The organism is Bacillus sp. 2175, from assembly GCF_057812155.1.
Genome location: NZ_CM173819.1, coordinates 4,365,754 through 4,481,096, shown reverse-complemented (window position 1 = coordinate 4,481,096; position 115,343 = coordinate 4,365,754). Strand labels below are relative to the sequence as shown.

General features: G+C 37.2%; 118 protein-coding genes, 1 pseudogene and 2 other annotated features (2 of these 121 only partly in view). Of the genes and pseudogenes, 83 read left to right on the top strand and 36 right to left on the bottom strand.

The window, feature by feature from the left end:
* The 3 genes from ACXKY9_RS23230 to mnmL form a co-directional block, all read right to left on the bottom strand.
* Positions 1 to 363, bottom strand: partial view of an aspartate/glutamate racemase family protein gene (locus tag ACXKY9_RS23230; RefSeq protein WP_000579324.1) — the 5' portion only. It extends 312 nt beyond the left edge of the window; 363 of the gene's 675 nt are visible here — the first part of the coding sequence; it begins with the start codon at positions 361 to 363; the stop codon falls past the left edge of the window.
* A 356-nt stretch (positions 364 to 719) separates the two neighbouring features.
* Positions 720 to 1,292, bottom strand: coding sequence for a tRNA 5-(aminomethyl)-2-thiouridylate-methyltransferase MnmM (gene mnmM / locus ACXKY9_RS23225; RefSeq protein WP_000764498.1), 573 nt, complete (start codon positions 1,290 to 1,292; stop codon positions 720 to 722).
* Positions 1,289 to 2,248: a tRNA modification radical SAM protein MnmL/YtqA gene (gene mnmL, locus ACXKY9_RS23220; RefSeq protein WP_000868034.1), complete on the bottom strand. Its 960-nt coding sequence runs from the start codon at positions 2,246 to 2,248 to the stop codon at positions 1,289 to 1,291. Before mnmL ends, mnmM begins: the two co-directional genes overlap by 4 nt.
* 111 nt (positions 2,249 to 2,359) lie before the next feature.
* Here mnmL and ACXKY9_RS23215 point away from each other — a divergent pair, with 111 nt between their 5' ends.
* The 10 genes from ACXKY9_RS23215 to leuS all read left to right on the top strand — a co-directional run bounded on the left by ACXKY9_RS23215 (position 2,360) and on the right by leuS (position 13,986).
* Positions 2,360 to 2,623, top strand: coding sequence for a YtzC family protein (locus ACXKY9_RS23215; RefSeq protein WP_000840871.1), 264 nt, complete (start codon positions 2,360 to 2,362; stop codon positions 2,621 to 2,623).
* A 15-nt stretch (positions 2,624 to 2,638) separates the two neighbouring features.
* Positions 2,639 to 2,788: a hypothetical protein gene (locus tag ACXKY9_RS23210; RefSeq protein WP_001129340.1), complete on the top strand. Its 150-nt coding sequence runs from the start codon at positions 2,639 to 2,641 to the stop codon at positions 2,786 to 2,788.
* A 136-nt stretch (positions 2,789 to 2,924) separates the two neighbouring features.
* Positions 2,925 to 3,947 carry a DUF418 domain-containing protein gene (locus tag ACXKY9_RS23205; protein ID WP_000527733.1) on the top strand — a complete coding sequence of 341 codons (1,023 nt, stop codon included), beginning with the start codon at positions 2,925 to 2,927 and terminating at the stop codon, positions 3,945 to 3,947.
* 355 nt (positions 3,948 to 4,302) lie between these two features.
* Complete coding sequence (locus tag ACXKY9_RS23200; protein WP_000165837.1) at positions 4,303 to 5,064, top strand: ABC transporter ATP-binding protein; 762 nt, start codon at positions 4,303 to 4,305, stop codon at positions 5,062 to 5,064.
* A 16-nt stretch (positions 5,065 to 5,080) separates the two neighbouring features.
* Positions 5,081 to 6,940, top strand: coding sequence for an FtsX-like permease family protein (locus ACXKY9_RS23195; protein WP_000897800.1), 1,860 nt, complete (start codon positions 5,081 to 5,083; stop codon positions 6,938 to 6,940).
* Positions 6,941 to 7,287: 347 nt separating this feature from the next.
* The gene (locus ACXKY9_RS23190) at positions 7,288 to 7,854 is read left to right on the top strand and encodes a tyrosine-type recombinase/integrase (protein WP_000454205.1); all 567 of its coding nucleotides are present in this window, start codon (positions 7,288 to 7,290) and stop codon (positions 7,852 to 7,854) included.
* A gap of 33 nt (positions 7,855 to 7,887) precedes the next feature.
* Entirely contained in the window at positions 7,888 to 8,385 is a 498-nt protein-coding gene (locus ACXKY9_RS23185; RefSeq protein WP_001026053.1) for a cation:proton antiporter regulatory subunit, read from the top strand.
* 3 nt (positions 8,386 to 8,388) lie between these two features.
* Positions 8,389 to 9,612: a cation:proton antiporter gene (locus tag ACXKY9_RS23180; protein ID WP_000380174.1), complete on the top strand. Its 1,224-nt coding sequence runs from the start codon at positions 8,389 to 8,391 to the stop codon at positions 9,610 to 9,612.
* Between the two features lie 299 nt (positions 9,613 to 9,911).
* Positions 9,912 to 11,105 carry an MDR family MFS transporter gene (locus ACXKY9_RS23175; protein ID WP_001137561.1) on the top strand — a complete coding sequence of 398 codons (1,194 nt, stop codon included), beginning with the start codon at positions 9,912 to 9,914 and terminating at the stop codon, positions 11,103 to 11,105.
* Between the two features lie 187 nt (positions 11,106 to 11,292).
* Positions 11,293 to 11,512 (top strand) — a binding site (T-box leader).
* Between the two features lie 65 nt (positions 11,513 to 11,577).
* A complete protein-coding gene (gene leuS, locus ACXKY9_RS23170; protein ID WP_000009458.1) occupies positions 11,578 to 13,986 on the top strand; it encodes a leucine--tRNA ligase in 2,409 nt (802 codons plus the stop codon).
* 24 nt (positions 13,987 to 14,010) lie between these two features.
* Here the strand turns inward: leuS and ACXKY9_RS23165 are convergent, their stop codons facing one another.
* Positions 14,011 to 14,439: a GNAT family N-acetyltransferase gene (locus tag ACXKY9_RS23165; protein WP_000800325.1), complete on the bottom strand. Its 429-nt coding sequence runs from the start codon at positions 14,437 to 14,439 to the stop codon at positions 14,011 to 14,013.
* Positions 14,440 to 14,589: 150 nt separating this feature from the next.
* Here ACXKY9_RS23165 and ACXKY9_RS23160 point away from each other — a divergent pair, with 150 nt between their 5' ends.
* Positions 14,590 to 15,615 carry a hypothetical protein gene (locus tag ACXKY9_RS23160; RefSeq protein ID WP_000677627.1) on the top strand — a complete coding sequence of 342 codons (1,026 nt, stop codon included), beginning with the start codon at positions 14,590 to 14,592 and terminating at the stop codon, positions 15,613 to 15,615.
* 44 nt (positions 15,616 to 15,659) lie between these two features.
* Here the strand turns inward: ACXKY9_RS23160 and ACXKY9_RS23155 are convergent, their stop codons facing one another.
* From ACXKY9_RS23155 to ACXKY9_RS23135, 5 genes are all read right to left on the bottom strand, one after another.
* Complete coding sequence (locus ACXKY9_RS23155) at positions 15,660 to 16,082, bottom strand: pyrophosphohydrolase domain-containing protein (RefSeq protein WP_000180554.1); 423 nt, start codon at positions 16,080 to 16,082, stop codon at positions 15,660 to 15,662.
* Positions 16,083 to 16,179: 97 nt separating this feature from the next.
* Positions 16,180 to 16,365: a hypothetical protein gene (locus ACXKY9_RS23150; protein WP_000038781.1), complete on the bottom strand. Its 186-nt coding sequence runs from the start codon at positions 16,363 to 16,365 to the stop codon at positions 16,180 to 16,182.
* 90 nt (positions 16,366 to 16,455) lie between these two features.
* The gene (gene gerHC / locus ACXKY9_RS23145) at positions 16,456 to 17,541 is read right to left on the bottom strand and encodes a spore germination protein GerHC (RefSeq protein ID WP_000411390.1); all 1,086 of its coding nucleotides are present in this window, start codon (positions 17,539 to 17,541) and stop codon (positions 16,456 to 16,458) included.
* Positions 17,511 to 18,611: a spore germination protein gene (locus tag ACXKY9_RS23140; RefSeq protein WP_000049083.1), complete on the bottom strand. Its 1,101-nt coding sequence runs from the start codon at positions 18,609 to 18,611 to the stop codon at positions 17,511 to 17,513. The genes gerHC and ACXKY9_RS23140 overlap by 31 nt, the downstream gene beginning before the upstream one ends.
* A 16-nt stretch (positions 18,612 to 18,627) precedes the next feature.
* Positions 18,628 to 20,853 carry a spore germination protein gene (locus tag ACXKY9_RS23135; protein ID WP_000638052.1) on the bottom strand — a complete coding sequence of 742 codons (2,226 nt, stop codon included), beginning with the start codon at positions 20,851 to 20,853 and terminating at the stop codon, positions 18,628 to 18,630.
* Between the two features lie 151 nt (positions 20,854 to 21,004).
* Between ACXKY9_RS23135 and ACXKY9_RS23130 the strand changes: the two genes are divergently transcribed.
* Complete coding sequence (locus ACXKY9_RS23130; RefSeq protein ID WP_001167627.1) at positions 21,005 to 22,129, top strand: homoserine O-acetyltransferase family protein; 1,125 nt, start codon at positions 21,005 to 21,007, stop codon at positions 22,127 to 22,129.
* 49 nt (positions 22,130 to 22,178) lie between these two features.
* Here the strand turns inward: ACXKY9_RS23130 and ACXKY9_RS23125 are convergent, their stop codons facing one another.
* The gene (locus ACXKY9_RS23125; protein WP_002101457.1) at positions 22,179 to 22,361 is read right to left on the bottom strand and encodes a hypothetical protein; all 183 of its coding nucleotides are present in this window, start codon (positions 22,359 to 22,361) and stop codon (positions 22,179 to 22,181) included.
* A gap of 197 nt (positions 22,362 to 22,558) precedes the next feature.
* On the opposite strand from ACXKY9_RS23125, the gene ACXKY9_RS23120 reads away from it, so the two are divergent.
* The 6 genes from ACXKY9_RS23120 to ACXKY9_RS23095 all read left to right on the top strand — a co-directional run bounded on the left by ACXKY9_RS23120 (position 22,559) and on the right by ACXKY9_RS23095 (position 29,875).
* Entirely contained in the window at positions 22,559 to 22,864 is a 306-nt protein-coding gene (locus tag ACXKY9_RS23120) for a rhodanese-like domain-containing protein (RefSeq protein ID WP_000141207.1), read from the top strand.
* Between the two features lie 80 nt (positions 22,865 to 22,944).
* Positions 22,945 to 23,169 carry a spore germination protein gene (locus ACXKY9_RS23115; protein ID WP_000512596.1) on the top strand — a complete coding sequence of 75 codons (225 nt, stop codon included), beginning with the start codon at positions 22,945 to 22,947 and terminating at the stop codon, positions 23,167 to 23,169.
* A gap of 20 nt (positions 23,170 to 23,189) precedes the next feature.
* Positions 23,190 to 23,513 carry a hypothetical protein gene (locus ACXKY9_RS23110; RefSeq protein ID WP_001110847.1) on the top strand — a complete coding sequence of 108 codons (324 nt, stop codon included), beginning with the start codon at positions 23,190 to 23,192 and terminating at the stop codon, positions 23,511 to 23,513.
* 116 nt (positions 23,514 to 23,629) lie between these two features.
* Positions 23,630 to 27,631, top strand: a complete 4,002-nt coding sequence (locus tag ACXKY9_RS23105) for a BclA-related collagen-like exosporium protein (RefSeq protein WP_015382476.1) — start codon at positions 23,630 to 23,632, stop codon at positions 27,629 to 27,631.
* Positions 27,632 to 27,831: 200 nt separating this feature from the next.
* Positions 27,832 to 28,845, top strand: coding sequence for a GTP 3',8-cyclase MoaA (gene moaA, locus ACXKY9_RS23100; RefSeq protein WP_001157117.1), 1,014 nt, complete (start codon positions 27,832 to 27,834; stop codon positions 28,843 to 28,845).
* A gap of 16 nt (positions 28,846 to 28,861) precedes the next feature.
* A complete protein-coding gene (locus ACXKY9_RS23095; protein WP_001158106.1) occupies positions 28,862 to 29,875 on the top strand; it encodes a molybdopterin-synthase adenylyltransferase MoeB in 1,014 nt (337 codons plus the stop codon).
* 37 nt (positions 29,876 to 29,912) lie between these two features.
* On the opposite strand, the gene moaC is transcribed toward ACXKY9_RS23095, so the two are convergent.
* Entirely contained in the window at positions 29,913 to 30,398 is a 486-nt protein-coding gene (moaC, locus tag ACXKY9_RS23090; RefSeq protein WP_000094146.1) for a cyclic pyranopterin monophosphate synthase MoaC, read from the bottom strand.
* 83 nt (positions 30,399 to 30,481) lie between these two features.
* On the opposite strand from moaC, the gene moeA reads away from it, so the two are divergent.
* The 7 genes from moeA (at position 30,482) to ACXKY9_RS23055 (ending at position 35,159) form a co-directional block, all read left to right on the top strand.
* Positions 30,482 to 31,771 (top strand): molybdopterin molybdotransferase MoeA, encoded by a 1,290-nt coding sequence (gene moeA, locus ACXKY9_RS23085; protein WP_000229696.1) that lies wholly within the window; start codon positions 30,482 to 30,484, stop codon positions 31,769 to 31,771.
* Positions 31,735 to 32,256 (top strand): molybdopterin-guanine dinucleotide biosynthesis protein B, encoded by a 522-nt coding sequence (gene mobB / locus ACXKY9_RS23080; RefSeq protein ID WP_002101454.1) that lies wholly within the window; start codon positions 31,735 to 31,737, stop codon positions 32,254 to 32,256. The genes moeA and mobB overlap by 37 nt, the downstream gene beginning before the upstream one ends.
* Positions 32,253 to 32,717, top strand: coding sequence for a molybdopterin synthase catalytic subunit MoaE (gene moaE / locus ACXKY9_RS23075; RefSeq protein WP_000611226.1), 465 nt, complete (start codon positions 32,253 to 32,255; stop codon positions 32,715 to 32,717). The genes mobB and moaE overlap by 4 nt, the downstream gene beginning before the upstream one ends.
* Before the next feature lie 2 nt (positions 32,718 to 32,719).
* Positions 32,720 to 32,953 (top strand): molybdopterin converting factor subunit 1, encoded by a 234-nt coding sequence (moaD, locus tag ACXKY9_RS23070; protein ID WP_000621778.1) that lies wholly within the window; start codon positions 32,720 to 32,722, stop codon positions 32,951 to 32,953.
* Positions 32,954 to 33,046: 93 nt separating this feature from the next.
* Positions 33,047 to 33,466 (top strand): DUF3888 domain-containing protein, encoded by a 420-nt coding sequence (locus ACXKY9_RS23065; protein ID WP_000717679.1) that lies wholly within the window; start codon positions 33,047 to 33,049, stop codon positions 33,464 to 33,466.
* 36 nt (positions 33,467 to 33,502) lie between these two features.
* A complete protein-coding gene (glcU, locus tag ACXKY9_RS23060) occupies positions 33,503 to 34,360 on the top strand; it encodes a glucose uptake protein GlcU (protein WP_000350861.1) in 858 nt (285 codons plus the stop codon).
* 13 nt (positions 34,361 to 34,373) lie between these two features.
* Positions 34,374 to 35,159, top strand: coding sequence for a glucose 1-dehydrogenase (locus tag ACXKY9_RS23055; RefSeq protein WP_000286673.1), 786 nt, complete (start codon positions 34,374 to 34,376; stop codon positions 35,157 to 35,159).
* A 72-nt stretch (positions 35,160 to 35,231) separates the two neighbouring features.
* Here the strand turns inward: ACXKY9_RS23055 and ACXKY9_RS23050 are convergent, their stop codons facing one another.
* Positions 35,232 to 35,726 carry a CarD family transcriptional regulator gene (locus ACXKY9_RS23050; RefSeq protein WP_000451444.1) on the bottom strand — a complete coding sequence of 165 codons (495 nt, stop codon included), beginning with the start codon at positions 35,724 to 35,726 and terminating at the stop codon, positions 35,232 to 35,234.
* 344 nt (positions 35,727 to 36,070) lie between these two features.
* On the opposite strand from ACXKY9_RS23050, the gene ACXKY9_RS23045 reads away from it, so the two are divergent.
* Complete coding sequence (locus ACXKY9_RS23045) at positions 36,071 to 36,307, top strand: DUF2553 family protein (RefSeq protein WP_000533804.1); 237 nt, start codon at positions 36,071 to 36,073, stop codon at positions 36,305 to 36,307.
* A gap of 1 nt (position 36,308) precedes the next feature.
* Positions 36,309 to 36,491: a sporulation protein Cse60 gene (locus ACXKY9_RS23040; RefSeq protein ID WP_000621751.1), complete on the top strand. Its 183-nt coding sequence runs from the start codon at positions 36,309 to 36,311 to the stop codon at positions 36,489 to 36,491.
* Between the two features lie 34 nt (positions 36,492 to 36,525).
* Here ACXKY9_RS23040 and ACXKY9_RS23035 read toward each other — a convergent pair whose 3' ends face one another.
* Positions 36,526 to 36,753, bottom strand: coding sequence for a DUF3973 domain-containing protein (locus ACXKY9_RS23035; RefSeq protein WP_000498988.1), 228 nt, complete (start codon positions 36,751 to 36,753; stop codon positions 36,526 to 36,528).
* 423 nt (positions 36,754 to 37,176) lie between these two features.
* On the opposite strand from ACXKY9_RS23035, the gene ACXKY9_RS23030 reads away from it, so the two are divergent.
* Complete coding sequence (locus tag ACXKY9_RS23030; RefSeq protein ID WP_000437767.1) at positions 37,177 to 37,608, top strand: SRPBCC family protein; 432 nt, start codon at positions 37,177 to 37,179, stop codon at positions 37,606 to 37,608.
* On the top strand, positions 37,609 to 37,932 hold the full coding sequence (locus ACXKY9_RS23025) for an ArsR/SmtB family transcription factor (RefSeq protein WP_000098837.1): 324 nt from the start codon (positions 37,609 to 37,611) through the stop codon (positions 37,930 to 37,932).
* A gap of 29 nt (positions 37,933 to 37,961) precedes the next feature.
* Here ACXKY9_RS23025 and ACXKY9_RS23020 read toward each other — a convergent pair whose 3' ends face one another.
* Positions 37,962 to 39,401 (bottom strand): MDR family MFS transporter, encoded by a 1,440-nt coding sequence (locus ACXKY9_RS23020; protein ID WP_001228008.1) that lies wholly within the window; start codon positions 39,399 to 39,401, stop codon positions 37,962 to 37,964.
* Between the two features lie 284 nt (positions 39,402 to 39,685).
* Positions 39,686 to 40,957, bottom strand: a complete 1,272-nt coding sequence (locus ACXKY9_RS23015) for a BaiN/RdsA family NAD(P)/FAD-dependent oxidoreductase (RefSeq protein WP_000558859.1) — start codon at positions 40,955 to 40,957, stop codon at positions 39,686 to 39,688.
* A gap of 294 nt (positions 40,958 to 41,251) precedes the next feature.
* Here ACXKY9_RS23015 and ACXKY9_RS23010 point away from each other — a divergent pair, with 294 nt between their 5' ends.
* Both ACXKY9_RS23010 and ACXKY9_RS23005 read left to right on the top strand, forming a co-directional pair.
* Positions 41,252 to 42,904 (top strand): putative polysaccharide biosynthesis protein, encoded by a 1,653-nt coding sequence (locus tag ACXKY9_RS23010; RefSeq protein WP_001284029.1) that lies wholly within the window; start codon positions 41,252 to 41,254, stop codon positions 42,902 to 42,904.
* A gap of 42 nt (positions 42,905 to 42,946) precedes the next feature.
* The gene (locus ACXKY9_RS23005) at positions 42,947 to 43,675 is read left to right on the top strand and encodes a pseudouridine synthase (RefSeq protein ID WP_001234947.1); all 729 of its coding nucleotides are present in this window, start codon (positions 42,947 to 42,949) and stop codon (positions 43,673 to 43,675) included.
* Positions 43,676 to 43,754: 79 nt separating this feature from the next.
* On the opposite strand, the gene ACXKY9_RS23000 is transcribed toward ACXKY9_RS23005, so the two are convergent.
* Positions 43,755 to 43,976, bottom strand: coding sequence for a DeoR family transcriptional regulator (locus ACXKY9_RS23000; RefSeq protein ID WP_000805512.1), 222 nt, complete (start codon positions 43,974 to 43,976; stop codon positions 43,755 to 43,757).
* A gap of 357 nt (positions 43,977 to 44,333) precedes the next feature.
* Here ACXKY9_RS23000 and pepV point away from each other — a divergent pair, with 357 nt between their 5' ends.
* The 4 genes from pepV (at position 44,334) to ACXKY9_RS22980 (ending at position 49,767) form a co-directional block, all read left to right on the top strand.
* Positions 44,334 to 45,740, top strand: coding sequence for a dipeptidase PepV (pepV, locus tag ACXKY9_RS22995; protein ID WP_001274251.1), 1,407 nt, complete (start codon positions 44,334 to 44,336; stop codon positions 45,738 to 45,740).
* Between the two features lie 103 nt (positions 45,741 to 45,843).
* Entirely contained in the window at positions 45,844 to 46,389 is a 546-nt protein-coding gene (gene thpR / locus ACXKY9_RS22990) for an RNA 2',3'-cyclic phosphodiesterase (protein WP_000419000.1), read from the top strand.
* 211 nt (positions 46,390 to 46,600) lie between these two features.
* Complete coding sequence (pulA, locus tag ACXKY9_RS22985) at positions 46,601 to 48,742, top strand: type I pullulanase (protein ID WP_000921745.1); 2,142 nt, start codon at positions 46,601 to 46,603, stop codon at positions 48,740 to 48,742.
* A gap of 227 nt (positions 48,743 to 48,969) precedes the next feature.
* The gene (locus ACXKY9_RS22980) at positions 48,970 to 49,767 is read left to right on the top strand and encodes a phosphotransferase family protein (RefSeq protein WP_001986674.1); all 798 of its coding nucleotides are present in this window, start codon (positions 48,970 to 48,972) and stop codon (positions 49,765 to 49,767) included.
* 3 nt (positions 49,768 to 49,770) lie between these two features.
* Here the strand turns inward: ACXKY9_RS22980 and ACXKY9_RS22975 are convergent, their stop codons facing one another.
* Complete coding sequence (locus ACXKY9_RS22975) at positions 49,771 to 50,049, bottom strand: YtzH-like family protein (RefSeq protein ID WP_001122235.1); 279 nt, start codon at positions 50,047 to 50,049, stop codon at positions 49,771 to 49,773.
* Between the two features lie 228 nt (positions 50,050 to 50,277).
* On the opposite strand from ACXKY9_RS22975, the gene trmB reads away from it, so the two are divergent.
* Together trmB and ACXKY9_RS22965 are read left to right on the top strand one after the other, a co-directional pair.
* Positions 50,278 to 50,931 carry a tRNA (guanosine(46)-N7)-methyltransferase TrmB gene (gene trmB, locus ACXKY9_RS22970; RefSeq protein ID WP_001239385.1) on the top strand — a complete coding sequence of 218 codons (654 nt, stop codon included), beginning with the start codon at positions 50,278 to 50,280 and terminating at the stop codon, positions 50,929 to 50,931.
* Positions 50,932 to 51,000: 69 nt separating this feature from the next.
* On the top strand, positions 51,001 to 51,855 hold the full coding sequence (locus ACXKY9_RS22965; protein ID WP_000436862.1) for a YtnP family quorum-quenching lactonase: 855 nt from the start codon (positions 51,001 to 51,003) through the stop codon (positions 51,853 to 51,855).
* 238 nt (positions 51,856 to 52,093) lie between these two features.
* On the opposite strand, the gene ACXKY9_RS22960 is transcribed toward ACXKY9_RS22965, so the two are convergent.
* On the bottom strand, positions 52,094 to 52,405 hold the full coding sequence (locus tag ACXKY9_RS22960) for a PepSY domain-containing protein (protein ID WP_000118543.1): 312 nt from the start codon (positions 52,403 to 52,405) through the stop codon (positions 52,094 to 52,096).
* A gap of 148 nt (positions 52,406 to 52,553) precedes the next feature.
* Here ACXKY9_RS22960 and ACXKY9_RS22955 point away from each other — a divergent pair, with 148 nt between their 5' ends.
* From ACXKY9_RS22955 to ACXKY9_RS22895, 13 genes are all read left to right on the top strand, one after another.
* A complete protein-coding gene (locus ACXKY9_RS22955; protein ID WP_001031507.1) occupies positions 52,554 to 53,627 on the top strand; it encodes a M42 family metallopeptidase in 1,074 nt (357 codons plus the stop codon).
* A 281-nt stretch (positions 53,628 to 53,908) separates the two neighbouring features.
* Positions 53,909 to 54,418 (top strand): DUF84 family protein, encoded by a 510-nt coding sequence (locus ACXKY9_RS22950; protein WP_000869937.1) that lies wholly within the window; start codon positions 53,909 to 53,911, stop codon positions 54,416 to 54,418.
* Positions 54,419 to 54,500: 82 nt separating this feature from the next.
* A complete protein-coding gene (locus ACXKY9_RS22945) occupies positions 54,501 to 54,815 on the top strand; it encodes a thioredoxin family protein (protein WP_000838193.1) in 315 nt (104 codons plus the stop codon).
* 78 nt (positions 54,816 to 54,893) lie between these two features.
* Complete coding sequence (locus ACXKY9_RS22940; protein ID WP_000784588.1) at positions 54,894 to 55,706, top strand: DUF1444 domain-containing protein; 813 nt, start codon at positions 54,894 to 54,896, stop codon at positions 55,704 to 55,706.
* Positions 55,703 to 56,317 carry a YtpR family tRNA-binding protein gene (gene ytpR, locus ACXKY9_RS22935; protein WP_001006761.1) on the top strand — a complete coding sequence of 205 codons (615 nt, stop codon included), beginning with the start codon at positions 55,703 to 55,705 and terminating at the stop codon, positions 56,315 to 56,317. Before ACXKY9_RS22940 ends, ytpR begins: the two co-directional genes overlap by 4 nt.
* A 226-nt stretch (positions 56,318 to 56,543) precedes the next feature.
* Entirely contained in the window at positions 56,544 to 56,888 is a 345-nt protein-coding gene (locus tag ACXKY9_RS22930; RefSeq protein WP_000813342.1) for a hypothetical protein, read from the top strand.
* A gap of 40 nt (positions 56,889 to 56,928) precedes the next feature.
* Positions 56,929 to 57,876 (top strand): N-acetylmuramoyl-L-alanine amidase, encoded by a 948-nt coding sequence (locus ACXKY9_RS22925; RefSeq protein ID WP_000874054.1) that lies wholly within the window; start codon positions 56,929 to 56,931, stop codon positions 57,874 to 57,876.
* Between the two features lie 155 nt (positions 57,877 to 58,031).
* Complete coding sequence (locus tag ACXKY9_RS22920) at positions 58,032 to 61,847, top strand: DNA translocase FtsK (protein ID WP_000888031.1); 3,816 nt, start codon at positions 58,032 to 58,034, stop codon at positions 61,845 to 61,847.
* Between the two features lie 61 nt (positions 61,848 to 61,908).
* Positions 61,909 to 63,027, top strand: coding sequence for a nicotinate phosphoribosyltransferase (locus ACXKY9_RS22915; RefSeq protein WP_000658370.1), 1,119 nt, complete (start codon positions 61,909 to 61,911; stop codon positions 63,025 to 63,027).
* A 252-nt stretch (positions 63,028 to 63,279) separates the two neighbouring features.
* Entirely contained in the window at positions 63,280 to 64,590 is a 1,311-nt protein-coding gene (gene murC / locus ACXKY9_RS22910; RefSeq protein ID WP_000219468.1) for a UDP-N-acetylmuramate--L-alanine ligase, read from the top strand.
* Positions 64,591 to 64,772: 182 nt separating this feature from the next.
* On the top strand, positions 64,773 to 65,321 hold the full coding sequence (locus ACXKY9_RS22905) for a GNAT family N-acetyltransferase (RefSeq protein WP_000494682.1): 549 nt from the start codon (positions 64,773 to 64,775) through the stop codon (positions 65,319 to 65,321).
* Positions 65,318 to 65,821 (top strand): GNAT family N-acetyltransferase, encoded by a 504-nt coding sequence (locus ACXKY9_RS22900; protein WP_001003150.1) that lies wholly within the window; start codon positions 65,318 to 65,320, stop codon positions 65,819 to 65,821. Before ACXKY9_RS22905 ends, ACXKY9_RS22900 begins: the two co-directional genes overlap by 4 nt.
* 64 nt (positions 65,822 to 65,885) lie before the next feature.
* Positions 65,886 to 66,290 (top strand): PH domain-containing protein, encoded by a 405-nt coding sequence (locus ACXKY9_RS22895; protein WP_001010629.1) that lies wholly within the window; start codon positions 65,886 to 65,888, stop codon positions 66,288 to 66,290.
* Positions 66,291 to 66,324: 34 nt separating this feature from the next.
* Here ACXKY9_RS22895 and ACXKY9_RS22890 read toward each other — a convergent pair whose 3' ends face one another.
* Complete coding sequence (locus tag ACXKY9_RS22890) at positions 66,325 to 67,440, bottom strand: aminopeptidase (protein ID WP_000654731.1); 1,116 nt, start codon at positions 67,438 to 67,440, stop codon at positions 66,325 to 66,327.
* A 187-nt stretch (positions 67,441 to 67,627) separates the two neighbouring features.
* Here ACXKY9_RS22890 and ACXKY9_RS22885 point away from each other — a divergent pair, with 187 nt between their 5' ends.
* The 5 genes from ACXKY9_RS22885 to ccpA all read left to right on the top strand — a co-directional run bounded on the left by ACXKY9_RS22885 (position 67,628) and on the right by ccpA (position 72,335).
* Positions 67,628 to 68,140, top strand: coding sequence for a DUF948 domain-containing protein (locus ACXKY9_RS22885; protein WP_001197720.1), 513 nt, complete (start codon positions 67,628 to 67,630; stop codon positions 68,138 to 68,140).
* Positions 68,140 to 68,466 (top strand): bacillithiol system redox-active protein YtxJ, encoded by a 327-nt coding sequence (gene ytxJ / locus ACXKY9_RS22880; RefSeq protein WP_001057469.1) that lies wholly within the window; start codon positions 68,140 to 68,142, stop codon positions 68,464 to 68,466. Before ACXKY9_RS22885 ends, ytxJ begins: the two co-directional genes overlap by 1 nt.
* 117 nt (positions 68,467 to 68,583) lie before the next feature.
* Positions 68,584 to 69,606, top strand: a complete 1,023-nt coding sequence (locus ACXKY9_RS22875; RefSeq protein WP_000738024.1) for a CamS family sex pheromone protein — start codon at positions 68,584 to 68,586, stop codon at positions 69,604 to 69,606.
* 164 nt (positions 69,607 to 69,770) lie between these two features.
* Complete coding sequence (locus tag ACXKY9_RS22870) at positions 69,771 to 70,844, top strand: bifunctional 3-deoxy-7-phosphoheptulonate synthase/chorismate mutase (protein WP_000168203.1); 1,074 nt, start codon at positions 69,771 to 69,773, stop codon at positions 70,842 to 70,844.
* A 492-nt stretch (positions 70,845 to 71,336) separates the two neighbouring features.
* Entirely contained in the window at positions 71,337 to 72,335 is a 999-nt protein-coding gene (gene ccpA, locus ACXKY9_RS22865) for a catabolite control protein A (RefSeq protein ID WP_001103297.1), read from the top strand.
* A 34-nt stretch (positions 72,336 to 72,369) separates the two neighbouring features.
* Here ccpA and ACXKY9_RS22860 read toward each other — a convergent pair whose 3' ends face one another.
* The 3 genes from ACXKY9_RS22860 to dhp61 all read right to left on the bottom strand — a co-directional run bounded on the left by ACXKY9_RS22860 (position 72,370) and on the right by dhp61 (position 73,346).
* On the bottom strand, positions 72,370 to 72,732 hold the full coding sequence (locus tag ACXKY9_RS22860) for a DUF4288 domain-containing protein (protein ID WP_002101435.1): 363 nt from the start codon (positions 72,730 to 72,732) through the stop codon (positions 72,370 to 72,372).
* A 1-nt stretch (position 72,733) separates the two neighbouring features.
* Entirely contained in the window at positions 72,734 to 72,970 is a 237-nt protein-coding gene (locus ACXKY9_RS22855; protein ID WP_000637897.1) for a DUF3949 domain-containing protein, read from the bottom strand.
* Between the two features lie 79 nt (positions 72,971 to 73,049).
* The gene (dhp61, locus tag ACXKY9_RS22850; RefSeq protein ID WP_000386755.1) at positions 73,050 to 73,346 is read right to left on the bottom strand and encodes a protein Dhp61; all 297 of its coding nucleotides are present in this window, start codon (positions 73,344 to 73,346) and stop codon (positions 73,050 to 73,052) included.
* Between the two features lie 152 nt (positions 73,347 to 73,498).
* Here dhp61 and ACXKY9_RS22845 point away from each other — a divergent pair, with 152 nt between their 5' ends.
* Positions 73,499 to 73,771: a DUF3917 domain-containing protein gene (locus ACXKY9_RS22845; protein WP_000636589.1), complete on the top strand. Its 273-nt coding sequence runs from the start codon at positions 73,499 to 73,501 to the stop codon at positions 73,769 to 73,771.
* Between the two features lie 48 nt (positions 73,772 to 73,819).
* On the opposite strand, the gene mscL is transcribed toward ACXKY9_RS22845, so the two are convergent.
* The 3 genes from mscL to ACXKY9_RS22830 all read right to left on the bottom strand — a co-directional run bounded on the left by mscL (position 73,820) and on the right by ACXKY9_RS22830 (position 76,464).
* Entirely contained in the window at positions 73,820 to 74,221 is a 402-nt protein-coding gene (gene mscL / locus ACXKY9_RS22840; protein ID WP_000267010.1) for a large conductance mechanosensitive channel protein MscL, read from the bottom strand.
* A gap of 128 nt (positions 74,222 to 74,349) precedes the next feature.
* Positions 74,350 to 75,276 carry a Gfo/Idh/MocA family protein gene (locus tag ACXKY9_RS22835; protein ID WP_001025050.1) on the bottom strand — a complete coding sequence of 309 codons (927 nt, stop codon included), beginning with the start codon at positions 75,274 to 75,276 and terminating at the stop codon, positions 74,350 to 74,352.
* A gap of 99 nt (positions 75,277 to 75,375) precedes the next feature.
* Entirely contained in the window at positions 75,376 to 76,464 is a 1,089-nt protein-coding gene (locus tag ACXKY9_RS22830; protein WP_001201607.1) for a response regulator, read from the bottom strand.
* Between the two features lie 318 nt (positions 76,465 to 76,782).
* On the opposite strand from ACXKY9_RS22830, the gene ACXKY9_RS22825 reads away from it, so the two are divergent.
* From ACXKY9_RS22825 to ACXKY9_RS22810, 4 genes are all read left to right on the top strand, one after another.
* Positions 76,783 to 79,776 (top strand): isopeptide-forming domain-containing fimbrial protein, encoded by a 2,994-nt coding sequence (locus ACXKY9_RS22825; RefSeq protein WP_000742561.1) that lies wholly within the window; start codon positions 76,783 to 76,785, stop codon positions 79,774 to 79,776.
* Between the two features lie 32 nt (positions 79,777 to 79,808).
* On the top strand, positions 79,809 to 81,473 hold the full coding sequence (locus ACXKY9_RS22820) for a SpaH/EbpB family LPXTG-anchored major pilin (protein ID WP_000714168.1): 1,665 nt from the start codon (positions 79,809 to 79,811) through the stop codon (positions 81,471 to 81,473).
* Positions 81,474 to 81,614: 141 nt separating this feature from the next.
* Entirely contained in the window at positions 81,615 to 82,430 is an 816-nt protein-coding gene (locus tag ACXKY9_RS22815; protein WP_000827772.1) for a class C sortase, read from the top strand.
* A gap of 117 nt (positions 82,431 to 82,547) precedes the next feature.
* A complete protein-coding gene (locus ACXKY9_RS22810; RefSeq protein ID WP_000044276.1) occupies positions 82,548 to 85,604 on the top strand; it encodes a hybrid sensor histidine kinase/response regulator in 3,057 nt (1,018 codons plus the stop codon).
* A 52-nt stretch (positions 85,605 to 85,656) separates the two neighbouring features.
* On the opposite strand, the gene ACXKY9_RS22805 is transcribed toward ACXKY9_RS22810, so the two are convergent.
* Complete coding sequence (locus tag ACXKY9_RS22805; protein WP_000474111.1) at positions 85,657 to 86,337, bottom strand: ankyrin repeat domain-containing protein; 681 nt, start codon at positions 86,335 to 86,337, stop codon at positions 85,657 to 85,659.
* Positions 86,338 to 86,486: 149 nt separating this feature from the next.
* Between ACXKY9_RS22805 and ACXKY9_RS22800 the strand changes: the two genes are divergently transcribed.
* The 3 genes from ACXKY9_RS22800 to ACXKY9_RS22790 all read left to right on the top strand — a co-directional run bounded on the left by ACXKY9_RS22800 (position 86,487) and on the right by ACXKY9_RS22790 (position 89,041).
* Positions 86,487 to 87,941, top strand: a complete 1,455-nt coding sequence (locus ACXKY9_RS22800; protein ID WP_000023867.1) for a sensor histidine kinase — start codon at positions 86,487 to 86,489, stop codon at positions 87,939 to 87,941.
* Between the two features lies 1 nt (position 87,942).
* Positions 87,943 to 88,632: a response regulator transcription factor gene (locus ACXKY9_RS22795; protein ID WP_001986686.1), complete on the top strand. Its 690-nt coding sequence runs from the start codon at positions 87,943 to 87,945 to the stop codon at positions 88,630 to 88,632.
* A gap of 121 nt (positions 88,633 to 88,753) precedes the next feature.
* Complete coding sequence (locus ACXKY9_RS22790) at positions 88,754 to 89,041, top strand: hypothetical protein (protein WP_000502934.1); 288 nt, start codon at positions 88,754 to 88,756, stop codon at positions 89,039 to 89,041.
* 39 nt (positions 89,042 to 89,080) lie between these two features.
* Here ACXKY9_RS22790 and ACXKY9_RS22785 read toward each other — a convergent pair whose 3' ends face one another.
* From ACXKY9_RS22785 to acuA, 4 genes are all read right to left on the bottom strand, one after another.
* Positions 89,081 to 89,956: an alpha/beta fold hydrolase gene (locus tag ACXKY9_RS22785; protein WP_003285496.1), complete on the bottom strand. Its 876-nt coding sequence runs from the start codon at positions 89,954 to 89,956 to the stop codon at positions 89,081 to 89,083.
* A gap of 215 nt (positions 89,957 to 90,171) precedes the next feature.
* Positions 90,172 to 91,338 carry an acetoin utilization protein AcuC gene (gene acuC / locus ACXKY9_RS22780; RefSeq protein WP_000092819.1) on the bottom strand — a complete coding sequence of 389 codons (1,167 nt, stop codon included), beginning with the start codon at positions 91,336 to 91,338 and terminating at the stop codon, positions 90,172 to 90,174.
* A complete protein-coding gene (locus ACXKY9_RS22775; protein WP_000634578.1) occupies positions 91,335 to 91,979 on the bottom strand; it encodes an acetoin utilization AcuB family protein in 645 nt (214 codons plus the stop codon). Before ACXKY9_RS22775 ends, acuC begins: the two co-directional genes overlap by 4 nt.
* Before the next feature lie 17 nt (positions 91,980 to 91,996).
* A complete protein-coding gene (gene acuA / locus ACXKY9_RS22770; RefSeq protein ID WP_000581388.1) occupies positions 91,997 to 92,629 on the bottom strand; it encodes an acetoin utilization protein acetyltransferase AcuA in 633 nt (210 codons plus the stop codon).
* 176 nt (positions 92,630 to 92,805) lie between these two features.
* Here acuA and acsA point away from each other — a divergent pair, with 176 nt between their 5' ends.
* The 6 genes from acsA to tyrS all read left to right on the top strand — a co-directional run bounded on the left by acsA (position 92,806) and on the right by tyrS (position 98,075).
* Positions 92,806 to 94,524, top strand: a complete 1,719-nt coding sequence (gene acsA, locus ACXKY9_RS22765) for an acetate--CoA ligase (RefSeq protein WP_000862048.1) — start codon at positions 92,806 to 92,808, stop codon at positions 94,522 to 94,524.
* Positions 94,525 to 94,608: 84 nt separating this feature from the next.
* Positions 94,609 to 95,169, top strand: a complete 561-nt coding sequence (locus ACXKY9_RS22760; RefSeq protein ID WP_002101427.1) for a maltose acetyltransferase domain-containing protein — start codon at positions 94,609 to 94,611, stop codon at positions 95,167 to 95,169.
* Between the two features lie 66 nt (positions 95,170 to 95,235).
* Positions 95,236 to 95,691 (top strand): hypothetical protein, encoded by a 456-nt coding sequence (locus ACXKY9_RS22755; protein WP_000066457.1) that lies wholly within the window; start codon positions 95,236 to 95,238, stop codon positions 95,689 to 95,691.
* Positions 95,672 to 96,217, top strand: coding sequence for an RNA polymerase sigma factor (locus ACXKY9_RS22750; RefSeq protein WP_000057201.1), 546 nt, complete (start codon positions 95,672 to 95,674; stop codon positions 96,215 to 96,217). Before ACXKY9_RS22755 ends, ACXKY9_RS22750 begins: the two co-directional genes overlap by 20 nt.
* Complete coding sequence (locus ACXKY9_RS22745; RefSeq protein WP_001293778.1) at positions 96,198 to 96,443, top strand: hypothetical protein; 246 nt, start codon at positions 96,198 to 96,200, stop codon at positions 96,441 to 96,443. Before ACXKY9_RS22750 ends, ACXKY9_RS22745 begins: the two co-directional genes overlap by 20 nt.
* A 77-nt stretch (positions 96,444 to 96,520) precedes the next feature.
* Positions 96,521 to 96,748 (top strand) — a binding site (T-box leader).
* A 70-nt stretch (positions 96,749 to 96,818) separates the two neighbouring features.
* A complete protein-coding gene (gene tyrS / locus ACXKY9_RS22740; protein ID WP_000512092.1) occupies positions 96,819 to 98,075 on the top strand; it encodes a tyrosine--tRNA ligase in 1,257 nt (418 codons plus the stop codon).
* A 77-nt stretch (positions 98,076 to 98,152) separates the two neighbouring features.
* Here tyrS and ACXKY9_RS22735 read toward each other — a convergent pair whose 3' ends face one another.
* Complete coding sequence (locus ACXKY9_RS22735; RefSeq protein ID WP_113623466.1) at positions 98,153 to 98,440, bottom strand: YjdJ family protein; 288 nt, start codon at positions 98,438 to 98,440, stop codon at positions 98,153 to 98,155.
* 165 nt (positions 98,441 to 98,605) lie between these two features.
* Between ACXKY9_RS22735 and ACXKY9_RS22730 the strand changes: the two genes are divergently transcribed.
* Positions 98,606 to 98,734, top strand: a complete 129-nt coding sequence (locus ACXKY9_RS22730; protein ID WP_000050944.1) for a hypothetical protein — start codon at positions 98,606 to 98,608, stop codon at positions 98,732 to 98,734.
* A gap of 96 nt (positions 98,735 to 98,830) precedes the next feature.
* On the opposite strand, the gene ACXKY9_RS22725 is transcribed toward ACXKY9_RS22730, so the two are convergent.
* A complete protein-coding gene (locus ACXKY9_RS22725) occupies positions 98,831 to 99,007 on the bottom strand; it encodes a hypothetical protein (protein ID WP_002101421.1) in 177 nt (58 codons plus the stop codon).
* Between the two features lie 8 nt (positions 99,008 to 99,015).
* The gene (locus tag ACXKY9_RS22720; RefSeq protein WP_000644808.1) at positions 99,016 to 99,798 is read right to left on the bottom strand and encodes a DUF6376 family protein; all 783 of its coding nucleotides are present in this window, start codon (positions 99,796 to 99,798) and stop codon (positions 99,016 to 99,018) included.
* Positions 99,799 to 100,113: 315 nt separating this feature from the next.
* On the opposite strand from ACXKY9_RS22720, the pseudogene ACXKY9_RS22715 reads away from it, so the two are divergent.
* The 3 genes and pseudogenes from ACXKY9_RS22715 to ACXKY9_RS22705 all read left to right on the top strand — a co-directional run bounded on the left by ACXKY9_RS22715 (position 100,114) and on the right by ACXKY9_RS22705 (position 100,781).
* Positions 100,114 to 100,358, top strand: a pseudogene (locus tag ACXKY9_RS22715) (hypothetical protein).
* Positions 100,355 to 100,531, top strand: coding sequence for a hypothetical protein (locus ACXKY9_RS22710; protein ID WP_001288257.1), 177 nt, complete (start codon positions 100,355 to 100,357; stop codon positions 100,529 to 100,531). Before ACXKY9_RS22715 ends, ACXKY9_RS22710 begins: the two are co-directional and overlap by 4 nt.
* The gene (locus ACXKY9_RS22705) at positions 100,524 to 100,781 is read left to right on the top strand and encodes a hypothetical protein (RefSeq protein WP_001063531.1); all 258 of its coding nucleotides are present in this window, start codon (positions 100,524 to 100,526) and stop codon (positions 100,779 to 100,781) included. The genes ACXKY9_RS22710 and ACXKY9_RS22705 overlap by 8 nt, the downstream gene beginning before the upstream one ends.
* A 255-nt stretch (positions 100,782 to 101,036) precedes the next feature.
* On the opposite strand, the gene rpsD is transcribed toward ACXKY9_RS22705, so the two are convergent.
* Positions 101,037 to 101,639 (bottom strand): 30S ribosomal protein S4, encoded by a 603-nt coding sequence (rpsD, locus tag ACXKY9_RS22700; RefSeq protein ID WP_000135317.1) that lies wholly within the window; start codon positions 101,637 to 101,639, stop codon positions 101,037 to 101,039.
* Between the two features lie 399 nt (positions 101,640 to 102,038).
* Here rpsD and megL point away from each other — a divergent pair, with 399 nt between their 5' ends.
* Entirely contained in the window at positions 102,039 to 103,214 is a 1,176-nt protein-coding gene (gene megL / locus ACXKY9_RS22695; RefSeq protein WP_000726606.1) for a methionine gamma-lyase, read from the top strand.
* Between the two features lie 62 nt (positions 103,215 to 103,276).
* Here megL and ACXKY9_RS22690 read toward each other — a convergent pair whose 3' ends face one another.
* Entirely contained in the window at positions 103,277 to 103,756 is a 480-nt protein-coding gene (locus ACXKY9_RS22690; RefSeq protein ID WP_000494337.1) for a GAF domain-containing protein, read from the bottom strand.
* Between the two features lie 147 nt (positions 103,757 to 103,903).
* Here ACXKY9_RS22690 and refZ point away from each other — a divergent pair, with 147 nt between their 5' ends.
* Positions 103,904 to 104,542, top strand: a complete 639-nt coding sequence (refZ, locus tag ACXKY9_RS22685) for a forespore capture DNA-binding protein RefZ (RefSeq protein ID WP_000814921.1) — start codon at positions 103,904 to 103,906, stop codon at positions 104,540 to 104,542.
* An 11-nt stretch (positions 104,543 to 104,553) separates the two neighbouring features.
* On the opposite strand, the gene ACXKY9_RS22680 is transcribed toward refZ, so the two are convergent.
* A complete protein-coding gene (locus ACXKY9_RS22680; protein ID WP_002101415.1) occupies positions 104,554 to 105,498 on the bottom strand; it encodes a DMT family transporter in 945 nt (314 codons plus the stop codon).
* Between the two features lie 124 nt (positions 105,499 to 105,622).
* Here ACXKY9_RS22680 and ACXKY9_RS22675 point away from each other — a divergent pair, with 124 nt between their 5' ends.
* The 8 genes from ACXKY9_RS22675 to ACXKY9_RS22640 form a co-directional block, all read left to right on the top strand.
* Complete coding sequence (locus ACXKY9_RS22675) at positions 105,623 to 106,462, top strand: LysR family transcriptional regulator (protein WP_000362530.1); 840 nt, start codon at positions 105,623 to 105,625, stop codon at positions 106,460 to 106,462.
* Between the two features lie 210 nt (positions 106,463 to 106,672).
* A complete protein-coding gene (gene ezrA, locus ACXKY9_RS22670) occupies positions 106,673 to 108,385 on the top strand; it encodes a septation ring formation regulator EzrA (RefSeq protein WP_000377299.1) in 1,713 nt (570 codons plus the stop codon).
* A gap of 378 nt (positions 108,386 to 108,763) precedes the next feature.
* The gene (locus ACXKY9_RS22665) at positions 108,764 to 109,906 is read left to right on the top strand and encodes a cysteine desulfurase family protein (protein ID WP_000638992.1); all 1,143 of its coding nucleotides are present in this window, start codon (positions 108,764 to 108,766) and stop codon (positions 109,904 to 109,906) included.
* A 7-nt stretch (positions 109,907 to 109,913) separates the two neighbouring features.
* Positions 109,914 to 111,128, top strand: a complete 1,215-nt coding sequence (gene thiI, locus ACXKY9_RS22660) for a tRNA uracil 4-sulfurtransferase ThiI (protein ID WP_000922338.1) — start codon at positions 109,914 to 109,916, stop codon at positions 111,126 to 111,128.
* A gap of 80 nt (positions 111,129 to 111,208) precedes the next feature.
* Complete coding sequence (locus tag ACXKY9_RS22655; protein WP_000091640.1) at positions 111,209 to 111,406, top strand: alpha/beta-type small acid-soluble spore protein; 198 nt, start codon at positions 111,209 to 111,211, stop codon at positions 111,404 to 111,406.
* A 191-nt stretch (positions 111,407 to 111,597) separates the two neighbouring features.
* On the top strand, positions 111,598 to 113,184 hold the full coding sequence (mbcS, locus tag ACXKY9_RS22650; RefSeq protein WP_000817765.1) for an acyl-CoA synthetase MbcS: 1,587 nt from the start codon (positions 111,598 to 111,600) through the stop codon (positions 113,182 to 113,184).
* A 102-nt stretch (positions 113,185 to 113,286) separates the two neighbouring features.
* Complete coding sequence (locus tag ACXKY9_RS22645) at positions 113,287 to 113,718, top strand: VOC family protein (protein ID WP_000600356.1); 432 nt, start codon at positions 113,287 to 113,289, stop codon at positions 113,716 to 113,718.
* 70 nt (positions 113,719 to 113,788) lie between these two features.
* Positions 113,789 to 115,343, top strand: the 5' portion of a protein-coding gene (locus ACXKY9_RS22640; protein ID WP_000503989.1) for an amidohydrolase. It continues 14 nt past the right edge of the window; the window shows 1,555 of its 1,569 coding nt (coding positions 1-1,555); the start codon lies at positions 113,789 to 113,791; its stop codon lies beyond the right edge, outside the window.

Below are 115,343 nucleotides of genomic sequence, written 5' to 3'. Positions count from 1 at the left end.
AAGAAGAGCGACTCTTTTTGCAGTTTCAGGAATTGCTTGTAACGTTTCGTCAACTATATTTAAAATCGGGATAGAAAGAGAACGCTGTAATTCTTCAAAATAAAGATGCGCCGTATTGCACGGCATAGCGATAAAGCTTGCGCCAGTACTTTCAAGTTTTTGTGCTCCTTCAATAATCGCTTTTTTCATCGCTTCGTGATCAATAGGGCGATCCATGTAAAACGGTGTTGGGCACGAATAAATCATCATATGAGGAAAGTCCATATCATGCTTTGCTCCGTATATTGTTTGGCACCCTGCTACAACTGTATCGACGAATGGTCCAGTTGATTTTGGCCCCATTCCTGCTAGTATTCCGATCATTGTCTCGTCTCCTTTAAGAATGTTTATATCCATTATATAGGAGAATAACAAAAAGACGTGCAGTGAGTGCACGTCTTTTTTTGTTATGTTTTGTCGAATCGTCGATATATCCGAGAAATCGTTGATATATTGTAAGTTATGATAGATATATCGAAAAAATCGTTTATATATCCCGAGTTACGATAGATATAATTGAAAAATCGTTGATATATTACCCCGCATTAACGGGCAGTAAAACTCCCACCTTAAAATTCGCCTGGAGCAAAGAAGTTAGTTGGGAAATAAACTGCCCATAAATGCCCGATTGGTTCAACTAATAATCAGTGGGGATTCCCCCCACTGATTAAAGTTTCACTTTATCGTTTCTCAATCGCCACAATAAATGGCGGGTTGTTTTGTTGGTTAATGAAGCCATATCGCAGTACGTGAGCTTGTTTTTGGTCTAGCTCTTCTGCAAATTTGAGAACAGCGTCGCGTTCTACTTGTCCTTCTGGGTGTCCGTGGTAAGTGACGAGGACGATGATACCTTCAGGTGCCATTACTTCTAGTAATTGTTCAATTGCCGAAATTGTTGAGTTCGGTTTTGTAACGATATGCTTGTCACCGCCAGGAAGGTAACCTAAGTTGAAGATAGCGCCTGTTACTTTTCCTTTTGCGTCTTCTGGTAGTACGGATAGAAGTGTATCGTGACTATCGTGAACTAAAACAGTACGTTCAAAAAGTTCTTTTTCTTTTAGACGAGTTGTTGAGCTTTCAATCGCTTCTTTTTGAATATCAAATCCAAATACTTTTCCGCTATCCCCAACAATTTCAGCTAGGAAGCAAGTGTCATGACCATTTCCAAGTGTTGCATCTACAGCGTAGTCGCCTTCTTTAACAGCCGTTTGCAGCAGTGTGCGAGCAAACGGTAATACACGTTCTAATTTCATTGTTGTTTCTCCTCATTTGCATATTTTCCTTGCCAGCTTCCGCGGCGTACAAATTCTGCATCGATGGAATTTAATACTTCCCATTTATTTAAGCTCCACATTGGACCAATCATTAAATCAGGTGGGCCGTCACCTGTGATACGGTGCACAATTACGTCTTCTGGAATAATTTCAAGTTGGTCAACAACAAGACTTACGTAATCCTCAAGAGAAAGGAATTCGAGTTGTCCTTTTTCATATTGCTTCACCATTGGCGTTCCTTTTAATAAGTGAAGTAAGTGGATTTTAATTCCTTGTACATCAAGTTTCGCTACTTCACGAGCTGTTTCCATCATCATGTCGTAATCTTCAAGTGGAAGACCGTTAATAATATGAGAGCAAACTCTAATGCCGTGCTTACGTAATTTATTTACGCCTTCCACGTAAGACGGATAATCGTGAGCGCGATTAATAAGGTTTGCAGTGCGTTCATGAACGGTTTGTAGTCCAAGTTCAACCCAAAGATACGTACGTTTATTTAAGTCCGCTAAATATTCAACGACATCGTCTGGTAAACAATCTGGACGAGTTGCGATAGAAAGACCGACAACATCTTTTTCTGCTAGAAGCGGTTCGAATTTTTCTTTTAACACTTCAAGTGGTGCGTGTGTATTTGTGTACGCTTGGAAATAAGCGATACATTTTCCATCTTTCCACTTTGAGCGCATTTTTTCTTTCATTTCATGATATTGTGTTATAACATCATCGCGGCGATCACCAGCGAAGTCGCCAGATCCGGCAGCGCTGCAAAATGTACAACCACCGTAAGCAACTGTACCATCACGGTTCGGACAATCGAAGCCAGCATCTAATGAAACTTTAAAGATTTTTTCACCAAATTCATTTCGTAAATGGTAATTCCATGTATGATAACGTTTATTGTCGTTTGTATATGGAAAAGGGTTTTGAACCTTCATTATTTTCCCTCCTAAGCCGAGTCAAAATGAAACAAAATCCATTATAACATACTCATAAGGTAGAGATGGAAGGGACACACTAAAGGGGAATTGAAGCAAGGAGGGACAATTATGGCAGAGCGTCAATCACTTGAATCGTATATTACACAAGCGGAACAAGCGGTGGAATATGCAAAAGAACAATTAGAACAAGGCATGAGACAAGAGCATTACAATACGATGGAGTATTCAGATGCACAGTTACAATTAGAACAAGCGTATAACGATTTACAAACGATGCAACAACATGCGAATGATGAGCAACGTGAGCAATTAAATAGAGCACGTATGGCAATTCGCCAATTGCAACATCAAATGATTATTACACCGCACTAATAAGGAGTGAATGTAATGGCGAAACGTTCAGATCAAAATAACCCAGAGCAAAAAACACAAAATGGACATAACGCTGAGTTTTCGAATGAACTTGATCCCATTGTTCAAGTAAAACAGCGTAATAGTAAAAAAGGACAACCTCAAAAATCAAAACAATCAGAGTAAACCAGGTCGAAATATGACCTGGTTTTATTTTGCTATATGACAATAGTGTAAGATTTCTGTAAGGTTTGCCGATAGTTGTAATTGTCCTTTTCCAGTAGAGTAAGGGAGGATTAAATTTTGGACAAGGAGCTGCTTTATGGGGAACAATATTACAAACAAACGAATTGATGAGTTAGATTACATTCGTGGCTTCGCATTACTGGGGATTATTTTAGTAAATATTTTAGCACTACTTAATATTAAAACTCCAGATCCTAATACAGTAGATGCTAGCTATCAAAGGTTTCTATACTTATTTGTAGAAGGTCGTTTCTTCTCGATTTTCTCATTCTTATTTGGAGTGGGATTCTATATCTTCATTACAAGAGCGATTGCGAAAGGGAAAAATGGATATGTTCTATTTTTCCGCCGCGTAGTTGCATTATTTATTTTTGGTTTAATTCATCAAATGTTTCAGCCTGGAGAAGCACTAGCGTTATACGCAATTTGTGGGTTAATCGTTTTGCCGTTTTATAAAGCGAAAAAAGAAGTGAACCTAGCACTAGGACTTATTTTGACAATTGCCTTCAGTGTAATGGGAGTTAAAGAACTATTACCACTTGGCTTAATTTTATTAGGACTTGCTGCAGGACAATATCGTGTATTTGAAAATCTTTCAAAAAACATAAAGCAAGTCGCTATTTTTACAGGCATTATGTTTGTTTTAAGTGTGGCAGCTGTATGGTATCAATATGGACACGTGCCTGCTGGCCCATTTGTAAATATGATATTGATGAATGAAGATGGAACAATGGATGCTGCAAGCCAGTTTCTAAAAATTGGTATTAATGTTGGACCAATTATTTCAGCTTTCTATGTAGGAGCATTAATTTTATTACTTCAGTTAAAACCAGTTCAAACATTATTAGCACCATTGAAATACTACGGTCGTATGGCTTTAACAAATTATATCGGACAAACGGCAATGATTTTAATTGCTGGTAGTGTATTTAACTTTGCAGGTAACTTAACATACATGCAGACGCTATATGTATGTATCGCAATTTATGCAATTCAAATTGTGTTTAGTGTAATTTGGATGAAAATCTTTAAAATGGGTCCATTAGAATGGGTTTGGCGTGTTATTACGTACTGGACGGTAACACCTTTAAAGAAATAAAGTGAAACTTTAATCAGTGGGCTGTTCCTTTCGCGGAACAGCCTATTTTTATTGTCATCTTTTGTCGATAAGTCGATATATTTTGGTAATCGCTGATAAAAGTGTAAGAATCGCCGATATATTTGAAAAATCGCTGATAAAAGTGTAAGAACCGCTGATATATTTTAACAATCGCCGATATAATTTCATTTACCGATTTACTATGTCGAAATGTGAACTAGTATGAAAAGCCAACCTTACACGCATCCATTTTCTATCTTACAAAAGTGTAAGGTAATTGTAATGTTAACAAATAGCAGTTCACTTCTAAAAAGCGCAAAATAGGTAATGGAAAAACAAGCGTAGGAGGATATATATGACGAAACCAGTTGTAGACGTGAAAAACGTTCAAAAAGTGTACGGTAAAAAAGGTGAGAACCAATCACACGCGTTAAAAGGTGTATCATTCTCAATTCAAGAGGGTGAGTTTGTTGGAATTATGGGACCATCTGGTTCTGGTAAAACGACATTATTAAATGTAATTTCAACGTTAGATAAGGCAACGGGCGGCGTTGTTGAAATTGCGGGAACGGATATTACAAAAATGAAGCAAGGTGAGCTTTCAGATTTCCGTTCGCAAAAATTAGGATTTATCTTCCAAGATTTTAACTTATTAGAGAACTTATCTATTTATGAAAACATTGCACTTCCACTTTCTCTTCAAGGTGTCGCATCACGTAACATTGGACCAAAAGTCGAGAAAGTAGCGGATATGTTAGGAATTACAGAAATACTTCAAAAGTACCCATCTGAAGTATCTGGTGGGCAAAAGCAACGTTCGGCAGCAGCGCGTGCTTTAGTGCATGAGCCGGCAATTATTTTAGGGGACGAGCCAACAGGAGCGCTTGATTCTAAAAATGCAACGAGTTTACTTGATGCGATGACAAACTTAAATAAAGATCAAGGCGTATCGATTATGATGGTTACGCATGATCCATATAGCGCAAGTTACTGTCAGCGTATTTTATTCATTCAAGATGGTGAGCTATATAAAGAAATTCATCGCGGTGGTACGCGTGAAGAGTTCTACAAAGAAATTTTAGATGTACTTGCAGATTTAGGTACACAAAAGGCGTAAGAAAGGAGGTTCCAGTATGTTATTTAAACTTTCCATGTCGGGGCTGAAAAGTAAGCTGAAAGATTATATCGTCTTACTTGTCGGTCTTGTCATGTCGATTTCAATTTTTTACATGTTCCAAACGTTAGCACTGAATAAAGCATTTTTAGAATCTAATTCAGTGATTAAATCTATTGGATTCGTATTCCAAGCAGGATCATTTTTATTAGCAATTATAACGTTCTTCTACATTTTATATGCAAACTCTTTCTTATTATCTCTTCGTCAAAAAGAGTTCGGTATGTATATGATGTTAGGTGCGAAAAAACATAAAGTTACATTACTTATGTTTATTGAAACAATCGTATTAGGTGCTGCGTCTCTTGCAATTGGGATTGCAGTTGGAGTAGGACTTGCAGAAGGTATTGGACAGTTATTAATGAAACAGCTTGAATTTGCTGGTGAAGGGTATAAAGCATTTTATCTACCATCTATGACTGTTACTTGCATCTTCTTCTTTGCACTATTTGTATTATCAGCAATTATGAACAGTATTAAATTGTCACGTATTTCTGTATTGCAACTAGTACATGCAGATGCACAAACAGAGCGTGTTGCAGTAAAAGGTAAAAAGACAGTTGTAGTGGCATTCCTTGCTGTTATTTTATTAGGTATAGGTTATGCATCTATGATCTATATGGAAAAACTAAAAGAGATGGGAATCCTTATTGCATTAATTACAACGACAGCTGGTACTTACATGCTATTTGGCTCACTTCTTCCAGTCATTATTAAAAAGTTAAAAAGTAATAAAAAGCGTAGTGAAAAAGGACTTAATGCTTTTACATTTGCACAATTAAACTTCCGAATTAATAGTTTAACAAAAGTACTTGCAACAGTGGCAATGTTAGTTGCACTTGGAGCTGGTGCAATTTCGGGCGGTATGGCGTTCAAAAATAACGTTATAAAAATGGTAGATGGTTTAGTAATATATGATTCAGTAGTTCATAATCCAACAGCTGAAGAAAAGAAAATTTTAGATGGTATTACATTTAAAGAGAAAAGCGAATATCGTTATAAAGTTGATGATAAATACGTTTACTATGTAAAAGAAGATTTAGAGAAAAATCGTCCTTTCGTAAAAGATATGGCAAAGATGAAGTCTATGAAGGATTTAGTAAATACGAAAAAAGTTTCAGAGGAACTACCGGTAGGTGCAGTTTCTAGAGAGATGAATCAAAAAGATGCGAATACTAAAGAACTTTCAGCGGAATGGACAGATGCTTTTAGTACAATCCATCCATATTATTTATACAATGATCATGCAATTAAAATTGTAGATCAAAAAATGTACGATGGGATAAATGGTAAAGAAGGTATAGCATTTATCGGAAAAACAGATGATTTTTTAACATATAAAAAAGAATGGAAAAAACTTGACGAGTTGCAGCTAGATAAATATAAAAATGTAAAAGTTGAACAAATGGATAGTAAATATCAAGCTTATAGTGGGTTCTATGGCATTGCGAGTGGAACAGTATTTATGGGGTTCTTCCTTGGAATTGCGTTCTTAGCAATGATGGCAAGCTGCCTTATGTTTAAAATTCTTTCTGGTGCATCAAAAGATATTACGCGTTATCAAATGCTGCGTAAAATCGGTGTGCGCCGTGAGTTACTAACGAAATCGATTTATAAAGAGCTATTCTTAGTATTCTTATTCCCAGCAATTGTGGGTATCGCTCACGTATTAGTTGGTATGAATATTTTCGGATTTATTTTAATCGATCCGTACTTCCGTATTTGGGTACCAATTGTAATTTTCGTAGTTATTTATGCGATTTATTACTTCATTACAGTTCAATTGTATAAAGGAATTGTTCTTCCGAAAGAAGATTAATAATAAAAACCGAGCAAAAACGCTCGGTTTTTATTATTTTCAGAAAAAATACTTTAATGTTACTGAAATGTATAATATAATGTAAGTAAGTAACGTAATATAAAAGTAGAAGTAGCTGTATAAGGAAAGGAGGAATCCAATCTGTAGAAAGAAGCTGAACTTTTATCCCCACATTTTTTTACCGCAACGTATTTATACAATCGTAAGTTTCCACATTGAAAGTTTTCAGAACCACCTGAGTATATTGTGAAAATAATGGATAACACATGGAAATCTCATAGCATGATAAGGTAAAATGGACAACATAATGAGAAAATTACCGTTCATAAGATGAGGAGAATACATGTATGGAAGTTGTAGAGGCATTAAAAGATATAAGCCAAATTGAGGCTATGAAAAAATATTTAAAAGAGCACTCCCAGCGAGATTATCTTTTATTTGTTATTGGAATTAACACAGGATTAAAAATTACAGAACTACTTAGCATGAAATTTGAAGATGTATTAAATGAAGACGGGACTGTTAAAGAGTTTTATGCTCTTCCTGTGAAAGATGAAAAATTTAAACAAGATATTTATTTAAATACAAAAGTAAAAGAAGCGCTTTTAGATTACGTACAATCTATTGGCGTTAAAAGAGAAAATTACGTATTTCAATCTAATAAAACGCCAAATTCAATTACGCGCCAACAAGCGTATCGTGTAATTCATAATGCTGCAGAAGCAGTTGGAGTTGTTGGTAAAATCGGAACGAATTCAATGCGAAAAACGTTCGGATTTCATGCGTACAAAAGAGGGATAGCGATTGCGCTATTGCAAAAACATTTTCATCACGCGACTCCATCAGAGACACTAAAGTATTTAGGTATCTCAAAGGATGAGAGCTTTAAAACGGAGATTGATGTCGATTTATAAAAGCCGTAACTAAAAAATTAGGAGGCGGAAAATATGAATATTAGAGAGAGTGAACTGCCGGGTATTGGATGTAAGTTTGAAGTGATTACAAAAGGTAATGAAAAGATGGTTATCGTTATTCATGATGATGGCCGAAGAGAAATGTACCATTTTGATGCTGATCATGAAGAGAGTATTTCAAGCGTCTCTCTTCGTGATTCTGAAGCGAGACAAATTGCAGCTATATTGGGCGGAATGGTATATAGGCCACAAGCTTTAGATACGATTGAAATGGCTTTTGAGGGATTATCAATTGAGTGGTTTAAGGTGGAAAATAATGCACCAGTTGTACAAAAAACAATTGGTAGTTTACATGTTCGAAACACATATAACGTAACGATTATTGCCATTTTGAAAAAGAATATGAAGAAGTTCTTTAATCCAGGCCCAGATTCTATCATTGAAGCTGGCGATATGCTCGTATTATCAGGTGAAAGACATGAAGTGAAAAGAATTATTAATGAGTTGCTTTCAGTAGGAGGGGATTCATAATCGATGGATACTTTAATCTTTGAAGTTGGAACTGCGTTAGTATTAGTCGCTTTTGCAGCTATTCTCGCTGCAAAGTTAAAGTTCTCGATTATTCCGTTTCTTATTATACTCGGTATGCTAGTGGGGCCTCATGCCCCAGATTTAGGGCTTATCGATTTAAGATTTATTGAAAGTGGAGAAGTTATTTCCTTCCTCGGCCGTGTTGGCGTCATATTCCTCCTATTTTACTTAGGTTTAGAATTCTCAATTAAAAAATTAATTAAATCAGGAAAATCAATTGCTTTTGGGGGAACTGTTCATATATCGCTTAATTTTATATTAGGTTTACTTTACGGATATATAATGGGTTTCCCCTTATTAGAAACATTAATTATTGCTGGGATCATAACAATTTCATCGAGTGCAATTGTTGCGAAAGTAATTGTTGATTTAAGAAGATCTGGTAATAAAGAGACGGAGCTAATTTTAGGAATCATTATGTTTGATGATATCTTTTTAGCGGTATATTTATCAGTCGTTTCAGGATTAGTACTTGGAGGGGCAACATCATTTGTAGGTGCTCTTACATCTATTTTAATCGCAGTAGGTTATATGCTACTATTCTTTGTAGTTGCTAGGAAAGCTACACGGTTTTTAAATAAAATGTTAGATATTTCGTCCAATGAAATTTTTATTATTGTAATATTCGCTATTTTGTTCTTTGTAGCAGGATTTTCAGAAACGATTCATGTTGCAGAGGCAATTGGAGCATTATTACTAGGACTCGTTTTTTCTGAAACAGAGCATAGTGATCGAATTGAACAGCTTGTCGTTCCGTTTCGTGATTTCTTTGGAGCTATATTCTTTTTCAGCTTCGGTTTAAGTATAGACCCATTTTCACTTGGCGGAGCAGTGTGGTTGGCATTAGGAGCAGTTTTCATTACTCTTATCGGTAATTTTACTGCTGGAATGGTTGCGGGGCGTAAAGCTGGGTTATCGCATAAGGCTTCTACGAATATCGGTTTAACACTTGTATCACGCGGAGAATTTTCTATTATCGTCGCGAATATTGGAATTGCGGGTGGCTTAATGGCAGCGATTAAACCGTTCTCAGCTTTGTATGTTTTAATATTAGCATCGTTAGGACCTTTGTTAACGAAAGAATCTGGGAGAATATACTCGCTACTAGATAAGGTGTTTAAATGGAGTGCTAAAGAACGTGTGAAGCGAGAAAAGGAAGTTGGATAGTACAAATAAGGGTAGACTGCATGAAAATTTCATGCAGTCTACCCTTTTATATATTGTTACTGTTGTCGTTTTTTGTCGGTAAGTCGATATATTTTAATAATCGCTGATATATTTGTAGTTGCGCCGATATATTCTGATAATCGCTGATATAATCCAAGAAGCAACCAATATAAATTCATTTACCGACGAACTATTATCTGAATTTCATCAACTATTAATCAGTTGCCTTCCTATTTAAAAACGACTACAATTTTACTGTTATATATATGAACGAAAAAAATAGAATAGGAGGGGAAGCTATGCCAAGGAAAGTATGGCTATTAGTAGCTGGGATGATTATTAATGTCACGGGTGCTTCTTTTTTATGGCCTTTTAATACAATTTATTTACATGATCACTTGGGAAAATCTTTATCTGTGGCCGGAATGGTATTAATGATCAACTCGCTTACTGGTGTAATCGGAAACTTGCTCGGCGGTGTTTTATTTGATAAATGGGGCGGTTATAAATCAACTTTAGTAGGGATTGTGATTACACTTGTATCAATTTTAGGTCTTGTGTTCTTCCACGGTTGGCCGTTATATGTTGTATGGCTAGCGTTAATCGGCTTCGGTTCTGGAATGGTCTTCCCATCGATGTATGCGATGGTTGGTACGGTTTGGCCAGAAGGCGGAAGACGGGCATTTAATGCGATGTACGTTGGACAAAATGTTGGTATTGCGATCGGAACAGCATGTGGTGGATTAGTTGCATCGTATCGTTTTGATTATATTTTCTTAGCGAACTTTATTTTATACTTTGTTTTCTTCTTAATTGCTTTTATTGGATTCCGCGGTATGGAAGACAAGAAAGAGCCAGGAGTGCAAAAAGAAGTCGAAACGAAAAAAGGGTGGTCACTTACACCTGGATTTAAAGCACTTCTTATCGTGTGTGTAGCATATGCTTTATGCTGGGTTACATACGTACAGTGGCAAGGAGCGATTGCAACACATATGCAAGAATTGAATATTAGCCTTCGTCACTATAGTTTATTATGGACGATAAACGGAGCGATGATTGTTTGTGCGCAGCCACTTGTTAGTATGCTAATTCGCTGGATGAAGCGTTCTTTAAAACAGCAAATTATGATTGGAATCTTCATTTTTGCAGCTTCATTCATTGTGTTAAGTCAAGCGCAACAATTTACGATGTTCCTCGTTGCGATGGTAACATTAACAATAGGTGAGTTATTTGTATGGCCTGCGGTTCCAACGATTGCAAATATACTTGCACCAAAAGATAAATTAGGTTTTTATCAAGGGGTTGTAAATAGTGCGGCGACTGTAGGGAAAATGTTCGGGCCAGTCGTTGGCGGAGCAATTGTGGATTTATACAATATGGAAGTATTGTTTATAGCAATCATGGTAATGCTTGTAGTAGCGCTTATAGCAACGAGCATTTATGATAAACGAGTAAAAGTAGAAGAAACAGTTGAAGAAAAAATTGCAGTTTAGTTTGACGGAACATGTAACATGTTTTAGAATATATTTAAATAAAACAACCTTTAGAACAAGGGAGATAGCTCGGCTGTCTTAAGATGAATTCGTTAGTTATTAAGAGTAACGATTAACCGAGAAGTCCTCGCTTTAAGTAAGCTCTTAAGAGATACTAGGTGAAGGATAGTTCACGTAACTTATATGTGTAATAACAGTGAGAAGGAGTAGTAGTAATAGAAGCTGGTTTAGAGAGTTGACGGTCGGTGCAAGTCAATCCACGTTTCGTTATGAACTCGCCTTTGAGTTGCAGTTGTGAAACTAATAGTAGCAATTGCCGTTAATCCACGTTACGGATCTAAGCGAATGTATATTTGTACATTAATTTAGGGTGGTACCGCGGGAATCTATAACCTCTCGTCCCTTTTTAGGGATGAGAGGTTTTTTGTATTTTGGGCGGTGAAAATAAATAGAATTTCAAGGAGGGTATCTCATGAGCTTTAATCATCAAGAAATTGAGAAGAAGTGGCAAGGGTACTGGGAAGAGAATAAAACATTCCGTACGCCAGATGAGACAGAAAAACCAAAATTTTATGCACTAGATATGTTCCCATATCCATCAGGTGCAGGCTTACACGTAGGACATCCAGAAGGTTATACAGCGACAGATATTTTATCTCGTATGAAGCGTATGCAAGGATATAACGTTCTTCATCCAATGGGATGGGATGCATTTGGTCTTCCAGCAGAGCAATATGCACTTGATACTGGAAACAGCCCAGCTGAATTTACAGAGCATAATATTAATACGTTCCGTAACCAAATTAAATCATTAGGTTTCTCTTACGATTGGGACCGTGAAGTAAATACAACAGATCCAAACTACTATAAGTGGACGCAATGGATCTTCCTAAAACTATTTGAAAAAGGCTTAGCTTACGTTGATGAAGTACCTGTAAACTGGTGCCCAGCACTTGGTACAGTACTTGCAAACGAAGAAATCATTGACGGTAAGAGTGAGCGTGGTGGACATCCAGTTGAGCGTCGTCCGATGAGACAGTGGATGTTAAAAATTACAGCTTACGGAGATCGTCTATTAGAAGATCTAGATGAGCTTGATTGGCCTGAAAGCTTAAAAGATATGCAACGTAACTGGATCGGTCGTTCTGAAGGTGCAGAAGTACACTTCAACATCGATGGTACAGACGAGAAATTCACAGTTTTCACAACACGCCCTGATACATTATTTGGTGCAACATACTGTGTACTAGCTCCAGAACATGCACTTGTTGCAGAAATTACAACAGCAGAACAAAAAGAAGCGGTAGAAGCTTACATTAACGCTGTAAAAATGAAGAGTGATCTAGAGCGTACAGAACTTGCGAAAGAAAAAACTGGTGTATTCACTGGTGCTTACGCAATTAACCCAGTAAACGGTGAGAAATTACCAATCTGGATTGCTGACTATGTTCTTGCAACTTACGGAACAGGTGCTGTAATGGCAGTTCCAGCTCACGATGAGCGTGACTATGAATTCGCATCAGTATTTAATCTTCCAATGAAGGAAGTTGTAAAAGGCGGAGATATTACGAAAGAAGTGTACACAGGTGATGGTGCACACGTAAACTCAGCATTCCTTGATGGTTTAAATAAAGAAGAAGCAATCGCAAAAATGATTGAATGGCTTGAAGTAACGAGCGCAGGAAATCAAAAAGTAACGTACCGTCTACGTGACTGGTTATTCAGCCGTCAACGTTACTGGGGTGAGCCAATTCCAGTAATTCACTGGGAAGATGGTACAATGACAGCTGTGAAAGAAGAGGAATTACCATTAGTTCTTCCGAAAACAGAAAACATCCGTCCTTCAGGTACAGGTGAATCACCACTTGCTAACATTGACGAGTGGGTAAATGTTGTTGATCCTGAGACTGGTAAAAAAGGTCGTCGTGAAACAAATACAATGCCGCAATGGGCTGGTAGCTGTTGGTATTACCTACGTTACATCGATCCAAACAATAGCGAAGCACTTGTAGATCCTGAAAAAGTAAAACAATGGCTTCCAGTTGATATTTATATCGGTGGTGCAGAGCACGCTGTACTTCACTTACTATATGCTCGTTTCTGGCATAAAGTATTATACGATATCGGTGTAGTTCCAACGAAAGAACCGTTCCAACAATTATTCAACCAAGGTATGATTCTAGGTGAAAACAACGAGAAAATGAGTAAATCAAAAGGTAACGTTGTAAACCCTGATGATATCGTAGCAAGCCACGGTGCAGATACACTTCGTCTATACGAAATGTTCATGGGACCATTAGATGCTTCAATCGCTTGGTCTGAAAATGGTCTTGACGGAGCTCGTCGTTTCCTAGACCGCGTATGGCGTCTATTCGTTCAAGATAACGGTGAATTAAGTGAGAAAATTACTGACGCACCAAATAAAGAGCTTGAAAAAGCTTACCATCAAACAGTGAAGAAAGTAACAGAAGACTATGCAGAGCTTCGCTTCAACACAGCGATTTCTCAAATGATGGTATTCATCAATGATGCATACAAAGCTGAAACACTTCCAAGAGAATATGTAGAAGGTTTCGTAAAAATGATTGCACCAGTTGCACCTCATATCGGGGAAGAGCTATGGAGCAAACTTGGATACAATGAAACAATCACATATGCAAGCTGGCCAACATTTGATGAGTCTAAACTTGTAGAAGATGAAGTTGAAATCGTTGTTCAAGTTATGGGTAAAGTTCGCGCAAAACTAACAATGAGTAAAGACGCATCAAAAGAAGAAATGGAACAACTTGCACTTGAAGCAATTCAAGACCAAATTGAAGGGAAAACAGTTCGTAAAGTAATTGTTGTTCCTGGAAAACTTGTTAACGTTGTTGCAAACTAAATCATTTGAAAAAGCTCAGAGCGTTTATGTTCTGAGCTTTTTTGTATAGAAAATAATCTCAGGGTCACCTTCATCTAAGTTTTCAACTATTCCGCTACGTATAAAACCATTCGAGTTAAATACTTTCTGCATACTTTCATTCGATTCGTTCGTTGAAGAAAATATTTTTTGAGTAGGAGAATGACTTAACATATATGAGATTAACGAGCTTGCATAGCCTTGCCTTCTTTTAGTTGGTGAAACAATGATTAATGAGAGGAAAGTACAACCAAAGAAATTTGTATCGTATGTTAGAAAGCCAGAGATAGAATTTTCTTCTGTTACAATGATGCATCTGCCTTCACGGATAGTGTGCTTAATATAATTTCGTCTACTATCGTTTCCAATTACGTCAATATCTATATGGACGATTGAATCTAAATCATTGATAGAAGCCTTTGTTACATTCTTCAATATAAATACCTCCTAGAAAAAATATTCAGTTAATTAATTTTATCATGAATGAAGAAAAAGAAGCGGAATTCTAGTGCAGACAAACACCTATTCTTCTATAGGAAATATGATAAAAAAGGTAGGCTAAATTGAGTAGAAGAGGTGAAAGGAATGAAAGGGATGGACAATAATGCACCACATGGTTTCTTCGGGAGTGGATCGGATAGTTATGAACAAATGATGTTAATGGGAGGAGGACAACAAGGATACGGTGGAATTCCGAGCTGGATGGGCGGAACACCTGGAGGGTTTTCTACATCAGTAGCGGGTGTACAAACTGGAATTCCAACATTAACAGGAGGATTTCCATCATCGGTAGCCGGAGTGCAAACTGGAATCCCAACATTTGTTGGCGGAGCAGCGGGAGGAGTACCAGTAGGCGTACCAACTGCATTTCCATCTTTCGTTGGAGGAGTACAGACAGGATTTCCTGTACCGGGAGTAGGTGTTGTAGCAGGAGGAGTAGGTGGATATCCGCAAGTAGTTCACGGCTACCATGGTCATCATCACCACCATCAAGGTCAACATGGCCATCATGGACATCACCACCATCAAGGTCAACACGGCCATCATGGACATCACCACCATCAAGGTCAACACGGCCATCATGGACATCACCACCATCAAGGTCAACACGGCCATCAAGGTCATCACCACCATCAAGGTCAACACGGCCATCATGGTCATCACCATCATCAAGGTCAACATGGTCATCAGGGGCAACAAGTACATCACCACGGTCACCACCACATTCATCCGCAAGCTGTTCTTTATCAAACTCACCAAGGCCAACATGGTCACCATGGACATCACCACCAAGGCCAACATCATGGACACCAAGGTCACCACCATCACCAAGGTCATCAAGGCCAACACGGTCATCATGGGCAACAAGGCCAACATCATGGACACCAAGGTCAACATCATGGACACCAAGGTCAACATCATGGACACCAAGGTCAACATCATGGATACCAAGGTCAACAGCACCAACAGCACCAACAATATCAGCAATATCAACAACAACAACAATCTTCTCCTTGGACAGGTGGAATTGGAGCAGGAGGAGCAGGGGCAGCAGCAGGAGCAGCTAGTATTAGTGGAGCAGCAGGACACGCAGGGCACGTGGGTCATTAATGATTGGCAGAAAAAAAGCCATAATAAAAAACTGCTAGGAAATCCTAGCAGTTTTTTTCAGCTTCTTGACGCTGACGTTCAATTTCAGCACGAAGTTGTGGTTCCGGTGCTTGCCAGCCTTCTGGCTTTAGAATCTTACCGTCGCCTTCACGGAATCGAGGTTTCCCATCAGGGAATAGTTTTGCCATGTTGGCGTTGTTTACAATTTCGAATCCTTTATCTGGACGTACACCCATTTCGGCAAACGTTCCGAATGCAAAGTAAATAAGGTCAATTAGTGCATCGTATTGATCTTCAACAGTCGTTGCCTCTAGAAATTCTTCTAGTTCTTCCTGCATAAAACTTGCACGGATTTTTGCACGCTCTTCTGTTAATTTTGTTGGAGTATTTGTCACAGGATGTCCGAATACTTCATGCATTTTCGCAACAAGTTCGTATCCTTTATCTAAACCTTTTTCGTTTGTCATGTTGTTTCATCCTTTCTTACGTTATGCCGAAGTTTATTGTAACATAAGGTGATTATGAAATGAAAAGAACATCTTATTGAAATAAGATGTTCGCTCGTTATTCTTCTTTTTTTATTAAAAGCGATGAAATAAGATCGATGCCAAAAATACCGACGAGTAACATTGGTATAACGACAAGCAAGTAACGTGTGAAGGAAACATTTTTTAAGTATGTATGAGCAAATAAAAAGACGCCGAGAAATAAAATACCATTTAAAATAGGCTTTACTAATTTTTTAGACATAAGCTCCCCCATAAATATCTTCTCTCTCTATCTAAAATAAAAACTCCTCTCTCCGTTGTATCATGCTGGAGAGAGGAGTTCAATCATTTCTCATTCAATTACACCAGAATTTGTAATATTCACGGTGTATTTTATATGAACTGGAACATCTTTATACATTTGTCTCCATTCTTCTAATTTGAATGGGCGATAATGTTGCTTATACTTTGCACCTAGCCCGAGAGGATCGACGCCTAAAGATTTAAATTGCTTAATTAACTTAGCAGCTTGTTTATCTAATTGTTTTTGGACATCTTTTTCAATGTTTTTTGTGTTCTTGTTATTTTCTAAGTTAATTTGCTTTGATAGTTCTTGAATACGTGCGTCAAGACGAACGTGAATGAAAAAAGAAGGCTTTCCGTTTTTAATTTTTATATCGTAAGTTGGAACAGAACGAATATTATTAATCATTACGTACGCAGAATCTGTTTTAAATTCATGTGAATCTAATTTATGTTTCTCTAATAGTCCTTTAAATATGAACATATCTTTTTCCGCAATTTTACCGATATATTTATCCTTTTTAAAAAGACCAATTCCAGTGATTTTTATTTTATCACCATGCTTCTTTAGAATGGGAATATAGTAGTCTTGCCCTTCTTGATAATAACGAAATGCTCCTACATGCAGATTATCCGTTGGTAAAGGACCGGTCTCCATATTATGTTCTAACAACTTTTTTATATAAATTGCAACGTTGTATGAAGTGGAATATTTGCCTTTTAAAAGTTCAGTACCATTCCCCTCTAATAAAGCGGCATATAAAGCGTTCCCTATATTCACATCTCGAAGTAATGTATCGAATGAAGTAGACATTCCTGTTTTGGCAAGTCTTATCGTATATAGAGCGACACGCATTTGTCCACTAGCAAAAGGTTGAGAAGATTCTAATGATGTATCTGCTTTTACTTGTTTTACCGCATTTGCAGTTCCTTCAAAAACTTGAACTTTATTTCCTTTTTTCTGAATGGGGCAAACGAATGTCACTTTTACTTTGTTGCCTTTTGCAACGTCAAATACGGATCCTTGAATAAGTTGTACATCGTCGATAATATTTTTTTGTAAACATCCAATTAGACTGAAGAATGTTATACAAGAAATAAGTATTAATTTGCTTGTGCTTTTGATTTTTTCCATTTTCTTTTCACCCACACAATAATAAATAGGATTGGGATGTATACATAAATGAGCCAAAAACTAACCTTTGATACATTACTAATAAAGTTATTAATATCGTGTCTGTTTGTTAAAAGTTGTGAAACAATGAGGGTGATAAGGATAAAAGCGATTAAAACCCCTCTTTGTTTTACACGGAATATTTCATGAGTTGCTCTCATTGACGCCCATAAAGGGAGGATAAAACTTGAAATAATAACGAGTGCGTAGCCTGAAATTGCAATATATTCGAGTCTTTCTATAAATGGTAATTGAATGACTTGGGTCATAGAAAGTTGTGCCCATATCGTTTTTAATAATTGTTTTTCACTAAAAAATGCAAAGGCTAAAAGGGTGCTAAATAAATATAGAAGATTTGAAAATAGTGCTCCAAGCTGAGCGTATTTATGAGATTGCATAGGCTTTTTCACAAATGGATATACCATGAGGTAAATCTCAAAACCGGTCATACTGTAGATTGACAGTTGAGCGGATTTTAAAATGTCTGAAAAAGAATGTGTGAATATAGGTAGTAAATTATCCCAATGTGAATATTTCAAAACGAATAAGCTTAGAAATAAATATCCTAATGTACCACCAACAGAGATGACACAAATGCCAGTAATGACACGAAATCCAGAAGAGATAATGTAATAGCTAACTAAGCATAAAAAGAGTGTTAACATAAAGGTGGAAGCGGTAGGAAACATCCATACTTGAATAATTTCAACATATGTTCGAATAACCGAAATGCTGACGTTTAAAAAATAAGCTGCAAAGATGATATTAAAGATATTCCCTATCCACTTTCCGAACGTTTGCCTTTGTAAATCAATTAAATTTCCATTTGTTTCTTTTAATAAAAAATACATCATCCATATAAGGAGATGGATACAGAGTCCCGTGATTAGAACGCCCATCCATCCGTCGTATCCAGCGGCCTTTGCGATGATTCGAGCGAAGCCGAGAACGCCAGCACCAAACTGTGCACCGTGAATTAAGAAGAAAACAAAGACAGGAGATATTTGATATTTTTCTTGAACTTTACTCATCAATGCACCTCATTTCTTAATCATCAAAATCCGATCTATGTTTTGTTGAAATTCCTTTCGCAGCTTTTTTTACATGTTGTGGTCTTGCTTGTACATCTCTTGTATCAATCATTGTTAAAGGAAAACGGATCCAAGAATCTTTAACAGATTGTTGTCTTGTTGGATAGAACAAAGCGTACGGCTTGCGTAAAGAAGTAAGTCTAAACAGATGGGTGAATAAAAAGATAAATCCAAGTGAAATACCGAAAAGTCCTCCTATTTCTGCAAATATGAGAAACGGGAAACGTAGTAATCGAACCGCATTACCCATTTTATAAATAGGTGTAATAAAGGAAGCGAGTGCTGATAAGGCAACGATAATTAATAAAATATTACTCGTTAAACCTGCTTGTACAGATGCTTGCCCGATTACGATACCCCCTACGATACCGAGCGTTTGACCAACTTTCATCGGTAACCTTGCGCCGGCTTCTCTTAATAAATCAATTGCAAGTTCTAAAAAGAGAGCTTCAATTAAAGGCGGGAACGGTACTTGTGCTCTTGATAAAATTAAAGTTTCAAGTAAATCACTCGGAATAAGTTCATAATGATAATTTAAAACTGCAACGTATAACGGTGTAGCGCAAATTGAAAATAGAACGGCAATTAATCTTAAAACCCTTGAAAATGTAGCGTACATCCAGGAGACGTTATAGTCTTCTGGTGAAATGAAAAAATCGAAATAGGATACCGGTGTTAGTAAAACACTCGGAGAACCATCAACAAAAATAGCAATTTTCCCATCAATAAGCGCTTTTGTAACTCTATCAGTACGTTCTGTATTGATATATAGAGGGAAAATTGATTTTTCACCCATCAATTCTTGTATATAAGCACTATCATTAATTTGATCATATTCAAGAGCGCGTAATGATTCCTCGAGAAAATCTACATTATCTTTTTCAGCGAGGTTGTCTAAATACATCATGACAACTTTCGTTTTGGAAAACTCGCCGATAATCATTTCTTTTGTTTGTAAATCTAAAACAGGCAGACGTTTTCGAACTAAATTAATGTTTGTATCAATAGCCTCTACGAAACCTTCTTGCGGACCAATAACAGTTGATTCGTTTAAAGGAGGGGTTGGTGCACGATAATTATCAATTGCAATGTTTGCAAGCATACATTTTTGATCTTGCTGATTCAATTGAATGATCGCATGTCCCTTTAAAACCATGTCTTCAATTTTTTGCAAGTCGTTCGTAATTGTAATGCCACTCATCGGAATATGTTCTTTTAGTTCTTCTAGCGAAGTACAAGGTCTCTCTAAAAGAGTAGGCATTAAATATTTTTGTAATTTCTCCCCATCAAGTGAAGGGCGATAGTAAGAAATCCAATAAGGCATCGTTTCATCGTCAGATGTATGGTAATTAATAAAATCACTAGACTTTTTAAGTTTCTCTATTAAATCTTGTAGAGAATGAATACGGTCTTTTTCTGGTTTTGTAAAGTCATAAATACTATTACCTCCAGAGCTTTGTTGCTTACTTTGAGAAGGTTCATCTTGCTTAGCGTTTTGTTGTTTATCTTGAGACGAATCACCTTGTTTAGCACTTTGTTGTTTATCTTGAGATGAATCATCTTGTTTAGCACTTTGTTGCCTATCTTGAGACGAATCATCCTGTTTAGAGCTTTGTTGCTTATCCTGAAACGAATCATCTTGTTTAGAGCTTTGTTGCTTATCCTGAAACGAATCATCTTGTTTAGCGCTTTGTTGCTTATCCTGAAATGAATCATCTTGTTTAGCACTTTGTTGCCTATCTTGAGATGAATCATTCTGTTTAGCGCTTTGTTGTTTATCCTGTGAAGATTCATCTCGTTTAGATTTTTGTTGTTTATCTTGAGATGAATCATCTTGTTTAGCACTTTGTTGTTTATCTTGAGATGAATCATCTTGTTTAGCACTTTGTTGCCTATCTTGAAATGAATCATTCTGTTTAGCGCTTTGTTGTTTATCCTGTGAAGATTCATCTTGCTTAGAACTTTGTTGCTTATCCTGAGAAGATTCATCTTGTTTAGCGCTTTGTTGTTTATCCTGAGAAGAATCTTTTTGCTCGTTATTTTTACCTTTATTATGTTTTATACTTCTAGTCTGTTCTTTGTTATCATCCTCTTCATTGTTAGAATGCTGCTCCTGGTTATCTCTTTCGTTTGCTTCTGGTTTATTTAATTTTTTTTTCTTACGTAACCAATTCCAAATCATATGTATGCCCTCTTTAATCTTGTAATATAGTGCTATTTTGTGGCTAATTTTGTATATTATTCATTTATTTATGAAAAGAAGAAGGAGATTAGTTGCATGGAAAAAAATCTTTAGTAAGCAGTTCATACTATAACGGGGAGAGGGAGAGTCTGTGCAAATTGTAAAAAAAGAGAAGTTTGTTTTAAAAGAGTTTACGTTTGAAAATGGTAGGGAAATTCCTGTTCAAATGGGATACGAGACATATGGTACGTTAAATAGAGAAAGGTCAAATGTGATTTTGGTTTGTCATTATTTTAGTGCAACAAGTCATGCGGCGGGAAAATATACAGTGCATGATGAGGAGTCTGGTTGGTGGGATGGGCTCATTGGACCTGGGAAAGCAATTGATACAAATAAGTATTTTGTTATATGTACGGATAATCTTTGTAATGTGCAGGTGAGGAATCCATATGTGATTACAACAGGACCGAAATCAATTAATCCAGAAACTGGAGAAGAATATGCTATGGAGTTTCCGGTTTTTACATTTCTTGATGTAGCTTGTATGCAATATGAGTTAATAAAAGGTATGGGAATTTCAAGGTTACACGCTGTAATCGGACCGTCGGCGGGGGGAATGATTGCACAACAATGGGCGGTTCACTATCCACATATGGTAGAGCGGATGATTGGCGTTATTACGAACCCACAAAATCCAATTATTACGTCAGTAAACGTAGCGCAAAATGCGATTGAAGCAATTCAACTGGATCCAAGTTGGAAAGATGGAAAATATGGAGAACAGCAACCGATAAAGGGGCTTCATTTAGCAAATAGAATGATGTTTATGAACGCGTTTGATGAGCATTTTTATGAAATGACATTTCCTCGTAATAGTATAGAGGTAGAACCTTATGAAAAGTTTTCTACACTAACATCATTTGAAAAAGAGATAAATAAAGCGACATATACAAGTTTAGAGCTAGTAGATGCAAATTCATGGATGTATACTGCGAAGGCAGTTTTATTGCATGATATTGCACATGGGTTTTCTTCACTAGAAGAATCTCTTTCTAACATAGAAGCGAATGTGCTTATGATTCCGTGTAAACAAGATTTGCTTCAGCCGTCTCGTTATAATTATAAAATGGTAGATATTTTGCAAAAACAAGGGAAATATGCGGAAGTATATGAGATAGAAAGTATAAATGGGCATATGGCAGGAGCACTTGATATTTATTTATTTGAAAAAAAAGTTTATGAATTTTTGAATCGGAAAGTATCTAGTTTTGTGTAGAAGAAAAATGATGGGGAAAAGGTGCAATGTTTGTAGTAGGCACCTTTTTTCACATGATTTGTAGACGGAAAATATATGTAGCTATTGCTATACCAAAGAACGCTATGCTAAGCAATAGAAATAAGAATGACATTTCTTGTGAGGATTTTATTTTTTTATTATTTTTCATACTGAGAGTAATAATTGCAGCGATTAAGAAAATGATGCCCATAATGAAAAGGGAAAGTGTCATTTTCATTGGCTCCTTTCATAAAACAAGTATATTGAGGATACAATGCAAGAGTTATGTTTGTAAAGAATAAGTTTTGCGGGAAAATTGAGAAATAGTTTTTCGATTCTTTGCGTTCTTTCTTTTGCATGCTAAAATTGGTAGAGAATGTTTGTGAAAAAGAAACTAAAGGTTTTATTGTATATAAGGAGGAACTACATATGACAGAAGTTAAAACAATTACTACAGAAGAAGTGCAAGAGCGTTTAGAAAATGGAGAAACGTTATTTTTAGTGGACGTAAGAGAAGATGAAGAAGTAGCGGCAGGGAAAATTCCAGAAGCTGTACATATTAAAATGGGTGATATCCCACATAAAGTAGATTTCTTTAATAAAGAGAATGAATATATCTTTATTTGTCGTTCAGGAATGCGCAGTGAAAATGTATGTCATTATTTAAATGAGCAAGGATTTAAAACAGTGAACATGGTCGGCGGTATGCTTCAATATGAAGGTGAAACGAAATAGTAAATAGTTAAAAACTTGAAACGAGTATGTTTCAAGTTTTTTTTCTTTTGCATACAGTATATAAAAGGAGGATGGAGAAGATGGGAATTAACATGCGTAAAGTAAAAATTATAAATAATACAGGAGCTGTTAATGTTGGCGATTGTTATGATCTCTCACCTTTTGCTGTATCAAAAGCGTATGCGGGTGCCGGAGGGGCGAGTGCGGCTATTTTTTTAAATGGGAAAAGGCAGCCAGAAGCGGTAATTAGAACATCAGTATTTCTTCCACCATTAGCAACAAGTACACGTACGTTAGGTTCGTAAAGGAAAGGTAGTGTGTAAGTATGCCGGCACATATAAAAGAGTTTGTTATCGTTAATAATACAGGAAATATATTTACGGGCGATAATTTAAGAGACACTTCATTTACTGCTTCGAAATCGTATAGTGGTTCAATGGGGTGTACTTGGATTGATGTTGTTACTGTAATAGGGACGGAGACAAAGCTTTGTTTACAGCCAGGAGATTCTGTCACAACAACGTATACGAGAGGTACTCCTGCTGGTACTGTAACAGGAACGAATACTGGGCAAGGTGCAAATGTGTCGAGTACTATGCAGGCGGTGCCAAATATAGATAATATGGATTCAGTTGCTGGACTCCCTTAAGGAATTAAGGGAGTTTTTATTATTTAAAATAAAAATAGTCTTGGAAATTATTTTTGAAAATAGATTAAGAAGAGGTTTATTTATTATGAAAAAGAAGGTTTGTAGGTGGTGAAAGTGTGAAGAAACGTGATAATAATGGGAAGCAAAATTCGTTAAGCTCTAATTTTAGAATTCCACCCGAACTTATTGGACCTACTTTCCCTCCTGTTCCAACTGGATTTACAGGTATAGGGATTACTGGCCCAACAGGTCCACGGGGTCCAACTGGTCCTCAAGGACCGAGAGGGTTACAAGGTCCGATGGGGGAGATGGGCCCGACAGGACCTCAAGGTGTGCAAGGGATACAAGGACCAGTTGGTTCAATAGGTGCAACTGGACCAGAAGGACAGCAGGGACCACAAGGGTTAAGGGGGCCACAAGGAGCAACAGGAGCGACAGGTTTACAAGGGGTGCAAGGAATTCAAGGTCCGATTGGTTCGACAGGAGCAACTGGAGCGCAGGGGATACAGGGCGTACAGGGATTACAAGGTCCGATTGGAGCTACTGGACCTGAGGGACCTCGAGGAATCCAAGGTGTGCAAGGAGTGCCAGGGGTAACTGGTCCTCAAGGAATTCAAGGAGCTCAAGGAATTCAAGGGGCACAAGGACTAACTGGAAGTACGGGGTTAACGGGAGCAACTGGTCAGGGGATAACAGGCCCGACTGGAATAACAGGTCCAACTGGGATAACTGGACCATCTGGAGGACCTCCTGGTCCGACAGGGCCGACTGGTGCGACAGGTCCGGGCGGTGGACCGAGTGGAAGTACAGGTGCGACTGGAGCAACTGGGAATACTGGAGCTACAGGAAGTACAGGGGTAACAGGAGCAACGGGAAGTACAGGTCCTACTGGAAGCACGGGAGCACAGGGCTTGCAAGGAATCCAAGGGATTCAAGGGATTCAAGGGCCAATTGGGCCAACAGGTCCAGAAGGTCCGCAGGGTATTCAAGGTATTCCTGGTCCGACGGGAGTAACTGGTGAACAAGGAATACAAGGAGTTCAAGGTATTCAAGGGGTAACGGGAGCAACAGGAGATCAAGGTCCGCAAGGTATACAAGGGGCTATAGGACCACAAGGGGCAACAGGGGTAACAGGAGATCAAGGTCCACAAGGAATACAAGGAGTACCAGGGCCATCAGGAGCAACAGGGCCACAGGGAGTTGAAGGGATACAAGGTCCGATGGGTGATATAGGACCAACAGGTCCAGAAGGCCCAGAGGGACTTCAGGGCCCGCAAGGAATACAAGGTGTTCAAGGGCCAGTTGGAGCGACGGGTCCAGAGGGTCCTCAGGGGATACAAGGTATTCAAGGACCGGTAGGAGCAACAGGCCCACAAGGTCCACAAGGGATTCAGGGAATACAAGGTGTGCAAGGGATAACGGGAGCAACAGGAGTACAAGGAGCAACTGGAATTCAAGGGATACAAGGGGAAATAGGAGCAACGGGTCCAGAGGGTCCACAAGGAGTGCAAGGTGCTCAAGGGGGGATTGGTCCAACAGGTCCGATGGGTTCACAAGGAGTGCAAGGAATACAAGGAATTCAAGGCCCAACAGGTACACAAGGAGTGCAAGGAATACAAGGAATACAAGGAATTCAAGGTCCGACGGGGGCAACAGGAGATACGGGAGCAACCGGGGCGACAGGGGAAGGCACTACAGGCCCAACGGGAGTAACCGGTCCAACAGGCGTGACTGGCCCATCTGGTGGACCAGCAGGACCGACCGGTCCAACGGGGCCATCAGGTCCGGCGGGAGTGACAGGTCCATCTGGTGGACCACCCGGCCCGACAGGAGCAACCGGGGCAACAGGAGTAACAGGAGATACTGGGGCGACAGGCTCAACTGGAGTGACAGGAGCGACAGGAGAAACGGGAGCAACCGGAGTGACGGGTTTACAAGGTCCGCAAGGAATCCAAGGAGTGCAGGGAGAGATAGGTCCGACGGGTCCCCAAGGTGTTCAAGGTCCCCAAGGAATTCAAGGAGTAACGGGGGCCACTGGAGATCAAGGTCCGCAAGGGATTCAAGGCCCACAAGGCGACATAGGTCCAACTGGCCCCCAAGGAATTCAAGGCCCACAAGGTTCTCAAGGAATCCAAGGAGCGACAGGGGGAACAGGAGCACAAGGCCCACAGGGAATCCAAGGTCCGCAAGGTGACATAGGTCCGACTGGGTCACAAGGTCCAACTGGAATCCAAGGGATACAAGGAGAGATAGGACCAACAGGTCCAGAAGGCCCAGAGGGACTTCAGGGCCCGCAAGGAATACAAGGTGTTCCAGGGCCAGTTGGAGCAACGGGTCCAGAGGGTCCTCAGGGGATACAAGGCATTCAAGGACCGGTAGGAGCAACAGGCCCACAAGGTCCACAAGGAATACAGGGAATACAAGGTGTGCAAGGGATAACGGGAGCAACTGGAGCACAAGGAGCAACTGGAATTCAAGGGATACAAGGGGAAATAGGAGCAACGGGTCCAGAGGGCCCCCAAGGAGTGCAAGGTATACAAGGGGCGATTGGTCCAACCGGTCCGATGGGCGCACAAGGAGTGCAAGGAATACAAGGGGTTCAAGGAGCAACAGGTGCACAAGGAGTGCAAGGACCACAAGGAATTCAAGGGATACAAGGTCCGACGGGAGCAACAGGAGATACGGGGGCAACCGGAGCGACGGGAGAAGGAACTACCGGCCCAACAGGAGTAACTGGTCCAACAGGGGTGACTGGCCCGTCAGGAGGACCAGCAGGACCGACCGGCCCGACGGGGCCATCAGGTCCGGCAGGAGTGACAGGTCCATCAGGTGGACCACCTGGCCCGACAGGAGTAACAGGTGCGACAGGAGTAACAGGAGATACCGGGGCGACAGGCTCAACTGGAGCGACAGGAGCAACGGGAGCAACAGGAGTGACGGGTTTACAGGGCCCGCAAGGAATCCAAGGTGTTCAAGGAGAGATAGGTCCAACCGGCCCACAGGGTATTCAAGGTCCCCAAGGAATCCAAGGAGTAACGGGGGCAACAGGAGCACAAGGTCCACAAGGAATTCAAGGCCCACAAGGAGAGATAGGTCCAACCGGCCCCCAAGGAATTCAAGGTCCACAAGGTCCTCAAGGAATCCAAGGAGTGACAGGGGCAACCGGGGCACAAGGCCCACAGGGAATCCAAGGCCCGCAAGGTGATATAGGCCCGACCGGCCCACAAGGCCCCCAAGGAATTCAAGGCCCGCAAGGAATTCAAGGTCCAACGGGAGCTACAGGAGCAACCGGAGCGACAGGTCTCCAAGGAATTCAAGGCCCACAAGGAATCCAAGGCCCGCAAGGAATTCAAGGTCCAACGGGAGCTACAGGAGCAACCGGAGCGACAGGTCTCCAAGGAATTCAAGGTCCCCAAGGAATCCAAGGCCCGCAAGGAATTCAAGGTCCAACGGGAGCTACAGGAGCAACCGGAGCGACAGGTCCCCAAGGAATTCAAGGTCCCCAAGGAATCCAAGGCCCGCAAGGAATTCAAGGTCCAACGGGAGCTACAGGAGCAACCGGAGCGACAGGTCCCCAAGGAATTCAAGGCCCGCAAGGAATCCAAGGTCCAACGGGGGCTACAGGAGCAACCGGTTCACAAGGTCCAACTGGAGATACAGGTCCAACCGGAGCTGGAGCCACAGGAGCGACCGGGGTGACTGGAGTTAGTACAACTGCAACGTATGCATTTGCGAATAATACATCAGGAACCGCTATTTCCGTTTTATTAGGTGGTACGAATGTACCATTACCGAACAATCAAAATATTGGTCCAGGAATAACCGTTAGTGGTGGAAATACTGTATTTACAGTTGCGAATGCAGGAAATTATTATATAGCTTATACAATTAATTTAACGGCAGGATTACTTGTAAGTTCTCGTATAACTGTAAATGGCAGTCCGCTTGCGGGAACGATAAACGCCCCGACAGTGGCTACTGGTTCATTTAGTGCAACAATAATTGCTAACTTGCCTGCTGGAGCTGCTGTTAGCTTACAGTTATTTGGAGTAGTTGCAATAGCTACATTATCTACAGCAACGCCAGGGGCTACCCTGACTATTATTAGATTAAGTTAATAAGCAGAGAACCTTGAAGCTTTTATGTTTCAAGGTTTTTTTATCTTTGTATTTGTAAGTAAACCTCGTTAACCAGGGGGAGTGAATCCCCTCTAATTATTTAAAGTTTCACTTTATTCACTTGAGCAAAAACATCGCAGTTCGAAAATATATTATAATAGAATGAAAAGAAAGAAATTTGGCAGAAAGGGAGGGTGGCGATGCAGGAGATGGTTAAAGATTTTTTTGGACGCCCACTTCAAGATTTACGTATATCTGTCATTGATCGTTGCAATTTTAGATGTACATATTGTATGCCAGCGGAAATATTTGGGCCAGAATATGCTTTTTTGAAAGACGAGTTTTTACTAACTTTTGATGAAATTGAGCGTTTGGCAAAATTATTTGTTAGCATCGGTGTACGGAAAATTAGACTTACTGGCGGTGAGCCACTGCTTCGTAAAGATTTAACAAAACTTATTGCACGTCTTGTGAAAATTGATGGGCTAATAGATATAGGGTTAACGACAAATGCTATTCATTTAACGAAACAAGCGAAGGCATTAAAAGAAGCTGGATTACATAGAGTGAATGTTAGTTTAGATGCGATAGATGATGACATATTTAAGAATATTAATGGTCGAAATATTAATACGAAACCGGTAATTAAGGGAATTATAGCAGCTAAAGAGGCGGGCTTGGAAGTAAAGGTAAATATGGTTGTGAAAAAAGGGATGAACGATCATCAAGTACTACCGATGGCTGCGTATTTTAAAGAGCAAGGAATCACGCTTCGGTTTATTGAGTTTATGGATGTTGGTAGTACAAATGGGTGGAATTTTGATCAAGTCGTTACAAAACGAGAATTGATTGAGATGATTCATAAGGTGTATCCGCTTGAGCCAGCTGAAGCGCATTACTTTGGTGAAGTTGCGAAGCGATATCGGTACGTTGGAACAAATGTTGAAGTTGGTTTTATTACATCTGTTTCTGAGTCATTTTGTGTCTCTTGTACGAGGGCGAGAATTTCGGCAGATGGAAAGTTTTATACGTGCTTATTTGCGACAGAGGGTTTGGATGTAAGAGAACTTCTTAGAGGAAATCTTTCGGATGAGGAGTTATTAAGTGTTATACAAGATGTATGGATGAATAGAAAAGATAGGTATTCGGATGAACGAACAGAAGAAAGTGCAAAAAATCGTCCAAAAATCGAAATGTCTTATATAGGAGGATAAGAAAGGGGGCTATCGCATGCAGGAGCGATATTCAAGACAAATATTATTTTCTGGTGTTGGAGAAGAAGGGCAGAGAAAAATAAGAGAGAAGCATGTGCTTATTATTGGTGCTGGTGCTCTCGGTGCGGCAAATGCAGAAGCGATTGTTAGAGCGGGTGTTGGAAAAGTAACGATTGCTGATCGTGATTATGTAGAATGGAGTAATTTACAAAGACAACAACTATATACAGAAGAAGATGCAAAGCAGTATAAACCGAAGGCGGTAGCGGCAGCAGAGCATTTAAGAGCGATTAATTCTGAGGTGGAAATAACTCCGGTTGTGACAGATGTAACGGTGCAAGAAATGGAAGAATTAGTGAATGATGTAGATTTAATATTAGATGCGACAGATAATTTTGAAACGCGTCTTCTCATTAATGATATTTCACAAAAGTATAATATTCCGTGGATATATGGTGGGTGCGTTGGAAGCTATGGAGTAACGTATACAATTTTACCAGGGAAAACACCGTGTTTTCGCTGTTTAATGGAGCATCCGGCGAGCGGAGCAACATGTGACACAGCTGGTATTATACAACCGGCAGTACAATTAGTAGTTGCGCATCAAACTACGGAAGCGCTGAAAATATTAGTAGAAGACTACGGAGCGCTTCGTGAAACGATGTTATCATTTGATCTTTGGAATAATCAACAGATGGCATTTAAAGTGAATAGGCAGAAAAAAGATACTTGTTTATCTTGCGGAAGGTTACGTACATATCCGAGTTTAACATTTGAAGCACAAACGAAAACAGAAGTGTTATGTGGGCGAAATACAGTGCAAATTCGTCCAGGTGTGCGGAAGAATTTTAATTTGGAAGAAATTAAAAAGCGCTTACAAAGAAGCGTAGAGATAAAGGCGACACCTTATTTATTGTCGTTTCCGGTAGAAGAATATCGTTTTGTTTTATTTACAGATGGCAGAGCTTTCATTCATGGGACGAATGATATAAATGTAGCGAAAAGTTTATATGCAAGATATATAGGTTGAACCTAAAGGGAATCCTTTAGGTTCAACGGAGAAAGGATTATGAATTTCTCGTATAATCTCCACTTTTTCCGCCTGTTTTTTCAAGTAAGTACGTTTCGCCGATAATCATACCTTTATCGACAGCTTTACACATATCATACACAGTAAGAGCGGTAGCCGAAGCAGCTGTTAAAGCTTCCATTTCAACACCGGTGCTACCTTCTGTTTTAACTTTTACTTCAATGAGTAAACGATATTGTTCTTCTGATTGTTTCCAATCGAAAGAAACGTCAACACCTTTTAATAGTAAAGGATGGCACATTGGGATAATATCAGAAGTTCGTTTCGCAGCCATAATGCCTGCGATTTGCGCAACTGCTAATACGTCACCTTTCCCAATTTCATTGTGAGAGATTTTATCGTAAATTTCTTTCGTAACGACAATGCTAGAGCACGCAATTGCTGTTCGAACGGTTGCTTTTTTGTCACTTATATCAACCATCTTCGCGCGTCCTTGGTCATTAAAGTGTGTAAATGAAGACATGGAATTCCTCCTTGAAGTAATTTCTATTGAATATATAAAGTTTAATCGAGATAAAAAAAATTGCAAATATGAGGTGAGAAACGATGGTAGAAAAACGAATTCCAATTCAAGTTGCTGAGGCAGTAGAACGGGTAATGAAATATGCAAAGCATGGTGAAGTAGAAGAAATTTCTATTACGGAAAGTTACGGGAGAATTCTCGGGGAAGATGTTGTCTCAGATCATGACGTTCCTCATTTTGATCGTTCCCCTTACGATGGTTTCGCCATTCGAGCAGAAGATACGAAAGAAGCAACTCAAGAGAATCCAGTTGAATTTGAAGTAATAGGAGAAATCGGGGCAGGTTCTGTTTTTACAGAAGAAGTAGGATCTTTTCAGGTGGTTCGTATTATGACAGGAGCAGCTATTCCAAAAGATTGCAATGCAGTCGTAATGCTAGAGCTGACAGAAGGGTTTGAGAAGAACGGGAAAACATATATGAAGTTAAAACGCCCTTTTAATAACGGTGACAATGTGTCGTTTAAAGGAGAAGATATAAAACAAAATCAAGTTCTCGTTCAGAAAGGCGTTGCAATTAATCCAGGTGTTGCCGCCTTATTAGCAACGTTTGGATATAGCACTGTGAAAGTTGTAAAACAGCCTGTTGTCGGTATTGTAACGACAGGAAGTGAATTATTAGAAGTACATGAGCCGTTAGAACCGGGGAAAATTAGAAATAGTAACTCGTATATGATCGCAGCTCAAATTATGAAAGCTGGCGGGAAAGTTCGTTATTATGGTCAACTCGCGGATGAGTTAGATGCATGTTTTACAGCTGTTCAATCAGCGGTGGATGAGGTCGACATTTTAATTACAACAGGCGGTGTATCAGTAGGAGATTATGACTACTTACCAGCTATTTATGAAAGGTTACAGGCAAATGTACTCTTTAATAAGATAGCCATGAGGCCCGGAAGTGTAACGACAGTAGCTGAAGTTGATGGAAAGTTACTCTTTGGTTTATCAGGAAATCCGTCTGCTTGTTATGTAGGCTTTGAATTATTTGTGCATCCAATTATAAAAACGTATTTGTATGCGAAGGAACCTCACGTATATAGAGCGGATGCTATTTTACAAAAAGATTTTCCAAAGCCAAATCCATTTACTCGTTTCGTAAGAGCGAACGTAACAATTGTGGACGGGGCGTTACAAGCGATGCCAGTTGGTTTAGATAAATCGAGTGCGGTATCTTCACTTGCAGATGCGAATGCTTTTATCGTGTTACCTGGAGGAACGAGAGGATTTGAGACCGGAATGAAAGTATCCGTATTATTGTTAGAGCACTCTGAGGGATGTGATTGGCCATGGGCAAAGCCACTTCAATCTTACAAATAGTAGGATATCAAAATAGCGGGAAAACAACACTTGTTGAGAAAGTGGTGCATGCATTAGCTGAACGAAAAATGAAAGTTGCTACAATTAAACATCACGGGCACGGAGGCTTTCCAGAAGTAGCGCAAAAAGATAGCGAAAGACACCGTAAAGCTGGTGCTGTCGTAAGTAGTGTAGAAGGTGCTGGATTGCTTTCACTTTCTTCACTAAGAAAGAAATGGTCCTTGCAAGAAATTATTCGCTTATATGAGTTTTTTGAAGTGGATACAATTTTAATAGAAGGCTATAAAAAAGAGAATTACTCGAAAGTAGTGTTACTTCGTTCTGCGGAAGACATTGAGCTTTTACATAAAGTAGAAAATATTGTGGCGGTTATTACGTGGTATGATGTTCCGGCAAATATACGAGAAGAATATAAAGTATTTCATATAACAGAAGAAGAGTTGTACATAGACTGGTTTTTACAAACGGTTAGGAGTGCGAAATGATAAATACATATTATGAAGTAATTGATACAGAAATCTCAATTGAAGAAGTAACGAAGAAAGTAATTCGACGTGAATGCGGTGCTGTTACAACATTTATTGGAACGGTTAGAGAGTTTACGAAAGGGCGTCGTACATTATACTTAGAGTATGTTGCTTATAAGACGATGGCAGAAAAGATGCTAGAGAAAATTGGCTTGGAAGTGAAAGAGAAATGGCCAGGTACATATGTTGCGATTACACATCGCATCGGTACGTTGCAAATTTCTGATATAGCGGTTGTTGTTGCTGTTTCAACACCACACCGTAAAGCGGCTTATGAAGCGAACGAATATATTATGGAACGCATAAAACAAATTGTTCCGATTTGGAAAAAGGAGTTTTGGGAAGATGGTGACTCATGGATTGGTGATCAATTAGAAAAAACACCATATCCGGCGGGAGAGCCTGGGAAGGAGCTATAAGTATGATTAGAGTATTGTTATTTGCGCACTTGCAAGAAGAAGCAGGGACAAGTGAATTACAAATAGAGAAAGAAAATATTACGGTTGCACAGTTAAAAGATGTTGTTGCGAACGAATATAATGTACCAGTTTCAGAGCCAATTATGGTTGCGATTAATGAAGAATACGCAAATGAAGATGACAGGGTCCAATCTGGTGATGTTGTTGCACTAATTCCACCAGTGAGCGGTGGTTAATATTGGATTCATTAAAACGACTTTCCTACATAGGGAAAGTCGTTTTTTTATGGCAGTTTTGAGAACACTAATCTATAGAACAAGGAGGGAACTATGAAAAAAATATGTGTAGTTATCACAATGCTATGTGTGGCCTTTTTCTCTTCTCCAAGCGATTCTTTCGCGAAAGAATCAAGAGAACAGCTTTTAGAGAGTGCATTATCAAATAGGTACTATTCAGTTATTAGACAAGTGACAGAAGATCAATATGAATGTGCTTCAGTTATAGATATAAAGCGTCTCGGCAAGAAAGATGAATTTGTTCCTAGATACGAAGTGAAGCTACAATTTCTTACATTTCAAGGAGCGCATAATCCGCCGAACGATAAAGTTACGCTTACTTTGGAAGACCATTTAGATCACGTAAAGATAAAGAAAGTGGAGCGAGAAAAGAATGTTTCTGACGTTATTGCAGAAAAAGTTTGTGAACGGGAAAAAGAAAAAATAAAAGCTCACTCTAACGACTTAGAGTGATAATCTATGGCATTTAGTAAAGAAAGGTAATGAGTGATGGATATATTTTTAGCGATTTTACCAGCTATATTTTGGGGAAGTATTGTGCTATTTAACGTAAAACTGGGCGGGGGCCCGTATAGTCAAACGCTCGGAACAACGTTTGGAGCACTTATTTTCTCAATTGTTGTTTATATTTTTATGAAGCCAGTATTAACACCTACCGTTATCGGAGTTGGAGTTGTGTCAGGTTTATTTTGGGCGCTTGGTCAGGCAAATCAATTGAAAAGTATTGATTTAATGGGTGTTTCGAGGACGATGCCAATTTCAACAGGACTTCAATTAGTCGCGACGACTTTATTTGGCGTTATCGTATTTCATGAATGGTCCACGACAATATCGGTCGTCCTTGGGATTTTAGCGCTCGTTTGTATTATTATCGGTGTTATTTTAACATCGCTTCAAAGTGAAGAAGAAAAGAATGCAGAGCAAGCAGCAAACTTTAAAAGAGGTATCGTAATTTTATTAATTTCAACAGTCGGTTATTTAGTTTACGTAGTAGTAATTAGGTTATTTAACGTAGATGGCTGGTCGGCTTTGTTGCCACAAGCAGTTGGTATGGTGTTAGGTGGGATTTTGCTTACCTTTAAACATCATCCATTTAATAAATATGCAATTCGCAATATTATTCCAGGATTAATTTGGGCAGCTGGAAATATGTTTTTATTCATTTCACAGCCGCGTGTTGGAGTTGCAACAAGTTTCTCGCTATCGCAAATGGGAATTATTATTTCCACGCTTGGTGGGATCCTTATATTAGGTGAAAAGAAAACGAAACGTCAATTAACGGGTATCGTTGTCGGTATCGTTTTTATTATCGCAGCCGGAATTATGTTAGGTATAGCCAAAAGTTAAAGGAGGTATGGAAATGTATAGTGATTTAGCAGGGAAAGTTGTCGTTATTACAGGATCAGCAACTGGTCTCGGAAGAGCGATGGGAGTGAGGTTTGCTAAGGAAAAAGCGAAAGTGGTTATTAATTATCGCTCACGAGAATCAGAAGCGAATGATGTGTTAGAAGAAATTAAAAAGGTAGGCGGCGAAGCGATTGCTGTAAAAGGTGATGTAACCGTCGAATCAGATGTTGTGAATCTCATTCAATCTGCTGTGAAAGAGTTTGGTACGCTTGACGTTATGATTAATAATGCAGGGATAGAAAACGCGGTACCGTCGCATGAAATGCCGCTTGAAGATTGGAATAGGGTAATTAATACAAATTTAACAGGTGCTTTTTTAGGAAGTCGTGAAGCGATTAAATATTTTGTAGAACATGATATTAAAGGGTCTGTCATTAATATGTCTAGTGTTCATGAGAAAATTCCGTGGCCACTATTTGTGCACTATGCAGCAAGTAAGGGTGGCATTAAACTGATGACAGAAACGTTAGCGCTAGAATATGCGCCAAAAGGTATTCGAGTAAATAATATAGGACCAGGTGCAATTAATACGCCAATCAATGCAGAAAAGTTTGCTGATCCTAAAAAACGTGCTGACGTAGAAAGTATGATACCTATGGGCTATATTGGAAAACCTGAAGAAATCGCAGCAGTAGCAACTTGGCTTGCTTCATCAGAGGCGAGTTACGTAACGGGAATTACGCTATTTGCAGATGGTGGAATGACGTTATATCCATCGTTTCAAGCTGGGCGTGGGTAATATAAAAGGACGAAGAGATAAAACTCTTCGTCCTTTTTTTACAAAAAAAAATAGCGGCCAGCTATTTTAAATTTAGTGATTAATTGTATCTTGAAGAAATTCTGTTGCTTGATGTTCAGTAACATTTTGTACGAGCGCGACTTCGCTGATCATCATTTTTCGTGCATTATCTAGCATTTGTTTTTCGCTCGCATTTAATGTTCTCTCTTTATTACGGCGAAGTAAATCCCGAACCACTTCTGCGCTATCTTGTAAATTGCCATTTTTCATTTTTTCCATATTCATTGTATATCTTTGTTTCCATGAGAGTGATGGGTCTGACTCCCCGTTTTGAAATTCAAGAAGTATATCATCTAACGTACCTCGATCAACGATATAACGAATACCTGATTTTTTTAATTGATCCATCGGAAGCATTACTTGCATATCTTTACTAATGATGCGTATCACACAATATTGACGTGAAGTACCTAATATTTCTTTCTCTTCAATTGCTTCGATGATTCCTGCACCGTGCATTGGATAAACGATTTTATCACCAATTTGAAACAAATCATCCACCTCCATATGTGGTAACCACTTTTAATGATAGCATACGTATGTAAAAATGTCAAATTTTATATGATAACATAATATTTATATTCGAGTCAATAAGATAAAGTGCTTTTTTATGTTTTTTTTTGAACTTATTTATCCCGCATTAACGGGCAATAAGACCCCCACCTCAAAATTCAGCGAAAGCAAAGAAGTTAGGTGGGTGGTCGGGCTGATTAAAGTTTCACTTTATAGTGATTTTTTTAGAAAAATAGTACAGGTGAGAAAGAGGGCATATCCACTTATTTTTAAGCATAAAATGTAAAAGCGCTAATACAATATACCTAAATCCGTTCTTTGCAAAGGAGGGAGAGAAGGTGGGGCGCACAATAAAAATTGATATTACAAATAAAGTTGTAGCTAAATTTAGACCAAATTATTTGGAATTATATACGAGTAAATTTATGATAGGTAAGTTTTATGTCTATACTGAAGATAAAAAATATGTGTTAGAAGACGGATATATATATGAGAATGGAAAGTTTTATCGCATCATAGATACGCACCGTGGCAATAATCAAGCGGCGGAGGGCTGCGATCTAGGATGGTGTTAACATGATTCGTGTGAAAGTGTTTGATGAAAGTCACGAAAAAGACTTAGAAGACGCTGTGAATGTGTTTTTGAAAAAGATTGATGATAGCAACTTTGTAGATATTAAGTATCAAGTTGGTGTTTCCATTAACGACGATGAAAACCAAATTTATTGTTTTTCAGCAATGATCGTTTATAAAGCATAAAAAAGAGCTGGCTCACCCAGCTCTTTTTTATGTTTTATGTTGGGACAACATGTGTCGGTAATACGTTCATAATAGATTGGGGTGTGCCTAATTTCTTTGTCGTTAAAAGAGGCTCCCCTGTTTCATGATTTTGGGCATCTTTACACATACCAAGGTGATAACGATCACCTAAAAATGGATCAATATAAAAACCGTTTTTGAATACTTTATCATTCGGATGTTTTTCATGATGAATATCAGAACAGTTAATGCAATAGAACATAGCTTTCATCCCCTTTTTATTTTTGTTTGAAAAAAGTGAGTCGGTAGTCATTTCGCTCCTGAGGAAATGTTGAGGAGAAGAGAAATAACTACCTACTCAAATGGTGGGCATATTCCTTCTGATTTGTCATATCTCGCGTATTGTCCCTTGAGGGAAGGAGGAGAGACGAAGTACGCATGATATAAGTAAGGCGCTTCTTTCAATATGAATGATGGAGTTTCATGTTGAGAGAAGTTTTTATTTTGTATTGCCTTTGTGAGTATATTATGAGGGAATGCTAAGAGGGTGTTTGTCCTGTTGAAAAAATGTTGAGAATTTCTCAACAGTAAAAGAATTGGCGTTGACATGAAACTAAAAGGTGTTATATTATCGAAGTATAACCAAAAGGTGTTATGTTGTAACGCCGAGTAAAGGAGAATGAAAATGGAACAACAAAATACATTAAATGATATTAAACAAACAATCGTTTTTAACGCGTCTATTCAAAAGGTATGGAGTGTAGTATCAACTGCAGAAGGGATTGCGTCATGGTTTATGCCAAATGATTTTGTATTAGAGGTAGGACATGAATTTCATGTGCAATCACCATTTGGGCCATCACCATGTAAAGTGTTAGAAATTGATGAGCCAAACCATTTGTCTTTCTCATGGGATACAGATGGCTGGGTTGTTTCATTTATTTTGAAAGACTTAGGAGATAACAAAACAGAATTTACGTTAATTCACGGCGGCTGGAAACATCCTGATGAAATTCTTCCGAAAGCAAATGCGAAGAGCTCTATTATTCGCGATAGAATGAGCGGTGGTTGGGTAGCAATTGTAAATGAAAAACTGAAAAAGGTTGTCGAAGGCTAAGTGTCCTCGTCAGCAGCGAAATATGATGTATTTCAAGCAATTGCTGATCCAACCCGCCGAGAAGTAATACGGTTATTAAGTGACAAAGAGTTACCGATTTCCAAAATAACGGATCATTTTCCGATGAGTCGTACTGCGGTTGTAAAGCACCTTCATATTCTTTCGGAAGCGAATTTAGTAAGTGGAAGAAAAAGCGGAAGAGAGAAGATATATCGTTTGCATCCAGAACCATTAGAAGAATTACAACAGTGGCTCTCATATTATGAACGTTTTTGGGATAATAAATTATCCATGCTGAAACATATTGTGGAGAATGAAGAATAAAAAAAGGATGACCAAAATGGTCATCCTTTTTATTGTTGCTCACTTGTTTGTGTAGCTGGCTTTAATAAAAGCCAACCGATAATTAATGTACATACTGCTAATACGAAAGTGCTCATATAAATAACGTGTACACTTGCAGCTAATGCGGATTGTGATTCAGTGGCTACACTTGCTGTAGTCCCGCCGTGTCCACCAGATACAAGATCAAGGTTTTTAATGCCGCGTGCATGAATCATCGTATTAAAGATTGTTCCAAAGATTGCAGCACCTAACGTTTGACTGAATGTATTAATAAATGTGTTTAAACCAACGGCTGTTCCGCGTGTATGAGCTGGTACGGCTGCTTGAATTGTTACCATGTAAATCGGTGTCACAAGCCCCATTCCTAAGCCGAATAATCCGACTGCTACATAAATAAGGAACGATGGTGAATTTGTTGATAGTGTAAATAATAAGAACGTAGCGACTGATAAAATGCTAGCTCCAAGTAAAATGATTTGTTTCGTTTTTAATTTGCCTACTAAGTTACCAGAGAAAATAGCGCCAAATGTCCACATAACAGGGATTGGCATTAAAATAAGTCCAGCTTCTGTAGCATTTTTCCCTAATACACCTTGGCTCCAAATTGGAAGGTACATTGTAATACTAATAATCATTGCGCCAGCAATAAGAGTTAATATATTTATCGTAGATAATGTGCGGTTAGAGAAAAGTGCTAGCGGAATTAATGGTTCTGGAGATTTTTTCTCGATGAATAAGAAAATAATAAATGAAATCGCGGCAAAGATTAATAGGCCGATAATTGTCATGTCTCCCCAGTTTTGCTTACTGCTACCTGTTAATAATGCATATAGTAGAGCGATTGTACTTAATGAGAAGACTGTTGCACCAAGATAATCGATATGATGCTTAGCAGCTTTAATAGATTCTTTGTAGTAAATTGCAATCATTAAGCAAGCGATAATTCCGAATGGAACGTTTAGGAAGAAAATATAGCGCCAAGAAAGGGAATCAACTAAAAATCCACCTACTAACGGTCCGATAACACCGGATACACCCCAAACGGCACTCATCCAACCTTGTGCTTTCGCGCGGTCTTTCGCTTCGCTATATAAGTCTCCAATAATCGTCATTGTGATTGGCATAACAGCACCAGCACCGATACCTTGAAGCGCGCGGAAAAAGATTAATTGTTCCATCGATGTAACGACTCCGCAAAGTGCAGAACCGACTAAAAAGATTGTAGCTCCGATCAGTAAAACTTTTTTACGGCCAAATAAATCAGCGAGCTTTCCGTATATTGGAGTCGAAACAGCTGTTGCAAGCATATAAATTGCATATACCCAACTAACAAGTTCGACGCCTGACAAATCACTCGTTATACGAGGGATTGCTGTACTAACAATCGTTCCTTCTACCGCAGAAAGAAACGTCATTAACATTAAAGACATCATGACTTTTTTTCTCATTTGTTTTCCCCTTACCCTTTTTTAAATATTCAACAATATAAAATATAAAGGTACTAAGGTAAATAAAGCAACAAAAAAGCAATGGAAAGTTACATGGAGCAGATATTTGTCGTTTCTTCTCGGTAAGTCGATAAATTTGGAAAATCGCCGATATAAGTTGCAGAATCGCTGATAAATTTGGGGAATCGCCGATATAAGTTGCGGAATCGCTGATATATTTGTGGAATTGCTCATATAATTTCATGTACCTATAAAAAAAGAAACAGGAATCCCTGTTTCTTTTTTTAATACTGCATTTTCGCGTTTTCTCCAGCTGTCGTTCCGGCAATTCTACCAGTAACAAGGGCTGATGTAATATTATAGCCACCAGTATAACCGTGAATATCAAGAACTTCTCCGCAGAAATATAAGCCGTTCGTAAATTTAGAAGACATTTCTTTCGGGTTAATTTCTTTCACGGATACACCGCCGCCAGTAACGAATGCTTTTTCAATTGACTGCGTACCATTTACATTCACAGTAAACTCTTTAAAGTCTTTCACAAGTGCACGAATCTTTTCGTGAGAAACTTGTCCAGCTTGTTCGCTACCGTCAATTTCATTTTTTTCTAATAAGAATAGGAAGTAACGTTCAGGAACATAACCTTTTAAAACGTTTTTAATTCCTTTTTTCGGATCTTCTTTCATTTGTTTCAGCATGCGCTGAAATAGTTGCTCACTATTTTCCTCTGGCAATGCATCAATACTCATTTGTATTGTATTCGTTTTAAACTTTTTCAGTGCTTTCACGACGAATTGACTACAGCGAAGAGCAGCGGGTCCGGATAGGCCGAAATGAGTGAAGAGCATGTCCATTTTGTGAGAAATGATAGCTTTTCCTTTCGGGTTTAATACACTTAAGTTTATATCACGTAAAGCAAGGCCTTGTAATGAGCGGTCACGTATAAACGGCTCGTTTGAAAGGATAGGTACTTCTGTTGGGAATAATTCTGTGATTGTATGACCCGCTTTTTCAGCCCAAGCATATCCGTCTCCAGTAGATCCAGTTTGAGGAACTGATTTTCCGCCAACAGCGATAACGACGTGATTTGTTTCTAACACTTCACCTGTTTGCAGTATAACTGCTTTCGTTTGACCATTTTCATATTCAATCGTTTCAACAGGCGTATTTGTACGAATTTTTACACCTAAGTCTTTTAATCGTGTTAAAAGTGCGTCTACAACAGATTGTGCTTTGTTTGACACAGGGAACATGCGACCGTGGTCTTCTTCTTTCAATTTAACACCAAGATTTTCGAAGAATGTAATAATATCTTCATTATTAAAAATAGAAAAAGCGCTGTATAAGAAGCGACCGTTTCCTGGTATATGTTTAACAATTTCATCAAGTGGTAGACGGTTCGTTACGTTACAGCGTCCGCCACCAGAAATTGCAAGTTTACGCCCAAGTTTATTTCCTTTATCAAGAAGTAAGACATTTGCGCCTTCTTCTGCAGCACCAATTGCAGCCATTAGCCCAGAAGGACCGCCGCCGATGACAATAACATCATAATGCATAATATATCGACCTCATTTTCTACATTTCCTGCCTAAAAGAATAGCATGTTTTCCCTTAAAAGAAAAATAGAGTGAAGTACTGCTTAATGAGAGAATTGTGGTACAATACAAAAGTTAGAGTTCAGCACTATCCTGCCATTTGTAGGCGATAAGACTAAAACCTCAAGATTTAGGAGAAGTAAATAGGGAGTCTGTTAGCCTGTAAATGCTCGAATGGTTCAACTAATAAGGAGTAGGAGAGAAGTCTCCAACTAATTATAGTTTCACTTTATGTAGATGTAGGAGGATTTTTGTATGTCCGATTCGAAATTTCTGCGCGGAACGCTTATTGTTACGCTAGGGACATTTTTAGTAAAGTTCTTAGGCATGATTTACGTCTTTCCGTTTCATGCATTAGTAGGAACAGAAGGCGGAACGCTCTATACATATGGATACATTCCATATACGATCTTTTTAAGTATCGCAACGGCAGGTGTGCCACTTGCTGTTTCAAAATTTGTTTCCAAATATAATGCGCTTGGCGATTATAAAACGAGCCGGAGAATGTTCCGCTCGGGAATGGTTATGATGATAGTAACAGGAGTTCTTTCGTTCCTAGTACTGTACATGACGGCGCCATTGTTTGCAGAAGCGATGCTTGGTAAACAAAGTATACACAATAATGTAGGAGAAGTTACGACGATTATTCGTCTTGTAAGTTTCGCACTTATTGTTGTACCAGCAGCGAGTTTAATTCGTGGTTATTTCCAAGGTCACCAGTCTATGGGACCAACTACCGTTTCACAAATTATTGAACAAATTATTCGTATCGTCTTTTTATTAGCAGGTAGTTTTATCGTTATTAAAGTACTTGGCGGTACAGTTGCAACAGCAGTTGGAGTAGCGACATTTGCTGCGTTCGTTTCAGCGGTTGGAGCACTCGGTGTGTTAATTTGGTACTGGTTAAAACGTAAAAAATATTTGGATCAATATCTAATTGAACAAACTGTACCAGAATCAACAGTAAGCACCGTTCAATTGTTTAAAGAGTTATTTGCATATGCGATTCCTTACGTTGTAATTGGGTTAACAATTCCTTTATATCAACAAATTGATACATTGACATTTAACTCAATTATGCAGGCGATTGGTCAAGGTGATATCGCAGAGCGAGCTCTCGGTATTTTCACAATGTGGACGCATAAGTTAATTATGATTCCTGTATCACTTGCAACAGCGTTTAGTTTAACGCTTGTACCAGCAATTACAAAATCATTTACTGAAAAACAATACCGCTATTTGAAATTGCAAATTACACAAACATTCCAGGCGAATATGTTTTTAACATTGCCAGCAGTTGTCGGTATTTCTTCACTGGCATATCCAATTTATACTGCGTTTTACGATTCAGATCCACTAGGTGGACAAGTATTAATGTGGTATGCACCAGTTGCGTTGTTATTCGCTTTATTTACAGTAACAGCGGCAATCCTGCAAGGTATTAACCAGCAGAAGCATGCGATTATTGCGCTTATAATGGGCGTTATTTTGAAATTTGTATGTAACGTAATCTTTATTCGTTATTTCGGTACAGTAGGAGCAATTCTAGCAACAGCAGTTGGTTTCTTAGCTTCTGTTTGGTACACAAATCAACAAATTAAAAAATACGCACACTATTCATTCGGTGTTGTATATAAAAGAACATTCCAAATTGCAGTACTAACACTTATAATGGTCGTTGCTGTAAAACTATCACAATGGCTTCTATCCTTCATGATTTCGCCTGATGGCCGTATTGGTGCTCTTATAACAGTTGCAATTTGTGCAGGTATTGGCGGTCTTGTTTACGGATTGTTAGCAATTCGCACAGGAGTACTTGAAAGAGTATTTGGCGGAGAAGCATTAGATAAAATTCAACGTAAACTTGGTAGTAGATTTAAAATAAAGTTGAAATCAAGAGGGGCGTAATTACGTCCCCCTTTTCTATGATAAATAAAGAAGGTGAAAAACGTGAGATTAGATAAATTATTAGCAAATATGGGATATGGAAGTAGAAAAGAAGTAAAGAAATTATTGAAAGACGGCGTTGTGAAAATTGATGGAACGCCAGTAAAAGATGCGAAAGTTCATGTAAATGTAGAAGAGCAAGAAGTTATGATTCACGGTGAAGTTGTGGAATACAAAGAATTTGTTTACTTAATGATGCATAAACCACAAGGTGTTATTTCAGCGACGGAAGATGATAATCATGAAACAGTAATAGATTTATTAGAATTAGAAGATGCAATCTTTGATCCGTTCCCAGTTGGACGACTTGATATCGATACGGAAGGTTTCTTATTGATAACAAATGATGGGAAGTTATCACATCAATTATTATCTCCGAAAAAGCATGTGCCGAAAAAATATTATGCACACGTTGCAGGAGTAGTAACAGAAGAGGATGTAAAAGAGTTTGCTAAAGGTGTTATTTTAGATGATGGCTATGAAACGAAGCCAGGTGCACTTACAATATTGAAAAGCGATGATATTTCTGAAATTGAGCTTGTGATTACGGAAGGGAAATTCCATCAAGTGAAGCGTATGTTTGAAGCGGTAGGGAAAAAAGTAGTCTACCTAAAGAGAACAGAGATGGGTCCGTTAGTATTAGATGAAGAACTAGAACTTGGACAATACCGAGAGCTAACAGATGAAGAAGTAGAAATGTTAAAAACATATCAAGTAGATACTGAAAAGTAGTACCTTTATAGGCGCAGAAAAGACCCCTTTCTAATTATTAGAAAGGGGTATGTATTTATTTACATACAATTATTTTTCATTATGAGGTCATTCTCACTTTCTTTCCTGTTGTTGTCCACTTACCGCGGCAAGGGCTATACACGAGTTCATTAAACTGCAACACATTTAGATCACGTTGTATCGTTCGCGGTGTGATCCCGAACTCATCTACAAGGTCTTTCGTCGTTACCGTTCCGTTTTCATTGATGTACATATAAATTGATTTAATGCGTGTTAGCATACGAGTAGTTGTAGGTTTCAAGAGAAAACCACTCCTCTACTAGTTTTTTTGACCCCATTCAGGAAAGAAGGTCGTTACTACCATTGTACTCTACATGATAAAATTCATGCTTTAATCTACTTAAATTTTACAGAAATTTAACAAATATTCATATAGAAAAATATTGGTAGTTGACATTGTATATATGGTCAGTCAACTAACACATAAAATTCTACGTAAAACGCCAAATTCCTGCAAATTTTTTTGAAAAAATAAAAGAAAAACTAATAAGAAATATCTGAAATATTACAATTGTTCGGTATTTAGTTTTCGTGTATGGCATAAGAGATTTCGGTTTGTTATGATGAAAGAAACAATATAGTGAAGGATGGATGCGTGATGTCAGCAATTAATTGGACAGAAGAAGTTGCGAAACGAAAAGATGATTTAATTCGTGATACACAACAATTTTTACAAATTAAAAGTGTATGGGAAGAAGAATCGGCGAAAGAGGGCGCACCATTCGGTGAAGGTGTAGAAAAAGCTTTATCTTTCATGTTACATAAAGGAGAAACTGAAGGTTTTGCTTCTAAAAATTTAGAAGGATATGCAGGTCATCTTGAAATGGGACAAGGAGAAGAGTTAGTAGGCATTCTTTGTCACGTTGATGTTGTACCAGAAGGAGATGGCTGGACGACTCCTGCATATAGTGCGGATATTCGCGATGGAAAGATTTTTGCACGTGGTGCAATTGACGATAAAGGCCCAACGATGGCAGCATATTATGCGATGAAAATTGTGAAAGAATTAGGCTTACCTCTTTCCAAACGTGTTCGTATGATTATAGGAACAGATGAGGAAAGTAATTGGAAATGTGTAGATCACTACTTTAAAAATGAAGAAATGCCAACAATCGGTTTTGCACCAGATGCAGACTTTCCAATTATTAATGCAGAAAAAGGAATTTCTGACATACAAGTTGTGCAAAATGGTAGTGAAGAGAAAAAAGGTACATATGAACTTGTTTCATTTGATTCAGGGCGCCGTTTAAATATGGTTCCTGATTTTGCAGAAGCGGTTATTACAGGAGAAGATGTAAATGCACTTACAGTAGCATATGAAGAGTATTTACAAACTGCTAAAAAAATAGGGAAATCGACTATAGAAGGAAATGCAGTGACGTTGCAAATAGAAGGAATTTCAGCGCACGGATCTACTCCTGAAAAAGGAGAAAATGCAGGTTTATTATTAGCAAACTTCTTAACTACAGTTTCACTTGATGGAAAAGCAACTGCATTTGCGACATTTGCAACAGAAACATTTACTGGTGATATTTTTGGTGAAAAAGCTACTATTGCTTATAAAGATGAAATTAGCGGTCCGTTAACAGTGAATGTCGGTCGCATTTCTTATACGAAAGAAAACGGTGGTAACTTAGGGCTAAACGTACGTTACCCAGTTACAACTAACTTTGAAGAAACAATTGTGAAGTTGAAAGAATATGTTGGTACGCATGGTTTTGAAGTGGCTGACTATTCTAATTCTCGCCCACATCACGTCGATAAAGATCACGTATTAATCCGTACGTTACAACGTGTGTATGAAGAACAAACAGGTGAAAAAGCAGAACTATTAGCAATCGGCGGCGGTACTTATGCTCGTTCATTAAAAGCTGGTGTGGCATTTGGCCCGCTATTCCCTGGAAAAGAAGAACTTGCACATCAAAAAGATGAGTATATCGAAATTGAAGACTTATTAAAAGCAACAGCAATTTACGCGCAAGCAATTCATGAATTAGCGAAGTAATGGATATATAAATAATGTCCGCTCTCTATTTTGGAGAGCGGCTTCTTTTTACCTGAATGAGATAAGAAAGAAAAGCAACAATAGAAAGAAGGAGAAGATGTACATGGAACTGCATTATTTTGTCGCAATTACGTTACCGAATCATATAAAAGAAATGCTGTATAACTATAAAAAGGACATGCAAGAGGAATTACAATTTCGTTCATGGGTACATAAAGAAGACTATCATATTACCCTTTCATTTTTAGGGAGTGCAACGGAGGAACAATTAGAGGGAATAAAAAATGGATTACAAACAGTTGCAGAAACAAAAGAACTATCGTTCACGTTACAAGGTTTTTCAACGTTTGGTAGGGAAAATCAGCCCCGTATTTTTTGGGCGAAGGTAAGTGAGAATCACGATTTGTTTCAGTTGCAAAAGCAAGTACATGCCATTTGTGAAGAAAATGGATTTTCTCTAGAAATACGCCCGTATCACCTGCATATTACCGTTGCTCGTAAATGGATAGGAGAAGAAAAGTTTCGTTTAGAAAGTATAAAAGAAGTGCCTGAAATATCATTTCAAGCAGATACAATTACTTTATACGAATCCCACGTGAAAGAAACCCCGAAGTATAAATCGATTGCTGAAATAAAATTACAAAAATAGAATGTTGAAAACGTTTTTTATGCAGGTGAATATACTATAGAGAAGAATGGAGTTACTGTATAGAGTCTTGTTGATAAGAAAAGCCTTATCATTTGCAGCTCATTTTATCTCGCCTAATTGGTGAAGGCTAATAATAAGTGAGGATGGAAAAATTTTCTCGCTCATTAAAGTTTCACTTTATTTTAACTTTGAGAATGATGGTGATTTTTTTATGTTGAAAGTAAAACGTCCATTTGATGCCTATTTAGATGAAATGAATAAAATTACAATTTTGCTCCCACATGCGTATGGAACAAGTCGGACATTTCGTTTGCAAGAAGGAAGTAATGTGAAAGATTTACCGATTGCTCATACTATTGCGCTTCCAGATGCAACGAAGTATGAGTGCTTTATAGAAGAGCCGCTAGATGTGGGGAAGTATTATACAGTACGAGATGAACGGAATGAAGAAACTGATTTACAAATAGGTGCTGTTATTCGAACAAAAATTTTCGATGAAAAGTATTATTACGAAGGTACAGATTTAGGTGCTGTGTATCAAAAACAAGAAACGACATTTAAAGTATGGGCCCCAACTGCAAGGCTTGCGAAAGTAAGAATTTATAAGAGTGATAAAGAATATACCGATCATGAAATGTACAGGGGAGAAAACGGAGTTTGGATTCAAACATTACAAGGTGATTTAGACGGAGCACGCTATACATTTCTTGTTTGTATTAATTTAATATGGAACGAAGCGGTGGATCCTTACGCAAAGTCAGTGACTGTAAATGGAAAGTATGGCATTGTTATCGATTTAGAAAAGACGACTGTAACGAAACGAGAGCAATTACCACCATTACAAGCAATGACAGATGCCATATTGTATGAATTGCATATTCGTGATGCTACTATTCATCCGAACAGTGGAGTGAGTAAAAAAGGGACGTATAAAGGGCTAATGGAAGAAGGAACAACAGGACGAAATGGGACATTGACAGGTTTGTCTCATATAAAAGATTTAGGCGTTACGCATGTTGAATTATTACCTTTATATTGTTTCGGTGGTGTAGATGAGGCGAATCCTTCGTCCGCCTATAATTGGGGATATAATCCATTATATTACAATGCACCAACAGGATTTTATGCTACAAACCCCTCTGATCCGTATAACAGGATAGTTGAGTGCAAACAACTAATTGAAACATTTCATGAACAAGGTATTAGGGTGATTATAGATGTTGTATATAATCATGTTTATGAAAGAGAGCTATCATCATTTGAGAAGCTTGTTCCAGGATATTATTTTCGTCATGGTGAAGATGGTATGCCTTCTAATGGGACGGGAGTCGGAAATGATGTAGCGTCTGAACGGAAAATGATGAGGAAATTCATTGTAGAGTCTATTTTATATTGGCTTACTGAATACAATGTCGATGGATTCCGATTCGACTTAATGGGAATTTTAGATGTTGATACAATGAATATGATAGAGAAAGAAGTGCGAAACATAAAACGAGATGCTTTGTTATTAGGAGAAGGATGGGATTTACAAACACCGCTTCCTCTTGAGGAAAAAGCAACGTTAAATAATGCGAAGAAAATGCCACATATCGCGCAGTTTAATGATCAATTTCGTGATGGGATAAAAGGGAGTACATTTCATATAAATAAGCGTGGTTTTGCATTTGGTGGGCATGTAGACTGTAATCATTTGCAGTATATTGCAGCAGGAAGTCTTTTAAGTATGAAAGAAACAGGGCTGTTTTTAGAGCCGGCGCAAAGCATTAACTATGTAGAATGTCATGATAATATGACGATGTGGGATAAACTAGTGCGCAGTAATGAAGAATCAGAAACGATTTTGAAAAAACGTCACCTATTAGCGAGCGCAATGGTTATTCTTTCACAAGGCATTCCTTTCTTACACGCAGGGCAAGAGTTTTATCGTACGAAGAAAGGAAATGAAAATAGTTATAATGCAAATGATGAGATCAATCAATTAGATTGGGATCAAAAAGAGAAAGAGATAGAGACCGTTAACTATATAAAAGGTTTAATTGCGATTCGTAAAGAGCATGGGGCATTCCGATTACAAAATGCAGACCTTATAAAAAAACATATGACTTTTTTACAAACATCTACAGAAGTACTTGCATATCACCTAGAGCATGCAGAATCGTTTGGGCCGTGGAAAGAGATTATCGTCTTATTTAATAGCGGTTTAGAAGCTAAAACTGTGCAACTTCCGAAAGAAGCAACGTGGCATGTGTTAGTAAACGAAAACGAAGCGAAAATAGAGCCAATTTCTTCATTTAGAGGAAAGGAACTTAGGCTCGCTCCAATTAGCACGTATATATTGACGATAATGTGACAAATCGCTACTTGACGATGAGAATGTAATAAATGTAGAATTGACAAAGGTGACGATTTTGATAAGTTGTCATTCTATGACAGGTTTTGTAAAATAAAATAGAGGATTTTTGGCTTAGGCTAATTTTTCTTTTCATTTACAGTAAAATATATGAATCCACAACATGTGTAGAAATGTTGCGGTTTTTCTTTTCATAACTATAAAAGATAAGGATTTGTTAACGGGTAATGAATATGGAATGGTTGGAACAATTATTAGGAAAAGAGTGGAGTCTTGTACCGGCTGGTGGAGTAACGGGCGATGCATATATTGCGCAAAACGGACAACAGAAGTTATTTTTAAAGCGGAATACATCGCCCTTTTTAGCGGTATTGTCAGCAGAAGGAATTGTTCCAAAATTACTTTGGACAAGAAGGGTAACGAATGGTGATGTAATTTCTGCTCAAAAATGGCTTCCGGGACAGAAGCTAGAGCCAGAGGATATGAAACTAGAACGTGTTGCGAAACTTTTAAAGAAAATACACTCCTCTAAAGCGCTTGTACAGATGATTCAAAGACTTGGGAAGCAGCCGCTTCACGCACAAGAGTTATTACAACAACTGCAACTCGTTTTAAGAGGAGATATAAGGGATGATGAAACAATTCAGCAAGGCCTTCAATATTTAATGGATTCATTAAAAGCTATTGAATACAATGAATTCGTTGTATGCCATTGTGATGTAAACCATAACAACTGGCTATTGTCGGATGAAGATGAATTGTTTTTAATTGATTGGGATGGAGCTGTAATTGCTGACCCAGCTCTAGACCTCGGTATGTTATTATATTGGTACATTCCGCGCCAGGAGTGGAGTGAGTGGCTCGGTTATTATGATATTGAAATGGATGAATCGCTGCTTAGGCGTATGAGATGGTATGTGATAGCACAAACGATTTTGTCTATTCAATGGCATACAACAAAAAAACAGCAAGCAGAAGCTGAATATTGGCATCAATATTTACAGCAACTACTTGCTTCAGAATAATACTTAAGAAAAATTGTCCATTCCAGCAATCCACTGAGTAAGTTGTTCTTGATTATTGGAAATATGGTTGTCCAAATTAGAGGAAGATTTACCCGATTGACTATAAGAATATACATCGTTTAGCATTGTTTTAGCGTCACTACTTATATTATCGTTTGCGAGTAACGATTGAATGAGGCGCTCTAATTGCTCGCATTCTGAAACTGTCCCGCAGCAATCACTTTGGTGGTTGACTAAAATATCTTTCAGCACTTCTAATTGATGTTGTTGATTAATTGGCATGAACGGATCATCCTTTCGATTGTTTTTCTCTTCAAATGTAAGAGAAAAAGCTGTTTCGTCATGGAATGTTTAATGCTGTATGTAGTTTTTATCAAAATGGTACATCTTATACTTGAAAGAAACGGACCGAGTGCTCGTACGTACTTGGTTTTTTGTTTGGTAGATTGATTAAAAAAGAAAGAAGGAATTATTCCTTTAAAATAGCTATGTAAAGAGAGGGAAACATCTATGCGTTTAAGACATAAACCGTATGCAATGGATCGAATTAATGAATATTCACATATCGTAATCGGAAACCCAGAGGAGCGCGCTGGTAGCTGGAAAGAAGTATTTGGAAACGAACAACCAATTCACATTGAAGTAGGTACAGGTCGTGGCCGCTTCATGTATGATATGGCAAAAGCGAATCCACATATTAATTATATTGGAATTGAAAAATTCACAAGTGTTGTTGTAGATGCACTTGATAAATTAATTGAAGAAGAATTACCAAACTTAAAGTTAATTAATAAAGATGCTGAAGATTTAACAGTTTTCTTTGCGAAAGGTGAAATTGATCGCGTTTATTTAAACTTCTCAGATCCATGGCCAAAGAAACGTCATACGAAGCGTCGTTTAACGTATAAAACATTTTTACGTAATTACGAAGAAGTGTTAGTAGAAGGCGGAGAAATTCATTTCAAAACAGATAACCAAGGTCTATTTGAATATTCTCTTATGAGTATGGCTGAGTATGGTATGTTACTAACGTACTTAAGCTTAGATCTTCATAACAGCGACTTTGAAGGTAACATCATGACTGAATACGAAGAGAAATTCTCTAGTAAAGGTCATCGTATTTACCGAGTTGAAGCAAAATATCGTACAGAGCCTATGCAGTAATGCATAGGTTTTTTTACATCTAAAATAATCAGAATTTTATGTTAAGATTAATTGAAAGGGGGATGTGTAATGGAACAGTTACAAATTGGAGATATAAAAGTAACGTGGTTAAAAGGCGGGAATACACATTTAGACGGGGGAGCGATGTTTGGTGTTGTGCCGAAAGTACTTTGGTCACGTAAGTATAAACATAATGATACAAATCATATTTATTTACGAACAGATCCGTTACTTTTGCAAACGAAAGACGGAAATATGCTCATTGATTCCGGAATAGGAAACGGTAAATTGAATGAGAAGATGAAGCGGAATCAAGGTGTAACAGAAGAATCATCGGTTTATGAATCATTAGAAAAACTAGGATTAAAGCCAGAAGATATTCACTATGTTTTAATGACGCACCTTCATTTTGATCATGCATCTGGTTTAACAAAATGGGAAGGTGATCACCTTGTACCAGCGTTTCCGAACGCGAAAGTTTACGTAAGTGAAACAGAGTGGAATGAAATGAGGAACCCAAATATTAGATCCCGTAATACATATTGGAAGGAAAATTGGGAGCCGATTGTAGATCAAGTTGTTACGTTCCAGCAAGAAATAGAAATTACAGATGAAATAAAAATGGTGCATACAGGTGGTCATAGTGATGGACATGCAGTTATTGCTTTAGAAAGCCATGGGGAAACGATGCTTCATTTAGCAGACCTATTACCGACGCACGCACATCAAAATGTATTATGGGTAATGGCATACGACGATTATCCGATGACCTCGATTGAAAATAAACAAAAGTGGATGAAGTATGGTGCTGAAAAAGAGGCATGGTTTACGTTTTACCATGACGCATATTATCGCGCTGTGAAGTGGAATGAGGAAGGGCATATCGTAGAAAAAGTAGAACGGAAAACGAGTATAGAAGCATAAAAATAGGAGGTTGTTCCATCATATTTATTGGAGCAGCCTCTTTTTTATTGTCGGGTTTTGTCGGTAAGTCGATATATTTAAACAAACGCTGATATAAATTGAGTTGCGCCGATATAATTGGGAAATCGCTGATATAAATTGAGTTGCGCCGATATATTCGGAAAATCGCTGATATAATTTTAATCAATACCCGCAATTTCAAAAAAATAAGAGGTTCACCTAATGGGAACCCTCCTTTTTATGCTGCTATAACCTCTAAAACAGTACCTGTTTTAGCATCAACTAAAAATTCAAATCGTTCTTGTATATCATTTAACATTGTTGTAAGACCGCCGCGATAAACTTCATATGCGACATCATATTTTTCAAATGTCTCTGGAACCATATGTACCCAAGAGCCAGTAATTTCACCTTTATGACTTAATGCTTGTTTCACCATTTTCAATGCTTTTTCTGAAGAAATATGGGATTGTTCTTGTACTTTGTTTGCAACGAGATAACCAGCTGCGAACCCAACGCCAAGACCTGCTACTAAACCTTTCCAGCTCATATATTCACCTCAATTCTATAAAATAAAAATAGTGTACCGATAATAATTATAAAGCAAATACAGCTAAAAAAGAAGAAACTAGAAACATTTCGAAAATTTCGTTACAATAAAAGAGGTATTCTACTAAGGTTTGAAAGAAGGGGACTTCGTGAATAAAGAGACATTACAATTATTTCGTACGTTAACAGAATTACAAGGTGCATCAGGTTTTGAACATGATGTACGCCGTTTTATGAAACAAGAATTAAGCAAATATGCGGATGAAATTGTACAAGACGGTTTAGGTAGCGTATTTGGTCTGAAAAAAGGGGACGAAACTGGTCCGCGTGTTCTTGTAGCAGGTCATATGGATGAAGTAGGTTTCATGATTACGCAAATTACGAAAAACGGAATGCTTCGTTTTCAAACGTTAGGCGGATGGTGGAGTCAAGTTTTATTAGCACAGCGTGTACAAGTTATGACGAAGAATGGTCCTGTTATTGGGGTTGTTGGTTCTATTCCTCCTCATTTATTAAGTGACGCGCAACGTGCAAAACCGATGGATATAAAAAATATGTTAATTGATATAGGTGCAGATAGTTATGAAGACGCGATTGAAATTGGTGTAAAACCAGGACAACAAATCGTGCCGATTTGCCCATTCACGCCGATGGCAAACGAAAAGAAAATTATGGCGAAAGCTTGGGACAACCGTTACGGATGTGGTCTTGCAATCGAATTGTTAAAAGAATTAAAAGATGAAACATTACCAAATACATTATATTCTGGTGCTACTGTACAAGAAGAAGTAGGCCTCCGCGGAGCGCAAACAGCTGCAAATATGATTCAACCAGACATTTTCTATGCGCTTGATGCAAGTCCAGCAAACGATGCATCTGGTGACAAAACACAGTTCGGTCAATTAGGAAAAGGTGCTCTTCTTCGTATCTACGATCGCACGATGGTAACACATAGAGGAATACGCGAATTTATTTTAGATACAGCAGAAACAAACAACATTCCGTACCAATACTTTATTTCACAAGGTGGTACAGATGCGGGCCGTGTACATACAAGTAACTCTGGTATCCCATCAGCAGTAATTGGTGTTTGTGCACGCTACGTTCATACACATGCTTCAATTTTACATGTTGATGATTATGCAGCGGCGAAAGAATTAATTACGAAGCTTGTAAGAACAACAGATAAAACGACGTTAGAGACAATTAAGAATAACGCGTAGAGAAGAAGGGCGAAAAACCCTTCTTTTTTTAGGTTGAATAGATGACCCAGCGATGAGTGGTGGCGGTTAGTGCCTAATGGGTGCTCGAATGATGTATTAAGACCGCGGGTAGGAAGAAAGAAGAAGCCTGTTTTTGTGTTTAGGACCAGTAATATTTTAGAAAGCGACCTTCTTTTATGGGGAGAAGGAATTCCCTGATGGTGTGTGGTAGTGGTTGGTACTTAATTTGTGCCGAAGCGGATATTAGAATAGAATGATGAATTTTTATAGAGGTGAACGAAATGAAAGTAGTAGTTGGATCGAAGAATAAAACGAAGGTTGGCGCTGTGGAGAAGGTTTGGAAAGATGCTGAAATTACATCTCTTTCTGTTCCGTCAGGAGTATCAGCTCAGCCTTTCTCAGATGAAGAGACGATGCAAGGAGCGATCAATAGAGCGAAGCGAGCGCTAGAGGACGGAGAAGCTCCAATTGGGATTGGGCTAGAAGGCGGCGTAATGAAAACGGAGCACGGTTTATTTATGTGTAACTGGGGCGCGCTAGCAACAAGTGATGGGAAAGTATTTGTGGCCGGAGGAGCGCGTATTACGTTACCAGACGATTTTTTAGCACCTCTTGAAGATGGTAAGGAATTAAGCGAAGTGATGGAAGAGTTTGTGCAGCGAAAAGATATTCGTAGTCACGAAGGTGCGATCGGTATTTTTACAGATGATTATGTCGACCGTACGGAATTATTTGTACACGTTGTTAAGTTGTTAGTTGGGCAATATAAGTATGACAAAAAGCAAGCATAAACCTTGCACCGTGCGCGATGTATGGTAGTATAAAAGAAAGATTATAACATGAAAAATGTACCCGTTAGAGGAGGAAATATAGATGAAGTCATTAGAAAGCATGGAGCAATTCCAACAGTTAAAAAATGAAGAGAATGTAGTCTTTATGTTCTCAGCAGAATGGTGCCCAGACTGCCGCTTTGTAGACCCATTTATGCCAGAAGTAGAAGAGAAATATAGTGATTTCTCATTTTACTATGTAGATCGCGATGAGTTTATTGATCTATGCGTAAAATTAGACGTATTTGGCATTCCGAGCTTTGTAGCGTACAATAAAGGTGAAGAAACTGGTCGCTATGTAAACAAAGATCGTAAAACACAAGAACAAATCGAAGAGTTCATTGAAGGTTTAAAATAAGGCAATTTGCCAATTGAATTGTAAAACAACCTCTACCTTCGCGGGGGAGGTTATTTTTTTGGAAGGGAGGAAAAAGAGATGAAGATGACAAGTAAAAAGATGAAAGATGAGCTAATAAAGAAATTATCTCGCCCAGAATGGGACTTTCAGTATGATAGTGAGAAAGAAGTTTTACGTATTGAACAAAAAGACTCCAAAAAAGGTATTAACGTATCGCTTCCAGGAGTTGTGGCAAAATGGGAAGTGAACAAAGAAAAGGCAATTGAAGAAGTTGCTTATTACGTACAAGAAGCGCTAATTGCGATGCATAAAGAAGAAAATAGCGGAGCGAAAATTTTACCTGTTATTCGCTCTACTTCTTTCCCGAAACAAGCAGAAGAAGGAAATCCGTTTATTATGACGGATCATACGGCGGAAACACGTATTTACTATGCGTTAGATTCGAATAAAACGTATCGACTAATTGACGAGCGTCTATTACAAAAATTAGAACTTACAGAACAGCAAGTGCGTGAAATGGCATTATTCAACGCACGCTCATTAGGTTATGAATTTAAACAAGACACAGTAGCGGGTAATACATTCTACTTTTTAAACACAAATGATGGGTATGACGCGACTCGTATTTTAAACGAATCGTTACTACAATCGATGCGTGAAAAGATTTCTGGTGACATGGTTGTTGCTGTTCCTCACCAAGATGTATTAATTATTGCTGATATCGTCAACGAAATCGGTTATGATATTATTGCACAAATGACAATGAAATTTTTTGCCGAAGGGCATGTTCCGATTACATCACTTTCATTCGTATATGAAGATGGAGAATTTGAACCAATCTTTATTTTAGCGAAAAATCGGAAGAAGACAGATGGAAAAGAGAAAGGATGAACGAAGTGAACGTTTTTTACAACCTTGAAGGAATTGGTGACACTTTAATTGTTGCCTTACAAGATATTACTTTAGAGAACCGTACTTTTGATCGCAAAGGAGATGTTGCACGCGTATACGATCGTGAAAGCAACGAGACAGCAGGATTCAACATCTTTAATGCATCTTCTTACTTAGAAGTAAAAGAAACAGGCAACCTTACATTAACGAAAGAGCTTGTAGAGAAAATCAACGAAATTTTAGCGAAGAATGGCTTTGAAGAAACAGTAGAAGCAGATCTTTCTCCGAAATTTGTTGTAGGCTATGTAGCTGAAAAAGAAAAACATCCAAATGCTGATAAGTTAAACATCTGTAAAGTAGAAATCGGTACAGAAACATTACAAATCGTATGTGGTGCACCAAACGTTGATGCAGGACAAAAAGTTGTCGTTGCAAAAATCGGCGCTGTAATGCCAAGCGGTATGTTAATCAAGCCAGCTGAGCTTCGCGGTGTTCCTTCTTCTGGAATGATCTGCTCTGCACGTGAATTAGAGCTTCCAGATGCTCCACAAGAAAAAGGTATTCTTGTATTAGAAGATAGCTTTGAAGTTGGACAAGAGTTTAAATTTTAATTGATATAAGAAAAGAGAGGTTGTCCTTTTGGACAGCCTCTCTTTTTTTGTCATTCTTTGTCGGTAAATCGAAATTTCGTGTTAAATCGTTGATATATTGAGAGTTGTGATAGATATATTTAAAAAATCGTTAATATGATAAGGATGTCACTTTTTTTCTTAAAATCTATATTGTATTTTATAAACAATCTAGTTAAAATTTAGAAAAGTAGAAGGGGATAGAAGTATGAAACAGCAACCAAAAATCGCAGAACTTCTAAAACGAATTGAAACTTCAAAACAGCAAGATGTTGAGCTAGGTACTTATGAAATATATTTGTTTAGTGAAAGTGAATTAGAAAAAGGACAAATCGGTTACCGATACGATAAACATAAAAATTCATTAATAAGTGAAGAACACGGAAAATGGAAAGAAGAATGGATTACAATTGGATATGAAACGGATATGGGCGATCCAGTTTTCGTAAATATAGATGATGCCGCTTATCCGCTTTATACTGCAGAACGTGGTACAGAAAAATGGCAACCAGTTTATATTGGAAATATAGATGAGATTATAGGGCAATTATAAGAAAAACTTTGAATCCGGTGCAAAGTGATGGGAGAGAAGTATGAAGTATATAAAAATAATGAGCATGATTGCATTCATTGGAATATATATGGCCGGTTGTTCACAAGGGCAGCCGAAAAAAGAAACTACATCTTCTATACAAGAGAAAAACAAAGATACCAAAGAAGACGCACCGGTAGAAAAGCAACAAGAAAAGAACGAAGAATCGCAAGCAATTCAAACGAATGAGCAAGTAGAACATAAGCAAGAGGAAGTATCATCTGATGAAAAGAAAGAAGAAACTACGCCAGTGCAGCCGACTGAGCAACCAGTGCAAAATAATGAACAAAAAGTAGAGAGTAATGAAAAACAAGAGAAGTTTCTCGTCGTTATTGATCCAGGGCATCAACAAAAAGCGAATTTAAATTTAGAGCCGATTGGACCAGGGGCAACAACGCAAAAATATAAAGTGACAGACGGTACAACAGGTGTTGTGACGAAAAAGAGAGAGGCTGTACTTGTATTAGAAATGGCTTTTTTATTAAAAGAAAAGCTTGAAGCAAAAGGGATACAAGTATTAATGACGAGAACATCACAAGACGTTGATATAAGTAATAAAGAAAGGGCGACATTCGCAAATAATCATAAGGCTAATTTATTTTTACGTCTTCATGCAGATGGTTCTGAAAATCCAAACCAAAGTGGATTCGCTGTATTGACGCCGGCAGAAGGAAGTCCGTATACGAAAGAGATTTATGCGGAAAGTCTTCAAATCTCTCAAACGATTGTAAATAAAATGAGAGAGAATCAACAAGTGAAAGTGAATGGAATTAAATTCAGGGATGATCTTTCTGGATTTAATTGGTCCAAAGTACCTGGTGTACTATTAGAACTTGGGTTTATGTCAAATCCTGAAGAAGATAAAAAATTATCTGACTCGCAGTATGTAAATTCCTTGTTGCAAAGTGTAACGGATAGTGTAGATGAATATCGGAAGAGTAAAGCTTAAACGCAGTCTTACATGAAAGACTGCGTTTTTTTATATGAAAACACTCGTAAATTAGAATATTATGGATAAATATGACATGCTTAATTTTACCTGCACTTTTTGCCGAATGCTGATACAATAAAGGATGTTACTATTTAGTAGAAAGAGTGGTAAGCATGTTAGATTGGATGAAAAAGCTGTTTAACAAAGAGGAAGAACAAACAGCGATGAATAAAGAAGTACCAAAGCAAATTGAAAGTCAGCCGAAAATTCCTCGTGTAAACCACTACACTGAAGCAAGAGAAGCACAAATGGCAAGTAGGAATGCAGGTAAATGCCGTTTTCCTTTAGTACCGGATAATGGGTTCGATGAAGAGGATGAAAGCGAAGTAAATCGCTTCGAAGAACAACCTGTTCAAGGAGTAACATATGAAGAACCGACTGCCCAAAGAGGAATAAAGGTGGAAAGAAGCAGACGACCGTATGTGGAAAAGGTAGTTTCTACATATGAAGAGCCGGAAGTGCAATATGAACCGGTGCGGGAGTCTGTCGTAAAGAAAGCATCTACACCAGCGCAAGAGAGTAACCGTAGACCATTTCGGCCAACAGAAATGATTTCGCCAATTTATGGATATAATCGTCCTTCAGTAGAGAAAAAGGAAGAAAAGCAGGAGGAAGTAAAGGAAAGAGAAGACCTTGAAATATCTGTAGAGGGTAAATCAGTCGTTGATGCATGGTTAGAGAAAAAAGGATATACATTATCTGATTTCTCAGAAGGACAAGCACCAACTTCTTCTAGTCATAGAGCTGCTAACCAGCAAGGAGAGCAACAATATAAAGAGAATAAAAAGGAAGAAAAGTCAGTAGTTGATCAATGGCTAGAGAAAAACGGTTATGAAATTGAACGCCAAGTGCCTTTAGTAGAAGAAAAAGAAGTGATTCAAGAAATGAGTACACCGCAGGAAGTTTCAGCGGATGAATTACTTCATAAAACAGTAGCTGAGCAGATGGAAAGTGCTAAGCTAGAAAAAGATGTAGTGGTGTTAAACGAAAACAATCTACAAGAAGAATTAGTAGCTTCTAAAGTAGAGCACGAGGATACAATATTATCAGAAGAAATTAAACGTAATACAGAAATAAAACAACCTACTATTGAAGTAGAAAAGCAAGCTCCAGAAGAATCAGTGATTGTCAAAGCAGAAGAAAAACTTGAAGAAACAATCATTGTGGAAATACCAGAAGAAGTGTCAAAAGTAGAAGTAATTGCAGAAACGGAAGAGTTTGAAGAAGTAGTTATGGAAACAGAGGCACCTGAAGAAGTGGAAGTAATTACAGAAACAGAAGAGTCAGAAGAAGCTGAAGTAATTGCGGAAGCAGAAGAGTCAGAAGAAGTAGAAGTAATTACAGAAACAGAAGAGCTAGAAGAAGTAGAAGTAATTGCGGAAGCGGAAGAGTCAGAAGAAGTAGAAGTAATTACAGAAACAGAAGAGCTAGAAGAAGTAGAAGTAATTGCGGAAACAGAAGAGCTAGAAGAAGTGGAAGTAATTACAGAAACAGAAGAGTCAGAAGAAGCTGAAGTAATTGCGGAAGTAGAAGAGTCAGAAGAAGTGGAAGTAATTGCGGAAGCAGAAGAGTCAGAAGAAGCTGAAGTAATTGCAGAAATAAACGCGCCTGTAGTAGAGACATTTGTAGCACTTGAGGAAATTCAGCAAGAAGATGAAGCAATTGAACAAAAGAGTGAATTCATACATGTTGCTGAGGCTGATGAACAAACGAAGAAAGATGTTCAAAGCTTTGCGGATGTTTTAATTGCAGAAGAACAACCAGTTGTAGAAGAAGCGCCAGTCGTAGAAAAACAACCAGTTGCCGAGGAAACACTAGTCGCAGAAGAGCAACGAGTTGTAGAAGAAGCGCCAGTCGCAGAAGAGCAACAAGTTGTAGAAGAAGCACCGGTCGTAGAAGAGCAATCAGTTGTAGAAGAAGCGCCAGTCGTAGAAGAACAACCAGTTGCCGAGGAAACACCAGTCGCAGAAGAACAACCAGTTGTACAAAAAGAAGAACCAAAACGTGAGAAAAAGCGTCATGTACCATTTAATGTTGTTATGTTGAAACAAGATAGAACACGATTAATGGAAAGACATGCAGCTAGAGCAAATGCAATGCAGCCTTCTGCTAATGTACGAGTAGAGAATAAGCCAGTGCAACAAGAGGTAGCAGAACCACAAGTGGAAGAACGCCCAGTGCAGCAAGTAGCAGCAGAACCACAAATGGAAGAGCACCCAGTGCAGCAAGTAGTAGCAAAACCACAAGTGGAAGAGCAAACAATGAAGCAAGTAGTAGCAGAGCCACAAGTGGAAGAACGCCCAGTGCAGCAAGTAGTAGCAGAACCACAAGTGGAAGAGCACCCAGTGCAGCAAGTAGTAGCAGAGCCACAAGTGGAAGAACAACCAATACAGCAAGTAGTGGTAGAGCAAGTACAAAAGCCAATTTCAAGTACGGAAGTACAAGAGAAAGCATATGTTGTAAATCAAAGAGAGAACGATATGCGAAATGTATTGCACACACCACCGACATACACTGTTCCGCCATTAGCGCTGTTGTCGATTCCACAGCAATCAGCGTTAGATAATACTGAATGGTTAGAGGAGCAGAAAGAATTATTAGATACAACGTTTAATAATTTTCACGTTGGAGCACATGTTATTAATGTATCGCAAGGTCCGGCAGTCACTCGTTTTGAGGTGCAGCCAGACCCAGGTGTGAAAGTAAATAAAATTACAAATTTAAGTGATGATATTAAGTTAAGCTTAGCTGCGAAAGATATTCGTATTGAAGCACCGATTCCAGGGAAGAGTGCGATTGGAATTGAAGTTCCAAATAAAGAAAGTAAGCCAGTATTTCTTCGTGAAATTTTAAGAAGTCCTGTATTCACAAAGAGTGAATCACCGCTTACTGTTGCGCTGGGGCTTGATATTTCAGGGGATCCAATTGTAACGGATATTCGAAAAATGCCGCACGGACTTATTGCGGGGGCGACGGGTTCAGGTAAAAGTGTGTGTATTAACGCGATTTTAACGAGTATTTTATATAAAGCGAAACCACATGAAGTGAAGTTAATGTTAATCGATCCGAAGATGGTTGAGCTTGCACCATACAATTCTGTTCCACATCTTGTAGCACCTGTTATTACGGATGTAAAAGCAGCGACAGCTGCATTAAAATGGGCAGTTGAGGAAATGGAACGCCGTTATGAATTGTTTGCGCATGCTGGTGCTCGTGATTTAACTCGCTACAATACGATTGTAAGTGAGCGAGAAATTCCAGGAGAGACATTACCTTATATCGTTATTGTCATTGACGAGTTAGCCGATTTAATGATGGTAGCACCTGGTGATGTTGAGGAAGCGATTTGTCGTATTGCGCAAAAAGCACGTGCTTGTGGTATTCATTTATTAGTAGCAACGCAGCGTCCATCTGTAGATGTTATTACAGGTTTAATTAAGTCAAATATTCCAACGCGTATTGCGTTTACTGTATCATCTCAAGTTGATTCGCGTACGATTATTGATATTGGGGGCGCGGAGAAATTACTTGGCCGTGGTGATATGTTATTCTTAGGGAACGGTACATCTAAGCCAGTTCGTGTACAAGGTGTATATGTATCGGATGATGAGATTGAAAAAACAGTTGATCATGTGAAAAAGCAAATGAAGCCGAATTATTTATTTAAGCAAGAGGATTTATTAGCGAAAACAGAACAAGCTGAGTCGGAAGACGAATTGTTCCTTGATGCATGTCAATTTGTTGTAGAACAAGGGGGAGCGTCCACATCTTCTGTACAGCGAAAATTCCGCATCGGTTATAATCGCGCGGCACGTCTCATTGAAGAGATGGAATCGCAAGGAATTATTTCTGAAGGTAGAGGAACGAAACCGAGAGATGTCCTTATTTCTGAGGACGAATTTGCCGCTATGCAGGAAACGAATGTATAGTAAACGGTTTTGCTGTATACTAAGAGAAAATGTTGGATAGTAAAGTAGGGAGTAAAGCGACATGAAAGAAATTGAATTAAAATTAAAAGGTGAAATAAATAGACTAACAAATAAAACATTTAAATTTGACGAACGTGTTGGAGAAGGGTGGTTCTCTGCCGTTTACTTTTTAAAGACTAGAGAAATCATCGAAGAATTTCGCCCGAAAAGTGTTGTAACGATGCAATTTTTCCAAAAGGAAAATGCAGTTCTTTGCGGAACGGATGAAGTAATTGCATTGCTACAAACATTCGCTAAAAATCCTGAGGAACTTGAGATTAATTCTTTAAAAGATGGCGATAAAATTAGTCCATTTGAAACAGTGTTAACAATTCATGGTCCTTATGAAAATTTCGGATTTTTAGAAGGTGTCATTGATGGGATTTTAGCTCGTCGTACATCGGTTGCGACAAACGTATATAACGTTGTCCAAGCTGCGCGTAGCGTAGATAAAGAAAAACCAGTTATTTTCATGGGAGATCGTGACGATCATTATACACAACAAGCTGGTGACGGTTATGCAGCATACATCGGAGGTATGAGCGCACAAGCGACGCATGCGATGAATGAATGGTGGGGCAAAAGTGGTATGGGGACGATGCCTCACGCATTAATTCAAATGTTTAATGGTGATGTTGTGGAAGCGGCAAAAGCATATCATAAGAAATTCCCAGAAGATGAATTAGTTGTATTAATTGATTACAACAATGATGTCATTACAGATGCACTTCGCGTAGCGCGTGAATTTGGATCAACATTAAAAGGTGTACGTGTAGATACGTCCCGCACGATGATTGATCAATACTTCATTCGCCACCCAGAAGTACTTGGAACATTCGATCCACGTGGTGTAAACCCATCGCTTGTATTCGCACTTCGTAAAGCACTTGATGAAGAAGGATTCCAGCATGTAGACATCGTTGTAACTGGTGGATTTGATGAGAAGCGTATTCGTGAATTTGAAGCTCAAAACGTACCTGTTGACATATACGGGGTAGGAAGTAGCTTATTAAAAATGAATATTGGCTTTACTGGTGATAATGTAGAATTAAATGGGAAACCAGAAGCAAAAGCTGGTCGTAAATATCGTCCAAACCCACGTTTAGAGCGTGTTCAATTAGAAAAAAGAGAAGAGATGTAAAAGAGAGAAAAACTGATAGGTGATTGACCCTATCAGTTTTTCTGTTATCATAGTATAGCGGCTTCTTTTTTGCTATAATGGACTTGTTATGGACATATAAAGAAGTACGTACGAGTTTATCCTGATAAGTGAAGGGAAAAAATAACTTCACTACATCAAAAATGTATGATGATTACCAAAATAAGAAAAGATTCATATACTGTCTTATAGATAGGCCGTTGTATTAGTTCGAAATGTTGGAGGTTCTTTAAGATGACAGTTTACCATTTTGTAGGAATTAAAGGAACAGGAATGAGTTCATTAGCGCAAATTCTTCATGATATGAAGCATACTGTTCAAGGGTCTGATTATGAAAAGCGTTTCTTTACACAAACAGCGTTGGAAAAGCGTAGTATCTCGATCCTTCCTTTTGATAAGAATAATGTAGAAGAAGGACAAGTGATTATTGCAGGAAATGCATTTCCTGATACGCATGAAGAAATCGTAGCAGCAAAAGAATTAAACATCCCAGTCCATCGTTACCATCATTTCTTAGGTGACCTGATGAGCCAATACACAAGTGTTGCTGTAACTGGTGCACACGGAAAAACATCAACAACAGGTTTGTTAGCCCATGTAATGCAAGGTGCACACCCGACATCTTACCTTATTGGAGATGGAACAGGGCATGGGGTAGAAAATAGTAAGTATTTTGTATTTGAAGCTTGTGAGTATCGTCGTCATTTCTTGTCTTATAATCCAGACTATGCAATTATGACGAATATTGATTTTGATCATCCAGATTATTTTGCAGACATCAATGATGTATTCAGTGCATTCCAAGAGATGGCATTGCAAGTGAAAAAAGGCATTATTGCATGTGGAGATGATGAAGAACTTCAAAAAATTCAAGCGAAAGTACCTGTTATTTTCTATGGATTTGGAGAAGATAATGATTTCCAAGCACGCAACATCCAAAAGAGAACAGATGGCACGATATTCGATGTATTCGTTCGTAACACGTACTATGATACGTTCAAAATTACAGGATACGGCAATCACAGCGTATTAAATGCGTTAGCAGTAATCGCGCTTTGCCATTATGAAAATGTTGATGTAGAAGCAGTAAAACATCAATTAACAACTTTTGAAGGCGTAAAACGTCGCTTTAATGAAAAGCCGATGGGAGAGCAAGTAATCATCGATGACTACGCACACCATCCGACAGAGATTAATGCAACGATTGAAGCTGCTCGTCAAAAACATCCAGAGCGTGAAATTGTCGCTGTATTCCAGCCACACACATTCTCACGTACAGAAAAGTTCTTAGATGAGTTCGCAGAAAGCCTAAGCAAAGCTGATCAAGTATACTTATGTGATATTTTCGGATCAGCGCGCGAAAATAAAGGTGAATTAACAATCGAAGATCTGCAAAAGCGTATTGACGGTGCAGAGCTAATTACAGATACAACAACGGATGTATTAAAGAAACATAAAAACGGCGTTCTAATTTTCATGGGCGCAGGTGACATCCAAAAATTCGAAGCAGCTTACGTAAAAGAAGTTCAAGTTGCAGAGAAGTAATAGAAAAGACGCATAGCTTAGCTGTGCGTCTTTTTTATGTTGTCGTGGTTATGCATTAATGTTGAAACGTCTATATATATGGAGTTGTGTTCGATATATTTCAAAAATCGTTGATATATTGGTACGCGTTTTGAAATATAAGTGTTAGAATAATAAGAAAACTAAAAAGGGGACTAAAAAACATGTTCACACTCCGAGTAGATGACGAAATCGAACTACAATTACTAGAAAAACATCATAAAGAGGAATTATATCAATTATTAGATCAAAACCGTAATCATTTACGAAAATGGCTCCCTTGGGTAGATGGGACGAAATCTGCTGATGCTTATGATGAGATTTTTCCGATGTGGTTAAAGAAATTTGCAGAGGGAGATGGTTTTGAAAGTGGCATACGTTACAAAGGAAAGCTCGTTGGGATGGTAGGTATTCATCCAGTGAGCTGGGGGAAGAAAGCGACGAGTCTTGGGTATTATCTTGCAGAAGATGCTGGCGGGAAAGGTATTATGACGCGTAGTGTGAAGGCTGTACTTCACTATGCATTTGAGAATTTAAAATTAAATAAAATGGAAATTAGATGCGGTGTTGAAAATGTGAAAAGCCGCGCTATTCCAGAACGTTTAGGATTTAAGTTAGATGGCATTTTAAGAGATGATGAATGGCTATATGATCATTTTCACGATATCGCTGTATATAGTTTACTAGCTTCAGAGTGGAAGGAGATTCGATGAACGAGAAGATACGCATTATTCCGTATGAAAGTACGTTTCAAGAGGAAGTAGTAGATCTTATCGTTCATATTCAGCAAAAAGAGTATAATGTTTCAATTACGAAAGAAGAGCAACCTGATTTACTTGAAATAGAAACATTCTATCAAAAGGATTACGGAAACTTTTGGATAGCAATTTATGATGGTAAAGTAGTTGGAACAGTAGCTTTATTAGATATTGAGAATCATCAAGTAGCGTTAAGAAAAATGTTCGTGAAGAAAGAGTTTCGCGGAAAAGAATGGGGCGCATCACATATGTTGCTTCAAACAGCAATTTCATGGGCTGAGGATAAAAAATTGAAAGATATTTACTTAGGAACAACAGTAAAATTTTTAGCGGCACATCGTTTTTATGAAAAGAATGGTTTTGAAAGTGTGAGTATAGACGAGTTGCCGAAAAACTTTCCGGTGCTACAGGTAGATAAGAAATTTTATAGGTACATTGTGAAAAAGGTCATTTAGAAATGGCCTTTTTCTATGAAGCAAAATGGAAATAGTGGTATAATTTGGGTTAGGGGGTGTAGGTATGAACTTTCCAATTCAAAGAAGTAAGTCAGTAGTCATTTTCGTTTGTCTTACGTTAGCGTTTATGTTTATATATCCAATTGTCATGCTTTTCACCAATAAAGCGCATTGGATGTCAGCGTTGATTGGGATGGGTTTATGCTTCATTGTAAATGTACCACTCGTTTGGGAAGTATTTATTAAAAAACATAAAGTAGAAAATGGCGTATTAAAGTACGGTATTTTAAATGATGATATTGTATTAAAAGATGTGAGAATTATACGTCAGGTCGGAAAGTCTCTTGAAATTACGACGAATGCATATAAAGTACATATGGTTGCGATGCCGCAAAATATGGATGAATTCTTGGGGCTTATAGAGAAAGAAAATCCACATGTGAAAATAGAAATGGTAGGAAAGAAATAAAAACGCTCGGCGAAAATTCCGAGCGTTTTTATTATTATTTTAAGTTCTCTGGGTTTAAAGCTTCTAGTTCAGGTACAACGAAGCGTCCGTCTTTACGGATTAGTACGTCGTCGAAGTAAATTTCGCCGCCGCCGTATTCAGGGCGTTGGATGCATACTAAATCCCAGTGGATGTTCGAGTTGTTGCCGTTCCATGCATCGTCGTAAGCTTGTCCAGGAGTGAAGTGGAAGCTGCCATCGATTTTTTCATCGAATAGGATGTCTCCCATTGGATGTAAGATGTATGGGTTTACGCCAATTGCGAACTCACCAACGTAGCGTGCGCCTTCGTCTGTATCGAAGATTTTGTTAATGCGCTCTGTATCGTTTGCAGTTGCTTCAACGATTTGACCGTTCTCAAACTTAAGTTGTACATTTTCAAATGTATAACCGTTGTAAGGAGATGGTGTGTTGTAAGAAACTGTACCGTTAACAGAATCACGAACTGGTGCAGAGTATACTTCACCGTCTGGAATGTTTAAATGACCTGAGCATTTAATTGCTGGAATGTCTTTAATAGAGAATGTTAAGTCAGTTCCAGGACCAGTTAAACGAACTTTATCTGTTTTATTCATTAATGTAACAAGGCTATCCATTGCCTTATCCATTTTACCGTAGTCTAAGTTACATACTTCGAAGTAGAAGTCTTCGAAAGCTTCTGTACTCATTTTAGCAAGCTGTGCCATAGAAGCATTTGGGTAGCGAAGAACAACCCAGCGTGTTTTTGGAACGCGAATGTCTCTATGAACTTTTTTACCAACTGTTTGGCCATGAACTTTCATACGCTCACTTGGAACGTCAGCTTGTTCATTAATATTATCACCAGAGCGAAGGCCGATATAAGCGTCCATGTCTTTCATTACGCTTGCTTCATATGCAGCGATTTGTTCGAAATGTTCTTCAGTAGCACCCATTAATAAAGAGCGATCTACTTGATGATCTTTTAAAGAGACGAATGGGAAACCACCAGCTGCATATGCTTCTTTTACAAGTGCAGTTACAAGTTCTTTTTGTAAGCCAAAGTTTTCAATTAATACTTTTTCACCTTTTTGTAAGCGGATAGAGTAGTTAATTAAATTGTATGCTAACTTTTCAATACGTGGATCTTTCATATGTAAAGCCTCCCTACTAATTATGTATCCTCTCCTATTGTAACCTACTTAGTGGAATTTGTTGAATGATTTATGTTACAGTTAACGAATAAGTATGAAAATTCTAATGATGAGATAGGGATTAGAATGAAACGGAAAATGATTGTATAATAGGGGAAAGTATGAAAAAGATAAAGGAAGTGATGAAATGCAAGTTCTTTTATATGTAAGTGCGGCTATTATCGCGGTTGCTTTCGCAGTATTAGTAGTGTATGTATGCAGAACGTTGTTATCGGTTCAGAAGACGTTGGAAAACGTTGCAAGCACGTTAGAAGGTTTAGAAAAGCAAATGCAAGGAATTAGCGTAGAGACAGAGCAATTATTACATAAAACGAATGCGTTAGCTGATGATATTCAACAGAAGTCACAGTCATTAAATAAAGTGGTAGCGGGTGTAGATGGGATTGGAACGACAATCCAATCTTTAAATACGAAGCTTCGTAATGTATCGGACTCTGTAACGGACGAAATTGAAAATAACGCTGATAAAGTAGCGCAAGTTGTACAGTGGAGCAGTGCGGCGATTGAAGTATACAATCATTACCGTGCGTCGAGACAAGAGAAGAAGGTTGAAAAAGAAGAGCGTAAATTAGAAAGAATTGAGAAAAAAGCTGAAAAGAAAGAGAAGCGCTCTAGATTTCGTATGAGAGGTGAATCGTGATGAATATGACAAAACTTGAAACAATTGAAGAGCTTGAAGTCTTAGTAGAAAAGAACGAGCCGTATGTTCTTTTTAAACATAGTACGACATGCCCGATTAGTCACGGTGCATACACAGAATTTCAAGCGTATTGCAGCGAAGAAAGAGAAGTGCCAGCGTATTACTTATACGTACAAGATGCGAGAGATGTGTCAAATCGTGTTGCAGAACAATACAGTATTAGACATGAATCACCGCAAGTGCTATACATAAAAGATGGGATGGTAGTATGGAATACATCTCATTGGAATATTAAAAAAGATGCTTTAGAAGAGAATATAAAGTAAAAAGAAGCAAGCTAAAGGTGCTTGCTTCTTTTTTTTGTTTTTGTTGAAATATATTTAGTGGTACACTATTAATAGTTCAAACTAAATAACTAGATTGTTGAAAGTAGGTTTTAAGTAATGAAGAAAATGGCATTATCCTTCGCAGTCGTAAGTTTATTACTGGGAGCTTGTAGTAACAATAGTAATACGATTAGTAAGAAGGATGAAGTTATACAAAAAGATACAAAAGAAAAAAGTATGATTCCGAGAACTGCTGTTTCTAAAGATTATTATAGAACTGTTATTCCTTTAAAAGAACAAAAGGTTATTAATACAGCTAATATAAAAACAAATTCTAAATTAGATTTAGCAGAGTATGAAAATGGTTTAATAAATATTGCAACGCAGCAATTTGATACAGAGAGTCACGTACTGCAATTAAACCAGTATATTCCAGAGAAACTAATTGATGAACTAGTTGCGAAAGTAGAAGCGCCAGTTTTGACGAATATTATAGAACAAGACTATTTCGGAAAACAGAATTCAAATGAACTAAGTTTATCTGGTGTTATGATTGGCTTAGCTATGTCTTCAAGTGTATCGAATGAAGAAGCTATGTCTAAAGGGTCTGAAGTTGCTAAACAACTTATTGAAGCTATTAACAAAAATGATAAGTATAACAAATCTCCAATTACGTTTGCTATCTTTAAGCAAGAAAGTACTAGTTCTTTAAAAAATGGTACGTATATTGCTAGTGCTACTGTTCAAAAGAATGATACGAACCTTGGAAATTGGAGTACAATTGATGAAAAGTCGTATTCATATCCTTCTGATGAATTTACACAAGCACATGGAGAAGATAATACAAAAATAAATAACTTTGCTAAGGAAATAAAAGGTTTTTCTAATGGAGATTTTATTCCAGTCAACGCTAAAGTTTCTTATAAGAAAGATCAAATGGATACATTAAATATGAATATTGTTATTAAATATAACGGTAAAACAGAATTAATGGCTCTTACCCAATTGGCTGCGCAAGGTATGTTAGACAAATTGCCTAAAGATGCGAAAGTACAATTACAGATCAAGTCCGAAAGTAAAATCGAGGCTGTGATTATAAAAGAGAAAAACAGTGATAAACCGTTTGTTTCCTTCTTGTAAAAAAGACAGTATGTAAACTGTCTTTTTTTATTTTAAATGAAAATATACAACGTTTTTTGATGGTAATTCATTGCTGTATATCGTGTGACAATCGTATATGTATCAGCTATAATAAGTTATCTTAAAAAAGTAACATATAGGAATTTGAAAGAGGTGGCTTTCTTATGGCATCACAACAATTAGGTCGTTTACGTTCTGAAATTGATCAACTTAATTTACAAATATTAGAGTTACTAAACGAAAGAGGTCGTCTCGTACAAGAAGTTGGTAATTTAAAAGAAGTACAAGGTGTGAAACGTTTTGATCCTGTACGTGAAAGAAATATGCTGGATTTAATTGCAGAGAATAATAATGGTCCATTTGAAACTTCGACTTTACAACATATTTTCAAACAAATTTTTCAAGCTGGTTTAGAATTACAAGAAGATGATCATCGTAAAGCATTACTTGTTTCTCGTAAGAAAAAAACAGAAGATACGATTGTTGAAATTAAAGGTGAAAAAATTGGTGACGGAAATCAGCATTTTATTATGGGACCGTGTGCAGTGGAAAGTTATGAACAAGTACGTCAAGTTGCTGAAGCAATGAAAGAGCAAGGTCTGAAATTAATGCGTGGTGGTGCGTTCAAACCACGTACTTCACCGTATGATTTTCAAGGTCTTGGGTTAGAGGGATTACAAATTTTGCGCCAGGTAGCAGATGAATATGATTTGGCTGTTATTAGTGAAATTTTAAATCCGAATGATATTGAGATGTCATTAGATTACGTTGATGTTATTCAAATTGGTGCTCGCAATATGCAAAACTTTGATTTGCTAAGGGCAGCTGGTGCTGTAAATAAACCAGTATTATTAAAACGTGGTCTATCAGCAACGATTGAAGAATTCATTAATGCGGCAGAATATATTATGGCAAAGGGAAATGGGAACATTATTTTATGTGAACGAGGTATTCGCACGTATGAAAGAGCGACGCGTAATACGCTTGATATTTCCGCTGTGCCGATTTTAAAGAAAGAAACACATTTACCTGTCGTTGTCGATGTAACGCATTCTACAGGGCGACGTGACCTTCTCTTACCAACTGCAAAAGCAGCGATGGCAATTGGTGCAGATGCAATTATGGCTGAAGTACATCCAGATCCAGCTGTAGCTTTATCAGATGCGGCGCAGCAAATGAATATACCGCAGTTCAATGATTTTATGAATGAATTAAAATCATTTGGAAGTAAATTATAAAAACTTTTAATGAGCTGTTCCAAAAAGGGATTTTGGAACAGCTTTCTCTTATTGTATAGCGACTGTCATTGTCGATTTTTGTTGGTAAGTTGATATATTTAAAAAATCGCTGATATAATTAGAGTTGCGGTCGATATATTTGGAAAATCGCTGATATATTTCGAGTTACAGTCGATATATTCGAAAAATCGCCGATATAAATTTCATTTACTATCGTACTGCTTAAAATAAGATTTCTACTTAGGAAACATCTATTTTTTTACAAAAAATGCCCTTTTTTCATAAAAAATACGAAAATACGAGAAAAGAAGCGAATTTTTTCGAAACTTTTGCGGGAAAATATTGTATGAGCCTGCGTTTTTATCGTATCATTAGTAAAAGGAAGAACTCGGGACGATTGGTGGCATCTGCAAATAGAGTTGATGTCTTTTTTTCATTCAAGTAACCGATACATAAAAATAGATAACAAAAATAGAAGGAGTGTGCGATGAGATGAACGTAACAATCTATGATGTAGCGCGCGAAGCAAACGTTTCAATGGCTACCGTATCTCGTGTTGTGAACGGTAACCCAAATGTAAAGCCTACAACAAGAAAGAAAGTATTAGAAGCAATTGATCGTTTAGGATACCGCCCGAATGCGGTAGCACGTGGACTAGCAAGTAAGAAGACAACTACAGTAGGTGTTATTATTCCTGATATCTCAAATACGTTTTATGCAGAACTTGCACGTGGAATTGAAGATATCGCAACAATGTACAAATATAACATCATTTTAAGTAACTCTGATCAAAACAAAGAGAAAGAGTTCCATTTATTAAATACGATGCTTGGAAAACAAGTGGACGGAATTGTTTTCATGGGTGAAGATATTACAGACATTCACATTGAAGAATTTAAAAAATCTCCAGTACCAATTGTATTAGCAGCGTCATTTGATGAGCAAAATGAAACGCCATCAGTAAATATTGATTATACACAAGCAGCTTATGATGCAATGAAGCACTTTATCGAGCAAGGACATAAACGTATCGGTTTCGTCTCTGGTCCTTTCATTGATAAAGCGGGAAGTGCGAAGAAGTTACAAGGTTATAAAAAAGCTTTAGAAGAAGCTGGTATTTCATATGATGAAAATCTTGTAATCGATGGAGATTACACATATGACTCAGGTATCGAAGCATTCGAAAAGCTTTGGAGCAATGATGAAAAGCCAACAGCAATCTTCGTATCTTCTGATGAAATGGCACTAGGTGTAATCCATGCAGCACAAGACGCTGGATTAAACGTACCAACTGACGTAGAAGTACTTGGTTTCGATAACACACGTCTTGCATTAATGGTTCGTCCGCAGCTTTCAACAGTTGTTCAACCGATGTATGATATCGGTGCAGTAGCAATGCGTCTATTAACAAAGTATATGAACAAAGAAAAAGTGGAAGATCACACTGTTATCTTACCTCACCGTATCCAATTTAGAGATTCAACGAAGTAAGTATAAAAAAGCTCACAGCGATTGCTGTGAGCTTTTATTCGTATTCAGGATAGTATTTTTGTACGACTGCATTTACCATTTCGTCTTTCTTAACGTGTAAAAATCTTGCGTACAGTTCTTTTCCGGTTTCAAATGGTGTATCGTCTAATTCAAACACATGCAACACTTTTCGGAACTTCCACGTTATTTGCTCACCGTACATATTATCGTACGTATCTTCAGATTGCATAGCAATTTTTTTACCAAGTTCGTGAGCATCTTCTAAATTGTTTGCTTTAACAAGAATAATACTTTCTTCAAAAAGTGTATCGTGATTCTCTTCATAATGCTCATCAATTTTCGTAGGATCAGGCTCACTACAATGAACAGATTCAAACAATAATTTTACAGCGTACATATTATGCTGCATGTTTCACTTTATAAATAATACTTGCGACAAGCGAAGCAGGTATTGTAAATACGTTACTTTGATAATGGTAATGTACTTGGGATTCTTCATAAGACATGTTATCATATAGTTCGTTTTGTGAGACACTCAATTTTTTCTGTTTTTCTTTGAGCATTTTAATGTAGTTGTACTGTATTGGGACGAGAATGATGAAATAAGCTAATACGATTAGTGAAATCCAAATCATTATGAACACTCCCTTACAAAGAATATTTCTCTATAACAATTATATCAATAAAAAGAAAAAATAACCATTTTTAGTGGGGCTAATTTTCTTCTAAAAATGCGAACAGTTCCTTTTGGTTTTTTAAATTGCGATCAATACATGTTCGAGCAACATATTTCAATCCTTGTAATAATGCATCTACGTGCAAAGTATCATAATGAATTATATTTCCCTCTACCATCGTTTCGTCTTTTTGCAAGTTAATTGATATTTTTAGTACAGTTATATTACTTTGTAAATTTACAACTTCTATGTAAAAAAACTGTTTGTCTAAGTCAATCGTAACATAATCGAATCGTTCGGATAGCTCTAATTTACATGTAGTAGTATAGTCCAAATGAAAGCCTCCTTATTGTATAAGTGTATGTTATAATGCCTTCGCTATAGATGGGGCTATTCCTTGTTATATGTCACATAAGTGCAAATTTAACTATTATAGGGCAATGTCATGTATAATAGAAAGAAAAGGCTTGTGAGGGGGGAAAAGAGATGATCGTTCTTTGGATAATTACGCTTTGTATGACTGCTATTTTTGCATATATGACGTTAAAACAAAATGGTTTAAAGCGATTTGTTCCAGGAAGTATTCTTGCAGGAATTGCCCTTATCACGTATGTAATTTCTATTTTTATTGAAAGTGTATCAGTAGATATGAGCACAAGTTTAATGTTTATTGGTATTACACTATTTGCAGGTAGCATTATGGTACTTATGGTTGCTGGTATTATTTTATTTATTCATATGAATTCGGAAACGTTATAGCATATAGAAAAGGCATGTCCCGAGGGACATGCCTTTTTATCCGTTCAATTATGCTCTATCTTTAGAAGAGTTTTGCTGTTTTAGTAAGTCGCGAATTTCGCCAAGAAGAACTTCTTCTTTTGTTGGTTCTGGAATTTCTTCCTCTTTTTCTTCTTCTTCTTTTTTAGATGTTAGTTTGTTGAAAACTTTAACAAACATAAAGATAGAAGCTGCGATAATTAAGAAGTCAAAAATTGTTTGGATGAAGTTACCATACATAACAGCAGATTTACCGTATCCAAAGTGTAAATCTGTAAAGTCAACGCCACCTAATACCATACCAAGTAATGGTGTGATGATATCTTTTACTAAAGAACTAACGATTTTACCGAATGCAGCACCGATTACAACCCCGACAGCTAAATCAACGACATTCCCTTTGAAAGCGAATTTTTTAAACTCGTTCCACATGTGTTAATCCCATCCTTTCCACGATTCATTATGAAATTTATAATTCCTATCAACATATTCTATAGAAATTTACGAGAGAAATAAAGAGGGAATGGGAATGAAAGTAAATTCTGAAAAATGTATCTGTTTTAATTTTTGTTTACATCATCTAGTAAAGATTGTAGCATTTGCTGTGTTTTTAATCCTTCTAATCCATCTACAACGGGCTTTGTATCGCCTTGTACACACTCAATAAAATGATGAACAGCATCTTCAAAACCACGTTGTTTTAACGTCGTATCCCATGATGGGGAACCACTTTGTGAAACTGAGTTTTCCTGTTCAATTTCAAATGTATTCATATTTTTTACGCGAATGATTTTCCCTGGCGTTACAAGTTCAATTTGTTCTAAATTAGTACCGGCATGGCGATGCATTGCAGTAGAAAGTAACAGTCCACTTGGAGTTGTATATGTATGATGTCCGTAAAGAAGTTCATTCTTTTCATTGATTTGCATCATATTGTGAACGGCGTTAAGGTCATCATTAGCTAACCAGCGAGCGGTATCTACAATGTGTAAATAATCATCTAACATAGTGAAGTCGTACGTATATGGCCCGACTTTATTTGTACGATGCTTTTCAATTCGAATCCATGAAATATCATTAGCCTGTTCTTTGGCAGCGACATACATAGGAACGAATCTGCGATTAAATCCGACCATTAATTTTCGGTTATACTTCTCGCTCAACTCGACTAGTTGCTCAGCTTGTTCCACTGTAGCTGCTAGCGGTTTATCAACATAAACGTCGATCCCTTTTTTTAGAAGTTCAGAAACGATTTCATAATGCGATGCAGTTGAACTATGAACGAAGATTGCATCGCATTCCGAAGCTAACATTTCAATAGAATGAAAGTCTTGAATTCGGTATTGCTGGCAAACTTGTTTTCTTTTCTCTGCATTAGGTGTAAACGCCCCTACAAAATTCCAATCAGTTTCTTTTGTAAGTGTTGGAAGATAGGCCTTTTGCGCAATACTTCCAAGTCCAATCATTCCGATTTTAGGTATATTCATTTTATCTCCGCCTTATTATTCAATATTTATATGCCGGAATAAATGTAGCATAGGATAGCTGAGAATGGCAAAAATGAAGAATCTATATTGAGAGATTCTTTATATCATAGTAAGTTCGCTGTCGCTTAATAATTTGTGTAGCATTTTTTCTTGATTTTGTTTAGCTGTTTTATTCCCTGTTTTAGCGTATAAGGAAATTAAATGGTGATACGTATTTTCTTCAAATGGATTCATAGATTGCATACGCATGCAAATATCAATTGCTTCAGTGTAACTCGCGCCTTCTATATAAAAACGAATAAGGGAAAAGGCGTGTTGAAAATATAAGTTTTGTAATCTTGTTCTTTCTCCTTCGCTCCACCAATAGTCCATATCAATAAGGTAATCTCCAGTATATAAAGAGAGGCATGCAATGTATTTATCTAATGTATCGCTACATATTTCTTTTGGAAGAGCGGCTGCTGCTTGTTCGAATAGATCAACATCAATCAAAATGTTTTGTAAATCGAGTTTATATCCGTCATTCACTCGAGTAATGTTTACATTCATTTCGTAAGCATGGATGGTTCTTCGAATTTGATATATGGCTGAATGTAGATTTACTCTTGCTTGTTCTAAATCAGTATTTGACCAGAGTAATTCAATTAAAGTATCTCTATTAATAACTTTATTTCGATTATGAACTAAAAATAAAAATAGTTCTTTCGCTTTTTTTGTGCGCCATTTTTCTAGGGGGATTTTTTTGTCTTTTTCATGATCTACATAATATAACTCACCAAGGCAATTGAGTATCGAAGTTTCTATTGTAGAGGAATTAGTTGTTTCAATCGTCATGCTTTGCATAAGACGTTGAATAGTGTTATGCAATCTTTCCCTCGTAATAGGTTTCATAATGTAATCCAATGCATAAATTTCAAATGCTTCAACCGCATAACGGTCGTGTCCTGTAATGAAAACTATTTTTATATTTTTATGTTTTGATTGTAGTTCGCGGGCTAACATAACGCCATTTTTTTCAGGTATCTCAATATCAAGAAATGCGACATCAATTGTATGATCTTTACTATAAAAACTAAGAGATTCACAATCATCAAAGCAAACGATATCTTTAAAAATTTGAAGTTCTTTTAACATCTTTTCAAGTCTTTGGAGTATTAATGGTTCATCATCAACAATAATTGCCCTCATAGTTCATTACCTCTTTCTTACAATCTTGTTTAATGATTTAACTCAAGTCATATCACCAATAAATATTTAGACAAAATAGGACATTTTTCATTCCTCCATAAATAACCATAAATATTACATGGTAATTATTTGTAATTACTATTATAAATGATTCTTATTAATTGTTATATACGATAAATTATTTAAATATTTCTATTTTTTGATTTTTTGTTCAGTTTTTGTTCAGTGTCCCAATTTATACTTTGAGCGTAAAAGTAATTTAGCGAAAAAGGGGGAAATGAGGCGAGATAAATTTATGTTAAGTGAGAGGATGGAACGATGAAGAAGAACGTCACATTATTTATGTTGCTTCTACTCGTATTTCAAGTGATTAGCCCAGGGATAATAGCGGTTGCTGCTAATACGGTGGAAGCGGTGCAGCATAAGGTAACAACTAAATCGACAGGGAATATGTGTTTAAGGGAGCATGAAGGGGAGCTAATTTTTAAGTGGCCAGCACCAAAACAAAAGAAAGTTGATTTTGTTATTGTGCAAGATGCAAGTGGAAGTTTCAAAGGCACAATGCCAAATGTGAAAAAAGCATTGAGCAATATCGTAGATGAACTAAATCCTGCGACGGATCGGATTATGGTAACGAGTTATCAAGATTATAAGGGATATAAAGCTAGTGACGGTCGTGTACTTGAAAGTAGAGGTAATGGGATTAAAACAACCTTGCAAGCAGGATTAACTAATAACTTTACCTCAGCAAAGAATGGCATCAATAAAATAACTCCAGATAGCGGTACACCAACTGCCAGTGGTCTTCAGTTTGCGTTAGCTGAGTATGAGAAAGCGAAGGGACAAAATGATCCAGACCGAGAAACAGTTTTTCTGCTTGTTACAGATGGTGTTGCTAACATTCGAAAGGATGGCTATATTTACAAATTAACAAATCAACTAACGGATCAGGGCACAGGTTATAGGTCGAATGAATATGGGCAAGATTATGTAGGTGCTTTGAAGGAAGTAACTACAGAGGCTCAAAATATAAAAAACGCGGGATATAAACTTGTTACAGCTTTTTGGGAAGATAAAAGTATACTAGCAGCATCTGACCAATATTATACTAAGTACGATAAAGAAGTAGGTCCATATGCAAGGCAAGAGTTAAAAAAGATGGCAACAAAACCGGAATGGTTTGTACTGGCAAATGATATTGAAGAGTTTACAAAAAATTTAATTGAAACCGTTACAAAAGTGACAAAAAAAGAAAAAGATAAGTTGATTTTAAATATTAATAATGATTTGCTCGTAACAGGTGTGCAAGGGTCTGGTCCAAATGGTGTTAATACAAAGCCTGTTATACAAGGGAATCAGATCATTTGGGATTTAGACGGACAGCCAGAAGGAACGTATAAAGTCACTTATAAGGTGAAGGAAAAAACACCGCAATCGAAAGAATTTAATGTTGCGGATGGATATTTTATGTTCTTTGATCAAAAGTTTGATATTCAAGCCGTCAAGGCACTTCCGAATGAAAATGCTACTAAGTGTAATACGGCGGTAACGAAAAAAGTTTCTGATTCAGATCAAAAACTGGTCGATGAGGCATTGTTAAATTCATTGCATGAAGAATTTGTATATGATGTCAATTACAACTTTGGATTTGATATGGAGTCAAAACAAGAAATCGTTATACAAGATGATTTGGAAGATATTTTAGAAGTTTTAGAGACGAAATTAGTAAATGAAAAAGGCGAAGTTGTAAATATAGCGCCAGTTATAGATAAAGAAAAGTCAATTGTAACGTATAAGTTGCCAAAGCAAAATGATTCGTACGCGTATTTAGCTGGTGGACAATATCGATTAACGATTAAAGCGAAGATAAAGATTGGTACAAATATCGATGTGATCAAAGGGTACCTAGATAAAGGTGGCGTTCCGAATACGGCAAAGCTCATTATAGATAACAATCCAGTTGTTTCTAATAAAGTCATTGTGAAGCCACCAATTGAAGAACCGAAATTACGCAAGACTGTATCGGATGATGATGAAAAGAACGTGGAAAAGGCTACATTATCCAATGTAAAAGAGAAGTTTGTTTGGAATGTGCAGTATGAATTTGGAAGTTCACCAAGTGGATACGATTCTATCGTATTACAAGATGATTTAGAAGATGTTTTAGACATATTAGATGTGAAGGTCATCAATAAAAAAGGTGAAGTCGTAAATATAAAACCCAAAATTGATACTGCTAAGAAACAGGTAATGATTGAAGTACCGAAGCAAGAAGGAAGTTATGTGTATTTAACAGGTGAAGTATATACGGTGCAAATTACATCTAAAATTGCTGATGGTGTAAATCAATCAGAATTAGCACGTTATATAGTAAAAGGTGGAATCCCAAATACAGCAGAGTTAGTACTAAATAATAAGTCAGTGAAATCTAACGAAGTGTATGTGGTTCCTCCGAAGGAAAAACCGAAAGTAACAAAAACCGTTTCTACTCAAAATGAGAAAGAAGTGGAAAAGGGTACATTGCAAGAGAGAAATGAAGAGTTTACTTGGAATGTAGCATATCAATTTGGTAATGATACAGCAAATTTAGAGAAGGTTACCTTACAAGATGACTTAGAGGATATTCTAGATATTTTAGATGTGAAGCTTATGAATGAAAAAGGTGAAGTTGTAAAAGTAACACCGAACATTGATAAGCAAACAAAGAAAGTGACAATTGAGTTAGAGAAGAAAGATGGTTCATATGCGTATTTAGCTGGTTTAAAGTACACGATGCATATTAAAAGCAAAATAGCAGAAGGTACACCAGTAGAGGTGTTAGCGAAATATATTGCAAATGGCGGCGTGCCAAATATAGCAGAGCTCATATTTGATAATACGCCAATTAGTTCGAATAAAGTAGTTGTTATTCCGCCATCTATAGGTAAGATCGAAATTGAAAAGGTAGATGCAGCTGATGAAAATATTAAGTTGCAACATGCGGAATTTCAAGTTTTTAACCAAGAAGGAAAAGAAGTTGGAAAGTTAATTACAGATGAAAATGGCAAGGCTAGCTTAGAGAAACTACCGTTTGGAAAATATACGATTAAAGAAGTGAAAGCGCCGAATGGATATATGTTGCTCCGTGATCCAATTGAGGTCGAGGTAACGGCAGCGACACCTACACAAACGTTAAAAGTAGAAAACAAAAAAAGCGAGTGGGAAATTCCAAACACAGGCGGTGCTGGAACAAATGTATTTTATTTAATTGGTACTTTTTTAATGATTGTAGTTGTATTTTTGTTTTTCCATAAGAGAAATAGTAATTACTAGAATATTAAATTGGTAGAAGAGGAGAACGAGAAATGAAAAAATTTTTAAGTATGTTTTTAATCTTTTTGCTAGCATTTGCTTCATTGCCAAGTATGTTAATAAAAGCGGAATCGAAAAGTGAAAAAAAAGGCACGTTAACAATCCATAAATTTGAACAAGAGCCGCTTAATAATCCAGCTTTAAAAGAAAGTAGCTCTAAAGGAGTAGAAATTCCTAAAGATGCGAAGCCTTTAGCAGGAGTTGTGTATCAAATTAAACAAGTTGAATCATTTGGAACAATTTCAAACGATGGGAAAATTGTTAAAGAAGACATCAAACCAGTAAATGGAGTTCCAATTGAAGTTGAAACGAATGCGGATGGGATTGCATTTTTTGGCGATTTACCACTAGGTCGTTACGAAGTGAAAGAAATTTCTGGACCACCACATGTAAATATAGACACAAAAACATACAAAGTTGATATCCCGATGACAAGTGAAGATGGGAAAGTATTAACATATGATGTTAAAATTTATCCGAAAAATGAAACGAAACGTGGTGCAGTAGAATTAACAAAAATTGGTGTGGAAAATAAAGCGTTAAAGGGTGTTCAATTCTCTTTATATAAAGAAGATGGAACAGAGTTAGAAAAAGGTTTGGAGACAGATGGAAATGGTAAAATTCGTGTCGGTAACTTATCGTACGGGAAGTATTACTTTTTAGAAACGAAAGCGCTAGATGGTTATGTGTTGGATCCGAAAAAATATGAATTCTTCATTAAAGAATCTGGTGTAATTAATAAAGATGGTACAGTTACTTCTGGTGAAGTAGTTAAAGTTGATGTGAAAAACTATGAAGAACCAACAATTGATAAGAAGATTAATGGAGATTTAAACAATTTACCAATTAATACGAAGACGGATTATAACTATGATATTAAAACACTAATTCCAGAAGATATTAAGGATTATAAATATTATGTCGTAACAGATGTATTAGATAGTCGATTAGAAATTCAAGATCAACCAGTTGTAAAAATTGATGGTAAAGTAGTAGATGCAAGTGTTGTAGAAGTAGTTGTAGACGGTCAAAAAGTAACGGCTACTGTAAAAGATTTCTCTAAATTAGATAACAAAAAAGAGTTTCATTTGCAAATTAAAGCACAAATTAGAGATGGCGTAGAAACAGGAGTAGAGATTCCGAATACGGCAACAATTACATTTAAAAACAAAGATGATGTAACAGGTGAGAAGGCAACAAAACCAGTTATCGTTACTCCAACGACTGGTGGTATTACATTAACGAAAGTTGATGGGAAGGATGGTAAGAAATTAGAAGGTGCAGAATTTGCGCTGCAAGATACAAAAGGAAATCCAGTAGAAATCGATGGAAAGAAAGTAGTAGGTACATCTGATAAAAATGGTGTAATTACATGGAATAAGCTACCTTACGGTGAGTATCAAGTTGTGGAAACGAAAGCTCCAACTTATGAAAAAGAAGATGGTACAACAGGTAGTTATCAACAATTAAGAGAGCCAATTCATGTAAAGATTGATGCTGATCATAAAACAGTTACACTTACTGTAGAAAATAATAAGAGTGGATGGATTTTACCTTCAACAGGTGGTATCGGTACAATCTTATTTACTGTAGTAGGTCTTGTATTAATGATAATAGCAGCATTTGTTTTCTTTAGAAAAAAAGCAACAAATAATTAATAAGCGATTTAAACGGTAATGAAAAGAGGAGAGGGAGGCCTTTCCTCTTTTTCGGCATTTTAGCCCGTTATTTGAGGGCTAACAATCAGTGGGGTGAACAAAACCTACACTGATTAAAGTTTCACTTTATAGGAGGATATGATGAAACGTAACATTATATTTGGTGCTATTTTTTTATTGGGACTTTGTATTTTCTTATATCCAACAGTTAGTAATTGGTTAGCAACACGAGCTCATTATTCAGCGGTTAGTTCGTATGATAAAAAAGTAAAAGAGTTACAGCAAAAAGAAATTGAACGTAGGAAGAAAGAAGCGAATGAATATAATAAAAATGTCCAGACGACGTCACAGTCATTTTCGGATCCATTTAATGAAAAAGGGGGCGACGAGAGTGGACGTTCATATGCAGATGTATTAAATGTAGGTGAGAGTATGGGGTATATTGAAATTCCTACAATTGATGTAAAGCTTCCAATTTATGCTGGCACATCTGAAAATGTTTTGAGCCGAGGAGTAGGACATATTAATGCTTCTTCTTTGCCAGTAGGGGGAGAAAGTACGCATGCTGTTTTAACGGGGCATCGTGGTTTGCCTTCTGCTTTATTATTTACGGACTTGGATAAGGTGAAGAAGGGAGATACTTTTTACATACATTCATTAAATAAAGTGCTTGCTTATAAGGTGGATCAAATAAAAGTTGTATTACCAAATGAAACAAATGATTTATTAGTTGTGAAAAATAAAGATTACGTTACGTTAGTTACATGCACACCTTATGGAGTAAATACACATAGATTGATAGTTCGAGGGGAACGGGTTCCTTTTGAAGTGGAAGAAAAGGAAGCAGTTGTGGCTCAAGTGAATCCATTTGTAGTAGAAAAGTGGATGATTGGAATAGTAATCGTTCTATTATTTTTCATTGGAATGTTTCTTTATTTTAAAGTGAAAAAACGTTAAAGTACGAGTGATGGAAATATTTTTAGAATATAGTTATTATTCACTCGATAAAGAAAGTGTGATATGTTATGGTAAAGATTTGAAAAGATTCCGTAATTTTATAAAGAGGGAATAAGTATGTCTAAAAGAAAAATATTGATAGTAGTATTCTTATTTATCCTTTGTATTGTCGGTTTTCGTTCCATTTGGTTTAAACAATCTCTTTATATAAATCAACCACATGCTGAAGAAGGGATAGTAAATTTATCAGATATAACATTTGGCGAAAAAAATTTAGTTACGTTAAATGGTGAATGGAAATTTTATCCGAATGTTTTACTTACCCCGGATCAAATGAAGGAAAATAATAAAGATTATGAATATATTAATGTTCCGGGGAACTGGAAAGAAAGAGTTGATCGTACTCATCAAAAAGAATATGGCACATATGCGCTATCTATCAAAGTGAAGAATTCGAATGAAAATTACGGCTTAAAAATACAGCGTGTTCATAATCAGTTCGATTTGTATGTAAATGGAGAACTTGTACAGGAAAGAGGAAGTATTTTTAAACCGAATGATGTACATAAAACTTCACTTACACCAACTGTCATAAAGGTAAAAGCGAATGAACAAGGGGTAATTAATCTTCTTATTCCTGTTACGAAAACGACACAAGAATCGAAACATGGCGGGATTACAGGTGGAGTGCGTTTTGGCAGTGAAAATGCTATTGTACAGGATAGCTTTAACAATCTTATGATGCAAATTATTGCAACGACAATAGTGTTTTTACATGGTATATATGCATTTATCATTTTTGTGATGAAGCCGAAAAATGTTGAGATTCTATATTTTTCACTTGGTAGTATATTTGCAGGTATTATATTTTTAATTACGGATGAACGTTTTTTGTTCTCTTTGTATGAATTTGAATTTTCAACATATATGAAAATTATATATACATCGTTTGTAGGTTTCGCTTTATTTATTTTACTGTATATGAAAAGGTTTTTACGAGGTTATGGGGACAATAAATTTATTTTATTTACCATCGTATTATGTGGAATTTATGTTTTCGTAGTATTGTTTTCTTCACCTAGACTAGTGCAAGATTTTGGATTTATATTATTTTTTACAATTATTATTCCATTCATTTTAACAGCAATTATTGTTTTACGAGTGGTGGAAAGTGGAAAGTATGATTTAATCTTTTTACTTTTTACAGTGATTAGTGCTACTTCTGGAGTATTGTGTGCGAGTTTTAAAGAGTTTGCGTTCATGTATAGCATAGGGTTTGCGAGGATATTTGATGCGGATTTTTATCCATTTGATATTTTTTTAGCAATGGTATCATTTTCGACTTTTTGGTTTATCCGATTCTTTCGCACGAGTGATGAGAATAGTGAACTGGTTGGAAAATTAAAAGAAGAGCATCATAAGAAAGATCAATTTTTAGCAAATACAGCGCACGAACTTAGAAATCCGTTACATGGGATGATGAATATTGCACAAAGTGTAATGGATGAAGAGAAAGCGATAAATGGTGAAAGTAAACAACATCTAAAACTATTAATGACAATAGGAAGGCGTATGTCGTATTTGTTGAACGATTTAATAGATGTTACAAGAATGGAGCAGAAAGGGATACCGATTCATAAGAGACCGGTTGATTTGCAACCAATTATTACAATGGTGATTGATATGCAAAAGTTTATTGGAGAAGAAAAGAAATTACAAATTATCGCGAATATCCCTGAACGGTTTCCATTTGTATTAGCTGACCAAAATCGTCTTATTCAAATTTTATTTAACCTACTTCATAATGCAGTTAAATTTACGGATGAAGGGGCTATTACAATTGATGTTGAAAAACGAAAAAATTACGCGGCTATTCAGGTTACAGATACTGGTATTGGAATTGATAAAGAAGCGCAAAAGCGAATCTTCCTTCCATATGAACAAGGTAGTGATTCATATGGTGAAAGTGGAGGATTTGGACTTGGGCTAAGTATTTGTAAACAATTAGTGGAAATGCACGGGGGAACACTTACTGTTACATCCGTTTTACACAAAGGCTCTACTTTTACATTCACATTACCACTTGCTGAAAGAGAAGAGATGCTAATTGTGTCAAAAGAAACAATTGAAAAAGTAGTGGAATTAAAACAAGTTGAAATGAAGGATAATCGAGTCGGTAATAGAAGGAGAATTCTTGCTGTTGATGATGATCCTATAAATTTAAAAGTATTAAAGAGTATATTACCACAAGATGAATATGAACTTGAAACGGTAACAACCGGAAGAGAGGTTTTGGAGCGGTTAAATATGGAGTGGGATATGATATTAGTAGATGTGATGATGCCGAAAATGTCAGGTTATGAATTAACAAAAATGATTCGTACCCAATACTCTATTGCAGAGTTGCCTATTGTACTGTTAACCGCTAGGTCGCAGCCAGAAGATATTTATACAGGATTTCTTGCTGGGGCGAATGATTACATTGTAAAGCCTATAGATGCACTGGAATTAAAAGTGAGAATTAATGCATTAACAGAGTTAAAGCAATCAATTCATGAGCGAATAAGAATGGAAGGTGCTTGGCTTCAGGCGCAAATTCAGCCGCATTTTCTGTTTAATACACTAAATACGATTGCTGCATTAGGTGAAATTGATATTGTTAGGATGGAGAAATTAATTGTTGAGTTTGGAACGTATTTAAGAGCCAGTTTTGGTGAAGAAGTGTTAGCGGAAACCGTACCTATACAGCATGAATTAGATTTACTTCAATCATACCTTTATATTGAAAGAGAGCGATTTGGAAAGAGAATACAGAGCGTGCTGGAAGTCGAAGATGGAATAGAATGTGTAGTACCACCGTTTTCTATTCAAACATTAGTAGAGAATGCTGTGCGTCATGGTATATTAAAAAAAGCAAAGGGTGGAAGCATTCATATAAAAATAGAGAGTGTGAGTGGATTTATAAACATTTCGATTGCGGATGATGGGATAGGCATGTCAGATGAAAAAATAAAAGAAATATTAGTGAAAAAACCGAATCAAAAACAGGGAATAGGTTTATTGAATACGGATGCACGATTAAAACAGTTATACGGAACTGGATTAGAAATAAAAAGTGAACTTGGAAAAGGAACGATTGTTTCATTCCAGCTTCCTGTTGTTATGGATAAATAAGGTTGTTAAAAAATCCGAAGTGATGAGCGCTTCGGATTTTTTAGTACATTTTTTACTTATTCCCCTCTAACAAAATCTTCTCTATCTCCTCAAAGTGATGAGTGCGAGCATGCTCTAGCGGGGTAACACCATCATTGTCTGGAATATTTACATCTGCACCGTGCTCAATAAGAAGGCGAATGACTTGTTGCTGTGTTTCGTTTCCGTTACTTAGTACTATGGCTTCCATTAAAGCTGTCCATCCCAGGTTATTTACATGATTTACATCAATATTTGTTCGAGTGAGGAGTTCTTTTATAACGTCAATATAGCCATGTTCTGAGGCTGGGATAAGAGCTGTTCCGCCGTAACGATTTGTAATCGTAGGATCTGCACCAGCATCAATTGTTAATTTTAAAATGTCTAAGTAACCTTCCGCACCGGCGTATAGAAAGGGATTATTTTTCATGTCATCTTGGATATTTACGTCAGCACCAGCTTCGATAAGTGCCTTTGCGGTTTTTACATCATTTTTGTATGTAGCAATCATAAGCGGAGTGCGTCCTTGACTATCCGTCGCATTTATATTTGCGCCTTGTTTTAGTAAAGATATAACAGTATTCGTTTCATTTTTTTCAGTGGCTGCTAGTAGTGCAGTCTCCATGTTTATCATCTCCTTTTTTACTTCTTGTTCTTGCGAGCATCCTTGTAAAAAAATTACGCAACATATCATACTGAATGTTTTTTTGAACATGGAATTTCAACCTCCTAATTTCAACTGTAAAATAGGAACATTAAATTTTTATAAACTGACGCTAAAATTACTATAAAATCGCTTGAGTAATTGAACATATATTTTTATGCTTATAAATAATAAGGTTTGATAAAGTGAGGATTTAAGATATGTCTATTAAAACAAGGTTTTTATTTTCTTATATTGCTGTTATCCTCGTTTCCATTACGCTTATATTAGTCGCGGGATTTTTAATCGTTTTTTCGATAACAGGTGACTTGGAAGCAGTGAAAAATTTCTATAAAAGTTCTTACATTCAAAAGCCGCTTACACCAGAAGAAGAGAATGCCTATCTTGAGTTGAAGTCAGCAGCCAAACAGCATCAATCTCAATTGCTAGATGAGTCGTTTGTCTCAGCAATAGAAAAAGAGGGTGTGAAAATAGTAGTAAGAAAAGGAGAAACACTTTCATATGCTTCAAACGTATTTGAAAGTGTATCTTTAAAAGAAGCCCTTCCGAAATTTGAATCAGCAAATATTAATAGTCGTGGTACAACGGAACTAGGCGATACATTTTATCGATATGTAAAGTTTGATTTTTATTTTCCTCAGGAAGAAGAGGGAAGTATATTTGTATTAAAAAAGCAAAGTTCATTTGTAGATCTTACACAAAAATTATTTCCAATCTTATTCGTATCGCTTTTACTACTAGCCATTTTACTCATTGGATTATTAAGTTACCTCGTTTCAAGAAGTGTAATAAAACCAATTTTTGTATTGAAAGGCGCAACGGAGAAAATTAAAGAAGGAAATTTAGATTTTCAAATACCAATTACATCACACGACGAAATAGGGCAATTAAATCAAGGGTTTGAGGAAATGAGGAAGAGATTAAAAGAATCGATAGAGATGCAAACACAGTATGAAGAAAATCGAAAAGAGCTTATTTCAAACATCTCTCATGACTTAAAAACACCGATTACATCAATTATAGGATATGTAGAAGGAATAAAGGACGGGGTAGCAAATACGCCAGAAAAAATGGATAAGTATTTAACAACTATCCATACGAAGGCAAAACATATGGACACACTCATTGATGAACTCTTTTTGTTTTCGAAGCTCGATTTGAATCGAGTTCCATTCCAGTTTGAAACAGTTGAATTAAATACGTTTATGCAAGAATTAATAGAAGAGATGCAGATGGATTTAAGTAAAGAAGGTATAGAAGTTAACTTACAATTACATGCATCAACACTATATGTAACGGCTGATTGTGAAAAAATAAATAGAGTGATATCAAATTTAGTTCATAATAGTGTGAAATACATGGATAAAGAAGAGAAGAAAATTACTGTAACAGTATCGAGTGATAATAATAAAGTTATTGTGAAAGTGATGGACAACGGATCAGGTATAGAAGCTGATACATTGCCGTATATCTTTGAACGTTTTTATCGTGCAGAGCAATCGCGGAATTCTAGCACAGGTGGAAGTGGACTTGGTTTAGCAATAGCGAAGCAAATTGTTGAAGAACATGGCGGGGAAATTTGGGCGGAAAGCGAGCTTGGTAAAGGCACAAGCATTTTCTTCTCATTGGAAAAAGTAGAGGAATGTGGTGAGTAAATTGAAAAGAATTTTATTAATAGAAGATGAAGTAAGTATTGCAGAATTACAGCGAGATTATTTAGAAATTAATGATTTCCAAGTTGATGTAGAGCATTCAGGAGAAATAGGTTTACAAACAGCTCTGCAAGAAGACTATGATTTAATTATTTTAGATATTATGCTTCCGAAAATGAACGGATTCGAAATTTGTAAACAAATACGTGCTGTAAAAGATATTCCGATTCTACTTGTTTCAGCAAAAAAAGAAGATATAGATAAAATTCGCGGACTCGGATTAGGAGCGGATGATTATATAACGAAACCGTTTAGCCCGAGTGAATTAGTCGCAAGAGTAAAAGCACATATTGCCCGTTATGAAAGATTATTAGGAAATGTAAGTAAGCAACGTGATACGTTATATATTCACGGAATTTCTATCGATCAACGAGCGAGAAAAGTTTTTATAAACAATGAAGAAGTTGCGTTTACAACGAAGGAATTTGATTTATTAACATTCTTTGTTACACATCCAAACCAAGTATTAAATAAAGAACAGTTATTTGAACGCATTTGGGGATTAGATTCCGCTGGTGATTTAGCCACTGTTGTCGTCCACATTAGAAAGCTACGTGAAAAAATTGAAAGAGATCCTGCTCACCCGCAATATATTGAAACAGTATGGGGAGCTGGTTATCGTTTTAACGTGTAATATACCTGCCGAGTAATTGGCAGGTTTTTTATGTTATTTGTCAAAAGGAAATAATAGGTAATTTGTGTTAAGATATAAAGAGAGATAAAACATAGTAGAGCATGAGAGGGTGTGCTACATTTTGGGAGATACATTACAAGATAATAAATCAAACAAGGTCTTAAGGATTGGAACTAATATTATAATTATTTTATTAATTATTGGTGCAATACAAATGTTTTATGATAAAGATTATACAAATGATCATTTCGGCTGGTTATTTTTAGTATTAGGTTGGATAGTTAGAAGCATTTTTAATATTACGATAGGTTTAAAAGAAGGAGATAAAAAGTCAGTGTTGTTTGATGTAGGTTTGGTGCTCTTTTCCTTTTATCTTTTATTTTTATATAGTACGAAATATTTCTTCTGAAAATTTAGCTCATAGTCTTATAGAGACTGTGAGCTTTCCTTAATAATAACGGTACTGGCGTAACGATTTATAAAATATTTGAGTAGTAGAAGTAAACAGGGTCGCTTCTTCTAAAAAAGGATAATGGTTGCTGTTTTCGAATGGAATGAAGATAGAGTTACGTATCCCATCATGTATCTCGATAGAATATTGAACTGGACACTGCACATCATATCTTCCGCATATAATAAGTGTCTTTGTTTGGATGAAAGGTAAATACTCTCTTAAATCAAATGAAGGATATTCATTGGCGAAAGCGTTCATCCGGCTAACGGACATTGTTTTATTGATTGGTTTACAAAAATAAGAGTTGTAGTTTTCTGGTTTATACAATGATAATTTTGTTCTCTCAGTAGATAGTTCTTTTCGTTCTTCACTTGTAAGGTGAGGGCTTTTTAAGTTTTCGATGTGTTTTTGCATATAATGAAACTGTGGATGTGCTGGGTGATAAATGCAAAATGGTGTTTCGGTATAGTTACTTGCTGCAGCTCCTGCTACGACTAATGATTGTAAGGAATTTGGATATGTAATCGCATATAAAAGTCCAAGCATACCACCTGTTGAATGACCGGCGAAATGCCATGTTGGAAGTTGTAATGCTTCTCGTATTGCTTCTAAGTCGTGGATTGTTTCAATCATGCTTAATTCGTTTTCTGACTGGGCGGTTACAGAGCGACCAGTATCTCGTAAATTAATGAGAAATACACGATGCGTAGCAGTAAAAACATCCGCAAAGTAATCACCAGTTTCATTAAATTGTGAATAGTGATGTGTAATACAAAGCGATTCGCCATTTCCTTTTGTAAAGAGTTCAAATGTACCGCGTTTCGTGTTGATTATTTGTTGTGTCCACATAATATCACGACCTTTTCTCATAAAAGTTGGGCCAGACTGTTATAAAATGAAAATATATCAGCGATTATTAGAATATATCGGCGCAACTCGGAATATATCAGCGATTATCAAAATATATCGGCGTAACTCGGAATATATCAGCGATTATTAAAATATATCGACTTACCGACAGAAAACGACAATAATAGCAAGCTTTAAATAAAAGGAGGCTATTCAAAAACGAGCCTCCTTTTCGTTTAGTATAAAGATTTTGTCATATTATTCCGAATAATTTCAAGGGATTTCGCTACAGTTAATGCGTTTTTTTCTTCAATTTCTGGTTTACGGGGGATAGGTTTATACATGTTGTCTGGATCTTCCCATGTGAGGGGAAGTTCTGTTTCTGCTTGTCCTTTCCAAGCTTCAATCCATTCTGGAGGGAGATAACCTGAGATGTTTTGGATGTTGTTCATTTCGAGCCAAATGAGTGCCCATGCTCTTGGTACGACACGCCAATGGTCATAGCCGCCACCGCCGACAGCGATCCAGCGACCTTCGCAATATTCATTAGCAATTTCACGAGCGAGCTTCGGTATTTCGCGGTAAATATTCATTGTCGCACAAAGATGTGTAAGTGGGTCATAATAATGTGCGTCAGCACCATTTTGCGTTAAAATAATATCCGGTTTAAAGTACGCTGCAACTTCTGTTACAACAGTTCGATATGATTCTAAGAACGATTCATCTTCTGTAAAAGCATCGAGTGGAACATTAAAAGAATAACTATAACCATTACCTTGGCCACGTTCGTTTACAGCGCCAGTTCCAGGGAATAAATAACGACCAGTTTCATGCAGTGAAATGGTGCATACGTTAGGGTCATCATAAAACGACCACTGTACGCCATCACCGTGATGAGCATCTGTATCAATATATAAGACGCGTAAACCGTATTTCTTTTGAATATATTTTATTGCGATAGAACTGTCGTTATAAATACAAAAGCCAGATGCTTTGCCGCGAAAGCCGTGATGTAAGCCGCCGCCCAAATTAAGTGCGTGTTTTACTTTTCCGGAAAGAACAGCATCGACAGCTGTTAACGTACCGCCAACGAGCAATGCGCTTGCTTCGTGCATATTTGGGAACATCGGTGTATCTTCTGTTCCGAGTCCATATGTCATTGCAATTGATTTTTCTAACTTTCCTTCTCCAGCACGTTTTACCGCATTTATGTACTCCTCTGTATGAACGTAGGCGATCTCTTCATCTGTAGCCATCCGTGGTGAGATGATTTGAGAGGGAGAGATGAAACCGCCCTTTTGTAATAAATCATACGTAAGTGTGACGCGCAGTTGGTTAAAAGGATGATCAGGGCTAAATGAATAGCCCCGAAAGTCATCCGAATAAATAAACGCGCTACTCATGCTTGCATCCCCATGATGTTTGGCCATAATACGCGGTAACCTTCTGCTTCAAGTGCATCAATCACTTTTAGAGGATTCATCGTTTGAATGCGGAAAACGAGTACTTTATCATTCTCGTCTTTTGCTGGGTAGACGAGAACGCTCACGATATTTATTTGTAAATCACTAAAAATAGCAACGACTTTTCCAAGAATACCAGGTTCGTTTTTTACTTGAATTTCAATTTGCGAACTTGGTTGATGTGCTCCTGTTAATTTTACTAATGTGTGCAGTACTGTAGATTCAGAAATGATTCCAACTAACTTCCCGGCCTTTGTAACAGGAAGACAGCCAATTTTATTTTCAAAAAATAAAGTAGCAATTTCCTCAACGAAATCGAGAGGATGGCAAGTCATAACAGGATGTTTCATAATAAGTTCGAGCGGTTGCTGTAGCATATCGATTGAAACTTGTTCATCTAGAATAGACGGACTTGCATCTCTTACATCCCGATCAGAAATAATGCCTACGACGTGATTATTTTGATCGACAATTGGAATGTGCCGAATGCCTTTCGTGCGTATCGTTCGGATTGCTGTTTCGATTGTATCGTTTGGATGCAATGTAACTACATTTTGATTCATAATTTCTTCTACAATCATTCCAGTTGCCCCCTTTATTAATACATAAAACGATTGTGAAAACGTAGACGATCAAAAGCTTGAATAGAATCCGTATCAACGCGTTTACCGATGCGGACCATTAAACAGTTGGCAGGATGTGAACAAATTTCAGGATCGTCTGTAGCCATCCATTGTAACCCGCCAGCATTCATCATCTTCTCCATTACTTTTCGGTATTCCCACACATTCAATCCTGTTTGTTTCAAATCCCAGTGCCAATAATATTCAGTCGTCAATATAATGTAATCTTCCATATAATCGTCCATCATAGAAACCTCTAGTAAGTTCTTTCCGACAGAACTCCCGCGGAAGGCTGGGACTACTTCAATTGCCCCAAGCTCAATTAAGTTTTCCATTTTTCCTTCTGACCATCGTTCAAGTGGATCAGGATACAAGTATGTAACATATCCAACAATTGTTTGGTCATGTCTAGCAATAATGAGACGAGCTTCTGGTAATTTAGAAATTTCGACAATTGCTTTATATTGTTGCTCGGCAGGACGAAACGCAATTAAGTCTGGATGAAACTCATACATTTCTAAGTTATGTGTAGAGACAGGACCTTCAATAATTAAAGTGCCTTTCGCCGTTTTTAAGTTTCTAGCATTATATATTTTTTTATGAATCAATGTATTGCTCACCACCTTGAGGGTTTGTGAATCTATTAATATCGTACTTTATAATATATGCGATGTGAATCGAAATTTGTCATTAAAAATTTGTCTAAAAATCAACAAATATACTGAAAATTTTAAATAATGTCATTATAATAGATAATAGAATACATAGGAGGGGGATGTAAAGTATGAAAGTAGAAACGCTTCCTGTCATTAAAGGAGAAAATAATTTGCCGAATTATGATGAGGCATACGCGAATTTTAACTGGGAAGAGGTTAATAAAAACTTTACTTGGAATGAAACAGGCCGAGTAAATATGGCGTATGAGGCAATTGATAAGCATGCGAAATCCGATCGAAAGAATAAAGTAGCTCTTTATTATCAAGATGGATCGCGAAAAGAGAAATATACATTTAAGGAAATGAAGGATTTTTCTAATAAAGCAGGAAACGTCCTTAAGAATTATGGCGATGTAGAAAAAGGCGATCGCGTTTTTATTTTTATGCCACGTTCTCCAGAGTTATATTTCGCACTTTTAGGTGCAGTGAAATTAGGAGCAATTGTTGGACCGCTATTTGAAGCATTTATGGAAGGCGCAGTTCGCGATCGCTTAGAAGATAGCGAAGCAAAGGTGTTAATTACAACGCCTGAATTGTTAGAGCGCGTACCATTAAATGATTTACCGGCTTTAAAAACAGTTTTCCTTGTTGGAGATAATGTAGAAGAAGGCGGTAAAACGGTAGCGTTCAATCCTTTATTTGAACAAGCTTCAAAAGAATTACATATTGAATGGTTAGGCCGTGAAGACGGCTTGATTCTACATTACACGTCTGGTTCTACTGGTAAGCCAAAAGGTGTGCTTCATGCGCAAAACGCAATGGTTCAGCACTATCAAACGGCGAAGTGGGTATTAGATTTAAAAGAAGACGATGTATATTGGTGTACTGCTGACCCGGGCTGGGTAACTGGAACAGCTTACGGTATTTTCGCACCGTGGTTAGTTGGAGCGTCAAACGTTATTTTAGGTGGACGCTTTAGTCCAGAAGCTTGGTATGAAGCACTGCAAGATTACGGTGTGACGGTTTGGTACAGCGCACCAACAGCATTCCGTATGTTAATGGGAGCTGGACAAGACGCAATTAAAAAATATGACTTATCACAAGTGCGCCACGTATTAAGCGTTGGTGAGCCGTTAAATCCAGAAGTAATTCGCTGGGGTATGAACGCATTTGGACTTCGTATTCATGATACGTGGTGGATGACAGAAACAGGTGGACAAGTTATTTGTAACTACCCTTGTATGGAAATCCGTCCAGGCTCAATGGGTAAACCAATTCCAGGTGTGAAAGCAGCGATTGTTGATAATGAAGGAAATGAAGTGCCTCCTTACACAATGGGTAACTTAGCAATTGCGAAAGGTTGGCCATCTATGATGCGTGGGATCTGGAATAACGAGCAAAAATATGAATCTTATTTCATGCCGGGAGATTGGTACGTATCAGGTGACTCTGCCTATATGGATGAAGATGGATACTTCTGGTTCCAAGGGCGTATTGACGATGTAATTATGACGTCAGGTGAGCGCGTTGGTCCGTTTGAAGTAGAAAGTAAATTAATTGAGCACGCTGCTGTTGCAGAAGCTGGTGTAATTGGTATTCCTGATCCGGTGCGCGGCGAAATTATTAAAGCATTTATCGCACTTCGAGCAGGATACGAACCATCTGATGAATTAAAAGAAGAAATTCGTCAATTTGTAAAGAAAGGCCTAGCAGCTCATGCAGCGCCACGACAAATTGAATTTAGAGATAAATTACCGAAAACGAGAAGTGGTAAAATTATGCGCCGCGTATTAAAAGCGTGGGAGTTAAACTTACCAACAGGTGACTTATCAACGATGGAAGATTAAGAGAGAAAGGTCTGAACGAAAAATGTTCAGGCCTTTCTTTTTTATGATATCATGAACTTATATATATAAGTTAAAGGGGATAGTATGATGAAAACAGAAAAAGAAAAGATGATACTAGGTGAAATGTACATACCAGCTGATCCAGTTTTAGTTCAAGAGAGGGAGCAAGCTCGTATATTAACGAGAAAATTAAATGAAACGCCAGAAGTACAATTAAAAGAGCGTAGCGAAATCGTAAAAGAACTATTCGGAACGACTGGAGATAACATTCATCTTGAATCTTCTTTCAGATGTGATTACGGCTATAACATTCATGTGGGTGAAAATTTTTACGCGAACTTTGACTGTACCATTTTAGATGTATGTCCAGTAACAATCGGAGTGAACTGTATGTTAGCTCCAGGTGTTCACATTTATACAGCAACGCACCCGCTTGATCCGGTAGAGCGCATAAGCGGATCAGAATACGGAAAACCAGTTACAATTGGCGATAACGTATGGATTGGCGGAAGAGCAATTATTAATCCAGGTGTAACAATTGGAGACAATGCGGTGATCGCATCTGGTGCTGTCGTAACGAAAGATGTGCCTAATAATGTAGTAGTTGGCGGGAATCCTGCAAAGATTATAAAAAAACTAAAATAATATTTGAACGAAGTGCCTTCCTCGTCTGTATACATTTATGAAAGAATAGATGAGGGAGGCTTTTATATGTCTAATAAATTACTTCTTACTTTTGCTGTAATTGGAATTATAGTTGTATTTTCTTGTGGTCTTTTCTTACCGATACCAATTGGATATAGAGTATCAATGCTTACAGCTGGAGTTATAATGGGTGTTATGTTTTCAATCATTATTCCATTTGATAGAAAACATATAGTACGGAAAAATGGATATAAAATTGATTTTACAAAAACAAAAGTGTATTTTCGCTGGAATGTATTTGACACTATTTCTATCTGCCTTGCGTTGTATGCATGCATATGTGTGCAAGCGTTAAATACTTTAGTTACTATGGGATTTACGATTCAAAACCCATATGTGCAATTTTTTACAAATCAATCACAATTGTGGATTTTTATTGCGATTGCATATTTAATTTCCCGTATTTCATTAACGTTAAAAGGAATAAAGGAGATCAAAAATCATGGCGCAGATTGGGATTGAGGAGGAGCTCATGCTTGCGTATCAAAGTGGAGATAAACAAGCGGGAGAAAGACTATATGTTTTAATCAAACCAGCGCTATACACATTTTTATATCGATTTAACCGAGATGAACAATTAAGTATCGATCTTGTGCAAGATACGTTTTTGACGCTAGAGCGTAAGAAACATATGTATGAACTTGAAAAAGGTAAAATAAAAACGTATTTATTTCAAATTGGTTATCGTCTTATGATTAATAAATTAAATAGGAGAAAAAAGTGGCGTACGCTTTTGCCATTTTTAGTGCCGATTCCGGAAAAAGAATTTTCTCACGAAGATCGGCTCACAGTAAGAGAAGCAATTTTGAAAGTTCCAGAAGAGCAAAGAGCGGTCCTAATCCTTTCTTATTATCATGACATGCAGCAAAAAGAAATTGCAGAGATATTAAACATTCCGATTGGAACGGTGAAATCGAGACTTCATAACGGGATAAAGAAATTGAAACAATTGCTGGAGGTGGACGAAATTGAGCGAAAATCCCTTTAAGAGTGAATATAAGTTAAAGCAACATTTAGATAGTGATCATGTAGAAATACCAGACTTTCCAAAAACGGTAAGTCGATTCGATCGATTAATCGGGTTTCTTGGTTCCCCAGCGAAAGATCCTGTGGAGGCGACCATTGGGAATGATTTATCGATTGTGTTTCATGTATCGTTATTAGTTGGGGTTCCAATTCTTTCTCTTATTACGATACTCTTTATGGTGTTGTAAAGGATTGACAAGAAGGGAAACCTGACCTCTATTTGACATGCCTATATAAATGATGGTATAAAGAAAAGTATATGAATAATTGAGCGTGGAAAGGGAGAAGTAGTGATCATTTCCCTGTTTTAGAGAGCTGATGGCCGGTGAAAATCAGCACATAGATGATCGCGAATTACGCCCCTAGAGCATCTTTTTTCGATTGAATTTTATTCAAAAGGGAAAAGACGGTGCTAAGCCGTTATGTAAATAAGGTGGTAGGCTTTTTTGCCTGCAACTAGGGTGGTAACGCGATAATCAAAATCGTCCCTTATTTGAAGGGGCGATTTTTTTATGTTTTCAACCTTCACGCCAGTAATGAACTTAAAGGAGAGTATGTAGGATATGGGTATTTTACAAGATCTTGAATTTCGCGGTCTAATTAATCAGCAAACAGATGCTGAGGGCCTTGAGCAATTATTAGAAAAAGAAAGCGTTAAATTATACTGTGGTTTCGACCCGACAGCGGATAGCTTACACATTGGTCATATGTTACCAGTATTAATGTTACGTCGTTTCCAATTAGCTGGTCACCAACCAATCGCACTTGTTGGCGGTGGTACTGGTATGATCGGTGACCCGAGTGGTAAAAAAGCAGAACGTACATTAAATACGAAAGATACAGTTGCTTACTACACAGAAAGCATTAAAAACCAACTTTCAAACTTCTTAGAGTTTGAAAACGTGGACAACCCAGCAACGATGGCTAACAACTACGACTGGCTTGGTAGCTTAGATGTAATTTCATTCTTACGCGATATCGGTAAAAACTTCGGTTTAAACTATATGTTAGCAAAAGATACAGTAGCATCTCGTTTAGAAACTGGTATTTCATTCACTGAGTTTAGTTACATGATTTTACAATCATACGACTTCTTAAACTTATATCAGCAACATAATTGCCGTCTACAAATCGGTGGTAGTGACCAATGGGGTAACATTACAGCTGGTCTTGAATTAATCCGTAAATCAGAAGAAGATGCGAAAGCATTCGGTTTAACAATTCCACTAGTTACTAAATCTGACGGTACGAAGTTTGGTAAAACCGAAGGCGGCGCAATTTGGTTAGACCCAGAGAAAACAACTCCTTACGAGTTCTACCAATTCTGGATTAACACAGATGACCGCGACGTTGTTAAATACTTAAAATACTTCACATTCTTATCTCATGAAGAAATTCTTGAGCTTGAAAAGCAAGTAGCTGAAGCGCCAGAAAAACGTGCAGCACAAAAAGCATTAGGTTCTGAAATGACAAAACTTGTTCATGGTGAAGAAGCATTAGAGCAAGCGATTAAAATTTCAGCTGCATTATTCAGCGGTTCTGTAGCAGAACTGACTGCAAGCGAAATCGAGCAAGGATTCAAAGACGTACCATCTGTAGAACGTACTGCAGAAGATACAGTATTAATCGACTTACTTGTAGAAAGCAAAATCTCTCCATCAAAACGTCAAGCACGTGAAGATGTAACGAATGGCGCAATCTACGTAAACGGTGAGCGTACACAAGCATTAGACTACGTTGTAACAGAAAACGACCGCATCGAAGGTAAATTCACAATCATTCGCCGCGGTAAGAAGAAATATTTCTTAATTCGTTACTAATTAGAAACGAATGTAAACAAATAGTACCCCGAATTGTAGGCTGAAAAGTCTATGATTCGGGGTTTTTATGTATGGATTTAAATCGCCGGATCTTTTCTTTTAAATAGAATATAAAGAATTAATATGAGCATATAAAGTAAACTAACTAGCATAACGATAAATGCTGTTGGATAAAATTTTGCCGCATATATAAAGAAATCGATTTGATAAATATCTTGGTAATTTGAAACGGTGCCTTTAAAGTAATTTGTAAACTTAGCGCTATATTTCCATTCATCAGGATTATCTATTAAATTACTCCCCTGATACCAACTCATCAGTGCGGAAGTAATAAATAGCATAAATGAACTTCCGAGTTGAACCATTTGATTTATTGTCAAAAAGAATCCACCTCCCATTTTATGGTTATTATAACGTGCATTCATATGCTTGTAACCATTTTGTTGTAATCTCCTTTTCGAGTTCATACGGAAATCACATGTAAGCGGTATGATAAATGTATAACAACTAGAAAGGAGTGGTAAAACGAAATGTCACTAGAAGCGCTCATTATTTTTTCTTTGCTAAATGCGGGTCAGCTTGCAGAGAATTCGAAGGTGGATGTACATAAAGAGCAGAAAGATGCTTATGTATATGTTCAGAAAGAGGAAAATAAATAACTTTAATATATATAAATAAAGGCTGCCAGAGAAAGGTTTTAGTTTCTTTGGCAGCTTTTCTATTGAAATGTTTTATTCATCCTCATTTTGGAAGCATTAGGTGACTAAAACAACTAATGTAAGTTTATTAATTATAACTACATCTTTATCTTTATCTTTTTCGTCATCATAATCAACTGATTTTGTTTTTCCACCTACAAAGTTAGCTAAAATACTTGTTATTGATTCTGAGTCTAGTAATTTGCCGATCTCAATATTTTGCTTCTTTGGCACATACCCCTTTAAACTCCATTTTGTACATTTTGTATTTCATTCAATGTTGAAGACATTATATCTACATAATCTATCATAGCACCTATGTTTAACTTGGCTGTTTCAGTATCATTTTCATTTAAAGCTATAAATGCTTGGTCTACCATTTGTTTAATTGCTCTTGCATCGTCTCTTAATTGAACTTTGAAGTAATCATACTCCTTAGGAGGTTCTATACTTGCTAGTCTATTAGCTCTCCCACTTACTCTACTTAATTCTCCCTTTAATCCTGTTTGAGTTGTTTTCCACGTTCCATCTTTTTCAGCTAAGGATTTAATAGATTGAACTGCCGTCTTTAAGTCATTAGAAGTATCCTTAATATCTTCTTGATACTTCTCTAAAGGAGAAGATGCACTAGAACCTTTAGTTAACTGCTTATCTCTATACTCTCTTTCCTCAGCTAGTGTTCTACCTTCTCCAATTACAGCTTCTTTTACTGTTTTATCGTTTGAGACTTCATTTTTATCTGTATCCTCTTTCTTTTTCGTTACCTCTTTTTCTTCCTTAGCTTTCTTTTCAGCAAGCAATTTTTCCTTTTCAGCAAGCAATTCTTCCTTTTTAGCAAGCAATTCTTCTTTTTCCTTGTTTAGCTTATCTGCTTCTTTGTCTATTGACTCGTCTTTCTTCTTTTCTGACTCTGAAATCTTTAAGCTATCAGTCTTATTCTCTTCTGTATTGTTCTTAGAACATCCTACCCACGCTACTAACATAAGTGGTAATGCTAAAAAACATATTAGTTTCTTTGCTTTCATTGCGTATACTCCTTTTAAAAAGAATTGTAATTAATTAACATATGAAACTATAACATAAGTTACATAAATAAGATATATAGATATTTCATCCTTAAGAGGGTTTTAACAATATGAAAACATGTATTACGGTTGTGGAGAATCCCACTCCGTATACTTTTAAAAAATTCCTTTATAAATTCCTTAGCGTTTGGGGGCTTTTTTATGCTTTCATAAACTCTTTATCAAAGAAGTTGTTTACGTAACTGATTATTTTTGTAAGGGTATTAATAAAACTCAAAGCGAACTTATCCATATTCATAATGAAAGGGTGATGAAATGATTATTAGAGAAGGTATTGAAGTAACTAGAATAACTTTAGATGGTATGAATTACCGATTCCAGAAGGGGATTCTGAGTTTCTGCTTCGTGCTGGATATTGGGAAGTTGGTGAAAAAGTAGAAAGAATAAATCGTGAGGAAATTCTGGCGGATTATGACAGAAAGGTTTTTCTGGAAGATGGAAAATTGTGTACGATACTCACTTACAAAGGGAATAAAAAGAAAAGATGTGATAGAGGATGAGTGAAGAACAAATTATTCGTGATGAATATGAGTATGTGGTGAAAGTAATCCTTACAAAGGAACAGCGGAAGAAATTTTTAACACCGTTAATACCAGCTGTACGGGAGCTAATTATAAAAAGGAAAGTAGAACAACGAAATAAGCAAAATGAAAGTATGAAAGAAGGTGAATAACAACATTCTTGATATTAAAATAGATGAACAAAAGATTGAAGAACTTTTCTTAGAAGAGTTACGAAAACGGCTAGATCATATTGAACATAGAAAAATGTTTTGGGATATGAAAGAATTGTGTAGACAAACATGTATGAGTGGAAATTCCATCAGAGAAAATTGCTTTTATGATGAACGTTTCCCGAAATTTAAAATAGATGGAAAGTGGTATTTTTCAGCGTTAGAAGTGGAAAAGTTTCTTCTTATGTAGATAAAAGAACAATGAACAATTTTAAAGAAAGAAGGGCTAATAATTATTAATTACTAATAAGATGAATGTACTACGGACCTACAGAGGTTTTATTATTTTACTTACACTTATCCATTTCTATACACACGCCAGCCATATTATTTTTTGCCCCCAGTACATTCTTTTTTATGCTTTATATAAATAAAAAAAGCCCAGGAACCTTGAATTAACAAGGTTCCTAAGGCTTTTAATACGACTCTTTTCAGAGTACCGAGATTAACGAGAGTAGAACTCTACGATTAATGCTTCGTTGATTTCAGCTGGTAACTCAGAACGCTCAGCGTGACGAGTGTAAGTAGCTTCTAATTTGTCAGCATCGAAAGTTAAGTATTCTGGTACGAAGTTGTTAACTTCGATCGCTTCTTTAACAACAACAAGGCTGTTAGATTTTTCGCGAACGCTGATAGTTTGACCAGGTTTTACACGGTAAGATGGGATATCTACGCGAGCGCCATCAACCATGATGTGACCGTGGTTTACTAATTGGCGAGCTGCACGACGAGTGCGAGCTAAGCCCATACGGTAAACTAAGTTGTCAAGACGAGCTTCAAGAAGGATCATGAAGTTTTCGCCGTGCTTACCAGGCATTTTACCTGCTTGGTCAAATGTGCGACGGAATTGACGCTCAGTCATGCCGTACATGTGACGAAGTTTTTGTTTCTCTTGTAATTGTAAACCGTATTCTGAAAGTTTCTTACGTTGGTTAGGACCGTGAGGACCTGGTGCGTAAGGGCGTTTTTCTAATTCTTTTCCTGTGCCGCTTAGAGAGATTCCAAGACGACGAGACAGTTTCCAAGCTGGACCTGTATAACGAGCCATAGTTGACTCCTCCTTTAAAAATGTTTTTATTTACGTAAAATAAAAACAGACGTAATCGATATTTACGGGCATTTTGTTTTCATGTACCTTCGCTCCAGCAGCAGGGAGTTACGAGATACACCTCCGTAGAGGAACAAAATACAAACGATAAACTCACATTACAAGGCTGCCTTTTTATTTTACACAAACGCTATTATATCTTTTACCCAGAGTTTCGTCAAGCGAGTACGTTTTTGTTTTATGCATATAAATTTTGGAAATTAATATAAGAAGGAATTTAAAACAATATAGAAGAAGAGATAGAAACACAAATAAAGCGCTTACATAAAATGAAGGAAAATGTTCATCAAATTTTTATGGATGAATATGCGGCAATAAAAACATAAGGGGGATGTTTTTATGAAAAAGAAGCATATGGAGACAGCGTTAATTCATCACGGTTATACATCTGAGGAACATAAAGGAAGTTTAACACCACCTTTATTTCAAACTTCTACATTTACATTTGAGACTGCGCAGCAAGGAGAGGCGAGTTTTGCGGGAGTGGATCCATCTTATATTTACTCACGGCTTGGAAATCCAACTGTGAAATTATTTGAAGAACGTATGGCGGTGTTAGAAGGAGGAGAAGAGGCACTTGCCTTCGGATCTGGTATGGCAGCTATTTCAGCGACTTTAATCGGTTTTTTAAAGGCTGGAGATCATATTATTTGTTCAAATGGATTATACGGATGCACGTACGGTTTTTTAGAAGTGTTAGAAGAAAAATTTATGATTACGCATTCGTTTTGTGATATGGAGACAGAGGTTGATATTGAAAATAAAATTCGCCCAAATACAAAGCTTATTTTCGTTGAAACACCAATTAATCCGACAATGAAATTAATTGATTTAAAACAAGTGATTCGGGTTGCGAAGCGAAAAGGCTTACTTGTTATTGTTGATAATACGTTTTGTTCACCTTATTTACAAAGGCCGCTTGAGCTTGGCTGTGACGCTGTTGTGCATAGTGCGACAAAATATATTGGTGGTCACGGTGACGTTGTAGCAGGTGTAACAATTTGTAAAACGAAAGCATTAGCTGAAAAGATTCGCCCGATGCGAAAGGATATCGGCGGTATTATGGCGCCGTTTGATGCGTGGTTATTATTACGTGGGTTAAAGACGTTAGCAGTAAGAATGGATCGTCATTGTGATAATGCAGAAAAAATTGTATCGTTCTTAAGAAAACATGATGCGGTAGAAGGTGTTTGGTATCCAGAAGGGGAGTTAGCATCTCGTCAAATGAAACGCGGGGGCGGTGTTATTTCTTTTTCAGTAAAAGGCGGAAAAGAAGAGACGCAAGCGTTTATTAATGATCTTCACTTTATTACAATTGCGGTGAGTTTAGGAGATACAGAAACGTTAATTCAGCATCCAGCAACGATGACGCACGCTGCGATTCCAGCGGAACTAAGAAAAGAAATGGGCATTTTCGATAATTTAATACGCTTATCGGTCGGTTTAGAATCGTGGGAGGATATCGTTTCTGATTTAGAGCAGGCATTAAAGAAAATATCTACTGTTAATCAATGAAAAAAGAGTGAGCTATCGGTTTTGTACAGGACGTACTAAATCGATAACTCGCTCTTTTCTTTTTACATATGTTTTAGGAGTGTTTCCACAAACTTTTCTAAATAGCGCTGATCTAATTCATCAAAACGATTTTTTTCAGGACTATCAATGTCCAGTACACCAATGACAGCTCCTTCTTTCACAATCGGTACAACGATTTCCGAATTAGAAGCACTATCGCAAGCGATGTGACCTGGGAATTGGTGAACGTCCGCTACAAGCTGCGTTGTTTTCGTTTCAGCTGCTACGCCGCAAACGCCTCGTCCAAATGGAATGCGTACGCAAGCAGGCATTCCTTGGAACGGTCCAAGGACAAGCTGATTTCCTTCTGTTACGTAAAAGCCAACCCAATTAACGCGATCTAAAAATTGGTTTAATAATGCGGACGCATTTGATAAGTTTGCGACTACGTTTGATTCGCCAGTTAATAACGCATCCAGTTGTTTAATTACTGTCTCATATTGCTGCACGCGAGATCCTGCATAACTTTCTTTAGTAAACATGGAAACAGCTCCTTTTTTATCGAGATGTGTAAAATATTAGCAAAATACGATGTATTTCACATGACTTTGTCGATAGAAAATTAAAGGAATTTGTCTTAAAAGTCAAGAAATTTAAACTATAGCTGTTCATTGAAGGGAAGTGAGCGCATGAAGCAGACGAAACAAAAAGTAATTGATGCGGCAATATCGTTGTTTAATACGAAAGGTTATGATGGAACGTCGGTGCGAGACATTGCAAAGCGAGCGGATGTGAATGTAGCGAATATTTCATATTATTTTGCTGGGAAGCAAGGTTTATTAGAACAGCTTATTACTGATTTTTTAGAAGGATATATTCATGTGATTGAAATGTCGTTTGAACAGAGAGAGTATTTGTCGGCTAAAGATGTGATGGTGCAAATGGTGCGAGGGATTTTACGATATCAATTTGAAAATAGAGAACTAACACGTTTCTTCTACCGAGAGCTTTCGCTTGATACGACATTAATTCGTGAAGTGATGACCGTTTATTTTTCTAAAGAAAGATATTATATAGAACAAATGATTAGACAAGGACAAATGAAACAAGAATTTCAGAAAGTATCATTTACAATGTTTATGACGCAATTAAAAGGTATGATAAATATGCCGTTTTTATATCCACAATATATATCAGAAGTACTCCATTCTTTCCCGTCTGAGACATTTTTTATAGAGATGTACACGAAAGAGATTGAGCAATGGATGGAACAAGCATTATGTAAAGCGAATATGTACCATGAATGGCCAAGAGCTGTTCATATGTGAAGAATCCCCACCTAACGAACTGAGGTGGGGATTTTTATGTTTACTTTTCTTTGCCATAAATTGTTACATAATAGCGCGATAATTGTTAATGCAGCTCCAGCGATTTCAATTTTATCGACTGTATAACCTCGAAAGATAGAACCAATCAGTGCAAGGATAGGAACTAAATTCATAAATAATATGCCGTTAATAGATGAAATATAGCGATTTCCCATATTCCAGCAAAATACAGCGATAACGCCTGCGATAATCGACATATAAAAGAGTTCAAAACGAACGCTCACAACTGTACGCAGTGACGGCATAGTAACTATATTTGTGTACGTTAAGAAAGTAACAATAACGATGAGTGAAATGGAGCCAAATAAACAAGTTAATGTCGTGTACCTAAGTGGTGACCAAGATTGAAAACGAGCACCCCCGTTTGTATAAATGACCCAGCAAGTAACGCCGCATAGCATCAATATATTTGTTGATAAGTGGCTTGCAGCTCCAAATAGTAATTCAATATTTCCTTTTGAAATGACAAGCATAACACCAAGTAATGCAACGAACATACAAAGGAATGTATAGTTTTGTGGGCGGCGATTTTTCGTTATCCATTGCAGTGATAAGGCAATCAGTGGCATAAGGGATTGAATCATAGCTGCATGGATTGCTCCGGAAGGTCCGGCAAGTTGTTGTCCGTAGAAAACGAGAAAACCATACCCCGCGAAACCGACTGTCCCGTAAAAGAATAGAGAAAGTGTTCTTTTTTCTAAGCGGAGTGAAGTCTTTCCTTCAGTAATTAATAGCAAAATAAGAAAAATAATAGCTGCTGATCCATAGCGAAGCGTTGTGAAGAAGAATGGATCGATAAATTGCAGAGCATTTGCCATTACAGGAAACATAAATCCCCAGGCAGTGACGGCGAGTAAGCATAGAAAGGATCCGAGTAGCATTTGTTTTTTGTTCAAGAGTATCTTTCCCCTTTACATTTCGTTATAGTAAGTTGATGAAATAAGTATAAAGAGTAATTGTTTATAGGAGGAAATATCGATTTCTTATAACGGTTATAACTTTTTGTTAGAGGTGTGTACGATGGATTTGGAGGCAGTACGATCGTTTATTGAAGTGAAGCATACGCGAAGTTTATCAAAGGCAAGTAAGATTTTACATATATCTCAACCAGCGCTTAGTAAACAAATTCAAAAGTTAGAAGCGGATTTAGAGGTTACTTTACTTAAGCGTTCGGCGCAAGGAGTAGAGTTAACGGAGGCAGGAGAGTTATTTATAAAAAGAATGTTACCGATTTTGGAGCAAATAAATGAAGTGAAAACAGAAATGAGGGGGTATCAAGAGAACCGGAAGTTTTCAATTGGTATACTACCGAGTTTAGCGGAGCATTACATATCAGAATGTAAAGATATATTAGGTGATGAGTTCGAAGTGGAATGGCAAATCGGTCATACGGAAGTATTAAGAGATTTATTTAAAGCGCGGGAGATTGACGCGATGTTCATCGATTCAGTAGTAGAAGGTGTTACGTATATAAAAGAAGTGCAACAAGAGAAAATTGTTTGTGCCGTTTCAAATAATCATCCGTACAAAGAGAAGGTAGTCATTCAAATAGAAGAGCTGCACAATGAAAAATTAATTGTATATCCAGAAATATGTGATGTAAGGAAAATGATTATGAACATGTTTCATGAAATAGGTGTAAAACCAACTATAGCTGTGGAAACATCTTACGCAGAACCGATGCTTGCAATGGTAAAAGCTGGCCTTGGTATCACGTTACTTCCAGAAAGGGCAGTAGAGCAGTCTGTAAGGCAAGGAAATGTACATGTAATCTCTGTTGAACCACCACTCATGCGGAAAATTTATTTCGTATCCCATACGAAAGATTGTTTGTTATTACAATCATTTGAGGATAGGTAGTGAGGTAGGCGGAATATTGAGAAAGATTACAATCACATTGAAAGGAACATGAAATTTTTAAAAAAACTAGGTCAAAAACAAACCATTACATGGTATGATTAGTACATTGTTAGTTGTTAAATATAGGGGAATTCCCTTTTTATACATAATGCCTTCCATTTCATAAACGGAACGGACAAAAAAAGAGATATAACTAGGAGGCTTTTTTGCATGGATTCTATCCTGACGATCGTTATCATTGTAGTAAGCTCTATTCTAGTGCTGCTCATGATAGAGCTTGTGATAAGAAATCGTTCATATAAAGATATTGAAGCACTGGAGCAGTGGAAACAAGAGATAAAAGATAAACCTGTGGCAGATGAATTAAAACGGGTAAAAGATTTAAACATGACGGGTCAAACAGAAGAACTGTTTGGTAAATGGCGTGAAGAATGGGATGAAATTGTATCAACAACCCTTCCGAAAGCTGACAAAGATTTAGCGCAAGCGCGAAAATTCGCCTCGCAATTCTCCTTCCGAAAAGCAAAGCATGCGATGAACGAATCCATAAGTGGTTTAGATGACGCTGATAATCGTATTACGGACATTTTAAATGAATTACAGCAATTGTTAGAAAGCCATGAGAAAAATAGCTCGGAAATTGAAGGGTTACGTGATACATATCGTAGTATGAAAAAGAGTGTTCTTGCTCATAGACATATGTATGGAGCAGCAGAGCAGAAAATCGAAGAGATGCTAGACGCTGAATCTGAGAAATTTAAAACCTTTGAAGAAGCAACAAACAATGGCGACTATTTAAAAGCGAGAGAAATTGTTATTAGTTTGGAAGAAGGTTTAGCAGATTTAGAAATCATTATTCACCAAATTCCAGATTTATTGGTAGAGTGCCAAGCGACGTTACCAGTTCAGCTGGAAGATTTATTACACGGACATAATGATATGGTAAGACAAGGTTATGTATTAGATTATTTGGAAGTCCCTAAAGAAGTTCGCGATATGACGAAACAACTACAAACATGTTTAATGGATATACAGGAGCTTCATATAACAGAAGCGGCTGAAAAAGTAGAAAACTTAAAAACACGTTTAGATGGCTTCTACGATCAATTGGAACAAGAAGTACATGCGAGACATTATGTGGAGCAAAAAACACTTTCTGTTTACGATGACTTAGAAGAAATGCGTATCGAAACGATTGAAACGAAAACAGAAACACAACTTGTGAAACAAAGCTATCAGTTACAAGATAAAGACATTGAGTCTCAAAAAGTAATTGAAAAGCAAATGCACATTTTAACGAAACGTTTTGAAATGCTGCAATTACGCGTTGCAGAACAAGATATTGCCTTCTCTATTATTCGTGAGGAACTAGAAGAGGTTTATGAGCAATGTGAAACGTTAAAAGTACTTCATGCAGAATATAAAGAAATGCTGCAAGCGATGCGCAAAGAAGAATTTGAAGCACGTGAGAAGTTACAAGAAATGCGAAATATTATTTTCGAAACGAAACGCTTTATGCAAAAGTCGAATTTGCCAGGTCTTCCAGAGAGTATTATGGAAGATTTAAAAAGAGGGCAAATGGCAATGCAAGCTGTATATGAACAATTAGAAGTGAAGCCGTTAAATATGAACGCTGTAAATAGCAGTTTAGAAGAAGCATACACAACTGTGAACGGTGTAGCTGAAATGACAGAAGAGTTAATTGGACAAGCATATTTAGTGGAAAAATTAATTCAGTACGGTAACCGTTACCGTAGTCATGATGAAAACCTAGCAGAAAGTTTAAATTATGCTGAGAAATTATTCCGTGAATACCAATACGATGCAGCTTTAGAACAAGCGGCTTCAGTGTTAGAGCAACTTGAACCTGGCGTTGTTCAAAAAATAGCTGAATATGTAGACAATGAACAAACCCTTTCATAAAAGGGTTTGTTTTTTTATGTAATTTTGCAGGCGATGTTGCTATAATGAATAGCGGAATACAGTAAGGTTATTCGTTTCAAAATAAAGTGAAACTGTAATCGGTGGGAAGATTCATCCCCACTGATTACTAGCCTTCACCAATCGGGCATTTACGGGCAGTTAATCTCCCATCTAACTTCTTTGCTCTAACTGGATTTTGAGGTGAGAGTCTTATTGCCCGTTAACGCGGGATAAAGTGAAACTGTAATAGGAGGGCATCCTCGCCAATTATTAGCCTTCACCAATCGAGATAAAACGGAACCTTTGCGTAGTCTTAGCGTAATGACACGTATTTATGATATGATTATACGATGTGATAGCGCTGAAAGGGGAAGAACGATGATCTATTTTGATAATAGTGCGACGACTAAGCCATATCCAGAAGCTCTTCAATCGTACGTGACGGTTGCTGGGAAATATTTTGGTAATCCTTCTTCTATTCATTCGCTTGGAGGAGAGGCAGAGCGTCTATTAACACAATCAAGAACGATTGCAGCGCAGCTTCTTCGTGTTAAACCTTCTGAAATTATTTTTACATCAGGTGGAACGGAAGGGAATAACCTTGCGATTAAAGGGATAGCGATGAGGAATCGTTCGCGTGGTAAACATATCATTACAACAAATATTGAACACGCGTCTGTGTTTGAAGCATATAAGCAATTAGAAGAACTCGGGTTTGATGTAACATACTTACCGGTTAACGAGCATGGTGTTGTATCGGTAGAAGATGTGAAACGAGCGCTTCGTGAAGATACGATTCTTGTGTCAATTATTCATGTGAACAACGAAACTGGAGCAATTCAGCCTGTTGCTGAAATTGGAACGTTATTATCGAATCATCCGAAAATAAGATTCCATGTAGATCATGTACAAGGGATAGGAAAAGTACCGCTTGATTTATATGCTTCTCATATTGATCTTTGCTCAATATCTGGACATAAATTCCACAGTGTAAAAGGAACAGGTCTTCTTTATGTACGCGATGGCGTAAGATTAGATCCGATTTTATCAGGTGGTCAACAAGAGCTTAAGTATCGCTCTGGTACAGAAAATTTACCTGGCATTGTAGCGATGGTGAAAGCACTTCGCATGACAATGGAACAAGTGAAAGAAAAGGTAGCTCATTTGCAAAGTTTACAAGCAGAGCTTGTTCGTTTCTTTAAAGAGATGGAAGATGTAACGATTAACACGTCGCTTGCATATGCAGCACCGCACATTTTAAATGTATCATTTGTTGGTTTAAAACCAGAAGTAGTCGTTCATGCTTTAGAAGAACACGGTGTATATGTGTCAACGAAATCTGCTTGTTCTTCAAAAGCAAATGAAGTGAGCAGAGTGTTAGTGTCAATGGGAGTGCCGCATGCAGCAGCTGCAAGCGCTATTCGTATTAGTTTAGCACCAGAAAACACAATGGAAGAAGTAAAACAATTTGAAGGTATTGTAAAAGAGACGATGCCAAAATTATATGAAGTGATGAGGTAAAGAAATTATGTTGAAATATGAATATATTTTAGTGCGTTACGGAGAAATGACGACAAAAGGTAAGAACCGTTCTAAGTTTGTAAGCACATTAAAAGATAACGTGAAGTTCAAACTGAAAAAATTCCCAAATATTAAAATCGATGCAACACATGATCGTATGTACATCCAGTTAAATGGTGAAGATCATGAAGCAGTCTCTGAAAGATTGAAAGATGTATTCGGTATTCATAAATTTAACTTAGCGATGAAAGTACCATCAGAATTAGAAGACATTAAAGAAGGTGCATTAGCAGCTTTCTTACAAGTAAAAGGTGATGTGAAAACATTTAAAATTACTGTACACCGTTCTTATAAGCATTTCCCAATGAGAACGATGGAATTATTACCTGAGATTGGCGGACACATTCTAGAAAACACAGAAGATATTACAGTAGATGTTCATAATCCAGATGTAAATGTACGCGTAGAAATTCGCAGTGGTTATAGCTACATTATGTGTGATGAGCGTATGGGAGCTGGCGGTTTACCAGTTGGCGTTGGCGGAAAAGTAATGGTACTTCTTTCTGGTGGTATTGATAGCCCAGTAGCAGCTTACTTAACGATGAAACGCGGCGTATCTGTGGAAGCAGTTCACTTCCATAGTCCACCTTTCACAAGTGAGCGTGCAAAACAAAAAGTAATCGATTTAGCGCAAGAGTTAACGAAGTATTGTAAACGAGTAACGCTTCACCTTGTTCCGTTTACAGAAGTGCAAAAAACGATTAATAAAGAAATTCCATCTAGCTATTCAATGACGGTTATGCGCCGTATGATGATGCGTATTACAGAACGTATTGCTGAGGAGCGTAACGCACTTGCAATTACGACTGGTGAAAGTCTTGGACAAGTAGCAAGCCAAACGTTAGATAGTATGCATACGATTAACGAAGTAACAAACTACCCAGTTATTCGTCCGCTTATTACGATGGATAAATTAGAGATTATTAAAATCTCTGAAGAAATCGGCACGTATGATATTTCAATTCGTCCATATGAAGATTGCTGTACTGTATTTACACCAGCAAGCCCAGCGACGAAGCCGAAACGTGAAAAAGCAAATCGTTTTGAAGCGAAATACGATTTCACACCATTAATCGATGAAGCTGTAGCGAACAAAGAAACAATGGTATTACAAACGGTAGAAGTAGTGGCGGAAGAAGAAAAATTTGAAGAACTTTTCTAAAACCATAAATTACCATATTTAAAACGTGTATGAAGTCATGTTATTTATCACACTCTATACTCACAAGGAGGTGATATAACATGTCACGTAGCACAAATAAATTAGCGGTTCCTGGTGCTGAATCAGCATTAGACCAAATGAAATACGAAATCGCTCAAGAGTTTGGTGTTCAACTTGGAGCTGATGCAACAGCTCGCGCTAACGGTTCTGTTGGTGGTGAAATCACTAAACGTCTAGTTTCACTAGCTGAGCAACAATTAGGCGGTTACCAAAAATAATCCCATATGATGGCTTAGAAAGAGCGGGTTCTCCCGCTCTTTCTTTTTTGTGTTGCCATTTGTCGGTAAGTTGATGTAATTTCATTTAGTAATTCGACAGAACTGAAAAATTTGTCAAAAGAAGAGGGTTCAAAATTAACAGAAAATTCTTTATTATATAAAGGAGGCATAAAGAAAAGGGAGGATATTTTATGAAGAGAGAAGAATTGTTGGCGCCACCGTCTTATAATTTAGTTTCTGAAATAGAGAAATATACGGGTGATAAAGGGAAATTAGCTTTAATTTGGCAAGATGATAAAGGGAATCGAAGGGAAGTTACATACGCTGAATTAATGCAAGGTGCGAATAAAATTGGAAACGCTTTTATAAAAAGTGGTTTGCAAAAAGGGGACAAGCTTCTCATTATGATGCCGCGTTTAATTGAAGCGTACATGACGTATATTGCTGCTATTAAAGCAGGATTTGTCGTAATTCCAAGCTCGGAAATGTTACGTAAAAAAGATATAGAATATCGAATTGGACATGGAGAAGTAAAAGCGATAGTAAGCTATGAGCCGTATATTAGGCAGTTTGATGATATAGAAGCGATGGAATCTCTTCGGAAATTTGTCCTGAGCGAGCAGTCAGTAGATGGATGGATTAATTTAAAAACAGCGTTAGAAACAGAGAGTGACATGTTAGAAATGGCGAAGACAGATAAAGAAGATATGGTCTTTTTATCTTACACGTCAGGAACGACAGGAAATCCAAAAGGTGTCGTTCATACACATGCTTGGGCATACGCTCATTTACGTACGAGCGCTCCAAATTGGCTCGGAATTGAAGAGAATGATATTGTATGGGCAACAGCTAGTCCAGGCTGGCAAAAGTGGATTTGGAGCCCGTTTTTAGCAACGCTAGGATCAGGGGCAACAGGGTTTGTATATCACGGTAAGTTTGAACCGGAAACGTACCTAAACTTATTAGACGATAATAAGGTGAATGTACTTTGTTGTACACCGACTGAGTATAGATTAATGGCAAAGGTAGAAGATTTAAGTCAGTACAATTTAGAGGCATTACATAGCGCTGTATCAGCAGGTGAGCCGTTAAATAGAGAAGTCATTGGAACGTTCCAAAAGCACTTTCATATTACAGTGAGAGACGGCTATGGGCAAACGGAAAATACATTACTTGTTGGTGTAATGAAAGGGATGGATATTAGACCAGGTTCAATGGGGAAACCAACGCCAGGTAACCACGTCGATATCGTAAATGAGGAAGGTACTCCAGTTAAAGTAGGCGAAGTTGGTGATATTGCAGTTCACATTGAAACGCCGGCCCTCTTTAAACAATATTACAAAGACGATGAACGTACAGCGATGCAATTCCGCGGTGATTATTATATTACAGGTGATAAAGCGAAGAAAGATGAAGACGGCTACTTCTGGTTTGAAGGGCGCGGTGATGATATCATTATTAGCTCTGGTTATACAATCGGGCCGTTTGAAGTAGAGGATGCACTTGTAAAACATCCTTACGTAAGAGAATGTGCAGTTGTCGCAAGTCCTGATGAAATTCGTGGAAGTGTCGTGAAGGCATTTATCGTATTAAGAGAGAATATAGAAAAGAACGAAGAAACATTAATTCCAACACTCCAACAACACGTCAAAGAACTCACTGCACCATATAAATACCCTCGCAAAATTGAATTTGTAGATGAACTACCAAAAACGATTTCTGGAAAAATTCGCCGTATTGAACTTAGAAAACAAGAGATGGAGATTCCGTCAAAATAATTTTGAAAACAGTGAAGTAAATAGTTGAATGAAATGCAAAACAATGATAATATAAAAACGAACACAAGTTCGATTTTATAAACTTAAAAAAGAGGTGTCCGTATGATTTTAGGTATTAATCCGTACTTAGTTTTAGATGGTAGTGGGCAAGAAGCTGTACAGTTTTATAAAGAGGCTTTAGATGCAAAAGTAGAAGTCATGCAAACTTTTGGTGACATGCCTGAAAATCCAGAATACCCGATTCCAGCTGAAGCGAAAGAGCGCGTTTTACACGCTACTTTAAAAGTTGGTAATACGGATCTTATGATTTCTGATACATTCCCAGGTCAAGGACATGCAAACGGATCTCAAGTAACAATCGCAATTCAAATTAGTAATGCAGAAAAAGCAAAAGAAGTATTCGATAAGTTACAAGAAGGTGGAGAAGTTATCATGCCACTTCAAGAAACATTCTGGAGCCCAGCATACGGACAAGTAAAAGATAAATTTAATATTGAATGGCAAGTTACAACGTCTACTACTGAACAAAAGTAATTTTTAGAAAAGCACCATGTTTTGAAATGGTGCTTTTTTTATACAATAAAAAATAAAGGAGATGGGATATATGGGAGAAATTTGGTATGGCGGCACCATTTACACAATGAGAGAAGAAAATGAAAAAGTGGACGCTGTTTACGTTGAAAACGGCATAATTGTTGATGCTGGTAATAAGGGAGAATTAGAAAGCAGATATTCAAACGTAAAGTTACATGACCTAAAAGGAAAAACAATGATCCCAGGTCTCGTTGATAGCCATATGCATCTTATTGGGCATGGAGAGAGATTACTCCGTCTAGATTTATCAAATTGTACATCTTATAGCGAAGTACTGACTCTTGTTCAGAAGCGAGTGGAAGAAGCTCCAAAGGGCTCTTGGATTATTGGAGAAGGATGGAATGAAAATAACTTTACAGATACGAAAGATGTTCACGCGCGTGATTTAGATGAAATTTCGAAAGACCATCCTATTTTATTAAAGAGAGTTTGTCGTCACGTTACATGGGTGAATTCATACATACTGCAAGAAGCGAATATAACAGAAGCGACAGAAGATCCAAAAGGCGGGAAAATTGGCAGAGATTCATCAAATAAGTTAACAGGACTTTTATATGAACAAGGGCAAGAATTAATTAAACATGTTCAGCCAGAAATTGATGAAGCTTATTTACAAAGAGCTCTGCAAACAGCGATTAAAGATTGCTGGAAATACGGACTTGTTGGCGGGCATACGGAAGATTTAAATTATTATGGTGGTTTTAGAAAAACGCATAATGCGTTTTCTCATGTGATAAAAGAAATGCCATTTAAAGCCCATTTGCTCGTTCACCATGAAGTAGCACATGAACGAAAAGAATATGAAAATGAACATTATATTGAATTTGGGGCAATGAAAATTTTTTCTGACGGTTCTTTTGGCGGAAGAACAGCATTATTAAGTGAACCGTATGAAGATGCGAAGGAAACGAATGGGGTTGCGATTTTCTCATGTGAAGAACTTGCAGAATTAGTGAAGAAAGCACGAGATTTACATATGCCAGTTGCGATTCATACTATCGGTGATTTATCGCTTGAATATGTCATTGATGCACTCGAATTATATCCACCAGCAAAAGGGTTACGTGACCGCATTATTCATTGTCAGCTTGCTCGTGAGGAGTTAATTGAAAGAATGAAAAACTTGCAAGTCATTATAGATATACAGCCAGTCTTTCTTTCATCAGATTTTCCGTCAGTCATTGAAAAACTAGGAGAGCGCCGTCTTCGTTATGCGTATGCTTGGAAGACATTACTGGAAGCAGGGCTACATTGTAATGGTGGCTCAGATGCCCCCATTGAACAAGTAAATCCGTTTCTAGGTATATATAGCGCTGTTACACGTAGAAGTTTTATTGACGGTGTATGCTATATGCCTGAGGAAAGATTAACGGTATATGAGGCTGTTTCTTTATTTACAACAGGAAGTTCCTATGCAATCGGAAAAGAAGCGAAGCGAGGGCAAATTACAAAAGGATATGAAGCAGACTTTACAATATTAGACCGCAATATTTTTGAAATTGAGGCAGAAGAAATAAAAGAAGTAGAAGCAGAAATGACCGTAATAGATGGCCAAGTTGTCTATA

Bases quoted from the DNA above. Each gene is read 5' to 3' on its own strand.
- ACXKY9_RS23205 (WP_000527733.1), top strand. From the start codon at position 2,925: ATGGGGAACAATATTACAAACAAACGAATTGATGAGTTAGATTACATT.
- ACXKY9_RS23055 (WP_000286673.1), top strand. From the start codon at position 34,374: ATGTATAGTGATTTAGCAGGGAAAGTTGTCGTTATTACAGGATCAGCA.
- murC (WP_000219468.1), top strand. From the start codon at position 63,280: ATGACAGTTTACCATTTTGTAGGAATTAAAGGAACAGGAATGAGTTCA.
- ACXKY9_RS22875 (WP_000738024.1), top strand. From the start codon at position 68,584: ATGAAGAAAATGGCATTATCCTTCGCAGTCGTAAGTTTATTACTGGGA.
- ACXKY9_RS23050 (WP_000451444.1), bottom strand. From the start codon at position 35,726: ATGGAGGTGGATGATTTGTTTCAAATTGGTGATAAAATCGTTTATCCA.
- ACXKY9_RS22750 (WP_000057201.1), top strand. From the start codon at position 95,672: ATGGCGCAGATTGGGATTGAGGAGGAGCTCATGCTTGCGTATCAAAGT.
- glcU (WP_000350861.1), top strand. From the start codon at position 33,503: ATGGATATATTTTTAGCGATTTTACCAGCTATATTTTGGGGAAGTATT.
- ACXKY9_RS23120 (WP_000141207.1), top strand. From the start codon at position 22,559: ATGACAGAAGTTAAAACAATTACTACAGAAGAAGTGCAAGAGCGTTTA.
- ACXKY9_RS22860 (WP_002101435.1), bottom strand. From the start codon at position 72,732: ATGTACGCTGTAAAATTATTGTTTGAATCTGTTCATTGTAGTGAGCCT.
- ACXKY9_RS22825 (WP_000742561.1), top strand. From the start codon at position 76,783: ATGAAGAAGAACGTCACATTATTTATGTTGCTTCTACTCGTATTTCAA.
- mbcS (WP_000817765.1), top strand. From the start codon at position 111,598: ATGAAGAGAGAAGAATTGTTGGCGCCACCGTCTTATAATTTAGTTTCT.
- megL (WP_000726606.1), top strand. From the start codon at position 102,039: ATGAAAAAGAAGCATATGGAGACAGCGTTAATTCATCACGGTTATACA.
- ACXKY9_RS22810 (WP_000044276.1), top strand. From the start codon at position 82,548: ATGTCTAAAAGAAAAATATTGATAGTAGTATTCTTATTTATCCTTTGT.
- ACXKY9_RS22845 (WP_000636589.1), top strand. From the start codon at position 73,499: ATGATCGTTCTTTGGATAATTACGCTTTGTATGACTGCTATTTTTGCA.
- ACXKY9_RS23125 (WP_002101457.1), bottom strand. From the start codon at position 22,361: ATGACACTTTCCCTTTTCATTATGGGCATCATTTTCTTAATCGCTGCA.
- ACXKY9_RS22820 (WP_000714168.1), top strand. From the start codon at position 79,809: ATGAAAAAATTTTTAAGTATGTTTTTAATCTTTTTGCTAGCATTTGCT.
- ACXKY9_RS23210 (WP_001129340.1), top strand. From the start codon at position 2,639: ATGGCGAAACGTTCAGATCAAAATAACCCAGAGCAAAAAACACAAAAT.
- ACXKY9_RS23035 (WP_000498988.1), bottom strand. From the start codon at position 36,753: ATGTTCTATTGCATTAACTGTTCTGATATTCATCATGAAAAACATCCG.
- ACXKY9_RS22895 (WP_001010629.1), top strand. From the start codon at position 65,886: ATGAACTTTCCAATTCAAAGAAGTAAGTCAGTAGTCATTTTCGTTTGT.
- ACXKY9_RS22830 (WP_001201607.1), bottom strand. From the start codon at position 76,464: ATGAGGGCAATTATTGTTGATGATGAACCATTAATACTCCAAAGACTT.
- ytxJ (WP_001057469.1), top strand. From the start codon at position 68,140: ATGAATATGACAAAACTTGAAACAATTGAAGAGCTTGAAGTCTTAGTA.
- ACXKY9_RS22950 (WP_000869937.1), top strand. From the start codon at position 53,909: ATGAAAGTAGTAGTTGGATCGAAGAATAAAACGAAGGTTGGCGCTGTG.
- ACXKY9_RS22785 (WP_003285496.1), bottom strand. From the start codon at position 89,956: ATGAGAAAAGGTCGTGATATTATGTGGACACAACAAATAATCAACACG.
- ACXKY9_RS22870 (WP_000168203.1), top strand. From the start codon at position 69,771: ATGGCATCACAACAATTAGGTCGTTTACGTTCTGAAATTGATCAACTT.
- acsA (WP_000862048.1), top strand. From the start codon at position 92,806: ATGAAAGTAGAAACGCTTCCTGTCATTAAAGGAGAAAATAATTTGCCG.
- ACXKY9_RS22930 (WP_000813342.1), top strand. From the start codon at position 56,544: ATGAAACAGCAACCAAAAATCGCAGAACTTCTAAAACGAATTGAAACT.
- ezrA (WP_000377299.1), top strand. From the start codon at position 106,673: ATGGATTCTATCCTGACGATCGTTATCATTGTAGTAAGCTCTATTCTA.
- pulA (WP_000921745.1), top strand. From the start codon at position 46,601: ATGTTGAAAGTAAAACGTCCATTTGATGCCTATTTAGATGAAATGAAT.
- ACXKY9_RS22720 (WP_000644808.1), bottom strand. From the start codon at position 99,798: ATGAAAGCAAAGAAACTAATATGTTTTTTAGCATTACCACTTATGTTA.
- ACXKY9_RS22775 (WP_000634578.1), bottom strand. From the start codon at position 91,979: ATGATTGTAGAAGAAATTATGAATCAAAATGTAGTTACATTGCATCCA.
- gerHC (WP_000411390.1), bottom strand. From the start codon at position 17,541: ATGGAAAAAATCAAAAGCACAAGCAAATTAATACTTATTTCTTGTATA.
- tyrS (WP_000512092.1), top strand. From the start codon at position 96,819: ATGGGTATTTTACAAGATCTTGAATTTCGCGGTCTAATTAATCAGCAA.
- ACXKY9_RS22730 (WP_000050944.1), top strand. From the start codon at position 98,606: ATGTCACTAGAAGCGCTCATTATTTTTTCTTTGCTAAATGCGGGTCAG.
- ACXKY9_RS22735 (WP_113623466.1), bottom strand. From the start codon at position 98,440: ATGGTTCAACTCGGAAGTTCATTTATGCTATTTATTACTTCCGCACTG.
- ACXKY9_RS22900 (WP_001003150.1), top strand. From the start codon at position 65,318: ATGAACGAGAAGATACGCATTATTCCGTATGAAAGTACGTTTCAAGAG.
- ytpR (WP_001006761.1), top strand. From the start codon at position 55,703: ATGAACGAAGTGAACGTTTTTTACAACCTTGAAGGAATTGGTGACACT.
- moeA (WP_000229696.1), top strand. From the start codon at position 30,482: ATGGTAGAAAAACGAATTCCAATTCAAGTTGCTGAGGCAGTAGAACGG.
- mnmM (WP_000764498.1), bottom strand. From the start codon at position 1,292: ATGAAATTAGAACGTGTATTACCGTTTGCTCGCACACTGCTGCAAACG.
- ACXKY9_RS22815 (WP_000827772.1), top strand. From the start codon at position 81,615: ATGAAACGTAACATTATATTTGGTGCTATTTTTTTATTGGGACTTTGT.
- mnmL (WP_000868034.1), bottom strand. From the start codon at position 2,248: ATGAAGGTTCAAAACCCTTTTCCATATACAAACGACAATAAACGTTAT.
- moaE (WP_000611226.1), top strand. From the start codon at position 32,253: ATGATAAATACATATTATGAAGTAATTGATACAGAAATCTCAATTGAA.
- ACXKY9_RS22975 (WP_001122235.1), bottom strand. From the start codon at position 50,049: ATGCCAATTAATCAACAACATCAATTAGAAGTGCTGAAAGATATTTTA.
- ACXKY9_RS23195 (WP_000897800.1), top strand. From the start codon at position 5,081: ATGTTATTTAAACTTTCCATGTCGGGGCTGAAAAGTAAGCTGAAAGAT.
- ACXKY9_RS22755 (WP_000066457.1), top strand. From the start codon at position 95,236: ATGTCTAATAAATTACTTCTTACTTTTGCTGTAATTGGAATTATAGTT.
- pepV (WP_001274251.1), top strand. From the start codon at position 44,334: ATGTCAGCAATTAATTGGACAGAAGAAGTTGCGAAACGAAAAGATGAT.
- ACXKY9_RS23185 (WP_001026053.1), top strand. From the start codon at position 7,888: ATGAATATTAGAGAGAGTGAACTGCCGGGTATTGGATGTAAGTTTGAA.
- ACXKY9_RS23135 (WP_000638052.1), bottom strand. From the start codon at position 20,853: ATGATTTGGAATTGGTTACGTAAGAAAAAAAAATTAAATAAACCAGAA.
- ACXKY9_RS22915 (WP_000658370.1), top strand. From the start codon at position 61,909: ATGAAAGAAATTGAATTAAAATTAAAAGGTGAAATAAATAGACTAACA.
- ACXKY9_RS22690 (WP_000494337.1), bottom strand. From the start codon at position 103,756: ATGTTTACTAAAGAAAGTTATGCAGGATCTCGCGTGCAGCAATATGAG.
- moaC (WP_000094146.1), bottom strand. From the start codon at position 30,398: ATGTCTTCATTTACACACTTTAATGACCAAGGACGCGCGAAGATGGTT.
- ACXKY9_RS22945 (WP_000838193.1), top strand. From the start codon at position 54,501: ATGAAGTCATTAGAAAGCATGGAGCAATTCCAACAGTTAAAAAATGAA.
- ACXKY9_RS23190 (WP_000454205.1), top strand. From the start codon at position 7,288: ATGGAAGTTGTAGAGGCATTAAAAGATATAAGCCAAATTGAGGCTATG.
- ACXKY9_RS22940 (WP_000784588.1), top strand. From the start codon at position 54,894: ATGAAGATGACAAGTAAAAAGATGAAAGATGAGCTAATAAAGAAATTA.
- thpR (WP_000419000.1), top strand. From the start codon at position 45,844: ATGGAACTGCATTATTTTGTCGCAATTACGTTACCGAATCATATAAAA.
- leuS (WP_000009458.1), top strand. From the start codon at position 11,578: ATGAGCTTTAATCATCAAGAAATTGAGAAGAAGTGGCAAGGGTACTGG.
- ACXKY9_RS23010 (WP_001284029.1), top strand. From the start codon at position 41,252: ATGTCCGATTCGAAATTTCTGCGCGGAACGCTTATTGTTACGCTAGGG.
- ACXKY9_RS23150 (WP_000038781.1), bottom strand. From the start codon at position 16,365: ATGTCTAAAAAATTAGTAAAGCCTATTTTAAATGGTATTTTATTTCTC.
- ACXKY9_RS23095 (WP_001158106.1), top strand. From the start codon at position 28,862: ATGCAGGAGCGATATTCAAGACAAATATTATTTTCTGGTGTTGGAGAA.
- ACXKY9_RS22675 (WP_000362530.1), top strand. From the start codon at position 105,623: ATGGATTTGGAGGCAGTACGATCGTTTATTGAAGTGAAGCATACGCGA.
- ACXKY9_RS22965 (WP_000436862.1), top strand. From the start codon at position 51,001: ATGGAACAGTTACAAATTGGAGATATAAAAGTAACGTGGTTAAAAGGC.
- ccpA (WP_001103297.1), top strand. From the start codon at position 71,337: ATGAACGTAACAATCTATGATGTAGCGCGCGAAGCAAACGTTTCAATG.
- ACXKY9_RS22980 (WP_001986674.1), top strand. From the start codon at position 48,970: ATGAATATGGAATGGTTGGAACAATTATTAGGAAAAGAGTGGAGTCTT.
- ACXKY9_RS22855 (WP_000637897.1), bottom strand. From the start codon at position 72,970: ATGATTTGGATTTCACTAATCGTATTAGCTTATTTCATCATTCTCGTC.
- ACXKY9_RS22760 (WP_002101427.1), top strand. From the start codon at position 94,609: ATGATGAAAACAGAAAAAGAAAAGATGATACTAGGTGAAATGTACATA.
- ACXKY9_RS22925 (WP_000874054.1), top strand. From the start codon at position 56,929: ATGAAGTATATAAAAATAATGAGCATGATTGCATTCATTGGAATATAT.
- ACXKY9_RS23110 (WP_001110847.1), top strand. From the start codon at position 23,190: ATGCCGGCACATATAAAAGAGTTTGTTATCGTTAATAATACAGGAAAT.
- refZ (WP_000814921.1), top strand. From the start codon at position 103,904: ATGAAGCAGACGAAACAAAAAGTAATTGATGCGGCAATATCGTTGTTT.
- moaD (WP_000621778.1), top strand. From the start codon at position 32,720: ATGATTAGAGTATTGTTATTTGCGCACTTGCAAGAAGAAGCAGGGACA.
- ACXKY9_RS22805 (WP_000474111.1), bottom strand. From the start codon at position 86,337: ATGTTCAAAAAAACATTCAGTATGATATGTTGCGTAATTTTTTTACAA.
- ACXKY9_RS23040 (WP_000621751.1), top strand. From the start codon at position 36,309: ATGATTCGTGTGAAAGTGTTTGATGAAAGTCACGAAAAAGACTTAGAA.
- thiI (WP_000922338.1), top strand. From the start codon at position 109,914: ATGTTGAAATATGAATATATTTTAGTGCGTTACGGAGAAATGACGACA.
- ACXKY9_RS22655 (WP_000091640.1), top strand. From the start codon at position 111,209: ATGTCACGTAGCACAAATAAATTAGCGGTTCCTGGTGCTGAATCAGCA.
- ACXKY9_RS23140 (WP_000049083.1), bottom strand. From the start codon at position 18,611: ATGAGTAAAGTTCAAGAAAAATATCAAATATCTCCTGTCTTTGTTTTC.
- ACXKY9_RS22890 (WP_000654731.1), bottom strand. From the start codon at position 67,440: ATGAAAGATCCACGTATTGAAAAGTTAGCATACAATTTAATTAACTAC.
- ACXKY9_RS22710 (WP_001288257.1), top strand. From the start codon at position 100,355: ATGAGTGAAGAACAAATTATTCGTGATGAATATGAGTATGTGGTGAAA.
- ACXKY9_RS22645 (WP_000600356.1), top strand. From the start codon at position 113,287: ATGATTTTAGGTATTAATCCGTACTTAGTTTTAGATGGTAGTGGGCAA.
- ACXKY9_RS23115 (WP_000512596.1), top strand. From the start codon at position 22,945: ATGGGAATTAACATGCGTAAAGTAAAAATTATAAATAATACAGGAGCT.
- ACXKY9_RS23160 (WP_000677627.1), top strand. From the start codon at position 14,590: ATGAAAGGGATGGACAATAATGCACCACATGGTTTCTTCGGGAGTGGA.
- ACXKY9_RS23155 (WP_000180554.1), bottom strand. From the start codon at position 16,082: ATGACAAACGAAAAAGGTTTAGATAAAGGATACGAACTTGTTGCGAAA.
- ACXKY9_RS22905 (WP_000494682.1), top strand. From the start codon at position 64,773: ATGTTCACACTCCGAGTAGATGACGAAATCGAACTACAATTACTAGAA.
- ACXKY9_RS22835 (WP_001025050.1), bottom strand. From the start codon at position 75,276: ATGAATATACCTAAAATCGGAATGATTGGACTTGGAAGTATTGCGCAA.
- ACXKY9_RS23030 (WP_000437767.1), top strand. From the start codon at position 37,177: ATGGAACAACAAAATACATTAAATGATATTAAACAAACAATCGTTTTT.
- mscL (WP_000267010.1), bottom strand. From the start codon at position 74,221: ATGTGGAACGAGTTTAAAAAATTCGCTTTCAAAGGGAATGTCGTTGAT.
- acuC (WP_000092819.1), bottom strand. From the start codon at position 91,338: ATGAGTAGCGCGTTTATTTATTCGGATGACTTTCGGGGCTATTCATTT.
- ACXKY9_RS23020 (WP_001228008.1), bottom strand. From the start codon at position 39,401: ATGAGAAAAAAAGTCATGATGTCTTTAATGTTAATGACGTTTCTTTCT.
- ACXKY9_RS23065 (WP_000717679.1), top strand. From the start codon at position 33,047: ATGAAAAAAATATGTGTAGTTATCACAATGCTATGTGTGGCCTTTTTC.
- ACXKY9_RS23175 (WP_001137561.1), top strand. From the start codon at position 9,912: ATGCCAAGGAAAGTATGGCTATTAGTAGCTGGGATGATTATTAATGTC.
- ACXKY9_RS22665 (WP_000638992.1), top strand. From the start codon at position 108,764: ATGATCTATTTTGATAATAGTGCGACGACTAAGCCATATCCAGAAGCT.
- ACXKY9_RS23180 (WP_000380174.1), top strand. From the start codon at position 8,389: ATGGATACTTTAATCTTTGAAGTTGGAACTGCGTTAGTATTAGTCGCT.
- ACXKY9_RS22885 (WP_001197720.1), top strand. From the start codon at position 67,628: ATGCAAGTTCTTTTATATGTAAGTGCGGCTATTATCGCGGTTGCTTTC.
- ACXKY9_RS22920 (WP_000888031.1), top strand. From the start codon at position 58,032: ATGTTAGATTGGATGAAAAAGCTGTTTAACAAAGAGGAAGAACAAACA.
- rpsD (WP_000135317.1), bottom strand. From the start codon at position 101,639: ATGGCTCGTTATACAGGTCCAGCTTGGAAACTGTCTCGTCGTCTTGGA.
- ACXKY9_RS22800 (WP_000023867.1), top strand. From the start codon at position 86,487: ATGTCTATTAAAACAAGGTTTTTATTTTCTTATATTGCTGTTATCCTC.
- trmB (WP_001239385.1), top strand. From the start codon at position 50,278: ATGCGTTTAAGACATAAACCGTATGCAATGGATCGAATTAATGAATAT.
- ACXKY9_RS23015 (WP_000558859.1), bottom strand. From the start codon at position 40,957: ATGCATTATGATGTTATTGTCATCGGCGGCGGTCCTTCTGGGCTAATG.
- ACXKY9_RS23215 (WP_000840871.1), top strand. From the start codon at position 2,360: ATGGCAGAGCGTCAATCACTTGAATCGTATATTACACAAGCGGAACAA.
- moaA (WP_001157117.1), top strand. From the start codon at position 27,832: ATGCAGGAGATGGTTAAAGATTTTTTTGGACGCCCACTTCAAGATTTA.
- ACXKY9_RS23200 (WP_000165837.1), top strand. From the start codon at position 4,303: ATGACGAAACCAGTTGTAGACGTGAAAAACGTTCAAAAAGTGTACGGT.
- ACXKY9_RS22960 (WP_000118543.1), bottom strand. From the start codon at position 52,405: ATGAGCTGGAAAGGTTTAGTAGCAGGTCTTGGCGTTGGGTTCGCAGCT.